The following is a 113,349-nucleotide window of genomic DNA, read 5'->3' as shown; positions in this document are numbered from 1 at the left end:
ACGGGCTGCACCCGGCCAACCGCAACGGCGCCGGGCAGGTCGTGGCCGCCGGCGCGCTGGAGGGGCTGGACAAGCTGGCCGCCGAGCCCCCGGCGAAGACCCGGATCATCCGGCTCCAGGTGGCCGGCGCCTTCCACACCCCGTACATGGCTCCGGCCGAGGCCGCGCTGGCCGCGCTGGCCGACGGGATCACCCCGGCCGACCCGGCCCGGATCCTGCTGTCCAACCTCGACGGCACGGCGGTCGACCACGGCCGCGAGATGGTGCAGCGCCTGGTCCGCCAGGTGACCGCCCCGGTGCGCTGGGACCTGTGCATGCGGACTCTGGCCGACCTCGGAGTGACCGGGGTGATCGAGCTGCCGCCGGCCGGCACGCTCGCCGGGCTGGTCAAGCGGGAGCTGAAGGGCTCTGGCGCTCCGGAGATCGTCACCTTGAACACGCCGGACGACCTGCCGGCCGCGCGCGACCTGATCGCCCGGCACGGCACGGCACCGGGCCAACCGCTCGCTCCCATCGGAGGTCACGCATGACCGGCAGTCGCATCGTCTCGATGGGGCACTACCAGCCCTCCCGGGTGGTGACCAACGACGACATCGCCCAGCTCGTGGACACCAACGACGAGTGGATCCGCGACCGGGTGGGCATCGTGAGCCGGCGGATCGCCGACACCGAGACGGTGGCCGACATGGCCACCGCCGCGGCCGGCAAGGCGCTGGCCAACTCCGGCCTGACCGCCGCCGACATCGACCTGGTCGTCGTCGCCACCTGCACGTCGGTGGACCGCAGCCCCAACGTGGCCTGCCGGGTCGCGGCGAAGCTCGGCATCACCGCGCCGGGCGCGTACGACATCAACACCGCCTGCTCGGGCTTCGCCTACGCGCTGGGCACCGTGGACCACGCCATCCGGGCCGGAGCGTCGCGTAACGCGATCGTCATCGGCGCCGAGAAGCTCTCCGACTTCACCGACTGGACCGACCGCTCCACCTGCATCATCTTCGCCGACGGCGCCGGCGCCGCGGTGGTCTCCGCCACCGGCGACGACGAGCCCGCCGGGATCGGCCCGGTCGTCTGGGGCTCGGCGCCGGAGAAGAGCGACGCGGTACGCATCGAGGGCTGGCGCCCGTACGTCCAGCAGGAGGGGCAGTCGGTGTTCCGCTGGGCCACCACCGCGCTGGCGCCGCTCGCCCTGCAGGCGTGCGAGCGGGCCGGGGTCGACCCGTCGGAGCTGGCGGCGTTCGTGCCGCACCAGGCCAACGCCCGGATCATCGACGGCATCGCCAAGCGGCTCAACATCCCGGACGCGATCATCGCCAAGGACATCGTCGAGTCCGGCAACACCTCGGCGGCGAGTGTGCCGCTGGCCCTGTCCAAGCTGGTCGAGCGGCGGGAGGTGCCCTCGGGCGCCCCGGTGCTGCTGTTCGGCTTCGGCGGTGGCCTGACCTACGCCGGCCAGGTCGTCCGCTGCCCCTGAACCCCCTCCGGCGCGTACCGCCGAGGAGTGGCGGCCGGCAACGCCGGTCGCCGAGATTCCCCCCATTGAGAGGAACCAACCGCAATGACCCGTGACGAGATCACCACCGGCCTCGCCGAGATCCTCGAAGAGGTTGCCGGGGTGAACCCGGACGACGTGGCCGAGGGGAAGTCCTTCACCGACGACCTCGACGTCGACTCGCTCTCCATGGTGGAGGTCGTGGTGGCGGCCGAGGAGAAGTTCGGCGTCAAGATCCCGGACAACGAGGTGCAGAACCTGAAGACCGTCGGCGACGCCGTCAGCTACATCGAGGCGCAGTCCTGATCATGAGTCGCCCCGACGTCGTCGTCACCGGGCTCGGCGCGACGACCCCGCTCGGCGGGGACGTCGCGTCGACCTGGGACGCCATGCTGGCCGGCCGCTCCGGGGTGAGTGCTCTCACCCAGGAGTGGGCGGCGCAACTGCCCGTCCGGATCGCCGCACAGCTGGCCGTGGACCCGTCCGAGGTGCTGGACCGGGTCCGCCTGCGCCGGCTGGACCGCTCCGAGGCGATCGCCATCATCGCGGCGCAGCAGGCCTGGGCCGACGCCGGCCTGGCCGACTCCGGTCTCGACGGGGAGCGCCTCGCGGTCAGCGTCGGCTCCGGCATCGGCGGCGCCACCACCCTGCTCGCCCAGGACGACATCCTGGAGGCGTCCGGGCCGCGGCGGGTCTCCCCGCACACGGTGCCGATGCTGATGCCGAACGGTCCGGCCGCCTGGGTCGGGCTGGAGCTGGGCGCCAAGGCCGGCGTGCACTCGGTGGCCAGCGCCTGCGCCACCGGCGCCGAGGCGATCGCGCTCGGTCTGGACATCATCCGCGCCGGCCGCGCCGACGTGGTGGTGGCCGGCGGCACTGAGGCGGTCATCCACCCGCTGCCGATCGCCGGGTTCGCCTCGATGCGGGCCATGTCGACCCGCAACGACGAGCCGGAGAAGGCCTCCCGCCCGTGGGACCGGGGCCGCGACGGCTTCGTCCTCGGCGAGGGTGCCGGCATCGTGGTGCTGGAGCGGGCCGAGCACGCCGCCGCCCGGGGCGCCCGGGTGTACGCGCGCCTCGCCGGCGCTGGCATCACCTCCGACGCGTACGACATCGTGCAGCCGCACGCCGAGGGTGAGGGCGCCATCCGGGCCATCGCCCGGGCGATCGCCGACGCGGACGTGGCCAAGCAGGACATCGTCCACGTCAACGCGCACGCCACGTCGACCCCGGTCGGCGACATGCTGGAGATCGGCGCGCTGCACAAGGCGCTGGGCGACCACCCGGTGCTGGCCGCGACGAAGTCGATGACCGGTCACCTGCTGGGTGCCGCCGGTGCGCTGGAGTCGATCGCCACCATCCTGGCCATCCGCGACGGTGTCGTACCGCCGACGATCAACCTCGACGACCCGGAGCCCGGCCTCACCCTCGAGGTGGCCGCTCACAAGGCACGGCACATGGAGATCCCCGCCGCGCTGAACAACGCGTTCGGCTTCGGCGGCCACAACGTGGCGCTGGTCTTCGCCCGGGCCTGACGGCCCGGTAAGGAAGGGCCCCTTCTTAACGCCTCGTGCATAGGAAGGGGCCCTTGTTAACACGCGGGGGTCGCCGCGAACGCGCTTGACTCCACCTGACGGGTCCGCTTCGCTGAGCCGCATGAAGATCGTTACCGGGACACGGCCGTCCTCGCACGGGCGGATACTCGCCGCCGCGCTGGCCGCCGTGACGCTCGGGCTGCTCGGGCTGCTCGCCGGCTGCACCGGGGACGCCGATGCCCCCGCCGGACGGCCGGCCGGCGAACCGGCCAGCGGCGAGCCCTGGTACGACGAGGTCGCAGCGGCGGCGCCATCCGCCGGCACGACCGGCGGTGCCGGGACGGCGTGCCCGCTGCCCGTCGCGTTTCCGCTCGCAGAGGGCTGGCTGCCGAAGCCGGTCGAGGTACCCGAGGGCGAACTGGGCGAACTGCTCGGCGAAGCGCTGGCCAGCCGCGGAGGCGCCACCGCCCGGTGCGAGGTGGACGGCCGGCGCGCCGGTGGCGGCTTCCTGCGTGTCTGGACGGCGGACCAGCCGGCCGCGCGGCGGGCAGCGCTGGAGGCGTTCGTCGCCGACGGCGGTGAAACCGTAACCGACCAGCGTTTCCGAGAGGTCAGGGCCGGCTCCTACGACGGCACCGAGACCACCTGGCTGACCACCAGCAGCCTGACCGACGAGCCGTCGCGGCACTGGGCGCTGGCCGTCGAGGCGCAGGGGCAGACCCTGTTACTGACGGTCGACGAGAGCCTGATCGCCGACCGGACCGACGTGCTGCCGGCGTACCGGCTCGCGACGGCGGGGCTGACCGCCCGCTGAGCGACGGGCGGCGCCCCGGGTCAGGCCGCGCAGGTGGTGGCGGGCAGGCCGGGCACCACGACCGGCGACCGGCCGCCGGGGCGCGCCTTCCCGGCGAGGACGGCGGCCAGCGCGGTCATCGACGCCCGGCTCGAGGAGTACGTGGCCAGGAGCGTCGGGGACTTCGCCTTCTCCAGCACGTACGGGGTGTCCATGGCGACCGTGACGGCGGCGTTCGCGCTCAGATCCGAGGCGCCGTCGCCGTAGCCGACGAGGTGCACCACCGTGCCGCCACTGGACTTCACCGAGACACCGGCCGCCTTCAGAGCGGCGGTGAGCGCCGCCCGGGTGCCGTCCCGCCCGCCGGAGGAGGTGACGGTGACCGGTCCGCTCACCGCACCGCCACAGGCACCACGCAGCACGGTGACGGCGCCGGCGGCCAGCGCGTCCGCCGCCGCGCGGTGCGCCGGGGTGTTCAGCGTGGACATCGGCGGGGTCGGCCGCTCCGCCAGCTTGAACTTCATGGTCAGCACCCGGGTGACCGCCTCCACCAGCCGGGCCCGGGGCAGCGTGCCCCCGCGCAGCGCGGCCAGCAGCCCGTCGTACGCCTGGCCGACGTTCGGCGTCATCAGGATCAGGTCGTTGCCGGCGTTCAGCGCCTTCACGGCGGCCTCGCCCGGGGAGTACCGCTTCGCGGGCGGCATGTTCATGCCGTCGGTGATGAGCACGCCCTTGAAGCCGAGCTGGCCGCGCAGCACGTCGGTGAGCAGCTTGTGCGAGAAGGTGGCCGGGGTGCCGGGGTCGATCGCCCGCGCGTCCAGGTGGCCGGACATCACCGCCATCGCCCCCGCGTCGATCCCGGCGGTGAACGGCGGCCACGCGCCGGACGCCAGTGCCGCCGCGGACTGGGTGAGCACCGGCAGGTCCTGGTGCGAGTCGGTGGCGCTGTGGCCGTGCCCCGGGAAGTGCTTCAGGGTGGCCGCGACCCCGACCTGCTGCAGCCCGCGGACCGCGCCGCCGACCTGCGCCGCGTCCCGCTTCGGGTCGGCGCCGAAGGAGCGGGAGCCAATCACCGTGCTGCGGGTGGCCAGGACGTCGGCCACCGGGGCGAAGTCGAGGTTGATGCCCATCGCGGCCAGCTCGGTGCCGGCGGCCCGCCAGGCGGCCTCGGTCAGTGCCGGGTCGCCGGCCGCTCCGGCGGCCAGGGCGCTGGGCAGCACGGTGACCCCGTCGGTGATCCGGGTGACCACGCCGTACTCCTGGTCGGTGCCGATCAGGAACGGGGCCGGGCCGGTGGCGAGCTTGCCGGCGGCGGTCCGCAGCCCGGTGGTCAGCTCGTGCACCTGCGCCGGGTTGTCGACGTTGGTGGTCTCCTGGTTGCCCTTGGTCGGGTCGTCGGCGCTGAACCCGACCAGGATCAGCCCGCCCAGCCGGTACTTCGCGATCATCTCGGCCGGGGTGTCCACCCCCGCGAGGGCCTGGTTGCCGGCGGCGGAGCCGGGCGAGACCTTGGTGGCCGAGTCGCCGTACGCGTAGGGCATCAGCACCTGGCCGACCAGATCCTCGTCGGGCAGGGTGGCGACCAGCGCCGCGGCTCGGGCGGCCGGGTCGCCGGTCGGCGTCGCGGCGGGGGTGCTCGGGCCGGCGGTGGCGCTGGCCGGGCCGGACGGTGTGGCCGCGGGGCGGGCCGGGGCGGCACCCGAGCAGCCGGAGACGAGCAGGGCGGTCAGAGCGGCGACGGCGACGCCGACGCGTCGCGGGCGAATCGGCACCCAGCCATCCCACCAGTTCACCGCTTATCGGGGCAACTTGACCTTCCGCTCACGGCCCCACCCGAGCCACGTGCGAGCAGGTGGACGGCCGCGCCTCGATCGGTTTCAGCCGACCCGGGTGAGCAGTGTCACGGGCGCGCCGTCACCGGCGTACCGGTAGGGCTCCAGCTCGGCGTCCCAGGCGGTGCCGAGCGCCTTGTCCAGAGCGTGCGCCAGCGCCTCCGGGGCCCGGGCGGCGGCCATCAGGGCCCGCAGCCGGTCCTCGCCGAGCTGGATGTCGCCGGCCGCGCCGAGGGTGGCCCGGAACAGGCCGCGCCCCGGTACGTACATGAAGCGCTCTCCGTCGGCACCGGGGCTGGGTTCCTCGGTCACCTCGAAACGGATCATGGGCCACTGCCGAAGGGCAGCAGCCAGCTCGGCGCCCGTCCCCGGACGACCGGTCCACCCGCACTCGGCCCGGCGAGCGCCGGGGTCGACGGGCTGAGCCGTCCACTGCAGGTTGACCGGCGCGGCGAGGACGCGCGCGATCGCCCACTCGACGTGCGAGCACACGGCGAGCGGGGTCGAGTGGACGTATACGACGCCACGCGTTGGCACGGTGACCTCCCGGAGAGCGAGGTGCGTCTTCCCCTACGACCTCGTCCACCAGAGTGGCTCGTGCAACACATGATTACCTGTGTGACGGATGGTGCGCCAGGGAATCGCAAAATTCGCTGGTCGGAATAGCCGTAAGGGTGGCGCCGGTTGTCTCTCAGGACACCGCGACGAGCAGCCTGATGTCGTGGTCCTGTACAGTTCCATCGGCGGCTTGTGCCGCGTTACATCTTCGCGGGCGGACCTTGGTCACCCGCACACAGCCCCCGGACGTCCAGTCCTCCCGTACGTCTTGCAAGGAGTACCTCCGTGGCGAGCAACACCTCTAAGACCGCGCGCGCGTCCGTCCGGGCCGGCCAGGCTGGCCAGGGTGGCGCCCTCAGCGTGCTGGGCGAGTTCAAGTACCTCATCCCGCTCAACGGCGGCAAGCACGCCTACGTGCGGAACCTGACCAACGGCAAGACCGCGCACCTGCGCACCGACTCCGAGGCCTTCGTCGAGGAGATCCGGGTGCTGGCCGCCGCCGGCCACGCCGCCAAGATCCGGGCCGAGATCAACAACCTGGCCGTGACCCACCCCGGCGACGGCTGGGACGCGACCGAGAAGCGCCTGGTCGAGGCCGGCGTCTTCGAGGGCTGAGCCCTCCCCCACGCACCACCTGAGCCGCCCGTCGGGAACATCCCGGCGGGCGGTTCCGCGTCCCGCTCAGGGCGGCTCCAGCAGGGCGACCTCGCCGGTGGCCAGGTCGTACAGGGCACCGACCACGTCGACCCGACCGGCGGCGACCGGCCCGGCCAGCAGGTCGTCGGCACGCAGGGTCCGCACCGTGCGCAGCACGTGCCGACGTATCGCCAGCGGCTGCACCTCGGGGTCCGTCAACCCCACCTCGCGCACCGCCGGGGCGATCTGCTCGACCAGGTGCGCGAGCGACCCGCCGGGCCGTTGCCCGCCGCGCAGCGCGTCCACCGTGGCGGCCACCGCCCCGCACCGCTCGTGGCCGAGCACCATCACCAGGGGTACGCCGAGCTGGCCCACCACGTACTCGATGGAGCCGCGCACCGCGCGGTCCAGCACGTGCCCGCCGGTACGGATGACGCAGATCGCGCCGAAGGTCTGGTCGAAGATCGCCTCCAGCGGCACCCGCGAGTCGATGCAGCCGAGCACCACCGCGTACGGCTGCTGGTCACCGGAGGCGGTGGCCGCGGCGGCGGTCACGTCGTGGCCGTGCACCGGCTGGCCGCTGACGAACCGCCGGTTCCCGGCGAGCAGTTCGGCCAGCGCGGCGCGGGGCGTACCGCCGGCCTGCCGCCCGTCCGGTGCCCGGCCCCCGGCCGGCCGGCCGTCCGACGCCGATCGGCCCGGCTCCGCCCCCGGCGACCACATGCCTCCAGCCTGACCCGCCGCGTCCAGCGGCGCGGGCGGGTCGGGAATCTTCGCTCCGGGACGGTTGGCGTGGTGTCATGACGGGTAGCCGGTGTTACCGCCGGGTATCCCGGTGCTGGTGATGCCGGGCGGCCCTGGGAGGTGGCGATGCCGGAGCGGTTCGAGGTCGGTATGCCCGACGGCGTACGACTGCACGTCGAGGTGACGGGGCCGGCGAACGCCGAGGTCACGGCCGTCCTGCTGCACGGCTGGACGCTGGACGGGCGCAGCTGGCACCGGCAGGTGGACGCGCTCACCGGGTCCGGCGACGGCGCGGTGCGGGTGGTCACCTACGACGCGCGGGGACACGGCCGCTCCAGCTGCATGGCGCTGCCCACGGCCACGCTGGCCCAGCTCGGCGACGACCTGGCCGCGGTGCTCGACGCGGTGGCGCCGACCGGGCGGGTGGTCCTGGTCGGGCACTCCATGGGCGGCATGACGATCATGGAGTACGCGCACCGGCACCCCGGGCACTTCGCCGCCCGTACCGCCGGCCTGGTCTTCGTCTCCACCACCGCCGAGGGGCACACGCACACCGTCTACGGCCTGTCGCCGCGGATCGCCCGGCTGATCCGGCTGGCCGAGACCACCGGCGCCGGGGTGCTGGCCCGGTGCGGCTCCTGGCGGCCGCCACGGGCGCTGCTGCGCGCGCTGCGACCGAGCATCCGGTGGATGCTCTTCGGGGACCGCTGCGACCCGACCGACATCCGTCTGGTCACCTCGGCGGTGGCCCGCGCCTCGCTGCGCTCGATCGGCGGCTTCCGCGCCTCGATCGGCGCGCAGCACCGGCTGGACACCCTGACCGCCCTGGCCCACCTGCCGGCCGCCGCCCTGGTCGGCGACCGGGACCGGTTGACCCCGCCGCCGTGCGCCGAGTCGATCGCGGCGGCCCTGCCGGCCACCGAACTGACGGTCTGCCCCGGCGCGGGGCACATGCTGATGATGGAGCGGCCGGACGAGGTGAACGCCGCGCTGACCGGCGTGCTGGGCCGGATCCTCGCCGATCCGCCGCCGCGCGAGCGCGGCACCGACACCGCCGCGACGGTCGGCTGAGCCGCATTCGCGCACCTCGGGCGCGGCGGGCCGGGCCGGGGGCCGTACCCTTCTGCGGTTGGCCTGCGCGGTTCACACCGCTTACCGCCGACGTCAGGAGGAGCGTGCGTTGACCGACCAGACCGCCCTGGAGCAGGAGACCGCCGTCGAGCAGCGGCACCTCGACCGGGTGTACGCCCGCCTGGCCGAGCTGCGGCAGTCGGCGGTCCGCGCCGAGCGGGACGGCTACCGGATGGCCCGGGTGGGCACCTTCGGCGCCCTGGTCGAACGCGACGCCATGGTCTTCCACGCCGCGCAGCGGCGGCACACCCTCGACGCCGAGCACGAGGGGCTGGTCTTCGGCCGGCTGGACCTGCGCGACCGGCAGGTGCTGCACGTCGGGCGGCTCGGCATCCGGGACGAGGACGCGACCACCCTGGTGGTGGACTGGCGTGCGCCGGCCGCCGCCGCGTTCTACCAGGCCACCCCGGCCCAACCGCTGGGCGTGGTCCGCCGTCGCACGATCCAGTCCCGGGGCGAGCGGGTCACCCGGATCGAGGACGACCTGCTCGACCCGACCGCCGCCCCGGAGGGGATGACGGTGGTGGGCGACGGCGCGCTGCTGGCCACCCTGTCCCGGGCCACCGGCCGGGGCATGCGCGACATCGTGGCGACCATCCAGCGGGAGCAGGACGAGGCGATCCGCTCGCCCAGTTCCGGCGTGACGATCGTCTCGGGCGGCCCGGGCACGGGCAAGACCGCGGTCGCCCTGCACCGCGCGGCCTTCCTGCTCTACTCCGACCGCAGCCGGTACGCCGGCGGGGGCATCCTGGTGGTCGGCCCGTCCTCGGTCTTCGTCGAGTACATCGCCTCGGTGCTGCCGTCGCTGGGTGAGGACACCGCCACCCTGCACTCGCTGGGCACCCTGTTCCCCGGCATGACCGCCACCCGCACCGATCCGCCCGAGGTGGCGGCGGTGAAGGGTTCGCTGCGGATGCGCCGGGTGCTGGAGCGGGCGGTGCGCGACGCCGCACCGGGCGGCCCGGGCGAGCTGCGCCTGCTCTACCGGGGGCAACTGCTGCGGCTGGACCGGGCCCAGCTGGACGCGATCCGGGACCGCGCGCTGCCCCGGGGCGCCCGACGCAACGAGGTACGCCGGGCCGGCTTCGACGGGGTGTTCGCCGCGCTGTGGGCGCAGGCCCGCCAGCACGCCACCACCGGCCGGCTGCCGGAGCAACGGGCCTTCGAGGAGGAGATCGCCGAGCGGCCCGAGTTCCGCGAGTTCCTCAAGGCGTGGTGGCCCCGGCTGCACCCCCGCCACGTGCTCGGCTGGCTGGCCGACCCGCAGCGGCTGCGCCGCTACGCCGGCGGAATCCTCTCCGGCGCGGAGATCCGGCTGCTCTCCGCCGCGTACCGGAGCCTGGACTCCGCCGGGCTGACGATCGCCGACGTAGCGCTGCTGGACGAGCTGGACGCGCTGCTCGGCCAGCCGGTGCGGCCGGCCCGGGCCAAGCGGGATCCGTTCCAGCTCGCCGGCGGGGTCCGCGAGCTGAGCACCTTCGCCGACCGGCAGCGGGCCGCCCGGGACGCGGCCCGGGAGCGCCCGGCGGACTACCGGGAGTACGCGCACGTCGTGGTGGACGAGGCGCAGGACGTCTCGCCGATGCAGTGGCGCATGATCGGCCGGCGCGGGCGCCTGGCCTCCTGGACGGTCGTGGGTGATCCGGCGCAGACCGCCTGGACCGGCGATCCGGAGGAGCTGACCCGGGCCCGCGACCAGGCCCTGGGCCGGCGCAAGCGGCACCAGTTCACGCTCACCACCAACTACCGCAACTCCGCGGAGATCTTCGCGGTGGCCGCGGCGGAGATCCGGCGGCTCTACCCGGACCTGCCGCTGCCCAGCGCGGTCCGCTCCACCGGGGTCGACCCGGTCCAGCTGGTGGTGCCGCCCGCCGGGTTGGAGACCACGACGCTCAAGGCGGCCACCGAGCTGCTGGCGGAGGTCGAGGGCACGGTCGGGGTGATCACGCCGGTCCCCCGCCGGGACGAGGTGGCCGGCTGGCTGGCCTCGATCGGCGGGCCACGGCTGCAGGTGGTGACCAGCCTGGAGGCCAAGGGCATGGAGTACGACGGCGTCGTGCTGGTCGCCCCGGGCGAGATCCGCGCGGATCCGGGCTCCGGGGTACGCACCCTCTACGTCGCGCTCTCCCGGGCCACCCAGCGGCTCACCACCGTCGACACGGTCGACTGAGCGCGGCGATCCACCGCTCCCGGCCGATCGCTGGCCGTACAGTTGCATACATAGCGATGTGAGCATACATTTGACCGGGTCGGGACCGGCGATGGAGGGTGGGGTCGTGGGCGCAGGTCATGACCACCACCACGGGTCGGTCGCCAACGCCGCACACCAGCACCGGGGCCGGCTCTGGGCGGCGTTCGGGCTGCTCGCCACCCTGATGGTGGTCGAGGCGGTGGCCGCGTTCCACACCGGCTCGCTGGCCCTGCTCTCCGACGCCGGTCACATGTTCACCGACGTCCTCGGCATCGGCATGGCCCTGGCCGCGATCACCGCGACCCGGCGCTCCACCAGCGACCCGCAGCGCACCTTCGGCCTCTACCGGCTGGAGGTGCTGGCCGCGCTGGCCAACGCCGCCCTGCTCTCCGGGGTGGCGATCTACGTGGTGGTCGAGGCGATCGGCCGGTTCGGCGACCCGCCCGAGGTACGGGCCGGCCCGATGCTCGCCGTGGCCGCGCTCGGCCTGCTCGCCAACCTCGTCGCCTTCGCCCTGCTGCGGCCGGGCGCCCGGGAGAGCATCAACCTCCAGGGCGCCTACCTGGAGGTGCTCGGCGACCTGCTCGGATCGGTCGGCGTGATCGGCGCGGCGCTGCTCATCGAGGTCACCGACTGGTGGTGGGCCGACCCGCTCGTGGCGGTCGCGATCGGCGTGTTCATCCTCCCCCGCACCTGGCGGCTCGGGCGGGCCGCGGTACGCATCCTGGTGCAGGCCGCCCCGGAGCACCTCCAGGTCACCGCCGTGCACGACCGCCTGGCCGCCGTGCCGGGCGTCGTCGAGGTGCACGACCTGCACGTCTGGACGCTGACCTCGGGCATGGAGGTGGCCTCCGCCCATCTGACCATGGCGCCCGGAGCGGAGGTCGGGGCGGTGCTGACGGCGGCCCGGACCGCCCTGCACGAGGACTTCCGGATCGAGCACGCCACGCTGCAGATCGAGCCCGGGGCGGCCCCGGGGGCCTGCGGATCGGTCGAGTGGTAGCGGCATTTCAGCGCGTTTTCCAGGCATTCGCCGGGATTTCCCGTGGCGTCGCACGCACCGTCCGTCACAACCGCTGCAGCAGCCCCACCGGCACCGGTAGGCTCTGACCCGGCCTCCACCCGGTGGCGCCCACCCGGCGCCGGTGGCGGCCGCCGCCTAATCGCCCGCACGGGCGAACCGGGGAACCACGTTCTCGGGGTGCATCCGCGTCAGCGGTAGGGATCTTCCGTCCCGAACCCGTCAGCTAACCCGGTCGGCGGCTGACGGAAGGACATGCGTAGTGGCACCAGCACGACCACCCGCCGCCCGACTGGCGGCCCTGCTCGCCGCGATGCTCGCCCTCGGCATCGTCGCCGCCCCGGCCACCGTCGCCACGGCGGCGCCCCCGGCCAGCCAGCGCGCCGCGGCCCCCGACGGTGACGAGGAGGGCGGCACTCCGGCGCTGCGGGCCCAGCTCGAGGCGGCCAGCAAGGGCTACCTCGACGCGAAGCGGGCCCTCGACACCTCGGTGCGGCGGCAACAGCAACTCGCCACCCGACTCAAGTCCACCGAGACCGAGCTGACCGAGCGCAGCGGCAAGGTCGGCGAGATCGCCGGCGTGGCCTACCGCACCGGCCGGCTCGGCACGATGGCGGCGCTGCTCAACAGCAACACGCCCGAGGGCTTCATGGACCGGGCCGCCCAACTGGACGCGGTCGCCGCCAACGAGGACCGGGCACTGCGCGAGCTGCTCGCCACCCGCGACGAGGTCACCCGCACCCGCACCGCGCTCGACGGCGAGATCCGCGAACAGCGCAAGCAGGTCGCGGTGATGGCCAAGCGCAAGGAACAGGCCGAGAAGGCCCTCACCGTGGCCACCACCAGCAAGCCGCGGACCACCGCCGACTCCGGCTCCAACCGCGGCACCTCCACCGCCAACGCCAAGGCCGCGCCGCGCAACTCCGACGGCTCCTGGCCACCGGAGTCGTGCAGCGTCAACGACCCCACCCCGGCCAGCGGCTGCATCACCCCGCGCACCCTGCACGCGCTCAACCAGGCCAAGGCGGCCGGCTTCACCCGGTACGTCTCCTGCCACCGCAATGGCGGCTCGGGCGAGCACCCGAAGGGGCGGGCGTGCGACTTCGCCGCGCAGAAGGGTGGATTCGGCGGTGACGCCACCGGCGGGGACAAGACGTACGGCAACAACCTCGCCGCGTACTTCATCCGCAACGCCGACCGGCTCGCGGTGCTCTACGTGATCTGGTACCGGCAGATCTGGCTGCCCAGCAGCGGGTGGAAGTCGTACAGCGGGGCGGGCGGCGACCCGTCCAGCGACCACACCAACCACGTGCACCTGTCCGTGTACTGACCCACCCGGCCGGTGCCCTCATCCGACGAGGGCACCGGCCGCGGTACGTCCGGGGACGTACCCGGGATGTCGTCGACGACCGGACGACCCCGCCGGTCCCGGCCGGCACCATCGCCGGTATGCCTCGGATCTCGCCCACCGCCCGCAAGGGCCTGCTCACCCTGCACCTGGTCACCTCGCTCGGCTGGCTCGGCGCCGACCTGGTGCTGCTCACCCTCGGCATCGCCGCGCAGCGCGGCGCCGACCCGGCCGTGGTCTATCCGGTCGCCGCGCTGGTCGGTACCGTGCTGTTCGCGCCGCTGAGCGTGCTGGTCTGGCTGATCGGCGTGACCAGCGCGCTGCTCACCCCGTGGGGGCTGCTGCGCTACCGCTGGGTGCTGGTCAAGCTGGTGATCACCAGCGTCATGGTCGGGTTGGTGCTCTTCCTGCTCACCCCGAACCTGCGGCACGCCGGCGCGCTCGGCGCCGCCCTGCCACCCCGGGAACGCGCCGACCTCGTGATCGCCCCGGCCGTGTCGACCAGTCTGATGATCATCGCGACGGTCCTCTCCACCTACAAGCCCTGGGGCCGCCGCCGGGCCGCTCGGACTCGTGCGGCTGCCCCCAGCAGGATCGGCGCACGGTCGGGGAGGTAGGAGCCCCCGCGCCGGAGTCCCGGACGTCGCGCAGCTCCGGGTCAGGTGGGAGTCGGGGGGTTGGTGGTCCGGTCGAGAGCGGCGCCGAGGCGGGTGGCCAGGGCGAGGTGGGCGGCGCGGGCCTCGCGGAACGCGTACCGGAACAGCGGGGCCGGCGCGGTCAGGGTGATCTCGACGTCGATCCGGACCAGCCCGTCCGGCTCGGCCCGCAGCCGGGTGTGGTTACGCACCGTGGTGGCCGGCCACTGCCGGGCCACGGTGACGATCTCGTCGCCGTCGTTGATCAGCACGTCCGCCCGGTAGGTGATCGGGAAGCGCAGCGGCCCGGCCGCCAGCCGGTCGGTGATCGCGTAGCTGGCCCGGGCGCCGGGGCGAGGTGGCAGCTGGCGGACCCGGACGATCAGCGGGTGCAGCTCCCCCTGCCGGGTCAGGTCGCCGAGCAACGCCGCCGCCTCGGCCAGTGAGCACCGGGCCTGGACGGTGTAACTGAAGGTATCCCGCCTGAGCACACCATCTCCCGCCGTCGCTGGTCGCACGATCGTCCCGTACCCCGGTCGGGCTGGCAACGGCCGCGCGTCATCCGCTGGACGCCCGTCGTTCTCCCGCTGGTCGCATGACGGCCGGTTCGGGGGAAACACCGGCTGACGGCGGACGGAGGGCGGGACATGGGCGGGTACGACCGGTGAGCGGGCACGTGATGGTCTTCGCGCCAACCCCGCAGCTGACGGTGACAGTGGACCAGCCGAGCGGCCAGCCGGAGCTGCACCTGCATCCGGGCGGGCAGGGCGTCTGGCAGGCCCGGATGGTGCTGTCGCTGGGGGTGGACGTGGTGCTCTGCACCGCGCTCGGCGGTGAAATCGGCCAGGTGCTGGAGCCGCTGCTGGTCAGCGAGGGGGTCGACGTCAAGGTGGTGGTCCGCGACTCCGGCAGCGGCGGGTACGTCCACGACCGCCGGGACGGAAGCCGGCGGGAGATCGTCGACGTACCCGGGCAGCCGCTGAGCCGGCACGAGCTGGACGAGCTGTACAACCTCGCCCTCGGCGAGGGCCTGCGGGCCCCGGTCAGCGTGCTCAGCGGCCCCAACGATCCGGCGCTCGTGCCGGCGGACCTGTACCGACGTTTCGCCGCGGACCTGGGCGCCAACGGCGGCCGGGTGGTGGTCGACCTCTCGGGCGAGCACCTCGCCGCGGTGCTGGAGAGCGGGGTGTTCTTCCTCAAGGTCAGCCACGAGGAGCTGATCCGCGACGGCCGCGCCCGCGACGAGGACACCGCCGAGCTGACCCGGGCCATGTACGACCTGCACGCCGGCGGCGCCGACACGGTGGTGGTGAGCCGCGCGGACCAGCCGGCGTTGGCGCTGGTCGACGGGGAGTTGTTCGAGGTGGAGATGCCCCGGTTGCAGGCGGCCGACCCGCGCGGCGCGGGTGACTCGATGACCGCCGGGGTGGCCGCCGTGATGGCCGGTGGTGGGGACATCCGGACCGCGATCCGGACCGGTGCGGCGGCCGGGGCGCTCAACGTCACCCGGCACGGGCTGGGCACCGGCCGGCTCGATTCGATCACCGGCCTGGTGGACCGGGTCCGGCTGGTCCCGGCCGACAGCCGGCCGCAGGAGCACATCACCCCGGACGAGTTGGCCGAACGGGTCGAGCGATGAAGCTGCGGGTGCTGGTGACCAACGACGACGGAATCGCCGCCCCGGGCATTCAGGCGCTCGCCCGCGCCGCCGCACAGCGAGGCCTGGATGTGGTGGTCGCCGCGCCGCTGGAGGAGGCGAGCGGCACCAGCGCCGGGATGACCGCGCTGGAACGGGACGGGCGGGTGATCGTGCACGACCATCCGCTGTCCGAACTGCCGGACGTGCCGGCGTACGGGGTCGGCGGCCCGCCCGGCTTCATCACGCTGATCGCGCTGCACGGCGCGTTCGGCCCGCCGCCGTCGGTGGTGCTCTCCGGGATCAACCGAGGGGCGAACGCCGGCAGGGCCGTGCTGCACTCGGGCACCGTGGGCGCCGCGTTCACCGCCGCCGCGAACGGCTGCCGGGCGCTGGCCGTCTCGCTGGACGTGCTCTCCGCCGGCGAGGCGACGGCCGCCAGCGGTGGCGCCGCGGTCGCTGCCGCCGCTCGGGTACGCGACGTGGAGCGGCACTGGGGCACCGCCGCCCGGGTGGCGCTGGACCTGCTGCCCCGGCTCACGGCGGGGCCGGTGGAGAGCGTGCTCAACGTCAACGCGCCGGACCTGCCGCACGAGCGTCTGCGCGGGGTACGCCGCGGCACGCTGGCCAGCTTCGGCCAGGTGCAGATGACGGTGGCCGAGGCCGGGCACGGCTACGTCCGGACGTCGCTGGAGGAACGCGGTCAGGCCGCACAGCCCGGCACGGACGTGGCGCTGCTCGCCGACGGGTACGCCTCGGTGACGGCGATCCGGGCGGTCACCGAGGTGACCGACATCGACCTGACCGGTCTCGACGGAACGTGACCCGGCTCAGGCGCCGGGAAGCACCTCCGGGGTGGCGGCGCCGGCGAAGTAGGGCTCGGGGGCACCGAAGAGGCCCAGCAGGCCGGTCACCCAGAGCTGCCGGTGCACGAACCGGCTCGGCTCGGTGACCACGAGCTTGACGCCGCTGACCTCGGCGGTCTGGAAGCCCGCGACCATCGCGCTGATGCCGACCGAGTCGATGAAGGTGACCAGCCGCATGTTGAGCTCGATCCGGGAGGGGCGGCCCTTGGCCAGCACCTCGGCAATCGCCTCGCGCACCTCGTACGCGGTGTCGACGTCGATCTCGCCCCGCGGGGCGATCTCCACGACACCACCGGTCAGAACCGACTTCACGATCGACAGGCTCACGCGAGCACCTCCACCCACCCGTCCCCCGGGCGCCTCATCAGTACGCGGGCCGCGACCGAGAGTATTCCTCCGACGGCCTCGGTCGCCACCCCTGGGGGTGAGCAATTCGCGGATCCGGGCACAACAAGTCGCTTATGTCCGCACTTTTCGCTATCTGTTCACTCAACGATCGGTCGAACCGACGCGTCGCCGGACCAGGGTAACGGTCCCGGTCCACCCGGCCGGACAACCGGGCCTCGGCACCTACCCGCACGCGGGACACCGGCGTGTCGCGGGGTGCGGGAGGCCGGCGTCCGGTTGCCCGGCCTGCCTAGCATCGGCTGCGGACACCCCGGATCGACGGAGAGGATCATCGATGATCAGGAAACTGGCCGGTCTGGCTGGCGTCGCCGCCCTGCTCGCCCTCGTACTGGCCTGCGGTTTCGGCGGCGGGGGCGACGACGACGATGACGACGACGACTTCGCCCGTGGCGTCGCCGCGGTGGTGCTGCGCTGAACCTCCGGGCGGCGGCCCGCGCCGCCGCCCGGGTTTGCGCGTCACCGGTGCGGGGCACTGCCCGATTAGGCGAACCGTGACGCGCTGGACAGACGCCGGAGTCCGATGTGGCCGGCGGGCTTCGGCACCCCGAGGAGGTAACCACGATGTTCGGAACCAACCTGCTGGACCGCCGCAGCAAACCGGAGCGGATCGCGGACCAGGCGTGGCAGCACCTGGTCTCCGCCGTCAGCTCCGCGGGAGACAGTGTCAAGGACACCGCCCGGACGGCCCGGCGCAGCAGCCTCGACGGGGCCGGTGACCTGGTGGGCTCCGCCGGTGACCTGGTGGGCTCCGCGGCCGACGAGGCGCGACGCCGCGCCACGCTGGCCTTCGACGCGCTCGCCGGCCGGCGGCCGGCGCTGCCGTGGACCCTGCTGATCGGCGCCGCGCTGATCGGGGCGGCCGTCGGCTGGGCCGCCGGCACCGCCGCGCGGGCCGCCGGCAGCCGGGACGACCGTGCCGTGGACGACATCGAGTTCGTCGACGTCGACCGCCCCAACGCCCCCGTCGGTCTCGACGGCTGATCCCGGAAACCCTCACGGGCCCCGGTCGACCTGGTCGACCGGGGCCCGTCGCGTCACGGCCATCCATCACCCCCGCGGGGTGAGGGCGGCTCACCCCGGTCGCCGGCAGGATCGGGTACCGCCCACGCATTCGTAAGGAGGGGCAGATGGCCATCGCGACGATCAGCCGCACCGACCAGGACATCCAGACCGCCGTGCTCGACGAGCTGACCTGGGAACCCCGGGTGCAGCCACACGAGATCGGCGTGACCGTCGCCGAGGGCGTGGTCACGTTGACCGGCCGGGTGGACAGCTACGCCAAGAAGTGGGCCGCCGAACGCGCCGCGCATCGCGTGGCCCGGGTCCGGGCGGTCGCCAACGACCTCGCCGTCCGGCTGCCCGGTGGCGCCGAGCGCGCGGACCCGGACCTGGCCGCCGCGGCCGGGCACGCCCTGGAGTGGGACGCCTTCGTACCGGTCGAGAAGCTCCAGGTCACCGTGTCGGGTGGCTGGGTCACGCTGCACGGAGAGGTGGAGTGGGAGTATCAGCGCCGGGCCGCCGAACGGGCGGTCAGCCGCCTCACCGGCGTACGCGGGGTCAGCAACGGCCTCACGGTGCGCCCGAACGCGCCGGCCGACGGCCGGAACGTGGCCGACCGGATCGTCGACGCGCTGGCCCGGGCCGGAGCCACCGAGGCCGAGCGGGTCAACGTGCGGGTGCACGGCGACACGGTGATCCTCGCCGGGCTGGTGCACTCGATGCCCGAGCGCGCCGAGGTGGAGCAGATCGCCTGGTCCGCGCCGGGCATCCGGGAGGTGCAGAACCACATCGCGGTCGCCCCGGTGCTGGGCTGACCGCCTCCCAGCCGCAGTCCCGGCGGCGGGCCCGGCCAGCGCCGAACCACCCGGGACGGGTGAGCCAGCCTCACCCGTCCCGCGACCACGCTGGGACGCATGAGTGATCCGAACGGGCTGATCCAACCGGGGCGCCCGGCGCCCGGCACGGACCGCATCCTCGACGCCCCGCAACGGCTGGCCACCGATCAGCGGGTGATCGCCGGATGATCACGCCTCTGCAGGTCACCGCCCGCCTGCGGGACCCGGTGACGGACGACGACCACACCCGGGGGCCGGTGGACGCGCCGGTCACGATCGTCGAGTACGCCGACTTCCAGTGCCAGTTCTGCGGCGCCGCCTACCCCAACCTGCACGAGCTGCTGCGCCAGCGGGCCGAAACGGTGCAGCTGGTCTACCGCTACTTCCCGATCGCCAACGTGCACCCGTACGCCGAACGGGCCGCCGAGACGGCCGAGGCAGCCGGGGTCCGGGGCCGGTTCTGGGAGATGCACGACTGGCTCTACGAGCACCAGGACCAACTGGACCCGGTGCATCTCTCGCTCGGCGTGGAACAGCTCGGACTGCCGCCGGACGAGATCGCCGGGGAGGTGGACCGGCGGGCGCACGCCGACCGGATCCGCCGGGACTTCGCCGGCGGCATCCGCAGCGGGGTGAACGGCACCCCGACCCTGTTCGTCAACGAGGTCCGGCACGCCGGCGGGTACGCCCTGCCCGACCTGCTGGCCGCGGTGGACGCCGCCGCGAACGCCTGAGCCGCCCGCCGCCGACGCACCCGACCAGGTGCGCGGCGGCGGCGTCCGTCTCAGCGGCGGCCACGCGAGCGGGCCGCCGCTGCCTCAGATCAGCCGCAGCTCACGCGCCCGGCGGACCGCCTCGCGGCGGCGGCTCGCGTCGAGCTTGCGGTAGATGTTGCGCACGTGGGTCTTCACCGTGTTGACCGACAGCGAGAGCTCCCCGGCGATCTCCACGTTGGACAGGATGCTCTGCAGGTAACGCAGGATGGTCAGTTCCCGCTCGGTGAGCGGCTCGTCCAGCCCCGCACCCGGCTCGCCCGCCGGCCGGGACACCGGCTGTTCGGTGCCCCGCACCAGGTCGCTGACGAGCGAGAAGTGGGCGGTCCCGGCGTCCAGGTGCACGGCGAGCAGCTCCCGCACCGGCGGGTCGGCCCGGGTGAAGACCCGCCGGCAGCCCTCGGGACCGGCCAGGTCCAGCACCTGCTCCAGGATCCGGCCGGCCCGGCGTTCGTCGCCGCCGCGATGGGCCAGCACCGCGTCCAGCAGGCCGGCGTCCAGGCGTACCGGAAGCGGCCAACCGCCGGCCTCCGGCGCCTGCCAGTCCGGCAGCGCGCGGCCGGCGGCGCGGACATCACCGGCGCGCAGCTCCACCCGGGCCAGCGCCACCGCGAGGACCGGCTCGGCGCCGTCACGGCCGGCGTCGGACAGCAGCTCCCGGGCGGCCTCCGGGTCACCCCGGTCGGCGCGCAGCTCGGCCTCGGCGGCACGCAGCCGGTCCCCCAGCTCCGTCCCGGCCGGGAGGTCGGCCAGCCACTCCCTGGCCCGCACCAGCAGCCGCTGGCCGGCGGCCGGGTCGCCCGCGTCGCGGCGTAGCTGGGCCCGGCACAGCGCGGCGACCGCAGACGCCACCGGCTCTCCGGGCGCCGCCGGACGGTCGCCGGGCGCCGCCCACTCCTGGGGCGTCCCGTCGTCGGAGCGGGCCGCGCCGAGAGCCGGCGCGGCGAGGGTCAGGTTGGCCTCGGCCTCCTCGGGCTGGTCGCGATCCAGCGCCACCACGGCCAGCGCCAGGTACGCGTACCCGCAGTCCAGCCGGCAGGACCAGCCCCGGCCGGGCGGCATCCCCAAGGCGTCGCGGGCCGACTGCTCGGCAGCGCGCAGCTCGCCGCGCAGCGCCCGCAGCAGGGCCGAGCGGCTGGCGCAGACCAGCTCGGTGCGCGGCCGGCCCGCCTCCCGGGCCGCCGCCCGGGCCCGCGCGAACCGGGCGCCGGGCAGCGCGCCGGTGGCCAGCTCCACCAGCCCCAGCGCGGTACCGGTGAACGCGCGCAGGTCCGCGTCCTCGGCGACGCTGCCCCACCCGGCGGCCGGCGCGGGCTCGGGTGTCCCGGTGGGTGCCGGAGCGGCCGGGCGGGTGCGCAACAGCCGGGCCGCTGCGGCCCGCACCTCCCCCGGGTCGCCGGCCAACCGGGCCAGGGTCAGCTCCAGCGCGGTGGCCAACCGCAGGAACCGGTCCCGACGGGGCACCGGCAGGCCACCGGCGTACGCGGCGGCGGTCTGCAGGTGACCTGAGGCGGCCGGCAGGTCACCGGCGTACGCCCGCTCCGCCGCGCAGGCCAGCGCCACCTCCGGGTCGGCGCGGACCACCTCGGGCGGTGGGGACGTGGAGGCCGTGGCGGGCTCCGGCTCCGGGTCGTACCGGGCCAGCTCCGGCCAGTGAGCGACGAACAGGTCACCGGCGGTGTCCCAGCGGCCGGCGGCCAGGGCGTGCCGCAGCCCGTCGGCGGGGCGCCCGTTGTCGGCGTACCAGCGCGCCGCCCGCACGTGCAGCTCGCGCAGCTCGTCGACGGGCAGCCGCGCCAGCTCCGCGCGGAACAGATCGGCCAGCAGGGGATGGCAGCGGTACCAGGGAGGACGGCTCTCCTCCCGGCGCAGCAGCCCACCGGCGCCGGCCAGGTCCGCGAGGGTCCGCTCGGCGTCCGAGCGGCCGGTCAACGCGTCGGCCAGGTCCGCGCAGACCGTCTCGGCAAGGGCGGTACGCCGCAGCAGGTCCCGGTCGGCCGGGTCGACCGCGGCGAGCACCTCCTCGTGCAGGTAGCCGGCCATCTCCGGCTGATCACCGCCGAACTGCCCGGCCCAGCGCGCCGGGTCCGGCTGCCCGCGCAGGCCCAACGCGGCGATCCGCAGCGCGGCCGGCCAACCGCCGGTGCGCTCCCGCAGCCGGCGCAGCGCGGCGGCCGGCAGCGGCGCGCCGTGCGCGGTGAGCAGGTCGGCCACCTCGTCGTCGGTGAAGGCCAGCTCGTCGACGCCGATCTCGGTCAGCTCGCCGGCGAGCCGGAGCCGGTGCACGGCCAGGGGCAGGCCGGCGCGGGCACCGACCACCAGGTGCAGCCGCTGCTCGGCGTGGCGGAGCAGGAACTCCAGGCCGGTCAGGGCGGCAGGGTCGGTGACGCGGTGCAGGTCGTCGAGGACCAGCAGCACCGGCCGGTCGGCGGCGGCCAGGGCGGCGGCCAGCAGCTCCAGCTGGTCGGGGCGGGGTGGCCGGTCGGGCACCGGCGCCGCCGGCCCGTCGTCCGTCGTCCGGGTGGCCGCCCGCAGCGCCGCCGCCAGGTACGCCCAGAGGCGGTCGCCGTCGTCGCCGGCCTCCACCGACACCCACGCCGGCCCCGGGTCGCCCTCGGGCCGGTCGTCGGCCAGCCGTACCCAGGAGGCGAGCAGAGTGGTCTTGCCCCAGCCGGCGGGAGCGGAGACCAGGGTGACCGGGCCGGCGCTGCCCTCGTCCAGCCGGCGCAGCAGCCGGGGGCGGGCCAGCACCGGCTCTGCCGGCACCGCCGGCGTCAACCGGGACGCCAACAGCGGCGGGCCGGCGAGGTCCTCCGGCGCCGTCCCGACCCGTGCACGGTCCTGCTCCGGCATCCGGCCCCACCCCCACGGACGCGTCCGACCCCTGGTCGGCGAGCGGTTACCCGGCCCGGCGGCGTTCACCCCTTGCGGGCGACCCGGCTTCACCCCGCGCCAGCGCAATCTGGAGGCGACCCATGTGGCGTCCTTTGCTCTGCTTCAACCCACGCGACAGTTTCCCCTGTGTTGCGTGGGGTGAAGCAGAGCAAAGGGGCCGGAAGCGATTTCCTACCGCACCGCCTGTCCGGCGGGGTTCCGGGCACGGCACGGCAGGGTGGTGCGGACCCGACGTAACGGGGCGACGAGCGGCGCGGGAGGACGGGTGGGACCGATGGGACGACTGGCGGGCACGGGAAGCCTCCTCGGCGCCGCGGCGCTGGCCACCGCGGCGGCGCGGCTGCTGCGCGTACCCCGGGGGCGCGGTCCGGGCGACGCGGACGGTGACGTGCCGGCGGGGTGGGAGGTGGTGACGGTGGACCGGCCCCCGGAGCAGGTGCTGCCCAACGGCCGGTGGCCCGATCCGCTGCGGCGCCTGGACGGGGCCGTCGAGGTGCGGGTACGCCCGGCCCCCGACGACCGGGGCACCGAGCTGGCCGCGCGCCCGCTGGTCGGTGCGCAACGACCCGGCGGGCTCGCCGCGCACCTGTTCGGCGACGACCCGGGACTGCAGGTGCGCTGGACGCTCGGCCAGGTCAAGCAGCGCGTCGAGAGCGGTGACGAGCCGGGCCGGAACGAATCGTCCTCCTGATCGACGGGGGTCGACGGCGGATGGCAGACTCTGGGGATGGCTGGGGAGCGGACGTACGACGTGGTGCTGTTCGGGGCCACCGGGTTCACCGGAGGGCTGACCGCCGAGTACCTGGCCCGGCACGCGCCGCCCGGCCTGCGGTGGGCGGTGGCCGGGCGTAACCCCGAGCGCCTCGCCGCCGTGCGGGACCGGCTCGTCGCCATCGACCCGGCGTTGGCCGGGCTGCCGCTGCTGACCGCCGACGTCACCGATCCCGACTCGCTGCGCGCGGTGGCGGAGAGCGCCCGGGTGGTGGCCAGCACCGTCGGCCCGTACGTGCACCACGGTGAGCCGCTGGTCGCGGCCTGCGCGCGGGCCGGCACCGACTACCTCGACATCACCGGCGAGCCGGAATTTGTCGACCTCATGTACGTCCGCCACCACGCCGTGGCGGTCCGCACCGGCGCGCGGCTGGTGCACGCCTGCGGCTTCGACTCCATCCCGCACGACCTGGGCGTCTGGTTCACCGTCCGGCAGCTCCCGACCGACGTGCCGATCAGCGTGGACGGATACGTGCGGGCCGGCGGCCGGTTCTCCGCCGGCACCTACCACTCCGCGCTGACCGCGTTCTCCCGTACCGGGCAGGCCAGCCGGGCCGCGCGGGAGCGCCGGGCGATCGAGCCGCGCCCCGCCGGGCGGCGGGTCCGGGCGGTGCCCGGCAAGCTGGCTCGCTCGGCGGAGCTGGGCATGTGGACCGTGCCGCTGCCCACCATCGACCCGCAGGTGGTCCGCCGCTCGGCGGCGGCCCGACCAGAATACGGTCCGGACTTCCGCTACCGGCACTTCGCCGCGGTCAAGCGGCTGCCCACCGTGCTGGCCACCGGTGCCGGGCTGGGCACGCTGATCGGCCTGCTGAAGCTGCCGCCCACCCGGCGGTGGCTGCTCGGCCGGCTCTCCTCCGGGCAGGGGCCCACCCCGCAGCAGCGGGCGGCGTCCTGGTTTAAGGTCCGCTTCGTCGGCACCGGCGGTGGGCGGCGGGTGCTCACCGAGGTGGCCGGCGGCGACCCCGGCTACGACGAGACGGCGAAGATGCTGGCCGAGTCGGCGCTCTGCCTGGCCCTGGACGAGCTGCCGCCGACCTCGGGCCAGGTCACGCCGGTGACCGCGATGGGCGACGCGCTGCTCGACCGGCTCACCCGGGCCGGGCTGACCTTCCGGGTGTTGCGGCAGGACGCGACGGCGCCCGAGGCGCAGACGAAGCCGGCGGGTTGACCCTCGACCTGGTTGAGGCGGCAGGATCAACGTCGTGGAGAGCGACCTGCGCAGCATCGGTGAGCTGGCCCGGGCCAGTGGCCTGACGGTCAGCGCGCTGCGGTTCTACGACTCGGCCGGGGTGCTGACCCCGGCCCTGGTCGACCCCGTCACCGGGTACCGCTGGTACACCGACGACCAGGTGCGGCCGGCCCGGCTGGTGGCCGGGCTGCGCCGGGTCGGTATGCCGGTGGCCGAGATCGCCCGCGCCGTCCGGTCCGAGCCAGCCGTCGTGCACCGCCTGCTGGACGCGCACCTGCGCCGGCTGGAGGACGGTCTCGCCGACGCCCGTCGGGAACTCTCCCGGATCCGCACGTCGCTCGCCTTCGAGGAGTTCCCGATGACCACCCGCCTCGTGCTGTCCCGCGTCGAGTTGGCCGCCGCCATCGACGCCGTCCGGTTCGCCGTCGGCACCGACCCCGAGCTGCCGGTGCTGGGCGGCGTGCTGTTCGACGCCGACTCCGACGGCGTCCGGCTGGTCGCCACCGACCGGCACCGCCTCGCCCTCGCCCGAGCCGGCGGGACGCTCGACGGTCCGCCGGTGCGCGCGCTGCTCCCCGTCACCGCCGTCGACGAGATCCGGGCCCGGCTGGCGGCCGGGACGACCGCCACGGTGCCGGTGACCCTGACCGGAGACCGCGTGGTGCTCACCGTCGACGGCAGCGAGGTCGTCGCGGCGACGATGCCCGACGAGTTTCCCGACTACCGGCGGCTGCTGCCCCGGGCCGGTGGTGAGCCGCCCGCCCACCGGTTCCCGGTCGACGCCGCCGCGTTGCGGACCGCGCTGCGCGCCCCCGACGCCCCCAGCATCGAGCGGGAGCACGACGGGCGGACCTACGCGGTGACGGTGCTCGGCGCCGACGACCACGGGCTGCGGGTGCTCGGCCCGGACGAGTCGACCACCGGGGTACGGATCGGGGTGGACGGCCGCTACCTGCTCGACGCCCTCGACGCCGCCGGCGACGGGCAGTTGGTGCTGGAGCTGGACGGCCCCATCGCCCCGCTCGCGATCCGCGGCGCCGCCGGCGGGGACGCGTTCTCCATCCTCATGCCCGTCCGGCTCTGACAGCGCCCGGCGCTGCGGGAACGCGTGGGTAGTTCCGGCCGGAAGAACCGGCGACGGTAGCATCGGGTGGTTCCACCCGACCCCGGACGGAGGCGTACGGAGCAGCATGCTCGACATGGAGTTGATCCGGAAGGATCGCGAGGCGGTGGCGACCGCGCTGGCGAAGCGACTGGATCCCGCCGAGGTCACCCGGGCCCTGGACGAGATCCAGCGGCTCGACCAGGAACGCCGCGCCCTGATCACGGAGATCGACGCCGAGCGGCAGCGCCGCAAGGCCGAGGCTCGGGCGTACGCGCAGGCCAAGCGGGCCGGCACCGAGCCGCAGGTCACCGCGCCGGAGGCCGAGCGCAAGCAGCTCGCCGAGCTGGAGTCCCAGCTGGACGAGGTGCAGGCCCGGCTGCGCACCACGATGAGTGAGCTGCCCAACCTGCCCGCCGACGACGTCGTAGCCGGCGGCAAGGAGGCCAACCGGGTCGTCAAGACCTTCGGCGAGCCGCCCGCGCTGGAGAAGGTGCGTGACCACGTCGAGTTGAGCCGCATGCTGGGTCTGGTCGACCACGAACGTGGCGTCAAGCTCGGCGGCTCCGGCTTCTGGATGTACACCGGCCTCGGCGCCCGGCTGGAGTGGGCGCTGATCAACTGGTTCATCGACGAGCACGTCAAGCAGGGCTACGAGTTCCTGCTCCCGCCGCACCTGCTGCTGGACACGGCCGGCTACGCCGCCGGGCAGTTCCCCAAGTTCTACGACGACGTCTACCACCTGGACCGGGAAGGCGCCCCGCGCGGGCAGTTCCTGCTGCCCACCTCGGAGACGGCGATCCTCGGCGCGTACCAGGACGAGATCCTGGAGACCCCGAAGCTGCCGCTGAAGGCGTTCGCGTACACCCCCTGCTACCGGCGCGAGGCGGCCGGCTCGCACTCCGACGAGCGCGGCACGGTGCGCGGGCACCAGTTCAACAAGGTGGAGATCTTCCAGTTCACCCTGCCCGAGCAGGCGGACGCGGCGCTGGAGGAGATGCTCGCCCACGCGGAGAGCCTGGTGGAGCGGCTCGGCCTGCACTACCAGCGCAGCCTGCTCTCGGCTGGGGACGCCAGCGCGTCGATGAAGAAGACCCTCGACATCGAGGTGTGGATGCCGAGCACCGGCAGGTACAAGGAGGTGTCGTCGGTCTCCTGGGCCGGTGACTACCAGGCCCGCCGGGCCGCCATCCGCTACCGCGAGCCGGGCGGCAAGCAGACCCGCTTCGTGCACACCCTCAACGGCTCGGCGCTGGCCACCAGCCGGCTCTTCCCGGCCATCCTGGAGCAGTTCCAGCAGCCCGACGGCTCGGTGGTGCTCCCCGAGGTGCTCCGCGACCGCCTGGGCACCGACCGCCTCACCCCGCAGCGTTAGTCGATCCGCTCGACGGAGGCCGGCGTGTGTCCGGCCTCCGTCGGCGCCGTGCCGCGCCCGCGCGAGGTGTCAGGAGGGGATCCTTCCCGCACGGGTTGACCGCGCCGAGCATGCCGGCGGTCAGCGCGAGCAGCAGGGGGCCGGTCACGCCCCGGCCAGCGCGGCCACCCGGGCGGTGAGTGCTTCACCGTCCAGGAAGCCCTGGTGGACGACCCGGCCGTCCCGGTCGATGATCAAAAACGTGCTCTGTTCGACGATCTCGAAGCGACGCCAGAGCACACCCGAGCGGTCGTCGATCGTCGGCGTCCCGGCCAGGTCGAACTCGGTGACGAACTCCTTCATGGCGCGCTGTTCACCGAGCCCGGCGACGCCGACGATCGGCACGGTGTCCCGGTACTTCGGCGCGATCTCGGCCACCGTCCACGCCTGACTGGCGCAGGTGGCGCACCACGGCGCCCAGAACCAGAGCACCACCGGCCGTCCGGCCAGCGCGGCCGCGTCGAAGGCGGCGCCGGTGAGGGTGGTGCCGGTGAAGCGCAGGGTGTCCGGCACCCGGGCCGGCACGGACGTCGGCCGGCCGCCCGGGGCGACGGTCGACGGGCCGCTTCCGCCGACGGTCGACGGGGCGCTCTCGGCGACGGTCGGGGACGGGGTGCCGGCGGCTGACCGCGGCACGGTGCCGGTGCAGGACGCCAGGGCGAGCAGGCCGACGAGGAGCGCCCCAGCGGTGGCGGCGCGGGGCAGGTGCCCAACCGCTGTCCGCCCCATCCCGATCCGCATGCGCATCTCCGTTCGACAGTTTTGTTAGGAAGGGGCCCTTCCTATGCATCAGGCGTTGGTGAGGGGCCCTTCCTCACTCGGCCTTGGCGAGGCGGAGCGCGAGCTCGGGGCAGACCTTGACCGCCTTCAGCGCGCCCTCCCGCAGCCAGGTCGGCACCGGGGTGGGCGGGAAGGCGGGATAACCGTTGGCGTCGAGCCGGATGAAGTCCGGCACCACGTGCGCGCAGAGTCCGTGCCCGTCGCAGCGCGACCAGTCCAGGGTGAGCTTCTGCGGGTTCGGGTCGGGCGCGCCGGGCAGGCCCAGGACGCCCTTGACCCGTCGACCGCAGCCGTCGCCGGTGCTGTGCAGCCGCAGGTCGTCGGCGAGGACCTCGATCGCGGAGAGGGCGAACCGGGCGGTGCCGTCCGGGTGGCTGCACGCCCCTCGGCCCTTCACCTCCCCGGCGGCGGCGCGGACCACGTCGGCCGGCTGGCTGCCGGCGACCGCGAGGTCGACGGCGCGGGCCAGGTCCGGCAGGCCCATCCGGCACGGCCCGCACTGCCCGGCGGACTCGCCGGCCAGGTAGCGGACCACCTGGGCCGCCTCGCCGAGCGGGCAGGTGTCGTTGCCGAGAGCGACGATGATGCCCGCGCCGAGGGTGCCGCCGACGGCGGCCAGCCCCTTGCGGGACACCTCGGCCCGGTCCGCGGCCTCCTGGGTGATCCACTTGCCGTGGTAGCCGCCCACCAGGATGCCCGGTCCGTCGGGGACCTCGCAGAGGTCGAGGATCTCCCGCAGCGGGGTGCCCGCCGCGCACTCCACCACCGCCGGCCGGGCCGCCGCGCCGGTCACCGTCAGCAGTACGGTGCCCGGCTCGTCGTCGGTGCCGAGCGCGGCGTACTCGTACGGGCCGAGGCGGGCGGCGACCGCGAGCTGCGCGTACGTCTCCGCGTTGGACAGCAGGGTGGGCAGGCCGGCGACACCGGAGTCGCTGGAGCGCTTCTTGGTGCCGGGCGGGATGTGCGGCAATCCGTTGATCCCGTTGACCAGCGCGCCGCCCTCGCCGGAGATGAACCGGTGCGGCACGGTCACGATGGACGCCGGCACCGGCATCCGGCGCTCCTCCAGCGCCTCCATGAGCGAGTCGCGGCCCACCCCGTCGTCGGCCACGCCGATCACGATCTCGTCGGCGTCCAGCGCGTACGCGGCCAGCGCCGCGCCGTCCAAGATCAGGTGCGGAGCGCGGGTCAGGAGCACCTTGTCCTTCCAGCTCGCCGGTTCCCCCTCGGTGGCGTTGACCACCACCACCGCGTTGAGGTCCTGCCGCTCGCAGGACTCCAGCACCGCACGCAGCTTGCGGGCGAACGGGAAGCCGGCCCCGCCCTTGCCCATGAGCTGGATCCCCTCGGCGAGCCGGAGCAACTGGGCCGGTTCCATCGGGCCGATCGGCCCGTGCACCTCCTCGTGGGCGGCGAGGTCGAGCCGGCCGAACTCGGCGAAGCCGGCGGTCAGTCGCGGCTCACCGACGCAGGCCACCGGTGGCACGGTCGTCCGCATCACTTCGCCTCACCCCGCAGCCCGGCCCAGTACGCGCCGTCCACCGCGTCCGCGTTGGCCCGGCGCCGCTTGGCGGACCGGCTCTCGCCCGAGGCCCGCCGGGCCCGCCGAGACGCGAGGTCGACCAGGGTCGGGGTGTCGTCGGCGGGCAGCGGCACCTCGTCGGCGACGTAGCGGGCCGGCGGGCGCCAGTAGTCGGGCTCCTCCGGCAGGTCGTCCTCGGCGCTGTGCCGGCCACTGCCACTGCGCGGCGCGGCGGAGATCGGCCCGCTCGAGATCGGCCCGCTCGAGATCGGCCCGCTCGAGATCGGCCCGCTCGAGATCGGGCCCGCGGAGATCGGCCCGGCGGAGACCGGGCCGGCCGAGATCGGCTCCGCGCCCTGCCAGCGGCGCGGGCTGTCCCACGGCTCCTCCGGCTGGTCGACCGAGCGCCGGGGCGGCGACGAGTACCGGCTGTCGGCGTCCTCCGCGCGGGACCGGCGGGCGGCGCGTTCCTCGACCGGTTCCCCGGCCCGGGCGCGGCGGGCGGCGCGTTCCGCGACCGGTTCCTCGACCCGGGCGCCGCGACGGCTGCGTCGCCCGGTCGGGGCGACCTCGTCCTCCCGGTCGCGGGTGCGTTCGCCCCGCCGCCGGGCGACCGGTTCGAGTTCCTCCGCGTCCCGCCGCCGGCGGGTGGGCTGGACCGGCTCGGCCAACGAGCCCGGCTCGGGCACCACCGGCACGGTGAACCGCTCCGGGTCGCGGCGGCGCGCCCCGGTCGGCGTGTTCCACGAGGTGGCGGTGGTCTCCGCCCAGCCGCCCCGGGACTCGCGCTTCTCCTCGCCGGCGGTACGACGCCGGCCCAGCCCGGCCAGCATCGACCGGCTCCGGGCCTCCTCCGCCGGCCGGCCGGCCATCGCCTTGTTGAGCACCGCGGCCTGGTGCTGCTCGCGGCTGCGCCGACCGACGGTGACGGAGAGCCGCACCAGCAGCGCCACCACCACCAGCAGCACGCAGGCCGCGTAGCTGAACACCACCCACGGCGCCGCCGGCCGGCCGGCGTTGAGCCCGTGCAGCAGGGCGAACGGCCAGGAGACGTACGACATCGAGTGCAGCGCACGCCACAGCCACTTCGGACCGGCACCGGCGAAGCGGGCCCGGACCACGCCGGTCCACAGCACGCTGACCAGCAGCAGGGCGGCCACCGTGCCGAGTCCGACGTAGAGCCCCCGGCCACCGACGAAGGGCACCAACGCGTCGGTCGGGGCCGCCCGGCCGGTGGCGATCTTGGTGAGCACGTGGAACACCAACCCCGCCACGCCGAGCACCCCGAAGGCCCGGTGCGCGGACTGCATCAGCACCCGGTGCGGGATCCGCAGCACCAGCCGGTCGGTGGCGAGCAGGCCGAGCATCACGGTCAGGCTCAGCGACACCAGGGCGATGACACCGGCGAAGAACTCGGTGAAGAAGAAGCCGTACGCGTACGCCGTCTGGCCCGCGCCGGTCAGCATCGTCGCCGCCCAGAGCGCGGCGAGCACCGACGCGACCAGCATGGCGGTCGCGGACCGGGACCGGGTGCGTACCCCCCGGCTGGTGGTACCGGTCCGGACGGTGGCCGCCTTCTGGTTCTGCTTTGCCCGGGCCATCTGCTCCTCGATCGTCTCGCGGCGGCGTACCACCGGCCGACCCCTGCTCCCCCTCCAGTACGGACCGGCGGGGCGCACGGATCACCGGGCGGTGGAAATTTCTCGACCGGTTCGAACCGCTCGGCCTCCGGACACGTGTAGCGGACCCGCCTCCTCGCCCTCGGCCTGGTCGCCACCCTGCTCGTCCCCACCACCGTGACGGCACCCCCGGCCGTCGCCGCCCCGTCCGGCAGCAAGAAGGTCATCGTCCAGCTCTTCGAGTGGAACTGGCCCTCGGTCGCCAGCGAGTGCCAGAGCACCCTCGGGCCGAAGGGCTACGGCTACGTCCAGGTCTCACCGCCGCAGGAGCACGTGCGCGGCAACCAGTGGTGGCTGGCGTACCAGCCGGTCAGCTACCGGGTCGAGTCCCGCAAGGGCACCCGAGCCCAGTTCCAGTCCATGGTCAACACCTGCCACGCGGCCGGGGTGAAGGTGATCGTGGACGCGGTGATCAACCACATGTCGGGCCAGGACGCCGGCGGCACCGGGTGGGCCGGCTCGCCGTACTCGCACTACGACTACCCCGGCATCTACCAGACCCAGGACTTCCACCACTGCGGCCGTAACGGCGGCGACGACATTGCCAACTACAACGACCGGTACGAGGTGCAGAACTGCGAGCTGGTCAACCTCTCGGACCTGAGGACCGAGTCCGACTACGTCCGGTCGAAGATCGCCGGGTACCTCAACGACCTGCTCGCCCTCGGCGTGGACGGGTTCCGGCTGGACGCCAGCAAGCACATGCCGGCCGCCGACATCGCCGCCATCCGGGGCAAGCTGTCCCGCTCGGCGTACCTCGTGCAGGAGGTCATCCACGGCGCCGGCGAGCCGGTCCAACCGACCGAGTACACCGGCAACGGCGACGTGCACGAGTTCCGTTACGGCAAGGACCTGTCCCGGGTCTTCCGCTCGGAGAAGCTGGCCTACCTGCGCAACTTCGGCGAGGGCTGGGGGCACCTGCCCAGCGCCTCGGCGGCGACCTTCGTGGACAACCACGACACCCAGCGCGATTCCAACGGCGTGCTCACCTACCGCGACCGCGGCATCTACGCCCTCGCCAACGCGTTCATGCTGGCCTGGCCCTACGGCTCGCCGACGGTCATGTCCAGCTACACGTTCAGCAACCGGGACACCGGGCCGCCCTCGGACGGCGCGAACAAGACGTTGAACACCACCTGCTACTCCGGCTGGGAGCGCGAGCACCGCTGGCCGGTGATCGCCAACATGGTCGGCTTCCGCAACGCCACCGAGGGCGCCGGCGTGGCCAACTGGTACGACAACGGCAACAACCACATCGCGTTCAGCCGCAGCGGCAAGGGCTACCTCACCGTGAACGACGAGGACTACGCGATGAACGGGCGCTCCTACTACACCGGGCTGCCCGCCGGCCGGTACTGCGACGTCATCCACGGTACGTACGCGGGCGGCACGTGCAGCGGACCGGTGATCACGGTGGACACCGCCGGCTGGTTCTCGGCGAACGTGCCGGCCCACGACGCGGTGGCCATCCACATCGGCGCGCGGATCTGAGGACGGTTAGGAAGGGGCCCCTGCTATCGCTTTTCGTATAGCAGGGGCCCCTTCCTAACCGGGCCGGGTAGGGTGATTTCGTGACGTTTGACCGAATTGGCCTTTATTGTCGGCAGGGTGTCTGGTTGGTCACGGCCGCCGCCGTGGCCGCGCTCCTGATCACCGCGCTACTGGTCGGGCAGGCGTTGACACCGCGCGCGGCGGCCCCGGAGCGCCCGGCGGCGGCAACGCCCGACCCGACGCCGAGCAGCGTCGAGCAGAACCCGGAGGAGTCGGTGCCGCCGGCCGCGCCCGCTCCCGACGGGCTGCCGGTGCTCGACTACGACCCCGCGCCCAGGGGCTTCCCCGCCGATCCGGCCACGCTGGACACCACCCCGCTCACCGAGGGTCTGCATCCGACGCGGCGGATCGCCGCGTACGACGGTCCCGGCGGCCGGCCGCTGGCCTTCCTCGAACCGACGCTCAGCGGTGTCGAACTCACGGTGCCGATCGCCCAGCGACGCGCCGGCTGGACGGCCGTCCTGCTGCCCTCGGCCAACCGGCGGCTCGCCTGGCTACCGCCCGGCGGTTTCACCACCGTGGCACTGCGCGACCAGATCGTGGTGGAGCGCAGAACGCACCGGCTCACCTGGTACCGGGCCGGCAAGGCGATGCGGTCCTGGCAGACCAGTCTCGGCCAGCCCAGGCAGGAGACGCCGCTGGGGCGAACCTTCATCCTGGGCCGCACCCCGCCCCCGCAGGACGTCTACGGCGGGGTGGACATCTACGCCCTCGGCTCGGTGCCCGACGACCCGGAGTCCGTGCCGACCGGGCTGCGGGGCGCGCACATCGGGCTGCACACCTGGTACCACGACGGCGAGTTGGGCGAGAACACCACCAACGGCTGCATCCGGGTGAACCGCAGCGGTCAGCGGGAACTGCTCGCCGAGGTGCGCCCCGGCAGCAGCCTCGTGGTGGTCGACCAGCTGCCCACCCCGCCGCCGACCGCCTGACCCACACGACTCACTCCCCGAGCAGCCAACCGTTCTGCTCGGCGATCCGGACGGCAGCGGCCGAGTTGCGGGCACCGGTCTTGCCGATCGCCGCCGAGAGGTGGTTGCGTACCGTCCCCTCGGACAGGTGCAGCGCCCGGGCCAGGTCGGCGACCGTGCCGCCGGCCCGGGCGGCCCGCAGCACCTCGGTCTCCCGCTCGGTCAGCGGGCTCGCCCCGGTGGCCAGGGTCTCCGCGGCCAGCATCGGGTCGACCACCCGCAGGCCGGCGTGTACCCGGCGGACCGCCTCGGCGAGTTGCCGGGCCGGGGTGTCCTTGACGACGAAGCCGTTCGCGCCGGCCTCCATCGCCCTGCGCAGGTAGCCGGGCCGGCCGAAGGTGGTCACCACCAGCACGCGGCAGGACGGCAGCGCCACCCGCAGCGCGGCGGCGGCGGCGATCCCGTCCAGGCCGGGCATCTCCACGTCCAGCAGGGCCACGTCGGGCGTGGTCCGGAGGGCCTCCGGCACGACCTCGTCGCCTCGGCCGACCTCGGCCACCACGGTCAGGTCGGGCTCCAGCGAGAGCAGCGCCGCCAACGCGCCGCGGACCAGGGCCTGGTCGTCGGCGAGCAGCAGCCGGATGAGCCCGCTCGCTGAGGGCGCCCGGTCGGTGGGCGCGCTCACCGGGTCGCCGCCGGCAGGTGGACCCGCAGCAGGAAACCGGGGCCCTCGGTACGGCGACCCACGCTCACCGTGGCGTCCAGCCGCCGCGCCCGCTCGCGCAGGCCGACCAAGCCATGCCCGGCGGCGTCGACGTCGGGGGTGGACGGACCCCGGCCGTCGTCGCCGATCTCCACCCCGTCCGGGTCCACCCGGATCGTGCAGCGCTGTGCCCCACTGTGCCGGACCACGTTGGTCACCCCTTCCCGTACCGCCCAGCCGAACAACTGGTCGCGCTCCGGCGGCAGGTCCGGCACCTCGGCCGGCAGGTCCGCCGCGATGCCGGCGGCGACCAGCGCGGTGCGGGCGCCGGCCAGCTCACCGGCGAGGGTCACCTCGCGGTACGCCCCGACCGTCTGCCGTACGTCGGCCAGCGCCGCCCGCGCCAGCGCCTCCACCTCGGCGATCTCGGTGGCCGCCCGGGCCCGGTCCACCTCGATCAGCCGACCGGCCAACTCCGCCTTGATCGCCACCACGGTCAGCGAGTGCCCGAGGATGTCGTGCAGGTCGCGGGCGGCTCGCGCCCGCTCCTCGGCGACCGCCAGCCGGCGGATCTCCTGCTGGGCGGCCTGCAGCTCGCTGTTGCGCTGGGCCAGCCGGGACACCCCGAACATGGCGAACGAGGCGAGCAGCACGGCGAAGACGACGGTGTCCTCCGCCTCCCACCCCGGCACCAGCACGGCCGCCAGCGGCGGGACCACCGCGCAGAGCGCCACGGTGAGCAGTGCCTCCCGCACGGGCAGCAGGAACACCCCGGCTGCGGCCACGAAGACCAGGGTGGCCAGCCAGTCCCCCTCGGTGCCCGGGATGCTGGCCAGGCCCAGCGCGACCAGCAGCAGCAACGCCGCCCGCGCCCGGCGGACGGGGATCGGACGGAGCTGCTGCCGCAGGCCGCGGGCCCACTCGAAGAGCAGGACGTATCCGACGCCGAAGGCGATCAGGGTGACCACGCCGACGATCCGCCGCCACGGCTGCGGCTGGTGCAGGGCGGTGGAGAGCGGGATGTTGAGGAAGAACAGCCACACGGCGGCCAGCAGCCAGCCGGTGATCCGCCAACGGCGGTTCACCGGCAGGGGCTGGCCCGCAGGAAGATCCATCGGGTCCACGCTAGCGGTTGCCCGGATCAGACCCGGGCGGTGTCCCGGCGGAACAGCCGGGACGCGCCGAAGCCGAAGACGAGCGCCCAGACGACCATGTTGGCCACCCCGGCCACGCTCACCCCGTCGCCGGTGAGCGGGGCGCGGGACAGCTCACCCACCCCGTACACCGGGGTGAACTTCGCGGCCTGCTGGAGCACGTCCGGCAGCACCTCGACCGGGACGAAGAGCCCGCCGAACATGGCCAGCACGGCCAGGATCGGCCCGATGAACTGCATGACGTTCTCGGCCGGCACCAGGTAGCCGACAAAGAGCCCGAAGGCGGCGAACACCAGCGAGCCCACCCAGGCTGCCAGCCCGGCCAGCAGCCAGACGTGCACCGGGATGCGGACCCCGGCGGCGGCGCCCACACCGAACTCCACCACCACCGCGATCAGGCCGAGGACCATCGCGGTGGCCACCTTGGTGGCCACGTACGCCGCCGGGCGCAGTGGGGTGAGCCGCAGCTGACGGCTCCAGCCCAGCGCCCGCTCGGTGGCGACCGCTCCGCCGGCGCTGGTGGTCGCCACCATCGCCGCGTAGACGGCCAGGCTGATCATGATGTACGCGATCACCGGGCGCCCGTTGTCCAGCGACTGCCCGCGCTCCGGCAGGCCGAAGATGAGGAAGAAGACCGCCGGCATGATCAGGGTGAAGGCCAGGGTGCGGCGGTTGCGCAGCACCCTGCGCAGCTCGATGAGGAGTACGGCCGGGGCGAAGCCGCCGAGGGCGGGCAGCCGCCGGTCCGGTTGCTCGGTGCGGGTGACGGCGGAGGTGGCCGGCAGGGTCGTCATCTCAGGCTCCGATGTGCTCGGTGGTAAGGGCGAGGAAGGCGTCCTCGAGGTTGCGGGAGGTGATCTCCACATCCCGGGCCTCGGTACGGGTGAGCAGGTGCCGGGCGATCGCGTCCGAGTCGCCGGTACGCACCAGCACGCTGTCGCCGCGGATCTCCACGGCGTCGACGCCGGGCAGCGCGGCGAGCGCGGCCTGGTCGGCGCCGGGCAGGGTGGCCCGGACCATGCGGCCGGCCGCCAGGTTCTTGATCTCCGCGGTGGTGCCGTCGGCGACGATCCGCCCCTGCCGCACCAGCACGATCCGGTCGGCGTACGCGTCCGCCTCGTCCAGGTAGTGCGTGGCGAAGATGATGGTCCGCCCGGCCCGGGCGTCGCGGCGCAGGGCCTGCCAGAAGTCCCGCCGCCCCTCGACGTCCATGCCCGTGGTCGGCTCGTCGAGCACCATCAGGTCCGGGTCGGGCAGCAGGGCCAGCGCGAAGCGCAGCCGCTGCTGCTGGCCGCCGGAGCAACGCCCGACCACCCGGTCGGCGATGTCGGCGATCCCGGCCCGCTCCAGCACCTCGGCGGTCGGGCGGGTATGCCGGTAGAAGTTGGCGGTCATCCGGACCGTCTCGCCGACGGTGAGGTCCTTGAGCAGCCCGCCGGTCTGGAGTACGGCGGCGACCCGGCCCCGGGCGACCGCGTCGTCGGGGGTACCGCCGAGGATCCGGACCGTGCCGGCGTCCGGCCGGGCCAGGCCGAGCAGCATGTCGATGGTGGTGGTCTTGCCCGCTCCGTTGGGGCCGAGGAACGCCACCACCTCGCCCGGCTCCACCCGCAGGCTGAGCCGGTCGACGGCGGTGACCGAGCCGAAGGTCCTGGTGAGGCCGGTCAGCTCGACGGCCGGATGCGTACTGGTCATGGCACTCATGCTCCGGCGCTGCGGGCGCCGGTACCCGGAGCGGTCGTCACGTTCCGGCCGTGACATTTGTCAGGGGCTTACCGGCGGGGCGATCCGCACCCGGGCCACGGCCCTGCCCGAGCCGACCAGGCCGGCGACAGCACGGCCGCCGGCCACGCCGGCGACAGCACAGTCATCGGCCTCGCCGGCGCCGCCCGGAAGCCGGCCAGCGCCGCGCGGACGACCAGGGCGCGTGACGCGGCTCGCGGCCGGCGGCCGTTCCGGAGAGCGGACAGCACGCCGAACGGCGCTCCCGAGAGCGAACACCACGCCGAACGGCGCTCGCGAGAGCGAACACCACGTCGAGCGTGATGACTCACAGGCATATTTATGGGTCTTGTGACGTGTCTGTGGGTGGTTGGGCGCGTCGTTTGTGGCGCACGCCGTTGTCCTGCCTAGGTTCTGGCTTGTCGAAGGTCAGAACTTTATGGGCGGGAGAACGGCGTGCGTTCTGCCAGGGTATGGGCTGGGGTGTTCGGGGTCGAGCAGGCGGTGGTGGAGGACGTCGAGTTCGATCCGGTTGAGTCGGTGTTGGTGGCTCGGGTGCGGGTGCGTCGGGGTGCTCGGCAGCGGTGTCCGCACTGTCGTCGGCGGTGTCCGGGCTATGACGCGGGTGTTCGTCGTCGGTGGCGGGCGTTGGATGTGGGTGTGGTGCGGGCGGTGATCGAGGCGGACGCGCCGCGGGTGTCCTGCCCGGAGCACGGGGTGGTCGTGGCGGCGGTGCCGTGGGCGCGTCATGGGGCGGGGCATACGCGGGCGTTCGACCAGGTGGTGGCGTGGTTGGCGGTGCATGCCGCGAAGTCGGCGGTGGCGCAGTTGATGCGGATCAGTTGGCGCACGGTCGGGGCGATCGTGGCGCGGGTGTGGGCCGACACCGGTGCCGTGGTGGACCGGTTCGAGGGGCTGCGCCGTATCGGCATCGACGAGGTCAGCTATAAGAAGGGCCACCGGTATCTGACCGTGGTGGTGGATCACGACAGCGGCCGGCTGGTCTGGGCCGCGCCCGGTAAGAGCGCGGCGACCCTGAACGGGTTCTTCGACCTGCTCGGCCCCGAGCGGGCCGCGAAGATCACGCAGGTGTCCGCGGACGGCGCGGACTGGATCACCACGGTCATCCGCCGTCGCTGCCCGAACGCCGTGCGCTGCGCCGATCCGTTCCACGTCGTGGCCTGGGCCACCGATGCCGTGGATCGGGTGCGCCGCCAAGCCTGGAACGAGGCCACCGGTCGTGGGGCCGGTCGTCGGGGTGTCGCCGTCGGCGCGGCCCGGCAGTTGAAGAACACCCGCTGGGCGTTGTGGAAGAACCCGGAGAACCTCACCGACGCCCAGCAGGCCAAGCTCGCCTGGATCGCCAAGACCCACCCCCGCCTGCACCGGGCCTGGGCGCTCAAGGAAGGCCTCCGACTGGTGTTCACCCTGGCCAAGACCAGCCCGGCGGCGGTCGAAGCCCTCGACCGGTGGATCGGGTGGGCTCGCCGCAGCCGCATCGATGTCTTCATCGACCTGCAACGACGCGTCAGCCGCCACCGCGATCAGATCATCGCCGTCATCGAACACGGCCTGTCCAACGGGCGCATCGAGTCCGTCAACGCCAAGATCCGCCTGCTCACCCGGATGGCCTTCGGCTTCCACTCACCCGACGCCCTCATCGCCCTGGCCATGCTCAGCCTCGGCGGCCACCGACCCCAACTACCCCGAAGATGATCACCACCGACCCACGAACCCAGCAGAAGACCCATATTTATGGCCTCTGAGTCATCACGCTCACCGGACCATCTGCCGCCAGGCGCGCGCGACACACCGGCCGCCCGGCGGGTTCCCAGGGGGACAGCACCACCTGCCACGGACGGTCAGCCGCCACCACGACCCCGTGCGGCGAGCAGCCCGGTTCTGCCGCTGACAAGCGTTGCCGCGACGGCGGGCGCGCTGCCATGGCGAGCGCTGCCGCGATCGCCACGTCCCCGAGGACGCCGCCGCAGCGGGCACCCCCTTGCGCGTCCTTTGCTCTGCTTCAACCGGCGCGACACTGCCGGGTCCGCCCTGTTGCGCGGGTTGAAGCAGAGCAAAGGCGAGCTGAGATGGTGGCACTTGGCCGCGGTGTAGCCGGCCCCGCCTTCGTACCCGGGCGGGCATGCCCGTCGCCGGTTGCGCCAGGGCGGAGGATTCTCGCGCACGGCAGCGGGTAACCGCCCGGTCCGGACACCGCGACACCGGGGGGAACGCGATGGGCGCCACGCCACTTGGGCCGGTCGACACGGTCGTGCTGATCCACGGGCTGTGGATGACCTCGCGTAGCTGGGAGGGGTGGGCCGACCGGTACGCCGCCCGGGGCCTGCGGGTGCTCACCCCGGCCTGGCCCGGCATGGACCGCGAGGTGGAGCAGCTGCGCGACGATCCCGCCCCGATCGCCGGGCAGAGCATCGCCGGGATCGCGGCGCACTACGAGCAGATCATCCACGCGCTGCCCCGGCCGCCGATCATCATGGGGCACTCGTTCGGTGGTTTGATCGCCCAGCTCCTGGTCCACCGGGGCCTGGGCGCGGCGGTGGTGGGCGTCGCGCCCGCGCCGATCAAGGGCGTGCTCAAGCTGCCGCTGACCACGCTGCGCTCGGGGTTCTCGATACTGCGCAGCCCCGGCAACCGGCACCGGGCCGTCCCGTTCACCCCGGACGACTTCCACTACGCCTTCGGCAACACGATGAGCCGGGAGGACTCCGACCGGGCCTGGCAGCGCTACGCCGTTCCGGGCGCAGGACGGGTGCTCTTCGAGGGCGCGTTCGCCAACCTCGACCCGCGCTCCCCCTCGCGGGTGGACACCGGCCGCAACGACCGGGCGCCGCTTCTGCTGATGGCCGGGGAGGTCGACCACGTGGCGCCGCCGGCGCTGGTGAAGTCGAACGCGACGCTCTACCAGAAGTCCCGGGCGCTCACCGCGTACCAGGAATTTCCCGGCCGGTCCCACTTCACCGTGGGGCAGGAGGGCTGGGAGCCGATCGCCGACCAGGCGCTGGACTGGGCGCTGCGGGCGGCGGCGCTGCCCCGCGAGAAGACCATCGCCAGCGAGACCCCGCGCCCCTGACCTCCAGACCCGGCTCGGGCATGAGCGGGCCACCCCGGGGTAACGGGGGAGAATGAGGGCGAGCTTCCGGCTTGGCCGGATCGCGGGGGTACCCGTCGGGGTCAACTGGAGTGTCCTGGTCATCTTCGCGCTGATCGCCTGGGGGCTGGCCGCCAACCAGTTCCCCCGCTCGTACCCCGACCGGTCGCCGGTGGCGTACGCGCTCGCGGGGCTGGCGGCGGCGGTGGTCTTCTTCGTCGGCCTGCTGGCCCACGAGGTGTCGCACGCGATCGTCGCCAAGCGCAACGGGTTGGAGGTCGGGGGCATCACCCTGTGGCTGTTCGGCGGGGTGGCCGAGCTGAAGGGTGAGGCCCGCGATCCCGGCGCGGAGCTGCGCATCGCCGGGGTGGGTCCGCTGGTCAGCCTGGTGCTCGGGCTCTTCTTCGGCGCCATCGCCATCGTGCTGGCACTGGCCGGGCAGGGCGGGCTGCTGCTCGGGTCGCTGGCCTGGCTGGCCGGCATCAACATCCTGCTCGCGATCTTCAACGTGCTGCCGGCCGCGCCGCTGGACGGCGGCCGGCTGCTGCGCGCCGCGGTGTGGAAGGCGACCGGTGACCGTACCCGGGCGTCGGTGGTGGCCGCGCGGGCCGGCTGGGTGCTCGGTGCGCTGCTGATCGGCCTCGGGCTGTGGCAGTTCCTGGCCGGCGTCGGCTTCGGCGGGCTCTGGCTGGCGCTGATCGGCTGGTTCCTGATCGGCGCCGCCGGGATGGAGGAGCGGCAGGCGCGTACCGGCAGCGCCCTGCGCGGTGTCCGGGTCGGCGACGTGATGACCCCGGAGCCGCAGACCGCGTCGGCGGACCTGACGGTCGCCGACTTCGTCGACCGCTATCTGTTCGCCTACCGGCACTCGGCGCTGCCGCTGACCGAGGATGGCCGGCCGACCGGCCTGGTCACCCTGGACCGGGTCCGGGCCGTACCGGCGGACCGGCGGGCGTCGACCCGGCTGGCCGAGGTGGCCTGCCGGGCCGACGAGCTGGTCCTGGCCCAACCCGGTGAGGAACTCAACGACCTGCTCCCCCGGCTCAGCCAGTGCGCCGACGGGCGGGCCCTGGTGGTGACCGACGGCCGACTGGTCGGCATCGTGTCGCCCAGCGACATCAGCCGCGCCGTCCAACGCGGCAGCCTCCGCGACCAGCCAACCCCCGCCCACCGCTGACCCGGGCGGTCAGGAGTGGGGGCAGGTGTCGCGGTACTCCTGGATGGTGCTGGCAAGGGGGGCCGGGCAGAGGAACTGCTCGTAGCGGGTGTCGTCGTCCACGAACCGCTTGAGCCAGGAGATGCTGTACTTCGCGATCGTCACGTTCGCCGAGGTGGGCGCGGAGTGGGTGGCCGCGTTGAGTTCCAGGTACGCCTTGTCGAGGGTCGCCGGCAGGCTGGTGTAGAACGGCTCCGAGTGCGACGACACGGGAGCGATCGAGTCGTTCTCCGCGCCGACCACGAGCGTGGGTACGCGTACGCCGGACCAGTTCTTGACCGTGTGCCAGCCGGTCAGCGGGATCGCGGCCTGCAACTGCGGTCGGGTGTTCGCGGCCGAGAGGCTGCCTCCGCCGCCCATCGAGTGCCCCATCACGGCGAGCCGGTTCGTGTCGATCCGGGTCCGTACCGCGCTGGTGTTGCGTAGGTAGTCCAGAGCCGCGAGCAACTGCGTACCCCGGCTGGCCGGCTGGTCGTAGCGGGACAGCGTGTCGATGGTGATCACCACGAAGCCCTGCGAGGCGAGGCGCGGCCCGAGCCAGGCCACGCTGGTCTGGGTGGCGGTGTAGCCCGGCGAGATCGCCACCGCGCCGAAGGTGCCCTCGGCGGTGCTGGTCGGGTAGTAGATCGTGCCGCCCCGGAACCCGCTGACGCTGCTGGCGGCGACGGTGCTCTGGGCGATGGCGAAGGGGCCCCGGGTGGCCTCGATGCTCGCCACGGTGGGGTCGGGGCCGCGCTGGTAGGGGCTGGCGGCGGCCTGGGCGGCCGGCGCGGCGCCGAGACCGGCGCCGAGCACGGCCAGGGCGACCGCCCACCGGGCGAAACGTCGGGGGCGGCGGCTGGGTGGGGGCGGGGTGATGGCGGGTACGGGCTGCATGTCTCGCTCCAGGGGGGAGGAGCCAACGGTCCCGGGACGGGGACCGGTCGAGGAAACCCATCGACACCAGTCATCGTCGTCGGCGCAGCCGGACACCACCAATCCCACCCACCCCATGCCACCGCGCTATGGGGACCGGGGTGGGCGCGGGGTCAGCGGGGGAAGTGGCGGTTCAGCTGGGGGGTGTGGAACTTGCCGGTCGGGTCCAGGTGGGTCAGCAGGGCGGCGAAGTCCGCGTACCGGGGATAGCGGGCGGCGAGCGCGGCCGGATCGGTGGTGAAGACCTTGCCCCAGTGCGGACGCGGTGCGAACGGCTCCAGCCGCTCCTCCACCGCCGCCAGCACCGGGGCCACCGCCACCTCGTCGCCGATCCAGGTGAAATGCACGGCCAGGCTGTCGCGTCGGTAGTTCGGGCTGAGCCACAGCTCGTCGGCCGCCACCGTACGCAGCTCGCACACCTGGAGCACCGGGGCGATCAGGTGCGCCACCTCGTCGAGCGCGGCCAGTGCTCCAGCCGCCGCCGCGCGCGGCAGGTGGTACTCCGACTGGAGTTCGTCACCGCTGCTCGGGGTGAAGCCGAGCTTGAAGTGCGGCAGCCGCTCGTGCCACGGGCCCGGCACGCCGAGTTGCGGGGTGCAGTTCTCCGCCGGCATGCCGAGCACGGGGTGCCGCGGCCGGTCGGCGGCGGTGGTGCCCAGCCAGTCCGCCGGGGGCGGCGGCTGCTCCGCCCGCTGCTTGCGCCACACCTCGCGCAGCAGCGGCGTCCGCCAGTCGGTGAACACGCTGACGCTGTACGCGGAGCCGAGCGCCTCGTCCAGCGCCTCCCAGGGCAGGCCGAGGCGCACGTACTGGCGCAGCTCGAAGGCCGGCACCAGGTCGAGGGTGACCCGGGTGACCAGGCCGAGCGCGCCGAGGTTGACCACCAGGCCGGCGAACGTGTCCGGATCGGTGTCGCGGTCCACCCGCAGCAGGTCACCGTCGGCGGTGACCAGCTCCAGGGCGGCGACCGAGGTGGCCAGGTTGCCGTGGGTCTGCCCCGAGCCGTGGGTGGCGGTGGCGACCGCCCCGGCCACCGAGATGTGCGGCAGCGAGGCGAGGTTCGCCAGCGCGTACCCCCGGGTGTGCAGGTGGGCGGCGACGTCGCCGTAGCGCAGCGCGCCCGCGACGGTGACCCTGCCCCGCTCCCGGTCCAGCTCGATCTCCGGCGGCAGCCCGGCGAGGCTGACCAGGTCGCCGTCGGTGTCGCCGAGCCGGTTGAAGGAGTGGCCGGTGCCCACCGCCCGGAGCCGGGCGCTGCCGGCGACCAGAGCGCGCAGCTCATCGGTGGAGGTGGGGCGGTGGAACCGCCGCGCGGCGTAGCGCACGTTGCCGGCCCAGTTGCGGCGCGGTACGAGCGCGGTGGGCTCGCCGGTGCTGGTGGTGGTCACGGGGTGCTCCGATCAGCCGAACGGTCGCTGGCCAGGGCGTCGGCGAGAGCGCTCAGCGCCTGGTCGACCTGGCGCCGATCGTAGCCACGCTGGGCGGCGGGCAGCCCCTCCGCCTGGGCCCGCTCGATCTCGGCCCGGGCCGTCCGCCGCTCCGTGTCGACGCCCGACAGCAGCGCGTCCTGACCGCGCCGGATCAGCTCGTCGACCCGGTCCATCCGGCAGCCGCGCAGGCCGACGCCGAAGTCCGGGTCGGGGAACGCCGCCCGGCGCCGCGCCGGCAGATCGACGAAACGGTTCCCGGCGAACCGGGTCAGCGCCTCGGCCACCTGCTCCGGCTTCTGCCGGACCTGGTCCAGGTCGAGCAGTTCGACGGCGGGTCGGCCGTCGACCGGGTGCCGCGCGGTGGCCGGCCCGCCCGGCGGCGGCACCAGCAGCAGTCGCGGCGGGGCGGGTCGCCCGTCGCGGGCCGGCGGTCGGTCCAGCACGAGTGCCTCGACCTCGGCCCACGGGATCTGCCGGCGCAGACCCGGCCGGCGGACGGTCAGGCCGTCGGCGTCGATGCGGAACCGGAACGGTCGCAGCGCGGCGAGCAGGGCGACGACACCGAGCAGGATCGCTCCCACGGCGACGAGCGTGCGCAGCAGGGCGTCGTCGCGGGGCAGCGCCAGCAGCACCACCCCGGCCAGTACGCAGACCAGGGGCAGCACCAGCGCCCCTCGACTCCGACGCAGTTCCACGTCCTGAACCCCCGTCCGTGCCGTGGTCGTCGGCTGCCATCCTCCGACACCCCGCGGCCGGCGGGCACCGGTCGATCGGGCACGGTTGTCATCGGCGCTGCCGGGGAACCCTACGCCCATGAGCAGCTACCGTGATCCGGCCCCGCGGGGCGACGTGTTCCCGTCCGAGGAGGAGCTGGACCCGACCGGCACCGGGGTGGAGCCGGCCAGCGCCCCACCGGCCGGCGGGTTCCCCGGCCCGACGGGGACCTCGCCCGGCCCGCGACCCACGCCGGCCCCCGCTCCGGCGCCCACGCCGGTGCCGACGCCGGGCCCGCCACCCCGCGCCGGGTCGCAGTCGATCGTGACCCGCCACCTCGACGGCTCGGTGGAGGTGGTCACCGACCTCGACGGCGACGGCGTCGCCGACGTGGTGCAGTTCGACCTTGACGGCGACGGGATGCCGGACATCACCTACGTGGACAGCGACGGGGACGGGCAGCTGGACACGGTGCTGCGCGAGCCCGGCGCGGTGGGCACGGCTGGTGGGGTGCACCGGCGGCGGTGAGCCGCGAGGGGCTCAGAGCTTGGGCATCACCTCGGCCGCGACCAGCTCGAGGTGGGCCAGGTCGCTGAGGTCCAGCACCTGCAGGTAGAGCCGCTGACTGCCGATCTGGGCGTACCGGCCGATGGTGTCGACGATCTCGGCGGGCGTGCCGGCGAGGCCGTTGGCCCGCAGCTCGTCCGGCTCACGCCCGATGGCGGCGGCCCGGCGGGCCACCTCGGCGTCGTCCCGCCCGCAGCACAGCACCAGCGCGTTGGACCAGCACAGCTCGGCCGGGTCCCGGCCGATCTCGGCGCACGCCTCGCGGACCCGGTCGAACTGGGCGGCCGAGTCCGGCACCGAGGCGAACGGCAGGTTGAACTCGTCGGCGTAACGGGCTGCCAGCCGCGGGGTCCGCTTCGGGCCCATCCCGCCGAGCAGGATCGGCGGGCGGGGCTGCTGCACCGGCTTGGGCAGCGCCGGGGAGCCGCTGACCGGGTAGTAGCGGCCAGCGAAGTTGAAGGTCTCGCCGGGCGGGGTCCGCCACAGCCCCGTGATGACCGCGAGCTGCTCCTCGAGCCGGTCGAACCGCTCACCGAGGGACGGGAACGGGATACCGTACGCGGTGTGCTCCTCGGCGTACCAGCCGGTGCCGATGCCCAGCTCCACGCGGCCGCCGCTCATCTGGTCGACCTGGGCCACGGTGATCGCCAGTGGGCCGGGCAGCCGGAACGTGGCCGCGGTCATCAGCGTCCCGAGTCGGATCCGGCTGGTGTCGCGGGCCAGGCCCGCCAGGGTGGTCCACGCGTCGGTGGGGCCGGGATCGCCGCTCACCGAGCCCATCTTCAGATAGTGGTCGGATCGGAAGAACGCACCGTAGCCGGCGTCCTCGGCACAGCGGGCCACGGCGAGAAGCTGGTCGTAGCTGGCACCCTGCTGGGGTTCGGTGAAGATCCGCAGTTCCATGCCCCGAGCATAGGGAAAGCGGCACCTCGACAGTCAGGAGCAGTGACATGGACCGCGACGCGTTCCGCCCGAGCCCGCCCGCCGAGGTGCGGGCCGATCCGACCGACGACGGCGTCACCCTGGTCTTCGTCCGCGACCTGCCGCGCCCGCCGGACGCGGTCTGGACGGCGCTGACCGATCCCGACCAGCTCGACGAGTGGGCGCCGTTCACCGCCGACCGTGACCTCGGCACGCCCGGCCCCGCCGTCCTCGCCCTGTTCGACGGCGAGGGCACCGCGGCGCAGCCCGCCACGGTACGTCGGGCCGAGCACCCACATCTGCTGGAGTACACCTGGGGCACCGACCTGCTGCGGTGGGAGCTGAGCCCGCTGGGCGGCGGCACCCGGCTCACCCTGCGGCACACGGTCACCGACCCGGACGTGCTGCCGATGGTCGCGGCCGGCTGGCATCTCTGCCTCGACGTGGCCGACCTGCTGCTCGCCGGCGACCCGGTCGGCCCGATCCGGGGCTCGACGGCCTTGGACTTCGGCTGGTCGCGGCTGCGCGACGCGTACGCCGACCGGCTCGGAGTGGGCTGACCGGCAGCACGCCGCGGCGGCCGAGGGCTGGCTGGGCAACTGCCAGCTGCTCCACCAGGGGCTTTACCGTCTTGTCCGTTATGCGATAGAAGACCTGCTCAGGCACTCGTGACGTATTCGTCGGGGCCGAGGGAGCGGTGCACGGTGACGGTGCCGGGCAGCGCGGCGCACCCCGCACGCACGTGGTCGATCTTCGCGGTGCGCTGCGGATCGTCGTGGCCGAGCAGGATGCCCAGGGTGGTGCCGCTGTGCGCGATGACCAGGCCGTGGCCGTCCACCTCGTGGCAGAGCCGGCGCAGCACGTCGAAGTGGCGCCGCGGGCGCACCTTGCCGTTGAGCACCGCACTGCGGGTGGTGACCGCACCGACGGCGGCAAGGTCGCCGTCGTGCACCGCCGTGGTGAGCGCGGCGAGCAGCCGGGCGTACTCCCGCTTGTCGGCCTCGTCGAACGGCTTGGGGATGCGGTTGAAGCGGATGGTGTCCACCGTGCCGCCCTCGTCGTGCGCCACCACGGTCAACGGCGGCAGCACGCCGACGCGCTCCCGCAGGCGCACCTCCCGATGGTGGAAGGCGACGATGCCGTCGTACATCACGCCGTCGGTGGGCTCGATCCCGCGCAGCAGCGACTCGATGGCGCCTGCACTCAGCGTCACGCCCAAGGCGTCACCCACGGCACGGGCTGTGGCCACCAGGTCCGCCGACGAGCTGGCGAAGCCCTTCCCCTCGGCCAGCCCGCCGCCCAACTCCAGCACCCCGCCCGTCGGGAGCCCGAACAGTTCCAGGATGGTGGCGGCCAGCCGGGCGGACTTCCGCTTGTGCCGCGGGAAGACCCGGATCCGGCGCAGGTCGCCGGTCGGCCGGAAGGTCGCGGTGGCCCACTGCGCCATCGGGAAGGTCACCAGGAAGTCCCGGTCGCCGTCGGGCAGCACGCCCTGCAACAGCTCACCGAAGGTGCCGAACGCGGTCCCCACACCCAGCCGGCCCGGTGGCGCGTCGGTCCGGCCGCTCGGGCCGGCCAGCGCACTCGTGGTCACGATCGGCCCCCTTCGCTCGCGGCGGCGGCGTGAAACCTACCCGGACGGTACGGACGCCGCGCGGTCGGGCACCGGGGGGTCGCGTCAGTGCGACACCGCACGCGGAGAGACCGTGGTAGAACTGAGCGCAATGGGGGCACGAATAGCATCAAGACGGACATGCTGACGCGCTCCGGGAGGGGCGGGCTCGGCGACAGCACGAGCCCGCACGGGGTGACCGTCCTGGAGTTGCTGTTCGACATCGTCTACGTGTTCGCGCTCGCCCGTCTCGCCGGACGGGTCGCCGACGACCTGACCATCGTCCGGCACACCCTGTTGTCGGAGGCCGGCCAGACGCTGCTGATCTTCACCGCGATGTGGATGATCTGGTCGCTGAACGCCCTCATGTCGAGCATCTACGACACCCGCCGCACCGACATCCAGGTGCTGTTGATGGCGACGATGTTCGGCACGCTGGTGCTGGCGGTCTCGTTGCCGCAGGCGTTCGGCGAGCGCGGGGTGGTCTTCGCCTGCACGTACGTGGTCGTCCAGATCGGTCGCCCGCTCTACCTGACGCTGGCGCTGCGTGGCCACCTGAGGTCGCGGGTGGCGGCCGGGGTGCTGGGCTGGCACGTGGTCTCCGGTGTGTTCTGGATCGCCGGCGGTGCCAGCGGCGGTACCGGTCGCGGGGTCCTCTGGACCGTCGCCCTCGCCATCGAGGTCCTCGGCGCCGCCATGCACTGGCCCGCGCCCTGGCTCCGACCAGGACAGCAGGCCGGCAGCACGGCCGACTTCGGGCACCTCGCCGAGCGATACAACCAGTTCTTCATGATCGCTCTCGCCGAGGTGGTGCTCGAAGCGGGCGCGGCCGTCAGTTTCCCGGGCTTCTCGACCACACGGACCATCGCCCTCGGCGCCGCCTTCCTGGCGGTGGTGGCATTCTGGCGAATCTACTTCTACCACGCCGGTTCGACCCGGGCGGCGACCTCCAGTTCGGCCGCCGATGCGCTGCACCTGTCCCGGTGGGCGAGCTTCAGCCTGCTGCTCATCGTCGGTGGCATCATCTGCACCGCGGCCGGCTTCGGGCAGATCATCGAGGATCCAGACCCGCCGATCGACTGGGCGCTGGTGGTCATCGTCTTCGGCGGGCCGGCGCTGTTCCTGATCGGGCGCAACTACCTGGAGCCGCCCACGGCGTCCGCGGGGCGCTGCCGGGTGCTGTTCCTCGGCGTACTGGTGCTGGCCGTGGTGGCACCGACCATGGTGCTCTTTCCTCCGCTGCACACGGCCGTCGCCGCGGCACTGATCCTGACCGCGGTCGCCATCTACGACGGGCTGGCACATCGGGGCGGAGGGGAGACCAATCCGGCGTTCTAGCCTCCGCTCAACCCGGTCACGCCGGTGCTCTCATCCGGCCACGGCGCCCCGGACCGCCCAGGCTCGGGCGGTCAGCCGGATCGAGCCGTCCGGCTCGACCGGCAGGCGGGCGGCCAGCAGGTCGCGCAGGGCGACCCGGTCGGGCTCTGCCAGCGTGGTGACGTAGGACGGGGCCGCGCCCTGCCCGCCGAGGAACGGCGTCCAGTAGTCGGCGAAGTCGGCGAACACCGTGGGCACCTCCACCGGCCGAACCGACACCGCCACCAGGCCGGCGTCGGACCACACCGCCCGCAGGGCGTCCGGCTGGCACACGCCGAAGCGGCACCCCTCGTCCAACTCCCCCGCCGAGCGGTCGAGCTCCACGGCGGCGTCCCAGAAGTACCGCATGAACGCCATGCCCTCGGCGTAGTCCCAGACGTAGGCGGCGGTCACGCCCGCCGGCCGCAGCAGCCGCGCGAACTCGGCCACCGCCCGCGCCGGCTCGGGTACGAAGTTGAGCGCCAGCCCGCTGACCACGACGTCGACCGCGCGGTCGGGCAGCGGCAACTCACGTGCGTCACCGACCTCGAACGCGACCCGTGGGTCGTCCACCCGGGTACGCGCGTGCGCCACGAACCCCGCCGACCGGTCCACACCGGTCACCCGGGCGGGATCGGCCTCGGCGAGGACCGTCGAGGTCAGCGCCCCGGTGCCACAGCCGACGTCCAACCAGTGCCGACCGGGCGGCACGTCCAGCCAGCGCACGAACTCCGCCGCGACGGGGCGGCTCCACCGGCCCACGTACGCCTCGTACGCCTCGCCATCCGCCCACACCGGGTGCGTCATGCCGGAACGATACGACAGGCCGAGCCGCTCGGTGACCCGCCGCTCCGGCCCCTGGTCGGGCCGCTTCCGGTATCAGTCGAGGTGGTCGGCGGGCGCCGTCTGCAGCAGCCACGCCAGTGGCATCCGCGCCCGCTCCCGGTAGGCACCGTCCCCGTCGAGCCGGTGCAGGGTGGCCGTCTGCGCGGCGTCCCGGTCCACCACCCAGTACTGGCCGATCCCCGCCCACGCGTACTCGCGCACCTTGGTCACCGAGTCCATCGCCTCGGAGCCGGGCGAGACGATCTCCACCACCAGCACGAGGTCGGCCGCGGCGGCCCACACGCTGCGGGCCGGCGGCTTCCGCCACACGCTGAGGTCGGGAATCCGGCCACCGTCGCCGTCCGGTCCGGAAATCCGCACACCGGCCGCCTGGAGCACCTGGTCAGCGGGCCAACCGGCCATGATGAGCCACGCGAAGAGGCGACTGGCGATCATCGCGTGTTCCGAGTCGGGCGGCGGCATGACCGACAGGACCCCCTCGGGGCTGGTCTCGTAACGGTGACCGTTCGGATCGGCGGCGTTCATCGCCGCCACGTCGTCGAGCGTCACGACGGCGGGCATGTGACTGCCGACGGCCTCTGCGCTCATGCGTCCCATCCTAGGCGACCAGGGTCCTCGACTCCGGCTGTGCGACACCGCCCAGGGCGCGCCGACCATGTCAGCTCACCGACCGGCGCCAGACAACCACCACTCCCCCGAAGGAGGGTGGACCTCGGTCCGCGGGGTGGCGAGGATCGGGGCGCACGATCCAGCGCCCCGACCCTCGCCCGGCCGCTCACGCCGCACGGGCCGGCCAGACACCGAGGAGAAACGACCATGCGCCGTTCGTTGGCGGACATCCTGGACGCGGCAGCACATGGGCATTTTCCGCCACCGGACGGCGGTACCACCGTGGTACCGCAGCCGAGCCCCCGCGACGCCGGAGTGATCGCGTTCACCGCGCACTCGGTGGTGTTCACCGACGAAGACCCCCGGTGGGTACGCCGTACCCTGGCCACTCTCGACTGCGACGGCCTGGCGGCCACGATGAATCCGCGCTTCCTGGGTGCGCTGCTCGACCGGACCGGGCGGTCCACCGACACGATCGACCTCCTGACGGTCGCGAGCCCCCTCGCCGGTGCACCCCCGATGGGACTACGCGAGCTGGTGGACGCCGATCACCCCCGCGGCGCCAGGGCACGGAAGCGCCGTGACGACGTCCGCGTCTGGGCGGCCGACGGCGGCGTGGTCGTGCTCGGCCGGGGCGTAGCGGGCCGCTGGGAAGCCGCGATCGAGGTCGACGAGGGAGATCGCCACCGGGGCCTGGGGCGGGCGCTGGCGCTTGCCGCCCGGCATCTGGTGCCTGACGGGCAGCCGGTCTGGGCTCAGCAGGCCGCTGGCAACGCGCGCAGTGTGCGGGCCTTCCAGGCGGCGGGGTTCCGACCGGTGGGCGCCGAAGCGCTGCTCCTCGTCCCGTAGGCATTCCCTGACGCCCTCGCGTGCAGACGTACTGGAAAGGCGCAGGCCATCAGCGGGACCGGACGTGTCAGGAGGCGCGCGGCAGCGCGAGCCAGTCCTGCCAGGCAATGTCGCGGCCCAGATAGCGGGGCTGCCGGAAGGGCCAGTCGGTGGCGATCCACTGCGGCACCAGCGCGTCGAGCGCGCGCTCCGCCTCGCCGCCGACGAGGTCGTCCACCACCCACCAGGCAACTTCCCCGTCGGAGCCGGTGCGCTCGGGCGGGTCGATGTAGACGCAGCCGAGGACCGCCGTCTCCTCCTCGTCCAGCAGCGCGTAGTTGAACGACTGGTGCGCGGTTATCTCCTTCTCGTGCCGCAGCAGGTCGGCACGGTCCTCCTCATAGGTCATCGTCTCAATGGGCCAGGCCCAGGCCGGCCCGAAGATCTCCCACAAGCGCTCTCGCGAGCCCATCACGGCTGGGTAGTCGAGCGCGGTGTCCGCCTCCCGGATCGGCCGCAGGTGCAGCGCAGTGTTGGGCACGGGCACGTGGACGGGGTGGACGAAGTCTTCCGGCAGCCAACTCATGGGGGCCGAGGCTACAACCATCGGCCGCCGCACCGGGCTGACATTGCACGAGCAGCGGCACCCCCGCGACCAGGTCGAGCGCGAGGGTGCTCGCTTCTGCCGGCGGGCCTTTGACCCGTCTGCGGTGTCGATCGGTCTGGTCCAGACCGTGAGAAGGCCGGTCACGGATGGGGCAGCGACTTGGCGTGAGCGACGGGTAACACCTCCACGTTTTGGCCTGCAGCGGGGGAGATAAATCGACATGCGATGGAAGTTGCCGGCCGGCGTCCTGATGGCGCTGGCCTTCCTGGTTCCGGCGGCGCCGGCGATGGCTCAAACCGAACCGCCCGTGCTGAACGAGGCCTGCCAAACGGTCGAGCGCAAGGTGTACAAGGATATCCGCGAGCTTGTCACCATCGACCTGGATACCGCCACCAATGTAGAGGTGCGCGTGTTGGCCAAATCAGATCCTGGCCGTCGCAAACGCCGACTCGCTGCCCGTTCTGCCTGACGTCATTCAGGAGCGCCTGGACGGCACCGCGGATGATCTGCGCGCGTTCCTCACGGCGGACGTGCAGAACGCTTGGTCAACGGCTCTGCGGATCACGGTGGTCCGGACGTTGACGGGTGCTGGTACCAACGTGAAGGCGGCCGCGCAGAAGGTGCTCGCCGATGGGGCAATCGATGCCTACCTGGCTTACCTGAACAACGGCCTATACATCGCACGTGCGCTCGACTGCGCGTCTCAACCCACATCGACGCCGACGTCTCAGCCCACACCGACACCGAGCACCACGCCCAGCGCCACGACGACCGTTGCACCGACCCCTGTTTCCTCCGCCAGCCTGGGCGCTCCCGGCGGCGAGGGCGGGGGGCTGCCCGTGACTGGTGCCGCCACCGCCACCGCGACCGTGGCCGGCATCGGCGGTGCGCTTCTGCTCCTCGGCGGCGCTGGCTACCTGATCGGACGCCGACGCCGTTCTCGCTTCGTGGCATAGCCCGCTCGACGCGCCCGGCTCGATGCTTCGTCGGGCTGGGCGCGATCGGCGCTGCGCTTGGCGCGGTTCGTCGCGGCCCGGGTCGCCGTCAGCCTGACCAGGGAATGTGCGTGGTGGGGCGGGCGGGACTCGAACCCGCGACCGAGGGATTATGAGTCCCCTGCTCTAACCCGCTGAGCTACCGCCCCGAATGCCGCGCGGGATCGTAACCCGCCCGTGAGGCCACCGGCCACCACCGGATCGGCAGAAATCGCCGGGACGGCACGATGGGCTACGCGAGGATAACAGTCAGCAGTGGCCCGCAGACGCCCCGGCCGGCCGGCGAGAGGCCATCGGGTCACCGTCCGGGATCGAAGATCAGCACCGACAGAAAGGCGCCGGCCTCGGAGGTGGCCTCCCGGACCGAACGCCGCAGCCGGGCGAACCGGCCGAGGACCGGCGGTGGCGGCGGGATCAGCTCCGGGTCGCGGGCCGGCATGGGCACGTGCCGGTCCTCGGGCACCGCCGCGTCGATGGCGGCGACGTCCGGGGGCCGCTCGAACAGGTGGGGCTCGACGTGCACCGAGATGGCGTCCGGCCCGATGAGCCGGCGGGCGCCGTCCGGCCAGACGAGCAGGGCGGCGCACTCGGCGTACCGGACGGTGACCTGCTGCTCCTCGTGCACGAGGCTGAGGCCGTCCGTCCCCACGACCAGCTCGGCCTCGCCCTGGAGCGAAAGGTGCCGTACGCCGGTGAGCGCCTCCTCGGAGGTGGCCGGTGCCGCACTGAAGCCGGCCCAGTCTGCCCGCAGCCCAGCGGGAACGAGCAGCAGCGCGGAGGCGCACATCTCCCGGGCCACGTCGTGCAGGTCCTCGACGGTGACGGCGGCGAGTTCGTCGCGTAGCTCGTCGCGCTGGCGGAGCGGCTCGCCGGTGAGCAGGTCCCGGGCGCTGCGGAGCAGCCGGCCGTTGTCCGCCTCGGCGAGCGCCAGCCCGTCGTGGTGCCGGGCCACCACCGCGTCCCGGTCGGCCGGTGCGATCCGACCGACCCGTAGGGTGGCCAGCGCGTCGACGAAGCCGCCGAGCACCGCGTCCTGCTTGTCAGGCAGCGAGTCGGCCAGCGCGCGTAGCGTCGCGAAACCGTCGTGGCGCGGTTCGTAGCCGGCGGTGACCTGGTAGGAGAGGCCGTCGTCCTGGCGCAGCGACCGGTAGAGCTCCCGCTCGAGCACCCCGGCGAGGACGCTGGCAGCCGGCCCGCGGCGGACCACCGCGTCGAGGGCGACCGCCCCGGCGCCGTACGAGAAGTAGGCGGGCGTGGTCGGCAGGACCGACGAGGCCGCCGGTACGGGCTGCCGGGCGCCCTCCGGCAACGGCAGGCGCAGCCCTGCGGGCACCTCGTCACCGGCCACGAAGAGCACCGCGTTCTGCCGGGTGAACCACTGGGCCGCCCACTGTCGTACGTCCTCGTCGGAAATGCTGGTGAGCCCGAATTCGGGGTAGCCGGGCAACCCGTGGTCCCGCGCGCCGTGCCGCCACAGCGGCAGCGTGTCCAGTGCCCGGTCGCCGCGGCTGCTCCGTTCGACCCGGAGGATCTCCTTCTCCATCTCCAGCCGGCCGGTCGGTGGGTCGACGAGGTTGGCACAGACGCCGTTGAGGAAGGTGGCGACGTCGGCCGGTGCGCCCTGGACGACGAAGCTGGTGAAGAGCGTCTCGGTGGTGCCGTTTAAGTGGTGCTCCAGCGGGCCGAGCGGGGCGAGCACCAGGTGCTCCAGCAGGTGGGTGATGCCGCGTCGGGGCAGCGTCTCGTCGGCGACGCCGACCCGGAAGACGAGCCCGGCGCGCAGCGGCCCCGAGGTGGGGGCGAGCAGGGTGGGCACCCCGTCGACGTCCAACTGCCGGATCATCGGGCGGAACTCCTCGCGTACGCCTGGGCACGTGCCCGGGATTGTTGGGCCCGGCCGTCGCCGAGGTAGCGGAACGCCCGGGGGTCGCCGTACGGGCCGAGCGCGTCGAACTGCTCCCGAGCGGCGTCCTGGTCGCCCAGCACGTCGAAGGCGGCCGCGAACGTGCTTCGTACCGTCACCCAGCCGATGGTGTGCCGGAAGTCGGGGTGTCGCACGGACCGCTCCGCCGCGGCGTGGATCTCGTCGGCCACCCCCCGCAGATGGTTGCGGGGGCCGCCGCGTGCCTGCTCCTTCGGTGGGAGCGACTGCACCACCTCGGCCATCTCCTCCAGGTGCGCCTCGACCACCAGGGCGGCCTGGTGCGCGCCGGGCGGGGCGGCCTCGACGCATTCCCGGGCGAAGCCGTGCGCCCGCTCCCAGCTGCCACTCCACTTGGGGCAGAACTGTTGCAGCAGCGAGGACTGCGCGGCCAGGTGGTGCGGGTGGTGCCGGGCCAGCCGGTCGTACCGGCGTCGGGCCTCGGCCTGGCCCAGTTCGAGGCCCCGGGCGAGGGTGATCCGCTGCGTCCACGCCGCCGCGTCGTCGGGGTGCCGGGCCGTCACGTCGATGAGCACCTGCTCGGCACGGCGCAGGTGCTCGTGGAACCGGTCGAACCGGTCGGCGCTGACCAGGGCGGCCCGGGCTGTGGTGCGGATCCGCCAGCCGGACTGCACCAGGGCCGCACCGAACAGGGTGGAGGCCAGCGGGTCGTCGGGGTTTCGGCTCAGCCGCGGGCGCAGCAGGTTCTCCGCCCCGCCCCAGCCGGCCACCACGTTGACCAGGTGGGTACGGGTGGCGGCGTCGACGTCGGCGAAGAGGTCGCACAGCACCGGCCAGTCGTGGCCGCGCAGCGCCGTGCGCAGGGACGCGACCTCGGGATACGCGGCGTCCGGGTCCTGGTGCTGGGCCGGGGCGGGGGCGGGCATGGCGGCGATCTTAGGTGATCATCGCCGGACGGGACGCCCCCGGCTCAGCTCGCGGCGCGTACCTCCGCCAGCACCGCCCCCGCCGTCCGCCAGCCGCTCGCCAGCGCCCCCTGGATGGACGGGCTGTCCCGGTGGTCACCGGCCACGAACAGCCCCTCCCCCAGCGCCACGGGCTTGCGCAGCCGCCCCTGCGGCGGCGGTGCGGCGGGCAGCGCGTCCGGGATGGACACGGTGGTCAGGTGGGTCCAGTCGGCGGTGGACCGCCCGTACAGCCGGGTCAACTCGGACCGGATGGTCGGCTCGGGTGGAGCCGTCGGGCCGACCACCGAGGTGGCCACCAGGTGCCGCCCGGCGGGCGCGTACGTCGGGGCGGCGTTGCTGATCACGACGGTGTTGGCGGCGATCTCGCGCCGGTCGCCGTCGACGAGCAGGATCGGCTCGGCGAGCGGCGGCTCGGGTGCGCTGTGGTAGTAGGTGGTGTAGCTGTGCATCCGTACCGTCTCCAGGGTTGGCAGCAGCGCGGCCGCGGCCGGCGGGTCGACGGCGACCACGACGGCGCGGCAGCGGATGTCGCCGGCCTGGGTGCGGACCCGGCCCGGGGTGACCTCGGCGACCGGGGTGTCCAGCTCGATCAGCTCGGCGGGCAGCGGGTCGGCGATGGTCCGGGGCAGTGCGGCCATGCCCTCGGCGGGCAGGCCGATCCGGCCGCGGGCGAAGGAGCGCAGCACCATCGCCAGCACGTGGCTGGAGGTCTCCAGCTCGCGGTCGATGAGCACGCCGGAGAGGAACGGTCGCAGCAGCTCCTCGATGATCGCGTCGGAGAGGCCGGCCCGGCGCAGCGCCGTCTCGGTGCTGGTCTCCGGCGCGGCGAGCAGCCGGGACGTGGGCAGGGTGGCGCAGCCGGTGGCGAGCGCGGCGAAGCGCACCCGGTCGAGCAGGGAGCCGATCCCGGCGAGCGCGGTGCGCGGCCCGCCGGTCGGCTCACGCAGCGGGTTGACCAGCCGCCGCAGGTGCTCGCCCTTGCGCACCAGCACCCCGGAGGTGAAGTACCCGAGGTCGAGCCGGTCGGTGTCCAGCAGCGTGCCGAGCCGGGGGTAGGCGGTGTTGAGCACCTGGAAGCCGCGGTCGAGCAGGAACCCGTCGACGGCGTCGGTGGTCACCCGGCCGCCGAGCCGGCCGCCGGCCTCCAGCAGCCTCCAGGGCACGCCGGCGCGGTGCAGCCGGCGGGCAGCGGCGAGGCCGGCCAGGCCGCCGCCGACGATGACCACCTCGGTCTCAGCGAGCATCGCGGGCCTCCCGCTCACCGTTCGCCCGGGCCAGCCGGCCCGGCCACCAGATCTTCGGCCCGATGTCGTACGCGAGCGCGGGCACCAGCAGCGACCGGACGATGATGGTGTCGATGAGTACGCCGACCGCGACGGCGGTGCCCAACTCGACAAGCACCACCAACGGTAGGACGGCGAGCGCGGAGAACGTCGCGGCGAGCACGATGCCGGCGGAGGTGATCACCCCGCCGGTGACGGCGAGGCCGGCGAGCACGCCGACGCGGGTGCCGCGTTTGACCGACTCCTCGCGGACCCGGCTCATCAGGAAGATGTTGTAGTCGATGCCGAGGGCGACCAGGAAGACGAAGGCGAACAGCGGGAACGACGCGTCCACCCCCGGGAAGTCGAACGCGTAGCGGAACAGCAGCGCGCAGAGGCCGAGCGTGGCGGCGAAGCTGAGCAGCACGGTGGCGATCAGCAGGATCGGGGCGAGCAGGGCACGCAGCAGCAGAGCCAGGATGATCGCGATCACGGCGAGCACCACCGGGATGATCACGTTCTGGTCCCGCCTCGAGGCGTCCGAGGTGTCCACGTTGATCGCGGTGAAGCCGCCCACCACGGCGTCCGTGTCAGGCACCCGGTGTACGGCCACCCGCAGCTCGCGGATGGTCCGCTCGGCGGCGTCGCTGTCCGGCGGGTCGGCCAGGGTGGCCTCCAGCTGCACCCGGCCGTCGACCACCTTGGGAGCGGCGTTGCGCTCGGGTGGGCCGCCCTGCCCGGCGGCGGTGACCGGACGGACGGCGGCCACCCCGGGCACGCCCTGCGCCGCCTGGGCCACCTGCTGGGCGGTCTGCTGGGTGGTGAAGATGGTGGCCGGGCTGCCGGTGCCGGCGGGGTAGTGCCGGGCGATCGCCTCCTGGCCGTCCACCGAGTCGGTGCGCTGGGTGAACAGGTCGGACTGGCCGAGGGTGGTGACGCCGAGCTGGGTGAGGCCGAAGGCGAGGGCGGCCAGCACGACGGCCGTGCTCACCCAGACGGGCCGGGCGTGGCGGGCCACGAAGCCGGCGACGCGGCTCCAGATGCCGTGCCCGGCCTGCGGGTCGGCCTCGTCGGCCCTTGGCCGTCGGGGCCAGAACGCCCAACGGCCTCCGAGCACCAGCAGCGCGGGCAGGAAGGTGAGCATCACCAGCAGGGTGGCGGCGATGCCGATGGCGGAGACCGGGCCGAGCGCCCGGTTGGAGTTGAGGCTGGACAGCAGCAGGCAGAGCAGGCTGACGATGACCGTGCCGCCAGAGGCGATGATCGCCGGCGCGGCCCCCTTCCAGGCCGTCCTCATGGCGTCCCAGGGCCGGTCGTGGCGGTGCAGTTCCTCCCGGTAGCGCGCGATGAGCAGCAGCGCGTAGTCGGTGCCGGCGCCGAAGACCAGCACGGTGAGGATGCCCTGTGCCTGCCCGTTGAGCTTCACCACGTCGGCGTCGGCGAGCAGGTAGACGAAGACCGACGCGAGCGCGTACGACATGCCGGCCGCCAGCAGCGGGAAGATCCAGAGCACCGGGCTGCGGTAGACGATCAGCAGGATGACCAGCACCACGACCAGGGTGACCAGCAGCAGCGGACCGTCGATCGCGGAGAAGACCTCGATCAGGTCGGCGAGCAGGCCGGCCGGCCCGGCGACGTCCACGCTGAGCCCGTCGCGGTCGCCGCCGGTGATGTCGCGCAGTTGCTCGACGACCGCGCCGATCTCCTCCCCCTCGGCCTCGTCCACCGGCACGACGACCTGGAACGCCTGGCCGTCCTCGCTGGAAATCGGTGGGGGCAGTGGAGTGAGTACGCCGGGTACCTGGGCGAAGCGGGCGGCGTCGGCGCCCACCCGCTGCCGGTCAGCGTCGGTGATGCCGGAGGTGCGTTCGTAGACCACCAGCGCGGGGATGGTCTGCCGGTCGACGAACTCGCCGGCGAGGTTCTGGGCGCGGGTCGCCTCGGCGTCGGTGGGCAGGAACGCGGCGTTGTCGTTGGTGGCGACCTCGCCCAGCCGGCCGGAGTACGGGCCAGCCACCGCGCCGATGACCAGCCACGCCAGGACGACCGCCACCGCGATCAGGGTGGCCCGGCCGCTTCCCCCTCTTCCGGACATCCGCACCCCACTCCGAATCGACGCACCAATCGACGCAACGGGAGTTTAAGCCGACATCGACCATCCTGCCGGGCGAGCGGGCCGCGGGGGGCCGAAACCGGGCGACGGGGGCACGGCTGGGGGTTGGCGACAACGAAAACGCCCGCCGGCACACTGCCGACGGGCGCTGGGTGGAGAAGCTCCCCCGATTGGACTCGAACCAATAACCTGCCGGTTAACAGCCGGCTGCTCTGCCAATTGAGCTACAGGGGATCGTGCACCGCCCGACTCCGGATCTCTCCGGCGCCGTGGCGACGGGACAAGAGTACAGGACATCCCCGGGTGGTGGTCCAGTGGGTTCCCGCCCCCGGTGTGCGCCGGAAGGATCGCCCTGCTCGGCGAGGCGACTCAGCCAGTAATCGGGATAAATCGTCATCCCGGCACAAGCAGGCATGAGCGGAGAGCAGGATGGGTAGTTAGCTGCGGACAGAGGACGCAGGCGCGATTTGGTCGCTCCCGACGGGGTAGCCCACCGGGGCGACGGAGCGTCAGGTACGGAAGGAGCCGCCATGCGCGGAAAGATCATGTTTCTTGGCGGGCTGGCTGCGGGATTCGTCCTGGGCGCCCGTGCCGGCCGGGAGAAGTACGAGGAGCTGGTGGTCAAGGGCCGCAAGGTGCTCGACCACCCGACCGTCCAGGAGGCGGCCGGGGTCGCGCAGGCCCAGGCGAACCGGCTCTACAGCGAGGGTAAGGACAAGCTCGGCCAGTCCAAGCTGGGCGAGAAGCTGGGCACGGTCACCGGCAACGGCAGCAAGCAGGAGCTGACCGCCGCCGACGACGCGTTCGCCGGCACGCCGGCCACCGTCGGTGCCAAGTCTGGCTCCGGCACCAGCGGCACGGCCGGCACGACCTCCGGGTCGTCGGCCGCCACCCCCCGCAAGCCGTCCGGCTCGGGCACCAACGCCAGCACCCTGTAGACGCACATCGATCGGGCCCGGCCGCCACTGTGGCGGCCGGGTCCGTTCGTGTCTGCGCACGTCAGGGGTGGCGCACCACCACGACGGGGGACTTTCGCCGATTTGAAGCGAAAGTTCGACTGGTACATCGAAAACTTTTGCAGCGAACCTCTTCTCTTTGGTCCCGGGCGCAAATATCGTCCTGCGTAGAACCTGGCCAGGCTCTTGGTACTCCCCGGCGACCTCCCCAGCGACGTACCGCGCTGAGGGGGACCCGCCCGACCAGAGCGAGGTTCGATGCGTAGACCAATCGGCCGAAGAGCCGTCACCTGTCTCAGCCTTCTCACCCTCGTCGGCGCGACGCTCGTCGCGACCGAGCCGCAACGGGCCTCACCGGCGCAGGCCGCGCCGGCGGCCGAGAGCAACGGCATCCAGTACAAGGTTCTCGTCTTCACCCGGTCGGCCGGCGGCAGCCACACGGCCACCAGCGCCGGCGTCGAGGCGATCCGCCAACTCGGCAACGACCGGCGCTTCACGGTCGAGGTGACCGACGACGCCCGGAAGTTCGACGAGTCGCACCTGAAGCAGTTCCGCGCGGTGGTCTTCCTGAACACCTCCGGCGACGTGCTGACCAACGGCCAGCAGGCCGCGTTCGAGCAGTACTACCGCGACGGCGGCGGCTTCGTCGGCGTGCACTCCGCGATCGAGGCCGAGCCGGGCTGGGCCTTCCTCGACAACGTGCTCGGGACCCGGGCCGTCGGAGCCCCCGCGCCGGCCAGCCCCGCCACGGTCACCGTCGCCGACCGGGTGCACCCGGCGTCCGCGCCGCTGCCCGAGCGGTGGAGCACGACCGACCGGTGGTACAACTTCGCGGCCAACGTCCGGGGCGTCTCACACGTCCTGGCCACGGTGGACGAGAAGACGTACTCCGGCGGCACCATGGGCTTCGACCACCCGGTCACCTGGTGCAAGGACTACCAGGGCGGCCGGTCCTTCTACACCGGACTGGGCGCCACCCCGGAGAGCTTCTCCGGTGCCGACCTGCGCGCCCACCTCGCCGGCGCGATCCAGTGGGCGGCCGGCACCACCGACGGCGACTGCGGCGCGACCGTGCTGGCCAACTACCAGATGGAGGTCATCGGCGCGCAGCCCAACGTCAACGAGCCGATCGGCTTCGACGTGCTGCCCGACGGCCGGGTGATCCAGACCGACCGCCGCGGCGGCGTACGGCTGCACGACCCGAAGACCAACGAGACCACCGTGCTCGCCCAGATCCCGGTCTACACCCACAGCGAGGACGGGATGTACGGGCCGGCGGTCGACCGGGACTTCGCCACCAACCGGTGGGTCTACCTCTACTACGCCCCGCCGCTGGACACTCCGACCGGCGGCGCGCCCACCACCAGCACCGACCCGGCCGCCTGGGACCGGTGGAAGGGTTACTTCCAGCTCTCCCGCTACAAGTTCGTCGACGGCGAGACACCCACGCTCGATCTGGCCTCGGAGCAGAAGATCCTCCAGGTGCCGGTGGACCGGGGGGCCTGCTGCCACGTGGCCGGTGACATCGCGTTCGACTCGAAGAACAACCTCTGGCTGGTCACCGGGGACGACACCCCGGCCGGCGGCGGCGGGTCCGGTGGCTTCTCGCCGCACAACGACTCGGTCAGCGCCACCGGCGTCTACCAGGCGCCGTTCGTGGACGCCCGGCGCAGCTCCGCCAACACCAACGACCTGCGCGGCAAGATCCTGCGCATCGCCGTGGGAGCCGACGGCAGCTACACCGCCCCCGAGGGGAACATGTTCCCCGAGGCGCAGGACCCGGGTGACAAGACCCGCCCGGAGATCTACGCGATGGGCTTCCGGAACCCGTTCCGGATCACCCTCGACAAGAACGACGTCGCGTACGTCACCGACTACTCCCCCGACTCGTCGACCGCGGCGGTCGGCCGAGGACCGGCGGGGACGGGCCGGATGATGGTGGTGGACAAGCCGGCGAACTACGGCTGGCCGATGTGCGTGCAGCCGAACCTGCCGTACATCGAGATGAACTGGACCACCAACCCGATCTCGCCGGTCGCGCCGTTCGACTGTGCGACGCCGCGCAACACCTCCCGCCACAACACCGGCCTGACCGACCTGCCGGCGGTGCAGAAGTCGGAGCTCTGGTACTCGTTCCAGGCACCGACCCCGTGCCCGGAGTCCTACCTGTCCACCCCGACGCAGACCTGCCCCGTGCTCTTCCCCGAGCTGGGCACCGGCGGCGTCGGACCGCACGGCGCGGCGCGCTACGACTACGACCCGGAGCTGAGGTCGCAGACGAAGTTTCCCGCGTACTTCGACGGCTCGATCTTCTTCGGCGAGTTCACCCGGGACACGCTCAAGGAGATCCGGCTCGACGGCCAGGGCGACATCCTGAAGATCAACAACGTGTTGAACTGCGGTCAGGCACCCACCACCCCGGCCAAGCCGTTCCTCTGCGACAACCCGATGGACATGAAGTGGGGTCCCGACGGCAGCTTCTACCTGCTGACGTACGGCGACGGGTTCTTCAACGTCAACCCGGACGCGGCGATGCTGAAGTTCAGCTACGTCAAGGGCCTGCGGGCGCCGAACGCCGTGCTCACCGCCGACCGGACCAACGGCACCGCGCCGCTGACCGTCGCGTTCAGCAGCGAGGGGTCGAAGGACCCGGACCCGGCGGACTCCATCTCGTTCGCCTGGGACTTCGACGGCAACGGCACGACCGACTCCGTCGACCCCAACCCCACGCACACCTACACCGCCAACGGTGTCTACACCGCGCGGCTGACGGTGACCGACTCCAGCGGAAAGACCGCGTCGGCCAACACCACCATCACGGTCGGCAACACCGCCCCGACGGTGACCGTGACCACCCCGGTGGAGGGCGGCTTCTTCAGCTGGGGTGACGACATCCCGTGGTCGGTGACGGTCACCGACCCCGAGGACGGGCCGGTCGACTGCGCCAAGGTCGAGGTGACCTTCGTCCTCGGCCACGACACCCACGGCCACGGTGAGGCCAACCAGTTCGGCTGCTCGGGCGTGCTGCCCACGGACCCCGACGACGCGTCGCACGGCGGCTACATCTACGGCGTGGTCAGCGCCTCCTACACCGACAAGGGGGCGAACGGGCAGCCGGCCCTGACCACGGTGGACCAGCAGATCATCCAGGCCAAGCGGCAGGAGGTCGAGTTCGCCACCGACGAGTCCGGCACCACCGTCGGCACGAGCGCCGACACCGGTGGCGGGCAGCAGCGCGGCAGCCTCGACCCGGGCGACTGGATCGCGGTGAACAACGGCGTGAACCTGCGGAACATGCAGTCGGTCACGCTGCGCACCTCCGGCGGCAGCGCCGCCACCGCCGGGCAGCCCCGGTTCGGCGTCCAGCTGCGGCTCGACTCGCCCACCGGTCCGGTGCTGACCACCGCCGTGGTCAATGCCACCAGCGGCAACAACGCCTTCACCAGCACCACCGTGCCGGTCACCGACCCGGGCGGCACGCACCGGCTCTACCTCGTGTTCACCACCGTCCCGGGCGGCCCGACCAGCGGTCTCGGCAACCTGAACTGGGTCGAGTTCACCGGTCAGGGCATCGGCGTCACGCCGTAGCGACCGCCGCGGCCGGGGTCGCCGCCAGCGGCCCCGGCCCACCGCTCCATCCGTCACCCACACCGAGAGCACGTACCAAGGAAGGCAGCAGCAGATGAACGACAGTCAGCACGGAATGAGCCGTCGCCGGATGCTCGGCGCCCTGGCCGGCGTCGCCGGCGCGGCAGCCGTCGGCGCCACCGGCCTGGCCTCCCCGGCCCTCGCCGGCAACGGCCTGCTGGTCCCCACCGGCAAGCGCGGCATCATCCTCTACAGCGTCCGGGACCGGATCAGCGCCGCCCCGGACGCCACCGGCGTGCCGTACGGGTTCGAGCGGGTGCTCGGGCGGCTCGCCGAGATCGGCTACAAGGAGGTGGAGTTCGCCGGGTACACCCAGAACAGCGCCATCCTGGGCCGGCAGATCACCGCCGCGGAGATCCGCAAGATCCTCGACGACAACGGCCTGCGGGCCAACGGCTCGCACGCCTCCATCCCCAGCACGATCAACCCGACCACCCTCGCCGCGTTCGAGCAGCAGCTCGACATCGCCGAGACGCTCGGCATGACCCACGTCGGCACCGGCAACGACCCGACCGGCAGCAACTACAAGGCCGACTGGGACGCCGCCGCCGAGCGGTGGAACATCCTGGGCGAGCTGGCCGCCGCCCGGGGGCTGAAGCTCTACACGCACAACCACGACGCGGCGTACAACTTCCTGCTCGACAGCGGGCCGCTGGACGCCCAGGGCCGGCCGACCCGGTCGTCGGGAGTGCGCAAGCTGGAGTACTTCATCGGGCTGACCAACCCGGAGTGGGTCTGGTTCGAGATGGACATCTACTGGGCGCACGTGGCCCAGCACCGTTTCCGCAGCTACACCGACCCGGACGGGGTGACCCAGACCAGCATCTTCGACCCGCTGGCCGTGGTCGCGGCCCAGCCGATCCGGTTCCCGCTGTTCCACGCGAAGGACGGCGCGTTCAACCCGGCCAGCAGCGCCGGGTACGAGATGGTGCCGCTCGGCCAGGGCGACATCGACTACGGGAACTTCTTCGCCAACATGGGCGCCAAGGGCTACCACAACCCCATGTGGGAGCAGGACAACGCGCCCGGCGGCGCCGCCGACCCGGGCCGCTCGCTGCGGTTCGCGGAAATCAGCTACCAGCACATGTCGGGTCTGCGGGGCTGACCGACCCGACACGCACGCCCGGGGCCGCATCCGTCATCGGATGCGGCCCCTCGCGCCATACGGCCGAAACACCGCCGTGGCAGACTCCGGCCGGAGGTGGTGACGATGGTGCTCGTGAGGCCGGAGAACACGCACCAGTCCCGGCTGGTCCGGCTGCTGCGCGACGGTCCCCGGTCCCGGGTGGAGCTGGGCGACGTGCTCGGCCTGTCCCGGACGACGCTGACCGCGGAGCTGGACCGGCTCGTCGAGCGGGGCCGGGTGGAGACCGCCGGGCCGGCGGCATCGCGGGGCGGACGCCGCTCCGCGCTCCTGCGCCTCGCCGGCGGGGTGCGCTTCGCCGGCGTGGTCGTCGCCCCCGACCGGGTCACCGTGGCGGTGACCGACGGCGAGCTGAACGTGCTCGCCCAGGTCGACGAACCGGCGGACGTCCGCACCGGGCCCGAATCGGTGGTCGGACGCGCTGTCGAACTTCTCGGCAAGCTCCGTGCCGAGCTGGGCGTCTCCCAGCTCACCGGGGTGGGTGTCGGCCTGCCCGGGCCGGTCGCCGTCGACGCGGGGACGGCCGCCTCGCCACCGGTCCTCCCGGGCTGGCAGCGCTTCGGCGTCCGCGACGCCTTCGCCGCCGAGCTGGGCTGTCCCGCGCTCGTCGACAACGACGCGAACGTGATGGCCCTCGGCGAGCAGCACGCGGGGGTCGGGCGGACCTTCGACGACTTCCTCTACCTGAAACTGGGCACCGCGATCGGCTGCGGCCTGATCCTCGGCGGCCGCCTGCACCGGGGGTCCACCGGCAGCGCCGGGGACATCGGGCACCTGCCGCTCGGCGAGGACGGGCCGGCCTGCGTCTGTGGCGAGAGCGGATGCCTGGAGGCGTACTGCGGCGACGCCGGGCTGGTCCACGCGGCGCTCGCCGCGGCCCGGACGGGTCGGTCCCCCGCGCTGGCCGCACGGCTCGCCGAAGCCGGCACCCTCACCATGCGCGACGTCGCCGCGGCGGCGACCGCCGGCGACCCCGCCGCGCAGACGGTGGTACGCGACGCCGCTCGCCGCCTCGGCCGGGTGCTGGTCGGCCTGGTCAGCTTCTTCAACCCCGGCATCGTCGTCATCGGGGGCCCGACGGACGGGCTCGGGCACATCCTGCTCGCCGAGATCCGCGCCGTGGTCTACCGCCGGTCGGCGCCGCTGGCCACCGGCACCATGCCGATCGTCCTGTCCGACCTGGCCGGCCGGGCCGGGGTGGTGGGCGCGGCCCGGCTGGCCAGCGAGCACGTCTTCGCCACCGACTGACGGGGGCCGACCGGCGGTCGGCCCCCGGCACCCGCGGTCAGTCCTTGCTGCTGAACGCCGCGTCGAAGGCGGCGGACGGGGCGTCGAAGGCGAGCCGGCGGACGAACTGCAACGCCTCGGGTGCGCCGACCAGCCGGTCCATCCCGGCGTCCTCCCACTCGATCGAGATGGGCCCGGCGTAGCCGATCGCGTTCAACGCCCGGAAGCAGTCCTCCCAGGGCACGTCGCCGTGGCCGGTGGAGACGAAGTCCCAGCCGCGCCGCATGTCGGCCCAGGGCAGGTGGGAGGCGAGCCGGCCGCGCCGGCCGTCGCCGGTGCGTACCTTGGCGTCCTTGCAGTCGACGTGGTAGATCCGGTCGGCGAAGTCGAAGATGAAGTTCACCGGGTCCAGCTCCTGCCACACGAAGTGCGACGGGTCCCAGTTGAGCCCGAACGCGGGCCGGTGGCCGATCGCCTCCAACGTCCGCTTGGTCGTCCAGTAGTCGTACGCGATCTCGCTGGGGTGCACCTCGTGCGCGAACCGCACCCCCACCTCGTCGAACACGTCGAGGATCGGGTTCCACCGGTCGGCGAAGTCCTGGTAGCCGCGCTCGATCATCGACGGCGGCACTGGCGGGAACATGGCCAGGGTGTGCCAGATGGACGAGCCGGTGAAGCCGATGACGGTGTCCACGCCCAGCTTGGCCGCCGCCCGGGCGGTGTCCTTGATCTCCTCGGCGGCCCGCTGACGGACCCCCTCCGGTTCCCCGTCGCCCCAGATCCGGCCCGGCAGGATGTCCTGGTGCCGCTCGTCGATCGGGTGGTCGCAGACCGCCTGGCCGACCAGGTGGTTGGAGATCGCGTAGACCTTCAGGTTGTGCTTGGCCAGGGTCTCCCGCTTGCGGTCGACGTACGACTCGTCGGCCAGCGCCTTGTCGACCTCGAAGTGGTCGCCCCAGCAGGCGATCTCCAGACCGTCGTAGCCCCACTCGGAGGCGAGCCGGCACACCTCGTCGAACGGAAGGTCGGCCCACTGGCCGGTGAAGAGCGTGATGGGTCGCGCCATTGTCCTTCTCCCCTGATGTGATGGGGATTCCTGTGCGGGACCGGGGCGAGGGTGACCGGCCGGGCCGGTACGCCGACGACCAGGGTGGGAACACCGGTGGGTGCGGAGCGCACCTGCGCCCGGCGGGTTGCGCCTCCCACCGGGTCACCGGCCACCACCAGGGTCGCCGCCCCCACTCTATGTGCGTCCCGCCGCCCCGCGAAAGCCCACCGCGTTAGGAGGGGCCCCCTGTACAACGCCAGGCGTTAACAAGGGGCCCTTCCTTTCTGCGGGGTCAGGCGTCGCGGCGGCGCAGGGTGAGCGTCGCGGCGCCGACGAGCACCACCAGGCTGGTGATCGCGCCGGCGGTGTTGCGCAGCAGCGCGCCCAGCGCCATGCCGAGCACGCCGACGCCGGCCAGGTAGACCGCGGCGCCGAGCACCGCCCGCAGCACGCCCTCGTCGCCGAGCGAAATGCCGTCCGCGCCGAGGATGCTCTGGCCACCGAGGAAGGTGAGCAGCGCGACCGGCGCCAGCACCGCGAGCGAGACGGCGGCGAGCACCACGACCTTCGCGCCGAGCACCGGCCAGCGCTTCGGCACGGCGGCCAGCGACGACCGGATCATGCCGGTGGAGTACTCACCCGCGACCAGCAGCACACCGAGCGTGCCGATCAGCAGTTGGGCGAGGTTCACCCCGCCGAGGCTGGCGCCCAGCGGGTCGAGTGAGGACGGGCCGCCGGGCGCCGCCGGGGTGCCGGCCTCCGGCGGGTTGGTCGCCAGCACGGTGGAGAAGGCCAGGCCCAGGCCGGCCAGGAGGACCACGGTGGCGGCCAGCATGATCAGCGACGAGCGCAGCGAGCGGAACTTGATCCATTCCGAGCGGACGACCCGCCACCAGGTGACCCGGGCGTCGGCCGGGACGGTGGCAGTGCGGGGGGCGAGCGTGCCGGCGGTCATCGGGCGCTCCTTCCGGCCAGGACTCCCCCGACGGTCGGCTCGGCGGTGTACTCCACCGCGTCGCGGGTGAGGGTCATGAACGCCTCCTCCAGGGAGGTCTGCTGCGCGGAGAGTTCGTGCAGGGTCAGGCCGGCCGCGGCGGCCCGGTCGCCGACCTGTTCCAGGCTCAGGCCGGTCACCTCCAGCAGGCCCGGCTCCCCGCCGGTCACCGTCACGCCCGACCCGACCAGCAGGTCGCGCAGGGCACCGGCCTGCGGCGAGCGGACCCGTACCGTGTCGTGCGCGGCCCGCGCCACGAACTCCGCGACCGGTACATCGGCGATCAGCCGGCCCCGGCCGATCACGATGAGGTGTTCCGCGGTCAGCGCCATCTCGCTCATCAGGTGCGAGGAGACGAAGACCGTCCGCCCCTCGGCGGCCAGGCCCTTGAGCAGGTTGCGGATCCAGAGGATGCCCTCCGGGTCGAGGCCGTTGACCGGCTCGTCGAGCATCACCACCCTCGGGTCGCCGAGCAGGGCGGCGGCGATGCCGAGCCGCTGGCCCATGCCGAGCGAGAACCCGCCGGCCCGCTTGCCGGCCACCTCACGCAGCCCGACCAGGTCGATCACCTCGTCCACCCGCCGTCGGGGAATGCCGGTGGTGGCGGCCATGGCGAGCAGGTGGTTGCGGGCGGAGCGGCCGGTGTGCACGGCCCGGGCCTCCAGCAGCGCGCCGATCTCGCGCAGCGGGGCGGAGTGCTCGGCGTACCGGCGGCCGTTGACGGTCACCGTGCCCGCGCTCGGCGCGTCCAGGCCGAGGATCATCCGCATGGTGGTGGACTTGCCGGCCCCGTTGGGGCCGAGGAAGCCGGTCACGATGCCGGGCCGGACCTGGAACGTCAGATCGTCCACGGCGACCTTGTCGCCGTAGCGCTTGCTCAGGTTGGTCACGTCGATCATGTCGCCAACGATGGCCCGCGTACCCCCGCCGCGACGTCGGCCAGCGGCGGACACTTCGGCATACCGCGACCGTGGTACGCCGGCGGCCCGGCTACCGCGGCGGCTCCGCCACCCGCACCAGACCGCTCTGGTACGCGATCACCACGAGCTGCGCCCGGTCCCGCGCGCCCAGCTTGGTCATTGCCCGGTTCACGTGCGTCTTGGCGGTCAGCGGCGAACCAGCCGCTGCGCGATCTGCTCGTTGGACAGCCCGGCGGCGACCAGCGTGAGCACCTCGCGTTCCCGCTCGGTGAGCGCCGCCAGCCGCTGCGCGTCGGCGCGCGGGTCGGCTTCCGGTTGGGCCAGGAACCGGGCGATCAACCCCCGGGTGGCCTTCGGCGACAGCAGGGCGTCACCGGCCGCGAGGGTACGGATGGCGTCCAGCAGCTCGGACGGCTCGACGCCCTTGCCGAGGAAACCGCTGGCACCGGCCCGCAGCGCACGGAAGAGGTGTTCGTCGACCTCGAAGGTGGTCAGGATCAGCACCCGCACGTCGGACAGCTCCGGGTCGGCGGTGATCGCCTCGGTGGCGGCGAGGCCGTCCAGCTCGGGCATCCGGATGTCCATCAGCACCACGTCGGCCCGGGTACGCCGGACCAGGTCGACCGCCTCCCGGCCGGTGGCCGCCTCGCCCACCACGCTCAGGTCGGGCGCGGAGTCGACAAGCACCCGGAAACCGGCGCGGATCAGCTTCTGGTCGTCGGCCAGCAGCACCCGGATCGTCACTCGGCCACCTCCTCGGGAGCGGGCAGGACCGCCCGGACGGTGAAGCCCCCACCCTGGCGCGGGCCGGCGGTGAAGCTGCCACCCACCGTCTCGGCGCGCTCCCGCATACCGACCAGGCCGAGCCCGGCACCCGGCGTACCGTCGACCGGCGCGGTGCCGTCGTCGCGTACCTCGATGGTGATGCCCTCGGCGTCGTAGCGCAGCCGGACCGCGACCCGCGCGCCCGGGGCGTGCTTGTGCGCGTTGGTCAGCGACTCCTGGATGATCCGGTACGCGGCCACGTCCACCGCGCTGGGCAGCGGTCGGGGCTGGCCGGCGAGGGTCCAGTGCACCGGCTGCCCGGCGGCGAAGCCCTCGACCAGCGCGTCGAGGCGGTTCAGGCTGGGTGCCGGTTCGGTCTCCGCGCCCGGCTCGTCGGCCCGGCGCAGCACCCCGAGCAGGGTGGCCAGCTCGTCGAGCACCGTACTGCTGGCCGAGCGGACGTGCGCCAGCGCCTCCTCGGCCGCCTCCGGCTGCCCGCGCAGCAGATGCCCGGCCACCCCGGCCTGCACGCTGATCAGCGCGATGTGGTGGGCGACCACGTCGTGCAGCTCCCGGGCGATGCGCAGCCGCTCCTCCGCGACCCGCCGCCGGGCCTCCTCGTCCCGGGTCTGCTCGGCCCGCCGGGCCCGCTCCTCCAGCACCGCGACGTAGGCGCGCCGGCTGCGTACCGCGTCGCCGACGGCCACCGCGACGCCGAACCAGAGCAGCAGCACCACCACCGCCGGGTCGAGCCAGGCCACGCCGAGGGTGGCGACCGCCGCGAGGCCGACCAGCAGCGCGCTGACCGCGCCCGCGATGCCGGCGGTCCGCCGGTCGGTCAGGGTGGCGACGGTGTACGCGGCGATGGCCACCGAGATCACGAAGGGCCCGCGCGCCTGGTCGGTGAGGAGGGCCAGCACCACCGCGGTGGTGACCACGGCGAGCACCGGCAGCGGATGGCGGCGGCGCAGGGTCAGCGCGGCGCAGCCGACCAGGGCGATCAGCACGGCGCCGATGGTCAGCGGCGCGCGCGGTGGGCCACCGGGCGGGTCCACCGGTAGCAGGGAGAGCACGAACAGCGCGCCGGCCAGCAGCACGTCGGAGACCGCCGGATGCGCCCGCGCCATCAGACGCCACCGCGCGAAACGCCCCATGGAAGGTCAAGGTACGGCAGGCGCCCGCGCGCCGGCCCGCGACGGTCCGTACGGCGCGAGTCGGCCAACTCGTGCAAGAGCGTCATGCCTCAGAGGCATATCTATGCCTCTGAGGCATGGCCCGCACAGACGGAACCGGCTCGCCGGGCGGGGCACCCGGCGAGCCGGATCAGCGTCGGACCGGATCAGCGATGGATCAGGGCAGGGTCCACTTCTGGTTGGCCGCGCCGTTGCAGGTCCAGAGGTGCACGATGGTGCTGTCGGCCGAGTTGTTGCCGGAGACGTCGAGGCACTTGTTCGACGACGTGTTGCGCAGGCTGCCGTCGGCCTGGGCGGCCCAGTTCTGGGCCCCGGTGCCGTTGCAGGTCCAGAGCTGGATCTTCGTGCCGTCGGCGGTGCCGCTGCCCGAGACGTCCAGGCACTTGCCCAGCGCCTTGATGGTGGAGTTCGGCGTCACGGTCCAGGTCTGCGCACCGCTGCCGTTGCAGGTGTAGATCTGGATCTGGGTGCCGTCGGCGGTGCCGCTGGCCCGCACGTCCAGACACTTGCCGCCCAGGCCCTTGACCGGGCCGACCCCGCCGGTGCCGCCGCCGCCCTTGACCAGGGTGAAGTCGTCCACGTCGAAGAGCCCGGTGCCGCTACCGGTGAAGGTGAGGTAGAGGTTCTGGGTGCCCGACGGGACGCCGGAGAGGGTGGTGGTGACGTCGGCGTAGGTGGTCCAACTGCCGGTGTTCGGCACCGCCACCGAGCCGAGCACCGGGCCGGTGGTGGAGCCGGTCCGCACCTGGATGGTGCCGCCGGGGCCGCCGGAGACGATCCGGGACTTGAACGAGGTGGCGCCGGTCAGGTCGACCCCGTTGTACGCGGCCCAGTCACCCGGGTCGATGTAGCCGAGGGTCTGCCCGTTGTTGGCGCCGGCCTTTGTGAACGGGGTGACGCCGCTGGCGGAGCTGAACGACTCGGCCTGGACGGTGGTGTTCCCCCCGCCCGGTGGGTTGGAGCCCAGCTCCTTGATCCGGACGTTGCGGAACGACACGTCGTCACCGGTGCCGTGGTTCTGGATGCCGATGTGGCCGGCGAGCGAGCGGGCCGCGTTGGTGTTGGTGAAGTCGTTGATCTTCACCCCGTTGAGGAAGATCTGCAGCCGCTCACCCTCGACCAGCAGTTCGTAGGTGTTCCACTCCCCCGGCGGGTTGAGCGCCGCGTCCCGTGCGGCGAGGTCGGCGGACTTGAAGGTGTAGACCGCGCCGGTGGTGCGGTCGGCCGCGTCGGTGGCGTCGATCTGGATCTCGTAGCCGTTGTTCACCGCCGACCACGGGTCACTCGACGGCGGGAACCCGATGAACACCCCGGAGTTGTCGTCACCGGCCAGCTTCCAGTCCATCTTCAAGGAGTAGTTGGTGAACTCCTTAACGCTGTACCAGAGCATGCCCAGGCCGCCGACCGAGGTGAGGGTGGCGTCGGAGTTGGTGAAGCTGCCCGGGCCGGCCTGCGACCAGCCGGTCGTCGAGCCGTTGTAGAGGGTGGTGTAGCCGGTCTCCGGCCGGCAGTCGGCCTTGCTCCGGCCGGCCGCGTAGCGGATGCCGCCGAGCAGGTGGGCCCGGAACGCGGCGTCGGAGTAGGACGCCTGGGTGTGCCCGCCGCCGGTGTAGAAGGACCGGCCGCCGTTGTAGCTCTTGCACCAGGAGTGGGGGTGGTCGGCGCCCATCGAGCCGCCCGAGTACGACGACTCGTCGAGGGTGGCCAGCACCCGGGCGGTGGAGCGGGCGTTGGTCTGGTAGTTGTACCACTCGTCGGTGCGGGTCCAGGTCTGCGGCAGGTGCGCCGTCGCGGCGTGCCCCCGGTTCTCCACCTTGACGTTGGCCTGCTGGATGGCCGGGTGCGAGGCGAAGTACGCCCCGACCAGGTTGCCGTAGAACGGCCAGTCGTACTCGGTGTCGGCCGCGGAGTGCACGCCGACGAAGCCGCGGCCGGAGCCGATGTACGACTCGAAGGCGGTCTGCTGGCTGGCGTTGAGCACGTCACCGGTGGTGTTGAGGAAGACCACCGCCTCGTACTGGGCGAGGTTGCCGGTCGTGAACGCGGCGGCGTCCTCGGTGGCGGTGACGGTGAAGTTGTTGCCGGCGCCCAGGTCGCGGATGGCCTGGGTGCCCACCGCGATCGAGTCGTGCCGGAAGCCGGCGGTCTTGGAGAAGACCAGCACGTCGTACGGGGCGTCGGCGGCGCTGGCCGGGCTGGCCGGGGTGGTGCAGGCGATGACGGCGAGGGCGGCGGTGGCCGCGCCGAGGACGGGTCGCAGGAGTCTGCGCATGTCGCTCTCCTAAGAACGGTTAGGAGGGGCCCCTTGTACAACACTAGGCGTTAACAAGGGGCCCCTCCTTTCAACTCAGGGCAGGGTCCACTTCTGGTTGTTGGCGCCGAGGCAGGTCCACAGGTGCACGACGGTGCTGTCCGCGGAGTTGTTGCCGGAGACGTCCAGGCACTTGCCGGACTGCGGGTTCCTCAGCGTTCCGTCGGCCTGGGCGGACCAGTTCTGCGCGCCGGAGCCGTTGCAGGTCCAGAGCTGGATCTTCGTGCCGTCGGCCGAACCGCCGCCCGAGACGTCCAGGCACTTGCCCAGCGCCTTGACCGTCGAGTTCGGCGTCACCGTCCACGTCTGCGCCGTGGTGCCGTTGCAGGTGTAGATCTGGATCTGCGTGCCGTCGGCCGTGGCGGCGCTGCGCACGTCCAGGCACTTGCCGGCCAGCCCGGTGATCGGGCCGGTGCCACCGCCGCCACCCGCGCCGGTGGTGAAGGTGAACGAGTCCAGGTCGAACAGCGCCCCGGCGCCACCGGCGAAGGTCACGTAGAGCGTGGTGGTGCCCGCCGGCGGGTTGGTGATGGTCCCGCTGACGTTCTGGAACGTCTCCCACGAGCCGGTCACCGGAACGGTGGCCGAGCCGAGCACCGTGCCGGTGGCGGAGCCGGCCCGCACCTGGACGGTGCCGCCCACGCCGCCGGACGAGATCCGAGCGGTGAACGAGGTCACGTTGTTGATTCGGTACGGCTCGAACGCGATCCAGTCGCCGTTGTCGATACTGCCGACGGTCTTGCCACCCTCAGCCGCGGTCTTGCTGTACTGCTGGATGCCCGAGGAGGTCTTGTAGTGCTCCGCCTGGCGCTTCTTCGGCTGCAGGGTGTGCTGCTTGTGGGTGGTCAGCCCGCCGGCGTCGGTGTACTCGGCGTCGAAGATCGCGAAGATGTTCGCCGCGTCGTCGTGCTCACCGTCGACCGGGATGGTGATCGAGCCGGAGCAGCCGTTCTTCGAGGTGATCTGGTGGCCGTGCTGGTCGTGGCCGAGCACGTAGGTCATCTTGACCTTCGTGCAGTCGATCGTGCCGTCCTCCGGGTCGGTGACGGTGATGCTGAACGGCACCGTGTCGCCGTACGCGAACAGCTGACCGTTGGCCGGGTTGTTGATCGTCACCGTGGGGGCGGTGTTACCGACACCGATCTGCACGCTGGCCGTGCCGGTGGCGCCCTGCGGGTCGGTCACGGTCAGCGTGACCGTGTAGCTGCCGTTGCTGGTGAACGTCTTGGCCGGGTTGGCCGCCGTGGAGCTGGTGCCGTCACCGAAGTTCCACGAGTAGGTCAGCGCACCGCCCTCCGGGTCCGACGATCCGGCCGAGGAGAAGTTCACGGTCAACGGGGCGGCGCCGGAGGTCTTGTCGGCCGCCGCGACCGCGGTCGGCGCGGCGTTGCCGCCGGCGATGTAGTCGTAGCGGTAGAGCGCCGAGTTGGCGTCACCGTTGAAGTACCCGGTGCCGTAGTCCAGGACGTAGAGCGAGCCGTCCGGCCCGAACGCCATGTCCATGACCTGCTTGCCGTTCCACGGGAAGTTCTCGATCGTGCCGGGCGAGCCGTCGGCGTTGAGGTGGATCGGTTTGACCCAGCCCCGGCCCAGCTCACCGGCGAAGAACTGCCCGTCGAAGCCCTGCGGAAACTTGGTGGTCGAGGCCGACGAGGCGTTGTACCGGTAGACCGGCCCGGCCATCGGCGACTCGGAGCCGCCGCCGAACTCCGCGGGGCTGCCCGCGTCACCGGCGTACCGGATCCAGGCCGGCTTGGCGCCCGGGAGGGTGGTGATGCCGGTGTTGCGGAAGGAGTTGTTCGTGGGGCCGCCGGTGCAGTTGTACTTCGCGCCAGCCGTGTTGTTGGCGAAGTCCCACTCGGCGTACGTCTCGTTGGCGGTGTTGGTGCCGGTGCAGTACGGCCAGCCGAAGTTGCCCGGCCCGGTGATCCGGTTGAACTCGACCTGGCCGCTCGGGCCCCGGGAGGTGGTGCTGCCGGAGTCCGGGCCGTAGTCACCGACGTAGACGACGCCGGTGGCCTTGTCGACGCTCATCCGGAACGGGTTGCGGAAGCCCATCGCGTAGATCTCGGGGCGCGTCTTCGGGTCGGAGTCGACGAACATGTTGCCCGACGGGATCGAGTACGTCCCGTTGGCGTTCACCTTGATCCGCAGGATCTTGCCGCGCAGGTCGTTGGTGTTGGCGGCGCTGCGCTGGGCGTCGTACGCCGGGTTGCGGTTGGTGCGCTCGTCGATCGGGGCGTAGCCGGAGGAGTCGAACGGGTTGGAGTCGTCGCCGGTGGAGAGGTAGAGGTTGCCGGCGGCGTCGAAGTCGATGTCACCGCCGACGTGGCAGCAGATGCCCCGGTCCGCCGGGACGTCGAGGATGTCGACCTTGCTGCCGGTGTTGAGGGTGAAGTCGCTGTTCAGGGTGTAGCGGGAGAGCCGGTTGACACCCTGCCAGGCGGAGAAGTCGCTGCCGGTGGCCGGTGCGTCCCCGCCGGGGGTGGACAGCGGCGGCGCGTAGTAGAGGTAGATGTGGCGGTTGCTGGTGAAGTTCGGGTCGACCCCGACGCCCTGCAACCCCTCCTCGTCGTGGGTGTAGACCGACAGGGTGCCGACCACGGAGGTGGTGCCGCTCGCGTCGGTACGGCGGAGCGTGCCGTTGCGGGCGGTGTGCAGGACCGACCGGTCCGGCAGCACGGCGATGGTCATGGGCTCGCCGACCTCGGCGGCGCCCTTCGCGAGGGTCACCTGCTGGAAGTCGGTGGCGGTGATGGGGTGGGCCTGGGCCGCCGTCGGGCCGCCGAGCGCGGCCGGGCCGGCGCCGAGTGCGACCGTGCCGGCCGTGGCCACCAGGAGCAGCGCTGAGCCGGCGGAGAACCATTGTCGGGATCGGTGGGGCGGGCTGTCCTTCTTGGACATCGTGGTCCCTTCCTGACGAGTGACTGCCAGGCCGGGCGCGCGCCGTCGCGCCGGATGCCGTAGCGGTGGTGGGTGTCGATGGGTCACCGCGCCGCCGGTTCACCTCGACGAAACAATGTCGTGTTGGGCACGACACTAAGTGGCGAGTGTCGATGTGTCTATACCTTCCGCCCGGCGGACGTGAACTTCTGTCGGTTTGATCGAAAGTCCACGGACAGCACCGCGTCCCGGACACCGCGCGGGGTCCGGGAGGCGGTGGCCGGCGGGCGCCGGCGGGGTCAGGCCCGGCGGTCGATCGCCTGCGCGGCCAGGGCGACCAGGGCCGTCCGCGCCTCCGCGGCCACCGGCGCATCCTCCAGCGCGCTCAACGCCGCCTCGGTACGCACCCGGATCATCTGCTCGATCCGCTCCCGGGCACCGGTCGCCTCGATGATCCCGCGCAGCTCGGACGCCCCGTCGGCGTCCAGCGCCGGATTGCCGAACAGCTCGCGCAGCCGGGCGGTCTGCGCCCGGTCGGCGGCGCTGCGGGCCAGCGCCATCATCACCGTCGGCTTGCCCTCACGCAGGTCGTCCAGCACCGACTTGCCGGTCACCGCCGGGTCGCCGAAGACGCCCAGCACGTCGTCACGCAACTGGAACGCGTCGCCCAGCGGGTCACCGAACTCCCCGAGCGCCGCGATCAGCTCCGGCGCCGCGCCGGCCAGGGCCGCCCCGATCTGCAACGGCCGGGTCACCGTGTACCGGGCCGCCTTCATCCGGATCACGGTGAGCGCGCTGGCCACCGAGCCGTCGCCAACCCCGGAGACCAGGTCCAGGTACTCCCCGGCGATCACCTCGGTACGCATCAGGGCGAACACCCCGTACCCCCGGTGCACCTGCTCGGTGCTCAGGCCGCACTCGTGGAACATCTGGTCCGACCAGGCCGCGCAGAGGTCCCCGCAGAGCAGCGCGGTGTTGCGCCCGTACGCCTCCGGGTCGCCCCGCCACGAGGAACGGGCGTGCAGGTCGGCGAAGAGCCGGTGCACCGACGGCTCGCCGCGGCGGCGGTCGCTGCCGTCGAGGATGTCGTCGTGGATCAGCGCGAACGCGTGGAACAGCTCCAGCGCCGCCGCGGCCATCACGATCGGCGTACCGTCGGCGCCCCCGGCGCCGCGCCAGCCCCAGTAGCAGAAGAGTGGGCGCAGGCGTTTCCCGCCGGCCAGCACGAACCGGTGCAGCGCGGTGAACACCCCGCGCGGGGCGCCGTCCGGCCAGTCCGGGCCCTGCCGGTCGAGGAAGGCGGCCAGCTCGGCGTCGAAGCGCGCACGCAGCCCACTCACGTCGGCCGGCGCGACCGTGACCGTCATGACCCCTCCCCCGGCCGCTCCGACGCCGACGCCCGGTCGGCGAGCCCGGCCAGCTCCAGCAGCAGCGCCTTGACCTCGGTGGCGGCGAGGCGGTCGCGGGCCGCCGCCGGGTCGGAGCAGAGCAGCACCGGCGCGTCCTGCGGATCGGCCGGCAGCCGGCCGTGCGAGCCGCGCACCGCCCGCGCTCCGGCGTCCAGGCCGACCACGCTCATCAGGTAGCGCATGCCCAGCTTCTTGCGGGCCAGCGCGGTCGCCGCCCGCCGCTTCGCCGCACCGGGTGCGGCCGGGTCGAAGAACAACTCGGCGGGGTCGTAACCCGGCTTCCGATGGATCTCCACCAGCCGGGCGAAGTCCGGCGCGCGGTCGTCGTCCAGCCAGTAGTAGTAGGTGAACCAGGCGTCCGGCTCGGCCACCAGCACCAGCTCGCCGGCGCGTGGATGGTCCAGCCCGTGCTCGGCCTTGCCGTCGGCGTCGAGCACCTCGGCCACCCCGGGCAGCCCGGCGCAGAGCTTCGCCACCACCGGCACGTCGGCCGGGTCCCGGACGTAGACGTGCGCCACCTGGTGGTCGGCGACCGCGAACGCCCGCGACGTCCACGGGTCCAGGTACTCCATGCCGTCCTGGGTGTGCACCCGCAGCAGCCCTTCGGCGCGCAGTGCCCGGTTGACGTCCACCGGCCGGGACACGTCGGTGATGCCGTACTCGGAGAGCACCACCACCGTGGCGTCGCGGGCCCGGGCGGCGTCCAGCAGCGGCCCGAGCACCGCGTCCAGCTCGGCCGCGGCGGCGGCGGCCCGTGGCGACGACGGGCCGAAGCGTTGCAGGTCGTAGTCCAGGTGCGGGACGTAGACCAGGGTCAGGTCCGGTGCGGCGTCGGCCAGGATCTGCTCGGCGGCGCGGCAGATCCAGCGCGACGCGGGCAGCCCGGCGCCCGGCCCCCAATAGGTGAACAGCGGGAAGGTGCCCAACCGCCCGGTGAGCGCGTCGTGCAGCTCCGGCGGGTCGGTGTAGCAGTCGGGCTCCTTGCGCCCGTCGGCGTAGTAGACCGGGCGCGGGGTGACGGTCCAGTTCACGTCCGCGCCCATCGCGTACCACCAGCAGACGTTGGCCACCGTGTAGCCCGGGTCGACCCGGCGGGCCGCCTCCCACAGCTTCTCCCCGCCGACCAGCGCGTTGTGCTGTCGCCACAGCAGCACCTCGCCCAGGTCCCGGAAGTACCAGCCGTTGCCCACGATCCCGTGCTCGGTCGGCAGCGTCCCGGTGAGGAAGGTCGACTGCACCGAGCAGGTCACCGCGGGCAGCACGGTGCCCAGCTCGGCGCGGAAACCGCCGTCGGCGACCGCGCGCAGCCGGGGCATGTGCGCCAGCAGTCGCGGGGTCAGCCCGACCACGTCCAGCACCACCAGTCGTCGTTTCATCGTGACCCTCCCGTCGTGGCCGGGGCGGTCCGGTCCGCCGGCGTGAGGCCCAGGCCGACCAGTTCGGCGCGGGCGAAGGCGAGTTCGGCGGCGATCCCGCCGGCCAGTTCCGCGTCGGTGCGCGGCCGCCGTGCCTCCGGCAGCACCCCCCAGGTGTACGTCTCCACGTCGAGGTGGTCGCAGCCCGCCGCCGGACCGGCGAAGAGGGCGGCCAGCGCGGCGCGCAGCACCGGTAGCGTCGAGCCCAGCGGTTCCTCGGGTGGGGCGTGCAGCGGCACGTGGTAGTGCACCCGCCACGGCCCCGGCAGCGCCGCGTCCAGGGCGGCGTCCAGGTCGTCGGCCGCGCACGCCGGGTCGGCCGGGTCGGCCGTGCCCGCGCAGCCGGCGCCCCGGGTCTGGTGCAGGAAGCGCGGCTCCACCCAGCGGCGCAGCGCGTCGGCGGAGCCGGCCGGGTCGGCGGCTTCCACTGCGGCGGAAACCTGCACCTTGACCACCGGCAGGCCGGCGGCCCGCAGCCGGTCCAGCGCCGCGGCCGGTTCCTCCCAGGCACAGGCGAGGTGGGCCAGGTCGAGGCAGACGCCCAGCCGCTCGGTGTCCATGCCGGACAACAGAGTGGCGGCCTGCCCGGTGCTCTCCACCACGCAGCCCGGCTCCGGTTCGAAGCCGACCCGTACCCGGCGGCCGGTGTCCCGCTCGACGACGGCCAGCCCGGCCGCGAGCTGGTCCAGCCGGCGCCGGGCGGCCCCGGCGCGCTCGGCGTCCCAGGGTTGGCGCCAGGCCAGCGGCAGGGTGGAGACCGAGCCGCGGGCGGCGTCGTCGGGCAGCAGGTCGGCCAGGACCCGCGCCAGGTCCAGGGTGTACGCGAGTCGCCGCTCGGTGGTCCAGTCCGGTCGGTAGACCTCGTGCTTGACCACCGGGGCCTGGAAGGCCGCGTACGGGAAGCCGTTGAGGGTTACCACCTCCAGCCCGCGCGCGTCCAGTTCGGCGCGCAGCCGGCGGCGCAGGGCCGGTTCCGCGGCGAGTTCGGCGGCGACCGGCGCGGCCAGCCACAGGCCGAGGCCGAGCACGTCGGTGCCGAGCGTCTCGCGTACCGGCAGCGCGTAGGTGTCCAGTTGGCCGAGGATGCCGGCGAGGTCCTCGGCGGGGTGCACGTTGGTGCAGTAGCCGAGGTGGATGGTGTCGCCGCCGGCGTGCCGTAGCCGCATCAGCTGCCGCCGCGCAGGATGGAGTTGCCGGTCTGCGGGTCCACGGCGGCGAACTCCAGGTCGCCCAGGTCGAGCCGGCCGGACTGCCCGTAGAACTGCACCGGGTTGCGCCACAGCACCCGGTCGACGTCGTCGTCGGTGAACCCGGCCAGCAGCATCGCCTCGCCGGTGGCCCGGGTCAGCAGCGGGTCGGAGCGCCCCCAGTCGGCGGCCGAGTTGACCAGCATCCGTTCGGTCCCGTACTCGCGCAGCAGCTCGACCATGCGGGGCGGGGACATCTTGGTGTCCGGGTAGATGGAGAAGCCCAGCCAGCAGCCGGTGTCCCGGACCAGCTTGACGGTCACCTCGTTGAGGTGGTCGACGACCACCCGGCCCGGGTCGATGCCGGACTCGGTGACCACGGCCAGGGTGCGCTCGACGCCCCGGGCCTTGTCCCGGTGCGGGGTGTGCACCAGCGCCGGCAGGTCGTGCGCCACGGCCAGCGCGAGCTGCGCGGCGAACGCCTCGTCCTCCTCCGGGGTCATCGAGTCGTACCCGATCTCGCCCACCGCCACCACGGCGTCCTTCTCCAGGTAGCGCGGCAGCAGGTCCAGCACCGGACGGCAGCGCGGGTCGTTGGCCTCCTTGGGGTTGAGCGCCACGGTGGCGTGGTGCCGCACCCCGAACTGCCCGGCCCGGAACGGCTCCCACCCGATCAGGGAGTCGAAGTAGTCGGCGAAGGACGCGGCGCTGGTGCGGGGTTGCCCCAGCCAGAACGCCGGCTCGACCACCGCCCGGACCCCGGCGGCGGCCATCCGCTCGTAGTCGTCGGTGGTGCGTGAGGTCATGTGGATGTGCGGGTCGAAGATGCGCATCACGCCTCCGTGGGGGTGGGACGGTCGACGGTGGTGGTGCCGACGCTGCTCGCGGTGAGCCGGTCGAGCAGTTCGGTGGCGTCGGCGGGCATCTCCCGGCCAGCGGCGTGCCGCTCGGCGGCCAGGGCGGCGAGCATCGCGGCGAGTTCGCCGTCGGCGCGCTCGTCGAGGTCGGCCACCGCGGCCAGCGGCACGCCGGTGAAGACGCACTTGAGCACCGCCTGCCGCCAGTCGGCCGGGTCGAGGTGGCGGGCGTACGGGCCGAGCGCGGCGGCGACCAGCCGGGTGTCGTTGGTGCGGATCGCGTCGTGCAGCAGCGGCACCCCGGCGCCGCCGACCGGCAGCAGCGGCAGGGCGCGCAGTACAGCCCGCCGCTCGGCCGCGTCGCCGTGCCGGTAGAGGGTGTCCGCGTACCGGGCGTGCTCGGCCGGCAGGGCGGTGAGCAGCAGCACCCGGGCCGCGTCGTCGGCGGTCCAGCCGGGCGCGTCGGGCAGGGCCGTGCGGCCGCAGCGCCGGCCGGCGGCCGGGAAGAGTCGGCTGATCGCGTCGGGCTCGACCGCGACCCGGCGCAGCGCCGCGTCCAGCCAGTCGGGATCGGGTACGCCCCGCAGCGCGGCCCGTAGTGAATCCGGTGTCATCCCGTCTCCTCCCTCGTGCTGCTCCGCAGATGCCGAGCGCGTCCTTTGCTCTGCTTCACTCCACGCGACGGTCGGTGTCCGGATACCGGACGTCGGCTGTTGCGTCCGCTGAAGCAGAGCAAAGGATGCGGGCGGGCACCTCGTCCTCGGTGCCGCCATCGGCCCGTGTGACGGTGCCGCCATCGACCGGGCCGGCGGTGTGGCCGCCGGTCGCGGCGGCGCTCGCCGTGGTGGTCGAGGCGGCGCGCAGGAAATCGATCGAGCGGGCGGCCACGGCGGGCGCGGCATGCGAGTCGCGGGGCAGTTCCACGGCGACCAGTCCGCGGTAGCCGGCGTCGCGCAGCGCGGTCAGCGCCGGCGGGAAGTCGATCTCCCCGGTGCCGAATTCCAGGTGCTCGTGCACGCCCCGGCGCATGTCGTCGATCTGGACGTTGACCAGGTGCTCGGCCACCTCGTGCACGCACCGCGGCACCGGCCACGGCTCCAGGCAGCGGCAGTGCCCGATGTCGAGGGTGATGCCGAAGCGGGGCGGCTCGCCGAGCGCCGCGCGCAGCCGCCGCCAGCCGGCGATGTCCTCGACCAGCATTCCCGGTTCCGGTTCGAACCCGAGGCTCACGCCGGCGGCGTCGGCCGCGTCGACCACCGTGGCGCAGCCGGCGACCAGCCGGTCCCAGGCGGTCTGGGGTGGGACCGACCCGGGGCGGACGCCGGCCCAGAAGGAGACCGCCTCCGCACCGAGGTCGGCGCCGATCCGTACCGCCCGGCGCAGGAACTCGATCCGCCGGGTCGGGTCGTCGTGCAGCAGGGTCGGGGCGTGCTTGTGCCACGGGTCGAGCAGGTAGCGGGCCCCGGTCTCGATGACCACCGCGAGGCCGAGCGTGCTCAGCCGCCGGGCGACCGCGGCGATGCGGTGGGTGAGGCCGGGCGCGAACGGGTCCAGGTGGTCGTGGTCCAGGGTGAGCGCCACCCCGACGTAGCCGAGGTCGGCGATGACGGCCAGCGCGTCGTCGAGCCGGTGGTTGGCGAAGCCGTTGGTGCCGTACCCGAAGCGCAGCGTCCGGTGGTCGTCGCCCGGCGGCACCGCACGGGGTTGCGGGGCGGTCATGTCGGCGAGAGCTTCCGGGCGAGTCGCCGGCCCAGGGGCGCCGCCGCCGCGACGGCCAGCCCGAGCAGGCCGGCGCCGCTGCGTGCGGTCAGTGCCCCCTGCAGGGCGGGCAGTCCGGTGATTCCGGCCCCGACGGCGGCGCGGACCCGTCCGGCCGACGGGTCGCGCACCACCCGGGCCTGGGCGGCGCCGTACCGGGCGGCGTACCAGCCGGCCAGCACCGCCGGCAGTGCGGCGGCGATCGCGGCCGACCGGGTCCGCCCGGGACCGTGCCCGGCGGCGATCACGTCGGCGCGCTGGTCGTCGGCGGCGCATCGGGCGGCGCCGCGGAAGGCGGGTCGGGCGGCGGGTCGGGCGGCGGGGGCGGCGGCGCTGGCTGCGACCAGGGCGGTGCCGGCCAGGGTGCGCAGCGGCAGGGCGGTGTCGGCGCCGGTGACCTCGCGGCGGGACAGCGCGGTGACCGTCCAGGTGTGCGCGGCGACGGTCACCGCCGCCGGCAGCGCCCGGTGCAGCCGGCCACCGGACGCGCCGAGCAGCACGTCCAGCCCCCGGCAGGCGGCCATCACGGCCGGACCGGCGGCGGTGTTCTTCGCCAGCAGGTCGTACCCCCAGACGGCGGCGGCCAGCGGCACGGCCAGGGCGGTGGCGCGGCGACCGCCCGCGGCGGCGGCCAGGCCCAGGCCGGCGGCGGTGAGCCCGGCGGCGATCCCCACCGCGGCGGCCGGTGCGACCCGGCCGCTGGGGATCGGCCGCTCCGGCCGCTCGACGGCGTCCAACCGCCGGTCGGCCCAGTCGTTGGCCGCCATGCCGGCCCAGTAGAGCAGCACCGAGGCGCCGGCCAGGGCGGGGGTACGCCGGTCCAGCGTGCCGGCCGCTGCCGCACCGGCGACGACGTCCCCGGGTACGGAGAGCGCGGCCGGCACCCGGACCAGCTCGGCCAGGTCAGCCAGCGTGGTCATGTCCACCGTCCCGGCCGGCGTGCAACCGCCGGGTGAAGGCGGCCAGGAGGGCCCACTGCTCGGCCAGCGAGTGGGTCGGCGCGCCCAGCGGGTCCTTGAAGAAGAACGCCAGGTCGGGCAGCGGCCCGACGTGTCCGGCGGCGTGCGCGGCGGCGGTGAGCCGGGCCAGGTCCAGCACCAGCGGCGCGGCGAGGGCGGAGTCGCAGCCGTGCCAGGTGAACTCCATCCGCATCCCGGTGCCGAGGAACCCGGCGAAGGTGATCAGATCCCAGGCGGTCTTGAAGTCGCCCAGCTCCTCCACGTACTCGATGCGGGTGCCGCCCTGCGGCAGGTAGCCCAGCGTCTCGCCGAGCACCCGCTGCTTGCTCTGCACCTTGGCCGCGTTGGCGGCCGGGTCGGCGAGCGTGGCGCCGTCGCCCCCGCCGAGCAGGTTGACCCCGGACCAGGAGCGCACCGCGAGGTGCCGCATCGCGAACATCGGCGCGAGTACCGACTTGACCAGGGTCTCTCCGGTCTTGCCGTCGTGCCCGGCGTAGGGCAGCCCGGTCTGCTCAGCCAGCGCGGCCAGCGCCGGCAGCCGCAGCCCGGTGGACGGGGTGAAGTCGACGTACGGGCAGCCGGCGGTCAGCGCCGCGTACCCGTAGAGCGAGCTGGATGGCAGCACCTCGTCCGGACCGGTCAGCGCGGCGCGCAGCGCCTCCGGGTCGGCGTGCCCGGGGTGCGGCCGGGGGGCGGGTTCGGTGGCGGAGACGTTGACCACGACCACCCGGTCCAGCCCGTGCCGGTCGCGGAACTCGGTGAGGTCGCGGGTGACGGCGGCGGCCCGGTCGGCCTGGGTGGCGCCGGTGGGTGCCGGGCGCAGGTCGCGCTCGACGGCGGCCAGCTCGTCGGGAAGGGCGGCGACCAGCCGGCCGGGGACCACCCCGGCGGCGGCCAGCGCCTCGGCCCGCTTGCACAGCGGGGTGGTGGCGATGTCGTGCCCGCCGAAGACCAGGTCGGCGAAGGCCGGCAGGGCGGGGCCCCGCAGCTCGGGCAGTTCGGTCACGCAGCCGGTCGGCCCGGCCAGGCCGGCCCGCAGGGCGAGCCCTCCGACGATGCTCGTGGTCGCGACGGAACCCCGCGCTCCCACCAGCCAGACACCCGTTCGCATGGTGCTCCTTCCCGTTCAGGAGGAACGGTCGGTGCAAGTAAATATAGGAATATCAGAATATTCCTCGGAAAGATACGGCTTGGGTGGATGGGCCCCGTCCGCCCGTCCGCACCGGGAGGACACCGGACCCGGCGTTGACGTCGGCGGCGCCGACGCCGGACCGGTTCCCGGTACGGGTGCGGACAGACGGGGCTGGTAGGCAGGGTCGGTCGGCGTCTCGACCCTGCCTCCCCCGCGTCCGGCCGACCGGGGCGCGAAGCGCGCTCCGACCGGGTTGATGGCGGTCCTCCGGTGCGACCGGGGAATCCCGGTCCGGCCGCACCGGACGACCGTCCTGCTCGTGCGCCACCGGGCCGTGAAGCCCGGCTGCACGCCCTCCGGATCCGACCTCGTACCGACCGCGGGGCGCAACCGCGGCCGGTCCCTCGCCGGTTCGGTCCGGAAAGCCGGTTCGGGCGGTGCCGGCGGACGGACCGCCGGCATCGCGTTGGACAGGGTCAGACGGCCAGTGCGGCGAGTGCCGGTTCCACCTCGGTCCAGGAGGAGCCGAGGTCCGCCGAGCGGGTCACCGCGTCCAGCACCAGCTGGACCTGCAACGCGTCGGCGAACGAGGGAGCCGGGTCGGCGCCGGTGGCGACCGCCTCGATGAAGTCCCGCATCTGGTGGGTGAAGGAGTGCTCGTAGCCGATGATGTGGCCCGGTGGCCACCACGCCGACATGTACGGGTGCTCGCCCTCGGTCACCAGGATGCGGGTGAAACCCTGCTCCGCGGTGGGCCGCGTCGCGTCGTAGAACTCCAGCTCGTTGAGGCGTTCCAGGTCGAAGACCACGCTGCCGAGCGAGCCGTTGATCTCGACCCGGAGGGCGTTCTTGCGACCGGTGGCGAACCGGCTCGCCTCGTACGTGGCCAGCGCGCCGCCGTCGAGACGGGCCACGAAGACCGCCGCGTCGTCGACGGTGACTGTCCCGGTGGCCGGAGCGTGCCCGTCCACCGCGCCGTGGCCGTCGACCGACCCCGCACCGTCCAGGGTGGCTGCCAGCCCGCTGGACCCGGCCGGCAACGGCCGCTGCTTGACGAACGTCTCGGTCACCGCGCTGACGCCGGTGATCCGCTGGCCGGTGACGAACTGGGTGAGATCGATGATGTGCGCGCCGATGTCACCGAGCGCGCCGGAGCCCGCCCTGTCCTTCTGCAACCGCCAGACCAGCGGGAACTGCGGGTCCACGATCCAGTCCTGCAGGTACGCCGCCCGGACGTGCCGGATCACCCCGAGGCGCCCCTCGGCGACCAGCTGGCGCATCATCGTGACCGCGGGGACCCGGCGGTAGTTGAACCCGCACATCGACCGCACCCCGCCGGCCTGGGCGGTGGCCGCCGCAGCGGTCATCGCCCGAGCCTCGGCCACCGTGTTGGCCAGCGGCTTCTCGCACAGCACGTGCTTGCCGGCGGCCAACGCGGCGAGGGCTATCTCGGCGTGGCTGTCACCCGGGGTGCAGACGTCGACCACGTCGATGTCGTCCCGGCTGATCAGGTCACGCCAGTCGGTGGTGTACGCGTCCCAGCCGAGCCGGTCGGCGGCGTCGGCCACCTTTCCGGTGTCCCGGCCGCAGATCAGCGCCATCCGGGCCCGCGCCGGCAGGTCGTACACGCGGTTCACGGTGCGCCACGCCTGTGAGTGCGCGGCACCCATGAATGCGTAGCCGACCATGCCGACCCGCAGTTCTCTTTCCGTTGTGGACAAGGTGGGTCTCCCCCCGTGTGTCAGAACCCGAGCTTCTCGTAGCTGCTCGCGTTCTCCTTGGTGATCGTCTCGGAGGCGAGGGTCACTTCCTTGGGCACCTGGAGCTCCGTGAGGTCGTCCAGGCCGCGACCCTGGGCGATGAGCCGGGCGAGTGAGATCGCCGACGAGGCCATCGACGGGTTGTAGGTGACCGTCGCCTTCAGCACGGAGTTGTCGGCCTTGATCGCGTCGATCGCGACCTTCGCGCCGGCGCCACCGACCATGAAGAACTCCTTGCGGCCCGCCTGGTTGATGGCGGCGAGGACACCGATGCCCTGGTCGTCGTCGTGGTTCCAGATGGCGTCGATCTTCGGCAGCGCCTGGAGCAGTTGGGCTGCCTCGCGCTGGCCGCTGTCGGAGGTGAACTCGGCCGAGCGGCGGTTGGTGACCTTGAACCCGTACGTCGCCAGTGCGGCGGCGAAGCCGGCGCTGCGCTCGACGGTCAGCGGGATCTCCAGACCGGCGATCTCGCCGATGACCGGGTTGGCGACACCCTTGTCCTTGAGCTGCTTGCCGATGAAGTGCCCGGCCGACACACCCATGCCGTAGTTGTCGCCCTTGATCACCAGCCGCGAGGCCAGCGCGTCGGGGAACACCCGGTCGAGGTTGACGATCGGGATGCCCGCCTGCATCGCCTGGAGGGCGACCGCGTTGACCTCCTTGCCGTCGTGCGGCAGCACGACGATGATGTCCGGCTTCTGGGCGATCAGCGTGCCGAGCGTCGAGCGCTGGGCCTCGGAGGTCGTCCCACCGTCGACCTCCTTGAACTCCACGTCGGGGTAGGCGGCGGCCTGGGCCTTGGCGTTGGCGTGGATCGCGCCCATCCAGCCGTGGTCGGCGGCCGGGGCGGAGAAGCCGATGACGACCTTCTTGCCCGGGGCGTTGTTGCCTTCACTGCTGCCGGCGGCCTTGGTCTGGGTGCTGGCCGCCGGGGTCTCGTTGCTGGTGCAGGCGGTGAGCAGGGTGGCGGCGCCGACGGCGGCCCCACCGAATAGCAAGCGACGACGCGACAGGTCGCGGCTGTGCTGGGTCATGACGACCTCCTGGAAACGGGGTGGAGTTGTTGAGGGTGTGCGAGATCCGGCCACTGTCGAGGATCTCGACGTCGCCAGGACAACGTGCGGTGCGTCAGGTTGTGGTGGTGAGCCTGTTCCGCGCGAGGAGCCGGGTGAGGGACTTGAACTGGAACTGCTGGACGAGGACGGCGGCGACGATGATGCCGCCCTTGACCATGTTCTGCGCCTCGATGGAGAGGCCGTTGATGGCGAAGAGGTTGGTGATCGTGGCGAAGATGATCACGCCGAGCAACGAGCCGACGATCGTCCCGCGACCACCGCTGAGCAGCGTGCCGCCGATGATCGCGGCGGCGATCGCGTCCAGCTCGTAGAGGTTGGCCATGGCCGCCTGGGCCGACGTGGCCTGCGAGGTGAGCATGATCGCGGCGATGCCGCAGCACAGGCCGGACAGCGCGTACAGCAGCATGGTGTGCCGGCGCACGTTGATGCCGGCCAGTCGCGCGGCCTCCGGGTTGCCACCGACGGCGATGGTCCGTCGGCCGAACGTCGTCCGGTTGAGCAGGATCCACCCGGCCAGCACCACCGCGCCGAGGATGTAGACGAGGATCGGGATGCCGAGCACCTTGCGCGCCGCGATGTCGTTGATGAAGGTGCTGGTCGACACCTGGGTCTGCTTGTTGGAGATCGACGCGGCGAGCCCGCGCGCGGCCACCAGCATCGCGAGCGTCGCGATGAACGGCACCAGCCGCCCGTACGAGATGAGCACGCCGTTGACCAGACCCACGCAGATGCCGACGACGATGGCGGCGAAGATCATGCCGCCGGCGCCGTAGCTCTGGGTGGCGACCGTGGTGCACCAGACCCCGGCCAACGCGACGATCGCTCCGACCGACAGGTCGATCCCGCCGCCGATGATCACGAAGGTCATCCCCACCGTGACGACGCCGACGACCGAGGCGAGCTGGAGGATGGCCAGCACGTTGTTCCAGACCCAGGTGGGATCGTCGTAGAGGTCGGGCTTGGTGACCGCGCCGACCAGGATGAGCGCGGCCAGCACACCGATCAGGCCGAGGTTGCGCTTGACGCCGTCGCCGTTCTCTCCTCGCCACCAGGAGAGCCGGCCCCTGGCTGCCGCCTTGTCGCTGGCCACCGCCGTCTCGGCCGGGTCCACCGGCGGCGACTGCGCCGGCAGCGCGGCCGGGCGGTCCGGTGCCGCCGTGGGGGTGGGAGTCGCGTCACTCATGCCGGTGCGCCTTCCATCAGGGACCCCGCCATGACGAGGTCGAGCACGGTGTTCTCGTCGAGTTCGCCGGCGGGGGCCTCGTGGATGACCCGGCCCTCCCGCATGACCAGTACGCGGTCGGCCAGGCCGAGCACCTCGGGCACCTCGCTGGAGACCAGCAGCACCCCGACGCCCTGGCCGGCCAACGCCCGGATGACCTGGTAGAGCTCGGCCCGCGCCCCCACGTCGACCCCGCGGGTCGGCTCGTCGAGCAGCAGCAGTCTGGTGCCGCCGAGCAGCCACCGACCGACCACGACCTTCTGCTGATTGCCCCCGGAGAGCGTGCGTACCGGTCGACCGACGTCCCGGGGCCGCAGCTCCAGGCTCTCGGCGATCCGGTCCGCCTCGGCTCGTTCCTTGGCGGCGTTGGTGAAGCCGAGCCGCGCGTACCGGCCGAAGGTGGCCAGCGTGACGTTGCGGTAGATCGGCTCGCCGAGCAGCAGTGCCTGGCTCTTGCGCTCCTCCGGTGCCATCCCCATTCCGGCCCGTACCGCCGCGCCGACACCGGCCCGCAGCGCCCGCCCGGACATCCGGACCGTGCCGGACTCGGGCAGCCGGGCGCCGTAGATCGTCTCCAGCAGCTCGGAGCGGCCGGAGCCGACCAGCCCCGCGATGCCGACGATCTCGCCGGCCCGGACGTTGAGCGACACGTCGGCGAACTCGCCCGTCCGGGTCAGCCCGTCGACCTGGAGCAGCTCCGCGCCGGCCGGACCGGCCGCCGGGCGCTCCGGGAAGACGTACTCGATGCTCCGGCCGGTCATCCGGCTGACCAGCTCGCGGGTGGAGGTGTCGCGGGCCGGCAGGTTCGCCGCGGTGGTCCGGCCGTCCTTGAGTACGGTGACCCGGTCACCGATCTCGCGGATCTCCTCGAGGCGGTGGGAGATGTAGATGACGGCGATGCCCTGGGCGGTCAACTCCCGGATGATCCGGAACAGGTTGCCGACCTCGTCGTGGGCCAGCACGGCGCTCGGCTCGTCCATGATGATCAGCCGCGCCTCGTGCGACAGCGCCCGCGCCATGCTGACGATCTGCTTGCCGGCCGCCGGCAGCGCCCGGACCATCCGACCCGGCGGGATCTCCACGTGCCCGAGCCGGCCGAGGATCTGCCGCGTCCGGCGGGCCATCTGCCCACGGCGGACGAAGCCGAGCTGGCGCGGCTCGTGGCCGAGGAAGGCGTTCTCCGCGACCGACAGGTCCTCGACCAGGTCGAGCTCCTGGTAGATGGTGGCGATGCCGGCGCGCATGGCGGCCTGCGGGTTGGCGAAGGCGGCGGGCTCCCCGCGCCACTCGATTTGCCCGGAGTCCGGCTGGTGCACCCCGGCCAGGACCTTGATGAGGGTGGACTTGCCGGCGCCGTTCTGCCCGAGCAGGCAGTGCACCTCGCCGGCGCGTACCTCCAACTGGACCCCGTCGAGCGCGCGTACGCCGGGGAAGGTCTTGACCACATCGGTGAGACGCAGGACCACCTCGCCGGCGACGGTGTCGGCAGGGGCCTCGACCAGCGGCGCATCGGTGCCGGCGTCCGCCGCGGCGGTGGCGCGGTTCTCGTCGGGCTGGGCCACGGTCTCCTCCTCGCTCATGATGTTCTTCCGGGTCGCGACGGCTGAGTCATGACGCTTCTCCGAAGGCGACGTCGCTGGCGAGCACGGCGGCGCCGGCGACGCCGGCGCGCGGGCCCAGCTCGGAGAGGACGACGGGCAGGTTGCCGGTGGCCAGTGGCAGCGACCGGCGGTAGACCACGCTGCGGATCTCGGCGAGCAGGATGTGCCCGAGCTGGGCGAGCCCGCCGCCGATCACGATCATCGAGGGGTTGGTGAAGCTGACCAGGCCGGCCAGCACGCCGCCGACCCGTCGACCGCCGTCGCGGATCAGCTGGATGCAGGTGACGTCGCCCTCGACGGCGCCCTCCGCGACGTCCAGGGCGGTCACCACGCCGCGCGCGGCGAGCCGCTCGGCCAACGCCGGCGACACCCCGCTGCGGGCGGCGGCGCTCGCGTCCTTGGCCAGTGCGGCACCGCTGAACAGCGCCTCCAGGCAGCCGACGTTGCCGCAGGAGCACATCGGACCGTGCGAGTCGACCTGGATGTGGCCGATGTCCCCGGCGCAACCGTCGGTGCCCCGGTAGACCTCACCGCTGAGGTAGATCCCGCACCCTATTCCGGTGCCGATCTTCACGAAGAGGAAGTCGTCCACCGAGTGGGCGACCCCGCCGTGCCGCTCGCCGATCGCCATGATGTTGACGTCGTTGTCGACGACCGCCGGGCAGCCGTGCTCACGGGTGAGCAGTTCGCGCACCGGGAAGCGGTCCCAACCCGGCATGATCGGCGGCGAGACCGGTACGCCGTCCCGGAAGCTGACCGGGCCGGGAACCCCGATGCCGACCGCGTCCAGCCGCTCGTAGGCCCCGTCGACCTTGGCCTTGTGCAGCAGCTCGTTGACCCTCTGCAGGGTCACCTTGGGTCCGTTGCGGATGTCGGCCGGCTCGCCGTAGTGGGCCACCGGCTCCAGCCGCCCGTTGACGACCTCGACGTCGATCGAGCTGGCGCCCAGGTCGACGGCGGCGAACCGCAGGTGCGGGCTGAGCTCCACCAACGTGGATCGGCGACCGCCCCGGGACGCGGCCAGCCCCGCCTCGGCGACGTAGCCGAGGGTGACCAGCCGCTCCAACTCGGCGAGCAGGCGGGGGCGTGGCATCTGCAACCGGTCGCCCAGCTCGGCCCGGGACACCGCACCCTCGTCGCGGAGCAACCGCAACAGGCGTACGTGCAGTGGATCCTCCGTCCGCACCGGGACTCACCTCCGCATCGACGCCGTTCACATCGACGCGATGGCGATGTGTTGTGTCCGACACAGTAGGAGCCTTCGGAGGCGCGTGTCCAGAGCTTCGGCCTATCCGATGCCAACTTTTGTCCGTTCGAACAAAAGCTAATAGTGGATCAAGAAAAGCCCGTACGCACGGGGCCGGGCGCCGGCCGACACAGCCAGGCGCGGCCTCGACGACCGCCGGACGCGGGCAGCGCGGCTTGATCGACTCAAGATCCTTGAAGTCGGGGTGTCCGGCGCGCTGGGAAGGCCCGATTTCCTTCATACCGAGTGGATCAGGCGGACCTGCCGGCACAGGGAGCGCGGTGACGGGGCGTGGCACACGGCGCCCCGCCACCCGGGTGCGGTGGCGGGGCGTGGTGCGGGGAGGTCAGCGGGGACCGGCGGAGTTTCGCTTCTTCTTGAGCTTGCGGTCGTCGCGCAGTTCGACGTACGGCTCCTCGTCGGCCGAGTGCCCGGCCGAGATGGCGCGGCTGCGCTCCAACTCGGCGTCGAACTCGGCGCCCAGCAGGATCGCGATGTTGGTGAGCCAGAGCCAGATCAGGAAGATGATCACCCCGGCCAGCGCCCCGTAGGTCTCGTTGTACGAGCTGAAGTTGCCCACGTAGAGGGCGAACAGACCGGAGATCACCAGCCAGATCACCACGGCCAGCACGCCGCCCGGGCTGACCCAGCGGAAGCCGCCGTGCCGCGCGTTGGGCGAGGCCCAGTAGAGGATCGCGAACATCAGGCTCACCAGGATCAGCAGCACCGGCCACTTGGCGATGTTCCAGACCGTGACCGCGGTGGAGCCCACACCGATCGCGTTTCCGACGATCTCGGCGAACCGGCCGGTGAAGACCACGATCAGCGCGCTGAGCAGCAGCAGCACGCCGACCACCGCGGTCACCCCGAGGCGGATGGGCAGCGTCTTCCAGATCGGCCGCCCCTCCGGCACGTCGTAGATGCTGTTCGAGGCGCGCATGAACGCGGCGATGTAGCCGGAGGCGGACCAGAACGCGGCGAGCAGACCGATGATCGCCGCCACGCTGGCCAGCCCACCGCTGCTCTGTGCCTGGCCGATCGCATCCGTGATGATCTTCTGGATGCTCGGCTCGGGGACGGCCTGGCCGATGGTGTCCTTGACGGTGTTGGTGGCGCCCGCCCCGAGCAGGCCGAGGATGGAGATCAGCACCAGCAGGCCGGGGAAGATGGAGAGCACCCCGTAGTAGGTGAGCGCCGCGGCCCAGTCGGTCAGGCTGTCGTCCTGGAACTCCTTGACGGTGCGTTTCAGCGTCGCCTTCCAGCCGGTGCCCGGCAGGTCGGCGGGGCTGGCCGGGCCCTCGTCCGGCCCGGCCGGGCCGCTGCGCACCGGTCGGTCCCGACCGGCCCGGTCGGCGCCGCCGCGGTTGGCCGACGCGCCGCCGGAGCGGGCCCGCTCGGCCGCGGCGGTCACGGGACCGTTGTCGTCACGGTCGCGCCCGCTGCGGGCCGAAGACTCCTCGGAGGCCATCGCCCCTCCCTCACGTGTCGGTGTCCCCCCGACATGCCCCGGGAAGGGCGGTGGGTAACCACCTACCGGTAGAGCAACCTGCCCATCCGGCGCGAAGCGACCAGCAGGCCGACGGCCATCATGGCGAGCAGGTAGAGCACGTCGAGCAGCCAGGACCAGCCGGCGGTGCCGAGCGAGACACCGCGGATCAGATGCACCGCCCGGTACAGCGGGGTCACCTCGACCAGCCAGCGCAGCAGGACCGGATAGGCCTGCGCGGGCACGAACGTGCCGGAGAAGAGGAAGAGGGTGAACTGGGCCGACCCCATCAGGTCGAAATCCTGCCAGCTACGCATGAAGGTGGACAGCGCCATGCCGAGCCCGCCGAACGCGAACCCCACCAGTACCGCGGCCGGGAACGCGGTCATCGCCCGCGCCACGGTGGTCAGGTCGAGCGCGACCATCACCCCCAGGAAGGCAGCGGAGTAGGCGGTTCCCCGCAGCATCGCCCAGCCCAGCTCACCGACGGCGATCTCGAACGGCCGCACCGGGGTGGCGATCACCCCGTCGTACAGCTTCATGTACTTCATCTTGCCGAAGAAGTTGAAGGTGGTCTCGGCGAGCGCCCCGGTCATCGCCGAGGAGGCGAGCATCGCCGGGGCGACGAACGCGGCGTAGGAGACCAGCCGCCCGTCGGGCAGGGCGAGGTCGCCGACCAGGGTGCCGACACCCACCCCGATGGAGAGCAGGTAGAGCAGCGGCTCCACGAAGCCGGAGATCAGCAGCAGCCAGTAGACCGACTTCAGCGCCGCGACGTTGCGCTCGGCGACCGACAGGGACCGCCGGGACGCGGCGGAGACGTCGACCAGCCGGGGCAGGACCAGCGTGACCACGGCACCCCTTCCTAGACGACCAGCTTGCGACGGAACACCCGCAGCGCCAGCAGCCACCCGCCGAACGCCCAGGCGGCGAGGTAGAGCAGGTGCCCCGGGACCGACCACTGCGGAGCGACGCCGAGGGTGGCCGCCCGGCAGAGGTCGACGGCGTGCCAGAGGGGCGTCGCGTACGCCAGCCAGCGCAGCGCGCCGGGCAGCGACTCGACCGGGAAGAACACCCCGGCGAAGAGCGTCATCGGGATGACCGCGAAGCGGAACAGCATGGCCAGCCAACTGTCGCTGGACACCGACGCCGAGTACGCGAAGGTGGGCGCGCCCACGGCCAGCCCGAGCAGCAGCGCCACCGGCAGGGTGGCCAGCGCCCACGGTGGGCGCAGCGCCCCGAACAGCGCCGTGACCAGCAGGAACGCGGCGCTGGTGGTGAACACCCGGAACAGCAGGAACGCCAGGTGACCGGCGAGGATGTCACCCACCCGCAGCGGCGCCGCGCTCTGCGCGAAGTAGGTCTTGATCCATTGGAAGTTGCTGAACACCGGCCAGGTGGAGTCGCCGATGGCCACCTGCAGAGCGGTGGAGGCGATCAGCCCCGGCACCAGCCAGTCGAGGTAACGCACCCCGTCGACGCCCTGGTCGATGTAGGACCCGACGCCGAGCCCGAAGCCCAGCACGGTGAGCACCGGCAGCAGGAACGAGGAGAAGACGCCGGCCCGCCAGGTGCGCCGGTGGCCGACCAGGAAGTAGTTGAGCACCGCGAGTGCTGGCACCCGCGGCGACGCCGGCCGCGCCGGCTTCCGGGCCGATCCCACCACGCTCACCCCAGCACCCCCGTCCACCATGCCTTCCTACCCCGGGGGTACGACAGGCAGCGGTCAAGCTACGACGACCCGCGCCGACCTGTCGCCGCGATTTCCCGCGTCCCGCCGGCCGAGCTTCGCTTGATCGTGTGAGCGTCGCCGATCGCGGGGTCAGCGCGACCCGCCGACCCCCGCGACGAACACCCGCCACGCATCCGGCCCGAACGCCAGCACCGGACCGCCCAGATCCTTGGAATCCCGCACGGCCACCACACCGGGGAGGTTGTCGGCCACTTCCACGCAGTTACCGCCGCTGCCGTTGCTGCGGGTGCTCTTGCGCCACCGGGCGCCGCTCAGGTCCATGTCTCCGCCACTTCCGCGATCAGGTCGAGGGACTGCTGCTGTGATAGTGCCTCACCACGGATCGACTCCCACACCTCGACCATCTGCCGCACGTAGTCGGCCCGGTCGATCACCTGCCCGTGGCGCTGGCCCTCCAGGTAGACGACGTCGTCCCCGGTGGGCGCGGTGGCGATCACGAAGGGACCGTCGAGGCCAGCGTAGGCGCGGGCGGAGAGCGGCACGACCTGTATTCGGAGCCGGGGCAGCGCCGAGCCGGCCTTCACCAGGTGCCGCACCTGCTCGCGCATCACCTCCGGCCCGCCGACGCAGCGGCGCAGCACGTACTCGTCGATGACGGCGGTGAGCAGCGGTGGCCGGTCGCGGGTGAGCACACCCTGCCGGTCCAGCCGGGTCGTCACCTGCCGCTCGATCTCGTCCGGCGCGAACAACCCCGCGCCGGTCAGGATCGCCCGGGCGTACCCCTCGGTCTGCACCAGGCCCGGCACGTAGAGCGGCTCGAACGAGCGCAGCGCCGTGGCCTCCTGCTCCATGCCGGCCCAGTCGCGGAACCACGGCACCACGGCCTCCCGACTGATCCGTCGCTGGATGCGCTCGAAGCGTCCGTCCGCCCCGAACACGGTGTCGCAGCGGCGGGCGAAGTCCAGACTCGGCCGTCGCTCGCAGGTCTCCACCTTGGCCACCAGTGCGCCGGAGTAGCTCAGTGCCTCGGCCAGCGCGGTCTGGGACATGCCGGTGGTCGCCCGCGCGAGCCGCAGTTCCTCGGCGAAGTGGTCCAGCATGGACGATCGGTCCACGGACAGCCTCCGTACTTTTCCGGACCCCGCCGGCCGGGCCGGCACACGCGCTGGCGGTCGGCGCGCGCGACCTCCCACCGTAGTCGGCTGATCAGCAGACTGTCACGCAGCGGAACCGCTCACGGGATCGGACGGCGGGCGGAACCAGGCCGGGGCGCCGCACGGACGACGAGGTCCGGCGGCGCCCCCTCCCACCCCGACGGAGGCCCGCCCATGCCCCGCTACCGCCCGCACGTCGCGGCCCGACCGTCCTGGCGCTGCCGGGTCTGCGGCGCCGCCTGGCCGTGCTCCCCGGCCCGGCTGGCGCTCCTCGGCGAGTACCGCGAGAACCGCACCGGGCTGCTGATCTACCTCGGCACGTTGTTGTACGAGGCCACCGGCGACCTCACCGACGTCAACGGCCTGCCCGACCGCTTCCTCCCCTGGGCTCGGGCCCGCTGATTCAGTCGATGAGGGTGCGGCCGGTGAGGTGCAGGAAGACGTCCTCCAGGCTGGAGCGACGGACCAGCACGTTGGCCGGGCTGAGCCCGAGTGCGGCGACCTCGGCCACCGCGGCGTCGCCGTCGGGCACGTAGAGCAGGACGCGGTCGGGCAGCACCTCGACCCGCTCCCCCAGCCCCTCGAGCTTGCCGGCGAACGGCTCCTGCGACTCGGCGGCGAAGCGCAGCTCGACCACCTCGCGGGTGGAGTGCCGCTCGATCAGTGCCCGGGGTGAGCCCTCGGCGACGATCCGCCCGCCGTCCATCACCACCAGCCGGTCGCAGAGCTGCTCTGCCTCATCCATGTAGTGCGTGGTGAGCACCAGCGTGACGCCCTGCTGCTTGAGCCGGAACAGCCGCTCCCAGACCAGGTGCCGGGCCTGCGGATCGAGCCCGGTGGTCGGCTCGTCGAGGAGCACGATCTCCGGCTCGTTGACCAGCGCGCGGGCGATGGTCAGCCGGCGCTTCATGCCGCCGGAGAGCGGGTCGACCTTGCTGTCGGCCCGCTCGCTGAGCTGGACGAAGTCGAGCAGCTCGGCGGCCCGCTCCCGGGCCACCCGGCGCGGGATGCCGAAGTAGCGGGCGTAGGTGGTCAGGTTTTCCCGGACGGTCAACTCCGGATCGAGATTGTCGAGTTGCGGGCAGACGCCGAGCCGGGCCCGGATGGCCGGACCGTCGCGCACCGGGTCCATGCCGAGGATGCGCAGCTCACCGCCGCTGGGCGGGGAGGTGCAGCCGATCATCCGCATGGTGGAGGACTTGCCGGCGCCGTTGGGCCCCAGGAAGCCGAACGCCTCGCCCGGCTGCACCTCGACGTCGATGCCGTCGACGGCGGTGAAGTCGCCGAACCGTTTCACCAGCCCCCGGGCCTGGATGAGTGGTTGAGCCGTGGTCACCGCCCGACCCTAGCCGCCGGGTCCGACACCGCTCACGCCAATTCCACCCGGACGCGCGCGTGCCGCCGACACCGGCCGATGGCGGCGACCACGCCGGCGGTCGTCAGGTCGCATCGTGCCGCGCCGATGTCCCCGCGTGTCGCTAGATCGACGTGTATCGTCCTGTCGTGTCGTCCATCCGTTCACCCGACGGTTCGCCACCGCCCCCGCGCGCGGGCAACTCCACCGCCGACGGGTCGGCCGCGGGCGGGGCACCACCCCGGCCGACGCCACCACCCGCGGCCGAGACCGTGGCGGCCTGCGGCACCGAGCCGTCCAGGCCGAGTGGCGACGACGCCGCCCGCGCCATCGCCCAGCCGGCGGCGCGGGACCTGGCCGTCCAGTTCGAGGACGAGAAGCCCGGTCGGGTGTTGACCGGGCCGGCCGGGCCGCTGCTCACCGCGGCGGCACTGGCGGTCGGCGCGCTCGCCCTCTGGCAGGTGTTCCGACCGCTGCCGCAGGGCAGCAAGTACTACCTGATCATCTTCCTGGCCGGCGTACTCCCGCTGGTCTTCCTGGTCTACCCGGCCGGCCTGTGGCTGCCGGCCCGACGGCGGCCCGGCGGAAGCGGCCCGCCGGCCGCGGAGATCCTGCCGCGACCGGCCCCGGCGCGACCCACGGCGGTGGACTGGCTCCTGTTCGCCCTGGCCGTGGCCGCCTGCCTCTACCCCGTGCTGCCGATCCCGCTCGGCACGGGCGGTGGCGGCTACAACGCCTTCCTCGACCGGCAGGGCCTGCTCGCGCCGGTGGACGTGGTGCTGGGCACCGTCCTGCTGCTCCTGCTGCTCGAGGCGTGCCGGCGTACCACCGGATGGATCCTGCCCGTGGTCTGCCTGCTGTTCCTCGGCTACGGCTACTACGGCGGGCTGCTGCCGCAGGGCTGGCCGGTCGCCCACGCGGGGCTCGACTTCAGCCAGTTGGTGGACGCGTTCTACAACTCCGACAGCGGCTTCTACGGCACGCCGCTGGACGTGGCCGCCTCGTACATCGTGCTGTTCACCATCTACGGTGCGGTGCTGGACCTCTCCGGGGCCGGGCGGTTCTTCGTCGACCTGTCGGCGGCGGCGTTCCGCCGCTCGCGTACCGCCGCCGGGCGGACGGCGGTGGCCTCCGGCTTCCTGCTCGGCACCGTCTCAGGCTCCGGCGCCGCGACGACCGTGAGCATCGGTGCCGTCACCTGGCCGCTCCTGCGCCGGGCCGGCTATCCCGCCGAACGGGCCGGCGGCATGCTGGCCGCGGCCGGGGTCGGCGCGATCCTCTCCCCACCCACCCTGGGTGCGGCGGCGTTCATCATCGCCGAGTACCTGGGCGTTTCGTACCTCCAGGTGCTGGGTTGGGCCACCGTGCCGACGGTGCTCTACTACCTCGGCATCCTGCTGTCGGTGGAGATCGACGCTCGCCGCTCCGGCGTACGCCCGGTGGTGGTCGACGTCAGCTCGCCGTGGCGCCTGCTGGCCCGGTTCGGCTACCACTTCGCCTCGCTGATCGTCATCGTGGCGCTGCTCGCGGTCGGCGTCTCCGCGACGCGGGCGGTCGTCCTCGCGACCCTCCTGGCGGCCGGGCTGTCCTTCCTGGACCGCTCCCACCGGCTAACCCCGGCCCGACTCGTCACCGCGCTGGTCACCGGCGTACGCGGCGTGCTCGCGGTGACCGCCGTCTGCGCCGCTGCCGGCATCATCACGGCGACCACGACGAAGACCGGTCTCGGGCCGCAGGCGGCGGCGCTGCTGGTCGGCGGGGCCCGGGCGGTCACCTCGGACCCGACCCTCGTGCTGGTGCTCACCGCGCTGCTGGCGGCCCTCGCCCTCAGCCTGCTGGGCCTGGCCGTACCGGTGACCGCCTCGTTCGTGATCGGTTGGGTGATCATCGGCCCGGCGCTGCTCGACCTGGGCGTGACGGCTCCGGCCGTGGCGATGTTCGTCTTCTACTTCGCGGTCCTGTCCGAGGTGTCCCCACCGACCGCGCTCGCCGCCGTGGCCGCCGCCGCGGTCACCGGCGGCCGGCTCGTGCCCACCATGTGGCAGACCCTGCGCTATGCGCTGCCGGCCTACCTGATCCCGATCGCCTTCGTGATCACCCCGGCCGGGCTGGGGCTGCTCGGCATCGGCGGCGTCCAGCGGGTCGCCTTCGCGGGCGCGGTCACCGCGCTCAGCGTGGCCGTCCTCGCCGTCGCCGCCGGTGGGTGGCTGCCCGGCGTGGGCCCCGCCGGCGCCCCGGAACGCGTGCTCGGCGCCCTCGCCGGGGTCACCCTGCTCTGGCTCGAACCCGTACCGGTCACCCTCGGCGCCGCACTGGCCGCCGTGGCGGTGGCGGGCGTGTTCGTACGACGCGGATCCGCCGGTCGGACCGGCGGGCCGCGCACCGCACCGACCGACCTCCGGGAGGAGAAACTGTGAGACGAATCGACGTGAGGTTCGTGGCGGGCCTGACCGTGTCCACCCTCGTCGCGGTCGTCACCGCGGGCTGCGGGGGCCAGCAGGGCGGCGCCGCGAAGGACGACGCGGCCAGCGAGGTCACCTGCGAGGTGACCCGGGAGACCCGGGTCGGGATCGCCACCGGCAACGCGACCGGCGTCTACTACGTGGTCGGCAACGCCCTGGCCGGGCAGTTGTCCGGGGCGACCGGCGGCAAGCTGACCGGCACGGCGGCGGAGACGGGTGCCTCGGTGCAGAACGTCGAACAGTTGGTCGGCGGCCAGTACGACGTCGCGTTCTCGCTCTTCGACACGGCGGTCAACGCGGTGCAGGGCAAGGGCAGCTTCAGCGCGCCACAGCCGGTCGAGGCGCTCGCCCGCATCTACGACAACTACACGCAGGTGGTGGTCCGGGCCGACGCCGGGATCCGCTCGGTGGCCGACATGCGGGGCAAGCGCATCTCCACGGGATCCCCCAAATCCGGCACCGAGGTCATCGCCAACCGGCTGCTCCAGGCCGCGGGCCTCGATCCAGCCAGGGACATCCAGGCGCAGCGGCTCGACCTGACCAAGACGGTCGAGGGGATCAAGGACGGCAGCGTCGACGGCTTCTTCTGGTCCGGCGGCCTGCCCACCGGCGGCCTGACCGACCTGTTCACCACCGCCGGCGACAAGGTGACGTTCATCGACATCACGCCCCTGCTGCCGAAAATGACCGAGTTGAACCCGGCCTACCAGGCCGGCACGATCGGCCGGGACGCGTACCGGACGGCGACGGACACCCCGACCATCGTCGTGCCGAACGTGCTGCTGGTCCGCAAGGACCTGGACGCCAACGTCGCCTGCGCGATCACCCGGGTCCTCTTCGACAAGCGGGACGCCCTGATCCAGGCGAACGCGGCGGCGAAGGGCATCTCCCTGCAGGCCGCGCGCAGGACCGACCCGGTGCCGCTGCACCGAGGTGCCGCCAAGGCGCTGCAGGATCTCGGCGCGAACTGACCCGACTCAGAGGTTGGTGGGGGTGAGCGCGGCGCGGGCGGCGGCGACCAGCCGGTCGGTCTCGGCCAGCACCTCCGGGTCGTCGCCCGGGGTGCCCGGGTCGAGGCGGACCGTCCAGGTCAGGCCGTCCACGCCGGCAGACCGGCGGGCCGCCACCCGGCCGGCGCCGCCGGGCACCGGGTGGTGCCCGGTGTACGCCACCGAGCGGGTCACCCGAGCACGCACCTGGTGCGGCAGCTCGCCCGGGTCGAGCAGCAGGTACGTCTCGGCCGGCCCGTCGGCGACCACGACGTAGCCGTCCCGCTCGGCGACCGTCTCGGCGGGCGTGACGGTCAGCTCGCGGCCGGACCAGACCGCCTTGAGGATGTCGTGCCAGCCGAGCCGGTGGCCACGGCCGGGCAGCCACAGCCCGAGGTTGCTGGCCACCACCACCCCGTCGCCCTCGCCGTTGCCCGCCGCCGCCCAGGCCAGCACCCGCTCGTCGGCGGTCAGCGGCGGACGGTCGGCCGGCGGCAGCTTCGGCTTGCGGCTGAACAGTCCCATCAGAGCCCTCCGGCCGCCTGCTCGCGCAACGCCCGCGCGTGCTGCTCCAACGAGAGCAGCTCCCCGAAGGCCGCGAAGTAGTCGTCCTTGTTGTTGACCGGGTTGATGCGCTGGATCCGGGACTTGAGGTCCCGGATGCGCGCGGTCACCGACCCGAACTGCACCCGCGCCATGGTGATCGACACGTAGCGCGGGTCCGGTTCACCGTCGATCCGCAGCGGCTCCACCGCCAACTCGCCGACCAGCGCCGCGGCGGCCAGGTCGTCGCAGGCGTCGCGGACCGACTCGATCCAGACCGCGCCGCCGGTGGCCGAGGCGGCGCCGCCGGCCGCCGTGATGGCCGCCCGCACCGCCACGTGCACCGGGTGCCGGTATTCCGCGGCCTCGACCGCGTCGAACATCGGGCCGGCCAGCACCGGCTGCTGGAGGGCCAGCTTCAGCGCCTCCCGCTCGACCATCGACTGCGGGCTGTCCACCGCCGGCTCGGGACGGGCCGGCGCCGGCCGGGCGGCGGGCGCCGCGTCCCGGGCGCCGGCGGGCGGGGCGGAGGCGGAGGCGAGCACCGCCCGCTGCACCGGCTCGATCTCCATGCCGAGGTCCATGGCGAGCTTGCGGACGTACTCCGGGCGCTTCTCCCGGTCCTTGAGTTGCGCGACCAGCGGCGCGGCCCGGCGCATCGCCTCGACCCGGCCGTCGACGGTGTCCAGGTCGTAGCGACTGATCACGTGCCGCAGCGCGAAGTCGACAAGCGGCTCCCGGCGGGCGACGAGGTCGCGTACCGCCAGGTCACCCTTGGCCAGCCGCAGGTCGCACGGGTCCATGTTGTCGGGGCTGACCGCAATGAAGGTACGGCCGACGAAGCGCTGGTCGTCGGAGAAGGCCCGCAGCGCCGCCTTCTGCCCGGCGGCGTCCCCGTCGAAGGTGAAGATGATCTCGCCGGCCACGTCGTCGGTGTCCAGCAGCAGCCGGCGCAGCACCCCGATGTGGTCGGCGCCGAACGCGGTGCCGCAGGTCGCCACGGCGGTCGTCACCCCGGCCAGGTGGCAGGCCATCACGTCGGTGTAGCCCTCGACGATCACCGCCCGGCCCTGCTTGGCGATCTCCCGCTTGGCCTGGTCGATGCCGTAGAGCACGTGCGACTTCTTGTAGATCGGCGTCTCGGGGGTGTTCAGGTACTTCGGGCCGTCGTCGTCGTCGAAGAGCTTGCGGGCGCCGAAGCCGATCACGTCGCCGGTGAGGTCGCGGATCGGCCAGAGCAGCCGGCGGCGGAACCGGTCGATCAGGGTCCCGGACCGAGACTCGCGGGACAGCCCCGCCGTCACCAGCTCCTGGTGGGTGAAGCCCTGCTGGCGCAGGTGCTTGGTGAGCAGGTCCCAGCCGTCCGGGGCGAAGCCGCAGCCGTACCGCTCGGCGGCGGCCCGGTCGAAGCCGCGCTGGGCCAGGAACTCCCGGGCCGGCCGGGCGCCGGCGGTGGTGAGCTGGGCGGAGTAGAACTCCACGGCGGCGGCGTGCGCGGCGACCAGGCGCTGCCGCTGCCCCTGCTGCGGCCGGGGCCGGGGCGTGGACCGGTCGTCCTCGACGTAGCGCAACTGGATGCCGGCCCGGCCCGCCAGCCGCTCGACGGACTCCACGAAGCTCAGGTGCTCGGCGTCCATCAGGAACTTGATCGCGTCACCGCCCGCCCCGCAGCCGAAGCAGTACCAGACGTTGCGGGCCGGGGAGACGTTGAACGACGGGCTCTTCTCGTCGTGGAACGGGCAGAGGCCCTTGAGGTTGCCGCCGCCGGCGGACTTCAGGGTGACCGTCTCGGAGATCACGTCCGAGATCGAGGTGCGTTCCCGGACCAGCGTGATGTCCTCGTCCCGGATCCGCCCAGCCATGCGCCACCCCCTCGGCGTACATCCTGCCCTGCCGGACCGACGGGACGCCGGCCGGGGGACGCCGGTGTGGCGGCCACCGCTGCGGGCTTCGCCCGTTCCGGCCCGGGGGCCGGTCCGGCGCGGGGACCATGACCAGATGCGGAGGGTACGGGGCGCCCACGGCCCCTGGCCGGGGTGGCTGGCCGCCCGGCTCGGCCTGCGCGGCCCCACACCGCTGGAGGACGAGGCCGGGCACCGGCACGCCACCTGGCTCGAACTCTTCCTCGACCTGATCTTCGTGTACGCGCTGGCGGCGGTGGTGGCCCGGCTGGGCGCCGACCCGACCCCGTCACTGGGCGCCGTGCTGGCCGTGATCGGGCTCTTCCTGGTGCTGCAGTGGGCCTGGGTCGGGCAGGTCTACTATGACACCCGGTTCGACCCGGACGACCTGCCGCACCGGCTGCTGGTGCTGGTCGCGCTGGTCGGCGCCGGCGCGATGACGCTCGGCGTGGACGAGGTGCCGGAGAGCATCTGGCTGCCGGTCGGGTACCTGATCGTCCGGGGCGTCCTGCTCCTGCTCTACCTGCGCGCGCGGTTGACCGGCCCGAAGGCTCGGGCGATCACCACGGTCTATCTGACCGGTTTCGGGCTGGGCTGGCTGATCTGGCTGGTCTCGCTGGGCCTGCCGGCTCGGCAGCGCCCCGTGCTCTGGGCCCTCGCGATGGTGGTCGAGCTGGTCACGCCGTGGGTCGGCCTGCGCCAGCTGAGCCGCTGGCCGGTGGACCGGCGACACCTGCCCGAGCGGATCGGGCAGTTCACCATCATCGTGCTGGGCAGCGCGCTGGCCAGCCTGCTCGGCGCGGTGCCGGACCACCCCCGGCCACACATGATCCTCACCTCGGCGGCGGCCTTCCTGGTGCCGGCCGCCGTCTGGTGGGTCTACACCACCTTCGTCACCAGCGGCCTGGCGGCGAGCCGGCTGCGCGGCGGGCAGGCGTACACCTATCTGCACATCCCGCTCGGCGGGGCGCTGCTGGTGCTCGGCTGGGCGCTCGGGCAGGTGGTCCGGTTGCACGACGCCGGCGCGACCAGCCTGCCGCTGGAACTGCGGCTGCTGCTGGCCGGCTCGGTGGTGGTCTGGTCGCTCTGCGGGCTGGGCCTGTACGCGCTGTCGGCCCGGCCGAGCCGGGCGCGGCTGGCCATCGCCGGCTACGGCGTGGGCTCGGTCAGCGTGATCGCCGGGACGGTACGCACGCCGCGACTGCTGCTGTTCCTGCTCGCGGCGGCGATCGTCGGGTACGCCGTGCTGCTCACCCGGCGGCTGACCGCGGTACGCCAGGAACAGGACCGGCGGGCACGTCGCTGACCCGCGCTCACGCCGCCGCGGCCTCCTCGGCCTCGACCTCGCGTTTCCAGTCGGCCTTTGTCGAGCGCCACCCCTCGTCGTCCATGCCGCGCCGCCAGTAACCGGAGATGGAGAGCCGGCTGGCGGGCACGCCCCGCTCGACGCGCAGCAGCCGGCGCAGCTCCTTGACGAAGGTCGCCTCGCCGTGCACGAACGCGTGCACGTCGCCGGGCGGGAACTCCAGCGCGCGTACGGCGGCCACCAGCGCCTCCCCGACCGGCCGGTCGCCACGGTGCAACCAGGTGAGCTGGACCGCGCCGGGGCTGAGCAGCTTCTGCTCCTCGTCCGGACCGTCGATCTCGAGGAAGACGTGGGCCGGCGCGCCGAACGGGAGCCGTTCCAGGGCGGCGCCGATCGCCGGCAGCGCGCTCTCGTCGCCGACCAGCAGGTGCCAGTCGGCGTCCGGGCTCGGCGCGTACGCCCCACCCGGGCCGACGAAGTGCACCGGGTCACCCGGGCGCAGCGCGGCGGCCCACGGCCCGGCCAGCCCCTCGTCGCCGTGGTACACCACGTCCACGGTCAGCTCGCGGGCCAGCGGGTCCCAGGCCCGCACGGTGTACGCGCGCAGCCGGGGCCACTGCGCCCGGGGCAGGTCCCGGCGGATCGCGGCGAGGTCAAGTGGCCGCGGATGGTCGACCCCGGGGTGCGGGAAGACCAGCTTGATGTAGTGGTCGGTGAACTCGCCCACCGGCAGGTCGGCCAGCTCGTCGCCGCCGAGGACGAGCCGGATCAGGTGCGGGGTGGGTCGCTCGGTGCGCAGCACCCGGACCGAGGTGACCGTGCGGGGGCGTTCCGTCATGCCACTTAGGCTAGCCTAAGTCGCCACCGTCCCCCACCGGAGGCCCGGCACCGGGCACCAGCCGGGTGTGCCAGGTCACGGCCGCCGGGTCGGTGAGTGAGGCGACCTGGTCGATCACCACCCGCAGCCGGGCGGCGTCGTCCGGGGCGGCCCGCCACTGCGGGGCGAAGACCGGGTCGAGCCCGTCCGGCGCGCGTCGGACCAGCTCGGCCACCAGCTCGGCCAGGACCTCCCGCTGCCGCTCGTAGCGGCCCCGGGCACCCGGACGGCGCATCACGTAGCGCAGCGCGATGCCCTTGAGCAGGGCGCAGCGCGCCCGGATCGGCCGGGGCACCACCAGATCGGCGCCGTAACGCCGATGCGGGCCGGCACCGAACCGCTCCTGCGTGGCGGCCACCGCCGCCGACACGAACCGGCCGGTCAGCCCGCTCGTGGTGGCCTTCAGCGCCGCCTGCGCACGGTGGCTGCCGTCGTACCCGGCGAGGGGGGCGAGCAGCGGGTCGGCCAGCAACTCCACGAGCACCTCGCCCAGATCCGCCGGGGACTCCCCCGAGTAGGTGGCCGCCACGTCCGCGCAGAGCGCCGCCCGCTCGTCGGCGTCGACCAGCAGCGGGCGCAGCGTCACGTACCCGCCGTGGATGCCGTCCTCCACGTCGTGCACCGAGTACGCGACGTCGTCGGCCCAGTCCATCACCTGAGCCTCCAGGCAGCGCCGCTCGCCGGGCGGTGCGCCCTCCCGGATCCAGCCGAAGACGCCCGCGTCGTCGGCGTACACCCCGAACTTGCGCTGCCCCGGCCGGCGCCGCCAGGGGTACTTGCCGACCGCGTCGAGTGCGGCCCGGGTCAGGTTCAGCCCGGCGGACGTGTCGTCCGGGGCGAGCACCTTCGCCTCCAGCCGGGTCAACACCCGTAGCGTCTGCGCGTTGCCCTCGAACCCGCCGCAGGGCGCGGCCAGCAGGTCCAGCGCCGCCTCGCCGTTGTGCCCGAACGGCGGGTGCCCCAGGTCGTGGGCCAACCCGGCGGTGTCCACCACGTCCGGGTCGCAGCCCAGCCGGGCGCCCATCTCCCGGGCGATCTGGGCCACCTCCAACGAGTGGGTCAGCCGGGTACGCAGGAAGTCGTCCGTACCGGCCGTGTGCACCTGGGTCTTGGCGGCCAGCCGGCGGAACGCCGCGGAGTGCAGCACCCGGGCCCGGTCCCGCTCGTAGGGGGACCGGCCGTAGTCGGTGTCCTTGGGCGCCTCCTCGACCCGCCGGGCGTCCCCCGCCGGCACCGGTCCGCTCAACCGGTCACCGTTCCCGCAGTACGCAGAACTCGTTGCCCTCCGGGTCGGCCAGCACCGTCCACTCCACGTCGCCCTGGCCGATGTCGACGTGCCGGGCGCCCATGTCGACCAGCCGCTCGACCTCGGCCTCCCGGTCGGTCGGCCGCAGGTCGATGTGCAGCCGGTTCTTCGTCTGCTTGTCGTCGGCGACCGGGACGAAGACCAAGCCGGGAAGCCGGTCGGCGGACTGGCGGATCTCCACCTCGTCCGGCGTCTCGCTGACGAGCTGGTAGCCGAGCGCCTCGGCCCACCAGCGGGCCAGCCGGCCGGGGTCGCGGGCGTCGATGGTCAGGTTCTCCCAGACGCTGGTCATGCAGTCACCCTTCCCCTCGGCGGCGTACGCAATCCGCGGTGCACAGGCGAGATCAGGTTACGCCCGCCACGCCCCGACGGCCGGCCCGTGACGCCTCGCCGACGGCCTCGCAAGGGCCGATCGGATCAGAGTTGTCACCCAATCGCCGAGCGTTACGGGATCGCGGTCGGAGATGGCCAGCGGTAGCGTTCCCAGCGCGGAACGTGACCAGCCGACATGCAGAGCCCGACCGGCAGGGAGAGACGATCGTGGACGCAGACACGGTGGTGGGTACGGAGTTGCGCGGCCTGCGCCAGCGCCGCCCCGAGGTCTCCGGGACGGTGCTCGCCGGCACCGACGGGTTGCTGATCTCCAGTGACCTGCCGGCCACCGACGCCACGCACCTGGCGGCACTCGCGGCCGCCAGCTTCGGGCTGGGCAGCCGGGTGGCCGACACGGTGCGGCAGGGCGAGTTCCGCGAGTCGGTGGTGCGCACCAGCGCCGGTTGCGTGGTCACCTACCCGGCCGGGCGCAACGCCCTGCTGACCCTGGTCACCGTCACCGTGGCGGCCGACCTGGAGCCGCTGCACGAGGAGGCCCGGGCGGTCGCCCACCGGGCCGGTTCGATGCTGGACATCCGCGCTCACGGGATCGGCGGGACCCCGGTGCCGGACGCGCACGCCCCGCTCGCCGTACGCACGCCGATGGCGACCCTGCCGACCCAGCTGCGCCGCTCCACGCGTACCACCTGGCGCCGACCACCGATCTGAGCCGCCGGCCGGGCTTCCCGACGCCGGACAGCCGGCGGCGGCCCGGGCGACCGGGCCGCCGCCGGCTGTCCGGCAGTCGTCAGCGGCTGTCCGAGCCGCCGGTCTCCACCGCGGCCCGACCGGCCTCCAACCGCGCCACCGGCACCCGGAACGGCGAGCAGGAGACGTAGTCCAGGCCGACCTCGTGGAAGAAGTGCACCGAGTCGGGGTCGCCACCGTGCTCGCCGCAGACGCCGAGCTTCAGCTCCGGCCGGGCCGCCCGGCCCTCCTCGGCGGCGATGCGCACCAGCCGGCCCACGCCGTCGCGGTCGATCGACTCGAACGGCGAGATGCCGAAGATGCCCAGCTCCAGGTAGCGCCAGAAGAACGCGCCCTCGACGTCGTCGCGGGAGAATCCCCAGGCCATCTGGGTCAGGTCGTTGGTGCCGAAGGAGAAGAACTGCGCGGCCTCGGCGATCTGCCCGGCGGTCAGCGCCGCCCGGGGCACCTCAATCATCGTGCCGATCAGCACCTCGACCCCGCTGTCGCCGACCACCTCGGCGATGATCTTCTCGGCCTCGGCGCGGACCGTCTCCAGCTCCTGCACCGCGCCGACCAGCGGCACCATGATCTCCGGCTTGGCGACCGTGCCGCCGCGGACGCACTCGACGGCCGCCTCGGTGATCGCCCGGACCTGCATCGCGAACAGCCCGGGGATCACCAGACCCAGCCGGACACCGCGCAGGCCCAGCATCGGGTTCTCCTCGTGCATCCGCCGGACGGCGGCGAGCAGCGCCTCCTCCTTGGCCACGTCCTCGCCGCGCTCCTGGGCGACGGCGACGTTGACCGCGAGCTGCTCCAGCGGCGGCAGGAACTCGTGCAGCGGCGGGTCGATCAGCCGGACGGTGACCGGCAGCCCGTCCATCTCGCGGAAGATCTCCACGAAGTCGGCCCGCTGCAACGGCAGCAGCGCCGCCAGCGCCGCGTTCCGCTCGGCCTCGCTGCGGGCCAGGATCAGCCGCTCCACCAGCTCCCGGCGGTCGCCGAGGAACATGTGCTCGGTCCGGCACAGCCCGATGCCCTCGGCGCCGAAACGCCGGGCCCGGGCGGCGTCCGCGCCGGTGTCGGCGTTGGTGCGGACCGCCAGCCGCCGCTTGCCGTCGGCGTGCGTCATGATCCGGTGTACGGCCCGGACCAGGGCGTTGTCGATGTGCTCCGGGTCGAGGCTGCCCTCGAAGTACTGCACCACCTCCGACGGCATGACCGGCACCTCGCCGAGGTACACCTTGCCGGTGGTGCCGTCGATGGAGACGACGTCGCCCTCGCGGACGGTCTGCCCGCCGACGGTGAAGGTCCGGCCCGGCACGTTGACGTCGATCTCGTCGGCACCGGAGACGCAGGTCTTGCCCATGCCCCGGGCGACCACCGCGGCGTGGCTGGTCTTGCCACCCCGGGAGGTCAGGATGCCCTTGGCGGCGATCATGCCGTTCAGGTCGTCCGGGTTGGTCTCCCGGCGGACCAGGATCACCGACTCCCCCTCGGCGGCCAGCTCGACCGCCCGGGCGGAGGTGAAGACGACCTTGCCCGAGGCCGCACCCGGTGAGGCGCCGATGCCCTTGGCCACCGGCTGGAACTCGTGGTCGAGCTGGAAGCGGGGGAACATCAGCTGAGCGAGCTGCGCGCCGTTGACCCGGTGCAGCGCCTCGTCCAGGTCGATGAGCCCCTCGTCGACGAGCTGCCCGGCGATGACGAACGCGGCGGCGGCGGTGCGCTTGCCGACCCGGGTCTGCAACATCCAGAGCTTGCCGCGCTCGATGGTGAACTCGATGTCGCAGAGGTCCTTGTAGTGCTCCTCCAACCGGGCCATGAACGACAGCAGCTGGTCGTAGGACGTCTTGTCCATCCGCTCCAGCTCCTGCAACGGCACGGTGTTGCGGATGCCGGCCACCACGTCCTCGCCCTGGGCGTTGGCCAGGTAGTCGCCGTAGATGCCCTGCGCGCCGCTGCCCGGGTCCCGGGTGAAGGCGACCCCGGTGCCGGAATCCGGGCCGAGGTTGCCGAAGACCATGGCCACCACGTTGACCGCGGTGCCGAGGTCGGCCGGGATCCGCTCCTGGCGGCGGTAGAGCACCGCGCGGTCCGCGTTCCACGACTCGAAGACCGCGCGGATGGCCAGGTCCAACTGCTCGCGCGGCTCCTGCGGAAACTCCCGGCCGGTGTGCTTGGCGAAGATCTTCTTGTACGCGTCGACCAGCCCACGCAGGTCGTCCGCGTCCAGGTCCAGGTCGTTCTCGGTGCCCTTGGCGCGCTTGGCGTCGTCGAGCGCGTGCTCGAACTCCTCGCCGGGCACGTCGCAGACCGTCTTGCCGAACATCTGAATCAGGCGCCGGTACGAGTCCCAGGCGAACCGGTCGTTCCTGCCGGCCTGCGCGCTGAGCCCGACCACGCTGCGGTCGTTGAGGCCGACGTTGAGGACGGTCTCCATCATGCCGGGCATGGAGAACTTCGCCCCCGAGCGCACCGAGACCAGCAGGGGGTCCTCCGGGTCGCCGAGCCGCTTGCCCATCGCCCGCTCCAGCGACTCCAGGTGCGCCTCGATCTGGCCGGCCAGGCCCTCGGGCTCCGAGCCGGTGCTCAGGTACGCCTTGCAGGCTTCGGTGGTGATGGTGAAGCCGGGTGGGACGGGCAGACCGAGATTCGTCATCTCGGCCAGGTTCGCCCCCTTGCCGCCGAGCAGGTCCTTGAGGTCCTTGTTGCCCTCGGCGAAGTCGTAGACGTACTTGTGTTCCACCGTCTCTTGCGCTGCCACCTAGAGCCTCCCACGCGCGCCGGTCCGACACTTAACGAAGGTTCAGTTGCTCTCTTACCCCGGAGCGGACCACCGGTAATCCGGTCGTCGCCGCCGATCGGTGGGCGAAGGTTAAGCGAACATCGAGTGGCCTGGGACCGTTCGGTGACAATAGGCACAGCCATCACGACTATCCGCGTTCGTACCGGTTTTTGGGAACGCTTCCACGCGCACGATCACGCAGGTGATCGCGCCGCCGTACCCTTGACGGCACGCATTCCGGTGAACCTCACCTTTGCCATAACCGACGCGAATACACCCCCGGGAGCCGCCGCCGTGTCGACCAGCCCCTCCACCGGCTCCGCCACCGACCCGGCGCCGCTCCTCCCGCCGCCGGGCCAGGAGACGGGCCCGCTCCTTCCGCCGGCCCCGCTGCCCGCTCACGAGCCGGACGCCGCCACGCTGGCCCGGACGGCCGAACGGGTCGCCGGCGACCTGCTCGCCCCGCCCGCCCCGGTCCGGCTGGCCGACGTCGTGCCCGCGCCGGAACTGGTCGAGCCGGACCCCGACGCGGACTGGGTGCTGCCCGCCGACGCGGTCGTCGTGGCCAGCACCGACCCGGCCGCGCTGGCGGTCGCCGGGCACCTGGCCGAGCTGCTCCGACCGGCCACCGGGTACCTCCTGCCGGTGACCGACGCGGCCCGACCCGAACCGGCCGGAGGCATCGCGCTGATGCTCGCGGTTCCGCCCGCCGGGGCCGGCCCGGACACCGACCTCGGTGCCGAGGGGTACCGGCTCACCGTGGCCGCCTCCGGCGTGACGATCACCGCGGCCACCGCCGCCGGGCTGTTCTACGGCGTACAGACCCTGCGTCAACTGCTGCCGCCCGCGATCGAAAGTCCGGTCCCGGTCACCGAGCGCTGGGTGCTGCCCGGCGGCACGGTCACCGACCGGCCCCGCTTCCCGTACCGGGGCGCGATGCTCGACGTGGCACGGCATTTCTTCACCGCCGAGGACGTCCTGCGCGTCATCGACCACCTGGCCCGGTACAAGCTCAACCACCTGCACCTGCACCTGACCGACGACCAGGGTTGGCGGATCGCGGTGCCGGGCTGGCCCCGACTGACCAGCGTCGGCGGGGCGAACGAGGTGGGCGGCGGACCGGGCGGCTGGTACACCCGGGCCGACTACCGGCGGATCGTCCGGTACGCCGCTGCCCGCCACGTCACCGTGGTGCCCGAGATCGACCTGCCCGGGCACACCCACGCCGCACTGACCGCCTACGGGGAACTCGCCCCGGACGGCATCGCCCCGCCGCCCTACACCGGCACCGAGGTCGGCTTCAGCTACGTCGACCCGGCCGGCGAGCGCACCTGGGCGTTCATCGCCGACGTGCTCGGCGAGTTGGCCGCGCTCACCCCCGGGCCGTGGCTGCACATCGGGGGCGACGAGGCGTTCAAGGTCAAGGGCGCGACGTACACCGACTTCGTCGAGCGGGTGCAGCGCGTCGTCGCCGACACCGGCAAGACTGTGGTCGGCTGGCACCAGATCGCCCCGGCCGGGCACCTCGACGGCCGGGTACTGCAGTGGTGGGGCACCACGACCGAGGACGCCGCGACGGTCGACGCCGTCCACCGCGGCGCCCGGCTGATCCTCTCGCCCGGCAACCACAGCTACCTGGACATGAAGTACGCCCCGGACACGCCCATCGGGCACGACTGGGCCGGGCTCATCGACGTGCGCCGGGCGTACGACTGGGACCCCGGCACACACGTCGCGGGGGTGCCCGCCACGGCGGTGCTGGGCGTGGAGGCCCCGCTCTGGACCGAGTCGGTGACCTCGCTGGCCGAGGTGGAGTTCATGCTGCTGCCCCGGCTGCCCGCCCTCGCCGAACTGGGCTGGTCGCCCCGGGCCACCCACGACTGGGCCGGCTTCCGCGACCGCCTGGCCGGGCACGGCCCGCGCTGGACCACCGCCGGGATCCACTTCCACCGCTCCCCCGAGGTCCCGTGGCCGACGGACCGGGCCCAACCGCCCACCGAGGTCAAACCTCGCATCCCGTCCCAGAACCACCCGGACTCCGCCGCCGACCCGGGCCGCGTCCCGCTCACCGACCCGTCCTGACCCCGTCCGCGCCGCCGCCCGCCGGCGGGCGGCGTCGGCGTCGGCGTCGGCGGGCGGCGTCGGCGGGCGGCGTGGGCGGGCGGCGTGGGCGGGCGGCGTGGGCGGGCGGCGTGGGCGGGCGGCGTGGGCGGGCGGCGTGGGCGGGCGGCGGCGCGGGGGCTGCCGATGCTCTCGGCGTCGGCGTCGGCGTCGGCGGGCGGCGTCGGCGCGACCGTGGCGGCGTCTGGCATCGGCGGTCGGGTCAAGGCCATCATGTGCTTGATGTCCGGTTCGTTGCCGACCGGCTGCGTCAGGTGTCCGATATCTGGTGCGCGTCCCGTGGCCGGTGCCACCCCGGCGCTGGAATCGGCGGGCGGCCGGGGTCGTTGAACATGGCACACCACCACGGGTCCACCGGCCCCCGGTGCGCTGGCCCCCGGAGCGTCGAGCCGCCGGGAACACCCTGCCAGCCGGCCCGGTTACATCCCCCGGAGCCACGGCCCCTGGAACATCCGGGCCGGCCTCCACGGTTACACCCCCGGACGCCCGAGCAGGCCCCCCGCGCCGGGCAGATCTCAATGACTTTCCCCCTTGCTGAAGGCCACGCGCCCCCTTGTGCGTGTCCCGTGCACACCCCCGAGCAGAGCAGAGGAGCACGCCCATCATGCGTACCGATCTGATCCGCAAGAGCGCCCTGACCGCTGTCGGCCTGGCCGCCACCGCCGGTGGCATCGCCGCACCCGCCGTCGCCGCCCACGCCGCGGAGGCCAAGCCCGCCGCGCAGGTGCAGGCCGACCGTAAGCCCGCCAGTGAGCGACACAGCAGTGAGCGTCAGCTCGGTGTGCGCTACGAGGCGCAGCCGAACTTCTACTACTGCGG

General features: G+C 73.2%; 95 protein-coding genes, 2 tRNA genes, 4 pseudogenes and 1 riboswitch (1 of these 102 only partly in view). Of the genes and pseudogenes, 42 read left to right on the top strand and 59 right to left on the bottom strand.

The features are described 5' to 3' along the window. From ACFOW4_RS30100 to ACFOW4_RS30080, 5 genes are all read left to right on the top strand, one after another. Positions 1–530, top strand: partial view of an ACP S-malonyltransferase gene (locus ACFOW4_RS30100; RefSeq protein ID WP_377533688.1) — the 3' portion only. The gene continues 430 nt to the left of window position 1, outside the view; 530 of the gene's 960 nt are visible here — the last part of the coding sequence; its start codon lies beyond the left edge, outside the window; the stop codon is at positions 528–530. Then, positions 527–1,471, top strand: coding sequence for a beta-ketoacyl-ACP synthase III (locus tag ACFOW4_RS30095; protein WP_377533687.1), 945 nt, complete (start codon positions 527–529; stop codon positions 1,469–1,471). The genes ACFOW4_RS30100 and ACFOW4_RS30095 overlap by 4 nt, the downstream gene beginning before the upstream one ends. An 84-nt stretch (positions 1,472–1,555) precedes the next feature. After that, complete coding sequence (locus tag ACFOW4_RS30090; RefSeq protein WP_053653162.1) at positions 1,556–1,795, top strand: acyl carrier protein; 240 nt, start codon at positions 1,556–1,558, stop codon at positions 1,793–1,795. A 2-nt stretch (positions 1,796–1,797) separates the two neighbouring features. After that, entirely contained in the window at positions 1,798–3,024 is a 1,227-nt protein-coding gene (fabF, locus tag ACFOW4_RS30085; RefSeq protein ID WP_377533686.1) for a beta-ketoacyl-ACP synthase II, read from the top strand. Between the two features lie 121 nt (positions 3,025–3,145). Next, positions 3,146–3,838 (top strand): lipoprotein, encoded by a 693-nt coding sequence (locus ACFOW4_RS30080; protein WP_377533685.1) that lies wholly within the window; start codon positions 3,146–3,148, stop codon positions 3,836–3,838. A gap of 20 nt (positions 3,839–3,858) precedes the next feature. On the opposite strand, the gene ACFOW4_RS30075 is transcribed toward ACFOW4_RS30080, so the two are convergent. Together ACFOW4_RS30075 and ACFOW4_RS30070 are read right to left on the bottom strand one after the other, a co-directional pair. Beyond that, complete coding sequence (locus ACFOW4_RS30075) at positions 3,859–5,589, bottom strand: glycoside hydrolase family 3 protein (RefSeq protein ID WP_377533684.1); 1,731 nt, start codon at positions 5,587–5,589, stop codon at positions 3,859–3,861. A gap of 105 nt (positions 5,590–5,694) precedes the next feature. Further along, positions 5,695–6,186 carry a DUF3145 domain-containing protein gene (locus ACFOW4_RS30070; RefSeq protein ID WP_377533683.1) on the bottom strand — a complete coding sequence of 164 codons (492 nt, stop codon included), beginning with the start codon at positions 6,184–6,186 and terminating at the stop codon, positions 5,695–5,697. Positions 6,187–6,492: 306 nt separating this feature from the next. Here ACFOW4_RS30070 and ACFOW4_RS30065 point away from each other — a divergent pair, with 306 nt between their 5' ends. Then, positions 6,493–6,822, top strand: a complete 330-nt coding sequence (locus ACFOW4_RS30065) for a hypothetical protein (RefSeq protein WP_377533682.1) — start codon at positions 6,493–6,495, stop codon at positions 6,820–6,822. 66 nt (positions 6,823–6,888) lie between these two features. Here ACFOW4_RS30065 and ACFOW4_RS30060 read toward each other — a convergent pair whose 3' ends face one another. Continuing rightward, positions 6,889–7,566, bottom strand: a complete 678-nt coding sequence (locus tag ACFOW4_RS30060; RefSeq protein WP_377533681.1) for a carbonic anhydrase — start codon at positions 7,564–7,566, stop codon at positions 6,889–6,891. Between the two features lie 147 nt (positions 7,567–7,713). On the opposite strand from ACFOW4_RS30060, the gene ACFOW4_RS30055 reads away from it, so the two are divergent. The 5 genes from ACFOW4_RS30055 to ACFOW4_RS30035 all read left to right on the top strand — a co-directional run bounded on the left by ACFOW4_RS30055 (position 7,714) and on the right by ACFOW4_RS30035 (position 13,895). Continuing rightward, a complete protein-coding gene (locus ACFOW4_RS30055) occupies positions 7,714–8,658 on the top strand; it encodes an alpha/beta fold hydrolase (RefSeq protein ID WP_377533680.1) in 945 nt (314 codons plus the stop codon). Positions 8,659–8,767: 109 nt separating this feature from the next. Then, positions 8,768–10,888 carry a HelD family protein gene (locus tag ACFOW4_RS30050; RefSeq protein ID WP_377533679.1) on the top strand — a complete coding sequence of 707 codons (2,121 nt, stop codon included), beginning with the start codon at positions 8,768–8,770 and terminating at the stop codon, positions 10,886–10,888. Between the two features lie 106 nt (positions 10,889–10,994). Then, positions 10,995–11,912 (top strand): cation diffusion facilitator family transporter, encoded by a 918-nt coding sequence (locus ACFOW4_RS30045; RefSeq protein WP_377533678.1) that lies wholly within the window; start codon positions 10,995–10,997, stop codon positions 11,910–11,912. Positions 11,913–12,055: 143 nt separating this feature from the next. Further along, positions 12,056–12,187, top strand: a riboswitch (cyclic di-AMP (ydaO/yuaA leader). 5 nt (positions 12,188–12,192) lie between these two features. Further along, positions 12,193–13,260, top strand: coding sequence for a coiled-coil domain-containing protein (locus tag ACFOW4_RS30040; RefSeq protein ID WP_377533677.1), 1,068 nt, complete (start codon positions 12,193–12,195; stop codon positions 13,258–13,260). 119 nt (positions 13,261–13,379) lie between these two features. Continuing rightward, complete coding sequence (locus ACFOW4_RS30035) at positions 13,380–13,895, top strand: hypothetical protein (protein WP_377533676.1); 516 nt, start codon at positions 13,380–13,382, stop codon at positions 13,893–13,895. A 41-nt stretch (positions 13,896–13,936) separates the two neighbouring features. Here the strand turns inward: ACFOW4_RS30035 and ACFOW4_RS30030 are convergent, their stop codons facing one another. Next, positions 13,937–14,404, bottom strand: coding sequence for an SRPBCC family protein (locus ACFOW4_RS30030; protein ID WP_377533675.1), 468 nt, complete (start codon positions 14,402–14,404; stop codon positions 13,937–13,939). 188 nt (positions 14,405–14,592) lie between these two features. Between ACFOW4_RS30030 and ACFOW4_RS30025 the strand changes: the two genes are divergently transcribed. Then, a complete protein-coding gene (locus ACFOW4_RS30025) occupies positions 14,593–15,552 on the top strand; it encodes a 1-phosphofructokinase family hexose kinase (protein WP_377533706.1) in 960 nt (319 codons plus the stop codon). Then, on the top strand, positions 15,549–16,373 hold the full coding sequence (gene surE / locus ACFOW4_RS30020; RefSeq protein WP_377533674.1) for a 5'/3'-nucleotidase SurE: 825 nt from the start codon (positions 15,549–15,551) through the stop codon (positions 16,371–16,373). The genes ACFOW4_RS30025 and surE overlap by 4 nt, the downstream gene beginning before the upstream one ends. Before the next feature lie 6 nt (positions 16,374–16,379). On the opposite strand, the gene ACFOW4_RS30015 is transcribed toward surE, so the two are convergent. Beyond that, the gene (locus ACFOW4_RS30015) at positions 16,380–16,742 is read right to left on the bottom strand and encodes an STAS domain-containing protein (RefSeq protein WP_377533673.1); all 363 of its coding nucleotides are present in this window, start codon (positions 16,740–16,742) and stop codon (positions 16,380–16,382) included. 355 nt (positions 16,743–17,097) lie between these two features. Between ACFOW4_RS30015 and ACFOW4_RS30010 the strand changes: the two genes are divergently transcribed. From ACFOW4_RS30010 to ACFOW4_RS29995, 4 genes are all read left to right on the top strand, one after another. After that, the gene (locus ACFOW4_RS30010) at positions 17,098–17,238 is read left to right on the top strand and encodes a hypothetical protein (RefSeq protein ID WP_377533672.1); all 141 of its coding nucleotides are present in this window, start codon (positions 17,098–17,100) and stop codon (positions 17,236–17,238) included. A 146-nt stretch (positions 17,239–17,384) separates the two neighbouring features. Beyond that, a complete protein-coding gene (locus ACFOW4_RS30005) occupies positions 17,385–17,804 on the top strand; it encodes a hypothetical protein (protein WP_377533671.1) in 420 nt (139 codons plus the stop codon). Positions 17,805–17,950: 146 nt separating this feature from the next. Then, positions 17,951–18,637 (top strand): BON domain-containing protein, encoded by a 687-nt coding sequence (locus ACFOW4_RS30000; protein WP_377533670.1) that lies wholly within the window; start codon positions 17,951–17,953, stop codon positions 18,635–18,637. 206 nt (positions 18,638–18,843) lie between these two features. Then, positions 18,844–19,392 carry a DsbA family protein gene (locus ACFOW4_RS29995; RefSeq protein WP_377533669.1) on the top strand — a complete coding sequence of 183 codons (549 nt, stop codon included), beginning with the start codon at positions 18,844–18,846 and terminating at the stop codon, positions 19,390–19,392. A gap of 84 nt (positions 19,393–19,476) precedes the next feature. Here the strand turns inward: ACFOW4_RS29995 and ACFOW4_RS29990 are convergent, their stop codons facing one another. Then, positions 19,477–22,284, bottom strand: a complete 2,808-nt coding sequence (locus tag ACFOW4_RS29990) for a LuxR C-terminal-related transcriptional regulator (RefSeq protein WP_377533668.1) — start codon at positions 22,282–22,284, stop codon at positions 19,477–19,479. Positions 22,285–22,600: 316 nt separating this feature from the next. Here ACFOW4_RS29990 and ACFOW4_RS29985 point away from each other — a divergent pair, with 316 nt between their 5' ends. The 4 genes from ACFOW4_RS29985 to serS all read left to right on the top strand — a co-directional run bounded on the left by ACFOW4_RS29985 (position 22,601) and on the right by serS (position 26,766). Then, positions 22,601–23,017, top strand: a complete 417-nt coding sequence (locus ACFOW4_RS29985; protein ID WP_377533667.1) for a hypothetical protein — start codon at positions 22,601–22,603, stop codon at positions 23,015–23,017. 36 nt (positions 23,018–23,053) lie between these two features. Then, complete coding sequence (locus ACFOW4_RS29980; RefSeq protein WP_377533666.1) at positions 23,054–24,268, top strand: saccharopine dehydrogenase family protein; 1,215 nt, start codon at positions 23,054–23,056, stop codon at positions 24,266–24,268. Positions 24,269–24,314: 46 nt separating this feature from the next. Next, positions 24,315–25,373: a MerR family transcriptional regulator gene (locus tag ACFOW4_RS29975; protein ID WP_377533705.1), complete on the top strand. Its 1,059-nt coding sequence runs from the start codon at positions 24,315–24,317 to the stop codon at positions 25,371–25,373. 106 nt (positions 25,374–25,479) lie between these two features. Continuing rightward, positions 25,480–26,766: a serine--tRNA ligase gene (gene serS / locus ACFOW4_RS29970; protein WP_377533665.1), complete on the top strand. Its 1,287-nt coding sequence runs from the start codon at positions 25,480–25,482 to the stop codon at positions 26,764–26,766. A gap of 144 nt (positions 26,767–26,910) precedes the next feature. On the opposite strand, the gene ACFOW4_RS29965 is transcribed toward serS, so the two are convergent. The 3 genes from ACFOW4_RS29965 to ACFOW4_RS29955 form a co-directional block, all read right to left on the bottom strand. Then, entirely contained in the window at positions 26,911–27,546 is a 636-nt protein-coding gene (locus ACFOW4_RS29965; RefSeq protein WP_377533664.1) for a TlpA family protein disulfide reductase, read from the bottom strand. A 73-nt stretch (positions 27,547–27,619) separates the two neighbouring features. Next, positions 27,620–29,086 (bottom strand): NADH-ubiquinone oxidoreductase-F iron-sulfur binding region domain-containing protein, encoded by a 1,467-nt coding sequence (locus tag ACFOW4_RS29960; RefSeq protein ID WP_377533663.1) that lies wholly within the window; start codon positions 29,084–29,086, stop codon positions 27,620–27,622. A 6-nt stretch (positions 29,087–29,092) separates the two neighbouring features. After that, entirely contained in the window at positions 29,093–29,488 is a 396-nt protein-coding gene (locus tag ACFOW4_RS29955) for a pentapeptide repeat-containing protein (RefSeq protein ID WP_377533704.1), read from the bottom strand. A 1,415-nt stretch (positions 29,489–30,903) separates the two neighbouring features. Here ACFOW4_RS29955 and ACFOW4_RS29950 point away from each other — a divergent pair. Both ACFOW4_RS29950 and ACFOW4_RS29945 read left to right on the top strand, forming a co-directional pair. Next, positions 30,904–32,277: an alpha-amylase family glycosyl hydrolase gene (locus ACFOW4_RS29950; RefSeq protein ID WP_377533662.1), complete on the top strand. Its 1,374-nt coding sequence runs from the start codon at positions 30,904–30,906 to the stop codon at positions 32,275–32,277. A gap of 80 nt (positions 32,278–32,357) precedes the next feature. Continuing rightward, entirely contained in the window at positions 32,358–33,269 is a 912-nt protein-coding gene (locus tag ACFOW4_RS29945) for a L,D-transpeptidase (protein WP_377533661.1), read from the top strand. A 10-nt stretch (positions 33,270–33,279) separates the two neighbouring features. Here ACFOW4_RS29945 and ACFOW4_RS29940 read toward each other — a convergent pair whose 3' ends face one another. From ACFOW4_RS29940 to ACFOW4_RS29925, 4 genes are read right to left on the bottom strand one after another with little or no spacing between them, the layout of a single operon-like run. Further along, the gene (locus ACFOW4_RS29940; protein WP_377533660.1) at positions 33,280–33,933 is read right to left on the bottom strand and encodes a response regulator; all 654 of its coding nucleotides are present in this window, start codon (positions 33,931–33,933) and stop codon (positions 33,280–33,282) included. After that, on the bottom strand, positions 33,930–35,066 hold the full coding sequence (locus tag ACFOW4_RS29935) for a sensor histidine kinase (RefSeq protein ID WP_377533659.1): 1,137 nt from the start codon (positions 35,064–35,066) through the stop codon (positions 33,930–33,932). The genes ACFOW4_RS29940 and ACFOW4_RS29935 overlap by 4 nt, the downstream gene beginning before the upstream one ends. A 26-nt stretch (positions 35,067–35,092) precedes the next feature. Further along, positions 35,093–35,899, bottom strand: a complete 807-nt coding sequence (locus ACFOW4_RS29930; protein ID WP_377533658.1) for an ABC transporter permease — start codon at positions 35,897–35,899, stop codon at positions 35,093–35,095. 1 nt (position 35,900) lies between these two features. Continuing rightward, the gene (locus ACFOW4_RS29925) at positions 35,901–36,800 is read right to left on the bottom strand and encodes an ABC transporter ATP-binding protein (protein ID WP_377533657.1); all 900 of its coding nucleotides are present in this window, start codon (positions 36,798–36,800) and stop codon (positions 35,901–35,903) included. Positions 36,801–37,283: 483 nt separating this feature from the next. On the opposite strand from ACFOW4_RS29925, the gene ACFOW4_RS29920 reads away from it, so the two are divergent. From ACFOW4_RS29920 to ACFOW4_RS29910, 3 genes are all read left to right on the top strand, one after another. Next, the gene (locus tag ACFOW4_RS29920; protein ID WP_377533656.1) at positions 37,284–38,543 is read left to right on the top strand and encodes an ISL3 family transposase; all 1,260 of its coding nucleotides are present in this window, start codon (positions 37,284–37,286) and stop codon (positions 38,541–38,543) included. A 520-nt stretch (positions 38,544–39,063) separates the two neighbouring features. Next, on the top strand, positions 39,064–39,918 hold the full coding sequence (locus tag ACFOW4_RS29915; RefSeq protein WP_377533655.1) for an alpha/beta hydrolase: 855 nt from the start codon (positions 39,064–39,066) through the stop codon (positions 39,916–39,918). A 52-nt stretch (positions 39,919–39,970) separates the two neighbouring features. Further along, positions 39,971–41,113 (top strand): site-2 protease family protein, encoded by a 1,143-nt coding sequence (locus tag ACFOW4_RS29910; protein WP_377533654.1) that lies wholly within the window; start codon positions 39,971–39,973, stop codon positions 41,111–41,113. 9 nt (positions 41,114–41,122) lie between these two features. On the opposite strand, the gene ACFOW4_RS29905 is transcribed toward ACFOW4_RS29910, so the two are convergent. From ACFOW4_RS29905 to ACFOW4_RS29895, 3 genes are all read right to left on the bottom strand, one after another. Then, a complete protein-coding gene (locus ACFOW4_RS29905) occupies positions 41,123–42,028 on the bottom strand; it encodes a dienelactone hydrolase family protein (protein WP_377533652.1) in 906 nt (301 codons plus the stop codon). A 152-nt stretch (positions 42,029–42,180) separates the two neighbouring features. Then, complete coding sequence (locus tag ACFOW4_RS29900; RefSeq protein ID WP_377533651.1) at positions 42,181–43,455, bottom strand: FAD-binding protein; 1,275 nt, start codon at positions 43,453–43,455, stop codon at positions 42,181–42,183. Next, on the bottom strand, positions 43,452–44,192 hold the full coding sequence (locus tag ACFOW4_RS29895) for a hypothetical protein (RefSeq protein WP_377533650.1): 741 nt from the start codon (positions 44,190–44,192) through the stop codon (positions 43,452–43,454). The genes ACFOW4_RS29900 and ACFOW4_RS29895 overlap by 4 nt, the downstream gene beginning before the upstream one ends. A gap of 118 nt (positions 44,193–44,310) precedes the next feature. Here ACFOW4_RS29895 and ACFOW4_RS29890 point away from each other — a divergent pair, with 118 nt between their 5' ends. Continuing rightward, positions 44,311–44,739, top strand: a complete 429-nt coding sequence (locus tag ACFOW4_RS29890) for a hypothetical protein (protein WP_377533648.1) — start codon at positions 44,311–44,313, stop codon at positions 44,737–44,739. Between the two features lie 12 nt (positions 44,740–44,751). On the opposite strand, the gene ACFOW4_RS29885 is transcribed toward ACFOW4_RS29890, so the two are convergent. Further along, positions 44,752–45,681, bottom strand: a complete 930-nt coding sequence (locus ACFOW4_RS29885; protein ID WP_377533646.1) for an LLM class F420-dependent oxidoreductase — start codon at positions 45,679–45,681, stop codon at positions 44,752–44,754. Positions 45,682–45,728: 47 nt separating this feature from the next. On the opposite strand from ACFOW4_RS29885, the gene ACFOW4_RS29880 reads away from it, so the two are divergent. Continuing rightward, complete coding sequence (locus ACFOW4_RS29880) at positions 45,729–46,259, top strand: SRPBCC family protein (RefSeq protein WP_377533644.1); 531 nt, start codon at positions 45,729–45,731, stop codon at positions 46,257–46,259. A gap of 98 nt (positions 46,260–46,357) precedes the next feature. Here ACFOW4_RS29880 and ACFOW4_RS29875 read toward each other — a convergent pair whose 3' ends face one another. Further along, complete coding sequence (locus ACFOW4_RS29875; RefSeq protein ID WP_377533643.1) at positions 46,358–47,293, bottom strand: kinase; 936 nt, start codon at positions 47,291–47,293, stop codon at positions 46,358–46,360. 159 nt (positions 47,294–47,452) lie between these two features. On the opposite strand from ACFOW4_RS29875, the gene ACFOW4_RS29870 reads away from it, so the two are divergent. After that, on the top strand, positions 47,453–48,649 hold the full coding sequence (locus tag ACFOW4_RS29870; RefSeq protein ID WP_377533642.1) for a low temperature requirement protein A: 1,197 nt from the start codon (positions 47,453–47,455) through the stop codon (positions 48,647–48,649). Between the two features lie 30 nt (positions 48,650–48,679). On the opposite strand, the gene ACFOW4_RS29865 is transcribed toward ACFOW4_RS29870, so the two are convergent. Together ACFOW4_RS29865 and ACFOW4_RS29860 are read right to left on the bottom strand one after the other, a co-directional pair. Continuing rightward, positions 48,680–49,474: a class I SAM-dependent methyltransferase gene (locus ACFOW4_RS29865; protein ID WP_377533641.1), complete on the bottom strand. Its 795-nt coding sequence runs from the start codon at positions 49,472–49,474 to the stop codon at positions 48,680–48,682. 72 nt (positions 49,475–49,546) lie between these two features. Further along, on the bottom strand, positions 49,547–50,101 hold the full coding sequence (locus ACFOW4_RS29860; RefSeq protein ID WP_377533640.1) for a Uma2 family endonuclease: 555 nt from the start codon (positions 50,099–50,101) through the stop codon (positions 49,547–49,549). Positions 50,102–50,329: 228 nt separating this feature from the next. On the opposite strand from ACFOW4_RS29860, the gene ACFOW4_RS29855 reads away from it, so the two are divergent. Further along, positions 50,330–50,971, top strand: a complete 642-nt coding sequence (locus tag ACFOW4_RS29855) for a GNAT family N-acetyltransferase (protein ID WP_377533639.1) — start codon at positions 50,330–50,332, stop codon at positions 50,969–50,971. 67 nt (positions 50,972–51,038) lie between these two features. On the opposite strand, the gene ACFOW4_RS29850 is transcribed toward ACFOW4_RS29855, so the two are convergent. Further along, positions 51,039–51,536 carry a GNAT family N-acetyltransferase gene (locus ACFOW4_RS29850; protein WP_377533638.1) on the bottom strand — a complete coding sequence of 166 codons (498 nt, stop codon included), beginning with the start codon at positions 51,534–51,536 and terminating at the stop codon, positions 51,039–51,041. A 241-nt stretch (positions 51,537–51,777) separates the two neighbouring features. Between ACFOW4_RS29850 and ACFOW4_RS29845 the strand changes: the two are divergent. Further along, positions 51,778–52,513, top strand: a pseudogene (locus ACFOW4_RS29845) (LPXTG cell wall anchor domain-containing protein). A 111-nt stretch (positions 52,514–52,624) separates the two neighbouring features. Here ACFOW4_RS29845 and ACFOW4_RS29840 read toward each other — a convergent pair. The 6 genes from ACFOW4_RS29840 to ACFOW4_RS29815 all read right to left on the bottom strand — a co-directional run bounded on the left by ACFOW4_RS29840 (position 52,625) and on the right by ACFOW4_RS29815 (position 59,011). Continuing rightward, positions 52,625–52,701, bottom strand: a tRNA-Ile gene (locus ACFOW4_RS29840). A 149-nt stretch (positions 52,702–52,850) separates the two neighbouring features. Then, a complete protein-coding gene (locus tag ACFOW4_RS29835) occupies positions 52,851–54,395 on the bottom strand; it encodes a M16 family metallopeptidase (RefSeq protein WP_377533637.1) in 1,545 nt (514 codons plus the stop codon). Then, positions 54,392–55,360, bottom strand: coding sequence for a hypothetical protein (locus ACFOW4_RS29830; RefSeq protein ID WP_377533636.1), 969 nt, complete (start codon positions 55,358–55,360; stop codon positions 54,392–54,394). Before ACFOW4_RS29830 ends, ACFOW4_RS29835 begins: the two co-directional genes overlap by 4 nt. A 44-nt stretch (positions 55,361–55,404) precedes the next feature. Beyond that, the gene (locus ACFOW4_RS29825) at positions 55,405–56,646 is read right to left on the bottom strand and encodes an FAD-dependent oxidoreductase (protein ID WP_377533635.1); all 1,242 of its coding nucleotides are present in this window, start codon (positions 56,644–56,646) and stop codon (positions 55,405–55,407) included. Then, positions 56,636–58,759 (bottom strand): MMPL family transporter, encoded by a 2,124-nt coding sequence (locus tag ACFOW4_RS29820; RefSeq protein WP_377533634.1) that lies wholly within the window; start codon positions 58,757–58,759, stop codon positions 56,636–56,638. The genes ACFOW4_RS29825 and ACFOW4_RS29820 overlap by 11 nt, the downstream gene beginning before the upstream one ends. Before the next feature lie 179 nt (positions 58,760–58,938). Further along, positions 58,939–59,011, bottom strand: a tRNA-Asn gene (locus ACFOW4_RS29815). A gap of 296 nt (positions 59,012–59,307) precedes the next feature. On the opposite strand from ACFOW4_RS29815, the gene ACFOW4_RS29810 reads away from it, so the two are divergent. The 4 genes from ACFOW4_RS29810 (at position 59,308) to ACFOW4_RS29795 (ending at position 65,773) form a co-directional block, all read left to right on the top strand. Beyond that, a complete protein-coding gene (locus ACFOW4_RS29810) occupies positions 59,308–59,715 on the top strand; it encodes a hypothetical protein (protein WP_377533633.1) in 408 nt (135 codons plus the stop codon). A gap of 276 nt (positions 59,716–59,991) precedes the next feature. After that, entirely contained in the window at positions 59,992–63,321 is a 3,330-nt protein-coding gene (locus ACFOW4_RS29805) for a ThuA domain-containing protein (RefSeq protein ID WP_377533632.1), read from the top strand. Positions 63,322–63,415: 94 nt separating this feature from the next. Further along, entirely contained in the window at positions 63,416–64,486 is a 1,071-nt protein-coding gene (locus ACFOW4_RS29800) for a sugar phosphate isomerase/epimerase family protein (protein ID WP_377533631.1), read from the top strand. Between the two features lie 105 nt (positions 64,487–64,591). Next, positions 64,592–65,773, top strand: a complete 1,182-nt coding sequence (locus tag ACFOW4_RS29795; RefSeq protein ID WP_377533630.1) for an ROK family protein — start codon at positions 64,592–64,594, stop codon at positions 65,771–65,773. Positions 65,774–65,810: 37 nt separating this feature from the next. Here ACFOW4_RS29795 and ACFOW4_RS29790 read toward each other — a convergent pair whose 3' ends face one another. The 25 genes and pseudogenes from ACFOW4_RS29790 to ACFOW4_RS29670 all read right to left on the bottom strand — a co-directional run bounded on the left by ACFOW4_RS29790 (position 65,811) and on the right by ACFOW4_RS29670 (position 95,782). Further along, positions 65,811–66,818 carry a sugar phosphate isomerase/epimerase family protein gene (locus tag ACFOW4_RS29790; RefSeq protein ID WP_377533629.1) on the bottom strand — a complete coding sequence of 336 codons (1,008 nt, stop codon included), beginning with the start codon at positions 66,816–66,818 and terminating at the stop codon, positions 65,811–65,813. A gap of 274 nt (positions 66,819–67,092) precedes the next feature. Beyond that, positions 67,093–67,755 carry an ABC transporter permease gene (locus tag ACFOW4_RS29785; protein ID WP_377533628.1) on the bottom strand — a complete coding sequence of 221 codons (663 nt, stop codon included), beginning with the start codon at positions 67,753–67,755 and terminating at the stop codon, positions 67,093–67,095. Further along, a complete protein-coding gene (locus ACFOW4_RS29780; protein ID WP_377533627.1) occupies positions 67,752–68,693 on the bottom strand; it encodes an ABC transporter ATP-binding protein in 942 nt (313 codons plus the stop codon). Before ACFOW4_RS29780 ends, ACFOW4_RS29785 begins: the two co-directional genes overlap by 4 nt. A gap of 91 nt (positions 68,694–68,784) precedes the next feature. After that, positions 68,785–69,458, bottom strand: a pseudogene (locus ACFOW4_RS29775) (response regulator). Then, positions 69,455–70,633 carry a sensor histidine kinase gene (locus ACFOW4_RS29770; RefSeq protein ID WP_377533626.1) on the bottom strand — a complete coding sequence of 393 codons (1,179 nt, stop codon included), beginning with the start codon at positions 70,631–70,633 and terminating at the stop codon, positions 69,455–69,457. Before ACFOW4_RS29770 ends, ACFOW4_RS29775 begins: the two are co-directional and overlap by 4 nt. A gap of 196 nt (positions 70,634–70,829) precedes the next feature. Continuing rightward, entirely contained in the window at positions 70,830–72,944 is a 2,115-nt protein-coding gene (locus tag ACFOW4_RS29765; RefSeq protein ID WP_377533625.1) for a ThuA domain-containing protein, read from the bottom strand. 75 nt (positions 72,945–73,019) lie between these two features. Further along, positions 73,020–75,887 carry a PQQ-dependent sugar dehydrogenase gene (locus ACFOW4_RS29760; RefSeq protein ID WP_377533624.1) on the bottom strand — a complete coding sequence of 956 codons (2,868 nt, stop codon included), beginning with the start codon at positions 75,885–75,887 and terminating at the stop codon, positions 73,020–73,022. Positions 75,888–76,165: 278 nt separating this feature from the next. After that, positions 76,166–77,233, bottom strand: a complete 1,068-nt coding sequence (locus ACFOW4_RS29755; protein WP_377533623.1) for a polyprenyl synthetase family protein — start codon at positions 77,231–77,233, stop codon at positions 76,166–76,168. Further along, positions 77,230–78,651 carry an alkaline phosphatase family protein gene (locus ACFOW4_RS29750; RefSeq protein ID WP_377533622.1) on the bottom strand — a complete coding sequence of 474 codons (1,422 nt, stop codon included), beginning with the start codon at positions 78,649–78,651 and terminating at the stop codon, positions 77,230–77,232. The genes ACFOW4_RS29755 and ACFOW4_RS29750 overlap by 4 nt, the downstream gene beginning before the upstream one ends. Next, positions 78,648–79,856, bottom strand: coding sequence for a metabolite traffic protein EboE (eboE, locus tag ACFOW4_RS29745; protein ID WP_377533621.1), 1,209 nt, complete (start codon positions 79,854–79,856; stop codon positions 78,648–78,650). The genes ACFOW4_RS29750 and eboE overlap by 4 nt, the downstream gene beginning before the upstream one ends. Further along, positions 79,856–80,710 (bottom strand): TatD family hydrolase, encoded by an 855-nt coding sequence (locus ACFOW4_RS29740; protein ID WP_377533620.1) that lies wholly within the window; start codon positions 80,708–80,710, stop codon positions 79,856–79,858. Before ACFOW4_RS29740 ends, eboE begins: the two co-directional genes overlap by 1 nt. Next, positions 80,710–81,348 (bottom strand): EboA domain-containing protein, encoded by a 639-nt coding sequence (locus tag ACFOW4_RS29735; protein WP_377533619.1) that lies wholly within the window; start codon positions 81,346–81,348, stop codon positions 80,710–80,712. The genes ACFOW4_RS29740 and ACFOW4_RS29735 overlap by 1 nt, the downstream gene beginning before the upstream one ends. A 55-nt stretch (positions 81,349–81,403) precedes the next feature. Next, entirely contained in the window at positions 81,404–82,453 is a 1,050-nt protein-coding gene (locus ACFOW4_RS29730) for a sugar phosphate isomerase/epimerase family protein (RefSeq protein WP_377533618.1), read from the bottom strand. After that, complete coding sequence (locus ACFOW4_RS29725; RefSeq protein WP_377533617.1) at positions 82,450–83,412, bottom strand: SCO3242 family prenyltransferase; 963 nt, start codon at positions 83,410–83,412, stop codon at positions 82,450–82,452. The genes ACFOW4_RS29730 and ACFOW4_RS29725 overlap by 4 nt, the downstream gene beginning before the upstream one ends. Continuing rightward, positions 83,396–84,562: an inositol-3-phosphate synthase gene (locus ACFOW4_RS29720; RefSeq protein ID WP_377533616.1), complete on the bottom strand. Its 1,167-nt coding sequence runs from the start codon at positions 84,560–84,562 to the stop codon at positions 83,396–83,398. Before ACFOW4_RS29720 ends, ACFOW4_RS29725 begins: the two co-directional genes overlap by 17 nt. Before the next feature lie 497 nt (positions 84,563–85,059). Continuing rightward, positions 85,060–86,271 (bottom strand): Gfo/Idh/MocA family protein, encoded by a 1,212-nt coding sequence (locus ACFOW4_RS29715; RefSeq protein ID WP_377533702.1) that lies wholly within the window; start codon positions 86,269–86,271, stop codon positions 85,060–85,062. Positions 86,272–86,324: 53 nt separating this feature from the next. Next, positions 86,325–87,377, bottom strand: coding sequence for a substrate-binding domain-containing protein (locus tag ACFOW4_RS29710; RefSeq protein WP_377533614.1), 1,053 nt, complete (start codon positions 87,375–87,377; stop codon positions 86,325–86,327). Positions 87,378–87,471: 94 nt separating this feature from the next. Then, positions 87,472–88,602, bottom strand: coding sequence for an ABC transporter permease (locus ACFOW4_RS29705; RefSeq protein ID WP_377533613.1), 1,131 nt, complete (start codon positions 88,600–88,602; stop codon positions 87,472–87,474). Continuing rightward, positions 88,599–90,221, bottom strand: a complete 1,623-nt coding sequence (locus tag ACFOW4_RS29700) for a sugar ABC transporter ATP-binding protein (RefSeq protein WP_377533612.1) — start codon at positions 90,219–90,221, stop codon at positions 88,599–88,601. Before ACFOW4_RS29700 ends, ACFOW4_RS29705 begins: the two co-directional genes overlap by 4 nt. 28 nt (positions 90,222–90,249) lie before the next feature. Next, positions 90,250–91,428 carry an ROK family protein gene (locus tag ACFOW4_RS29695; RefSeq protein WP_377533611.1) on the bottom strand — a complete coding sequence of 393 codons (1,179 nt, stop codon included), beginning with the start codon at positions 91,426–91,428 and terminating at the stop codon, positions 90,250–90,252. Between the two features lie 406 nt (positions 91,429–91,834). After that, positions 91,835–92,956, bottom strand: coding sequence for a YihY/virulence factor BrkB family protein (locus ACFOW4_RS29690; protein WP_377533610.1), 1,122 nt, complete (start codon positions 92,954–92,956; stop codon positions 91,835–91,837). A 62-nt stretch (positions 92,957–93,018) separates the two neighbouring features. After that, positions 93,019–93,828, bottom strand: a complete 810-nt coding sequence (locus ACFOW4_RS29685; protein WP_377533609.1) for an ABC transporter permease — start codon at positions 93,826–93,828, stop codon at positions 93,019–93,021. Between the two features lie 11 nt (positions 93,829–93,839). Continuing rightward, on the bottom strand, positions 93,840–94,640 hold the full coding sequence (locus tag ACFOW4_RS29680; protein WP_377533701.1) for an ABC transporter permease: 801 nt from the start codon (positions 94,638–94,640) through the stop codon (positions 93,840–93,842). A 156-nt stretch (positions 94,641–94,796) separates the two neighbouring features. Next, positions 94,797–94,988 (bottom strand): DUF397 domain-containing protein, encoded by a 192-nt coding sequence (locus ACFOW4_RS29675; protein WP_377533608.1) that lies wholly within the window; start codon positions 94,986–94,988, stop codon positions 94,797–94,799. Next, a complete protein-coding gene (locus ACFOW4_RS29670) occupies positions 94,979–95,782 on the bottom strand; it encodes a Scr1 family TA system antitoxin-like transcriptional regulator (RefSeq protein ID WP_377533607.1) in 804 nt (267 codons plus the stop codon). Before ACFOW4_RS29670 ends, ACFOW4_RS29675 begins: the two co-directional genes overlap by 10 nt. A 213-nt stretch (positions 95,783–95,995) precedes the next feature. Between ACFOW4_RS29670 and ACFOW4_RS29665 the strand changes: the two genes are divergently transcribed. Continuing rightward, positions 95,996–96,223, top strand: coding sequence for a flavin reductase (locus ACFOW4_RS29665; RefSeq protein WP_377533606.1), 228 nt, complete (start codon positions 95,996–95,998; stop codon positions 96,221–96,223). Position 96,224: 1 nt separating this feature from the next. Here the strand turns inward: ACFOW4_RS29665 and ACFOW4_RS29660 are convergent, their stop codons facing one another. Next, positions 96,225–97,157 (bottom strand): ABC transporter ATP-binding protein, encoded by a 933-nt coding sequence (locus ACFOW4_RS29660; RefSeq protein WP_377533605.1) that lies wholly within the window; start codon positions 97,155–97,157, stop codon positions 96,225–96,227. 167 nt (positions 97,158–97,324) lie between these two features. On the opposite strand from ACFOW4_RS29660, the gene ACFOW4_RS29655 reads away from it, so the two are divergent. Then, the gene (locus ACFOW4_RS29655; protein ID WP_377533604.1) at positions 97,325–99,592 is read left to right on the top strand and encodes a TRAP transporter permease; all 2,268 of its coding nucleotides are present in this window, start codon (positions 97,325–97,327) and stop codon (positions 99,590–99,592) included. Further along, complete coding sequence (locus ACFOW4_RS29650) at positions 99,589–100,608, top strand: TAXI family TRAP transporter solute-binding subunit (RefSeq protein WP_377533603.1); 1,020 nt, start codon at positions 99,589–99,591, stop codon at positions 100,606–100,608. The genes ACFOW4_RS29655 and ACFOW4_RS29650 overlap by 4 nt, the downstream gene beginning before the upstream one ends. Before the next feature lie 6 nt (positions 100,609–100,614). On the opposite strand, the gene ACFOW4_RS29645 is transcribed toward ACFOW4_RS29650, so the two are convergent. Both ACFOW4_RS29645 and dnaG read right to left on the bottom strand, forming a co-directional pair. Continuing rightward, positions 100,615–101,151 (bottom strand): hypothetical protein, encoded by a 537-nt coding sequence (locus ACFOW4_RS29645; RefSeq protein ID WP_377533602.1) that lies wholly within the window; start codon positions 101,149–101,151, stop codon positions 100,615–100,617. Beyond that, a pseudogene (dnaG, locus tag ACFOW4_RS29640) lies at positions 101,151–103,053 on the bottom strand (DNA primase). Before dnaG ends, ACFOW4_RS29645 begins: the two are co-directional and overlap by 1 nt. Before the next feature lie 114 nt (positions 103,054–103,167). Between dnaG and ACFOW4_RS29635 the strand changes: the two are divergent. Then, entirely contained in the window at positions 103,168–104,376 is a 1,209-nt protein-coding gene (locus ACFOW4_RS29635; RefSeq protein WP_377533601.1) for a low temperature requirement protein A, read from the top strand. Between the two features lie 7 nt (positions 104,377–104,383). On the opposite strand, the gene ACFOW4_RS29630 is transcribed toward ACFOW4_RS29635, so the two are convergent. The 3 genes from ACFOW4_RS29630 to ACFOW4_RS29620 are packed head-to-tail and all read right to left on the bottom strand — an operon-like array spanning position 104,384 to position 106,851. Then, on the bottom strand, positions 104,384–105,214 hold the full coding sequence (locus ACFOW4_RS29630) for a siderophore-interacting protein (protein ID WP_377533600.1): 831 nt from the start codon (positions 105,212–105,214) through the stop codon (positions 104,384–104,386). A gap of 10 nt (positions 105,215–105,224) precedes the next feature. Further along, positions 105,225–106,499: a deoxyguanosinetriphosphate triphosphohydrolase gene (locus ACFOW4_RS29625; protein ID WP_377533599.1), complete on the bottom strand. Its 1,275-nt coding sequence runs from the start codon at positions 106,497–106,499 to the stop codon at positions 105,225–105,227. 4 nt (positions 106,500–106,503) lie between these two features. After that, on the bottom strand, positions 106,504–106,851 hold the full coding sequence (locus ACFOW4_RS29620; RefSeq protein ID WP_377533598.1) for a VOC family protein: 348 nt from the start codon (positions 106,849–106,851) through the stop codon (positions 106,504–106,506). A 248-nt stretch (positions 106,852–107,099) separates the two neighbouring features. On the opposite strand from ACFOW4_RS29620, the gene ACFOW4_RS29615 reads away from it, so the two are divergent. After that, complete coding sequence (locus ACFOW4_RS29615) at positions 107,100–107,600, top strand: roadblock/LC7 domain-containing protein (RefSeq protein WP_377533597.1); 501 nt, start codon at positions 107,100–107,102, stop codon at positions 107,598–107,600. A 79-nt stretch (positions 107,601–107,679) separates the two neighbouring features. Here ACFOW4_RS29615 and ppdK read toward each other — a convergent pair whose 3' ends face one another. Next, positions 107,680–110,388 carry a pyruvate, phosphate dikinase gene (gene ppdK / locus ACFOW4_RS29610; RefSeq protein WP_377533596.1) on the bottom strand — a complete coding sequence of 903 codons (2,709 nt, stop codon included), beginning with the start codon at positions 110,386–110,388 and terminating at the stop codon, positions 107,680–107,682. A 261-nt stretch (positions 110,389–110,649) separates the two neighbouring features. Here ppdK and ACFOW4_RS29605 point away from each other — a divergent pair, with 261 nt between their 5' ends. Both ACFOW4_RS29605 and ACFOW4_RS29600 read left to right on the top strand, forming a co-directional pair. After that, positions 110,650–112,491 (top strand): beta-N-acetylhexosaminidase, encoded by a 1,842-nt coding sequence (locus tag ACFOW4_RS29605; RefSeq protein WP_377533595.1) that lies wholly within the window; start codon positions 110,650–110,652, stop codon positions 112,489–112,491. 643 nt (positions 112,492–113,134) lie between these two features. After that, positions 113,135–113,349 (top strand): annotated as a pseudogene (locus ACFOW4_RS29600) (phytochelatin synthase); the annotation flags it as partial.

The organism is Micromonospora sp. GCM10011542 (assembly GCF_042650685.1).
GTDB lineage: Bacteria > Actinomycetota > Actinomycetes > Mycobacteriales > Micromonosporaceae > Micromonospora.
Note: the sequence above shows the minus strand (reverse complement) of the source record. Positions and strands in the feature narration are given on the sequence as shown.

Bases quoted from the DNA above. Each gene is read 5' to 3' on its own strand.
- ACFOW4_RS30095 (WP_377533687.1), top strand. From the start codon at position 527: ATGACCGGCAGTCGCATCGTCTCGATGGGGCACTACCAGCCCTCCCGG.
- ACFOW4_RS30090 (WP_053653162.1), top strand. From the start codon at position 1,556: ATGACCCGTGACGAGATCACCACCGGCCTCGCCGAGATCCTCGAAGAG.
- fabF (WP_377533686.1), top strand. From the start codon at position 1,798: ATGAGTCGCCCCGACGTCGTCGTCACCGGGCTCGGCGCGACGACCCCG.
- ACFOW4_RS30080 (WP_377533685.1), top strand. From the start codon at position 3,146: ATGAAGATCGTTACCGGGACACGGCCGTCCTCGCACGGGCGGATACTC.
- ACFOW4_RS30060 (WP_377533681.1), bottom strand. From the start codon at position 7,566: ATGTGGTCGCCGGGGGCGGAGCCGGGCCGATCGGCGTCGGACGGCCGG.
- ACFOW4_RS30055 (WP_377533680.1), top strand. From the start codon at position 7,714: ATGCCGGAGCGGTTCGAGGTCGGTATGCCCGACGGCGTACGACTGCAC.
- ACFOW4_RS30035 (WP_377533676.1), top strand. From the start codon at position 13,380: ATGCCTCGGATCTCGCCCACCGCCCGCAAGGGCCTGCTCACCCTGCAC.
- ACFOW4_RS30025 (WP_377533706.1), top strand. From the start codon at position 14,593: ATGGTCTTCGCGCCAACCCCGCAGCTGACGGTGACAGTGGACCAGCCG.
- surE (WP_377533674.1), top strand. From the start codon at position 15,549: ATGAAGCTGCGGGTGCTGGTGACCAACGACGACGGAATCGCCGCCCCG.
- ACFOW4_RS30010 (WP_377533672.1), top strand. From the start codon at position 17,098: ATGATCAGGAAACTGGCCGGTCTGGCTGGCGTCGCCGCCCTGCTCGCC.
- ACFOW4_RS30005 (WP_377533671.1), top strand. From the start codon at position 17,385: ATGTTCGGAACCAACCTGCTGGACCGCCGCAGCAAACCGGAGCGGATC.
- ACFOW4_RS30000 (WP_377533670.1), top strand. From the start codon at position 17,951: ATGGCCATCGCGACGATCAGCCGCACCGACCAGGACATCCAGACCGCC.
- ACFOW4_RS29995 (WP_377533669.1), top strand. From the start codon at position 18,844: ATGATCACGCCTCTGCAGGTCACCGCCCGCCTGCGGGACCCGGTGACG.
- ACFOW4_RS29990 (WP_377533668.1), bottom strand. From the start codon at position 22,284: ATGCCGGAGCAGGACCGTGCACGGGTCGGGACGGCGCCGGAGGACCTC.
- ACFOW4_RS29985 (WP_377533667.1), top strand. From the start codon at position 22,601: ATGGGACGACTGGCGGGCACGGGAAGCCTCCTCGGCGCCGCGGCGCTG.
- ACFOW4_RS29980 (WP_377533666.1), top strand. From the start codon at position 23,054: ATGGCTGGGGAGCGGACGTACGACGTGGTGCTGTTCGGGGCCACCGGG.
- serS (WP_377533665.1), top strand. From the start codon at position 25,480: ATGCTCGACATGGAGTTGATCCGGAAGGATCGCGAGGCGGTGGCGACC.
- ACFOW4_RS29965 (WP_377533664.1), bottom strand. From the start codon at position 27,546: ATGCGGATCGGGATGGGGCGGACAGCGGTTGGGCACCTGCCCCGCGCC.
- ACFOW4_RS29935 (WP_377533659.1), bottom strand. From the start codon at position 35,066: ATGGATCTTCCTGCGGGCCAGCCCCTGCCGGTGAACCGCCGTTGGCGG.
- ACFOW4_RS29930 (WP_377533658.1), bottom strand. From the start codon at position 35,899: ATGACGACCCTGCCGGCCACCTCCGCCGTCACCCGCACCGAGCAACCG.
- ACFOW4_RS29925 (WP_377533657.1), bottom strand. From the start codon at position 36,800: ATGACCAGTACGCATCCGGCCGTCGAGCTGACCGGCCTCACCAGGACC.
- ACFOW4_RS29915 (WP_377533655.1), top strand. From the start codon at position 39,064: ATGGGCGCCACGCCACTTGGGCCGGTCGACACGGTCGTGCTGATCCAC.
- ACFOW4_RS29910 (WP_377533654.1), top strand. From the start codon at position 39,971: ATGAGGGCGAGCTTCCGGCTTGGCCGGATCGCGGGGGTACCCGTCGGG.
- ACFOW4_RS29905 (WP_377533652.1), bottom strand. From the start codon at position 42,028: ATGCAGCCCGTACCCGCCATCACCCCGCCCCCACCCAGCCGCCGCCCC.
- ACFOW4_RS29890 (WP_377533648.1), top strand. From the start codon at position 44,311: ATGAGCAGCTACCGTGATCCGGCCCCGCGGGGCGACGTGTTCCCGTCC.
- ACFOW4_RS29885 (WP_377533646.1), bottom strand. From the start codon at position 45,681: ATGGAACTGCGGATCTTCACCGAACCCCAGCAGGGTGCCAGCTACGAC.
- ACFOW4_RS29880 (WP_377533644.1), top strand. From the start codon at position 45,729: ATGGACCGCGACGCGTTCCGCCCGAGCCCGCCCGCCGAGGTGCGGGCC.
- ACFOW4_RS29870 (WP_377533642.1), top strand. From the start codon at position 47,453: ATGCTGACGCGCTCCGGGAGGGGCGGGCTCGGCGACAGCACGAGCCCG.
- ACFOW4_RS29865 (WP_377533641.1), bottom strand. From the start codon at position 49,474: ATGACGCACCCGGTGTGGGCGGATGGCGAGGCGTACGAGGCGTACGTG.
- ACFOW4_RS29860 (WP_377533640.1), bottom strand. From the start codon at position 50,101: ATGAGCGCAGAGGCCGTCGGCAGTCACATGCCCGCCGTCGTGACGCTC.
- ACFOW4_RS29855 (WP_377533639.1), top strand. From the start codon at position 50,330: ATGCGCCGTTCGTTGGCGGACATCCTGGACGCGGCAGCACATGGGCAT.
- ACFOW4_RS29850 (WP_377533638.1), bottom strand. From the start codon at position 51,536: ATGAGTTGGCTGCCGGAAGACTTCGTCCACCCCGTCCACGTGCCCGTG.
- ACFOW4_RS29835 (WP_377533637.1), bottom strand. From the start codon at position 54,395: ATGATCCGGCAGTTGGACGTCGACGGGGTGCCCACCCTGCTCGCCCCC.
- ACFOW4_RS29830 (WP_377533636.1), bottom strand. From the start codon at position 55,360: ATGCCCGCCCCCGCCCCGGCCCAGCACCAGGACCCGGACGCCGCGTAT.
- ACFOW4_RS29825 (WP_377533635.1), bottom strand. From the start codon at position 56,646: ATGCTCGCTGAGACCGAGGTGGTCATCGTCGGCGGCGGCCTGGCCGGC.
- ACFOW4_RS29820 (WP_377533634.1), bottom strand. From the start codon at position 58,759: ATGTCCGGAAGAGGGGGAAGCGGCCGGGCCACCCTGATCGCGGTGGCG.
- ACFOW4_RS29810 (WP_377533633.1), top strand. From the start codon at position 59,308: ATGCGCGGAAAGATCATGTTTCTTGGCGGGCTGGCTGCGGGATTCGTC.
- ACFOW4_RS29805 (WP_377533632.1), top strand. From the start codon at position 59,992: ATGCGTAGACCAATCGGCCGAAGAGCCGTCACCTGTCTCAGCCTTCTC.
- ACFOW4_RS29800 (WP_377533631.1), top strand. From the start codon at position 63,416: ATGAACGACAGTCAGCACGGAATGAGCCGTCGCCGGATGCTCGGCGCC.
- ACFOW4_RS29795 (WP_377533630.1), top strand. From the start codon at position 64,592: ATGGTGCTCGTGAGGCCGGAGAACACGCACCAGTCCCGGCTGGTCCGG.
- ACFOW4_RS29790 (WP_377533629.1), bottom strand. From the start codon at position 66,818: ATGGCGCGACCCATCACGCTCTTCACCGGCCAGTGGGCCGACCTTCCG.
- ACFOW4_RS29785 (WP_377533628.1), bottom strand. From the start codon at position 67,755: ATGACCGCCGGCACGCTCGCCCCCCGCACTGCCACCGTCCCGGCCGAC.
- ACFOW4_RS29780 (WP_377533627.1), bottom strand. From the start codon at position 68,693: ATGATCGACGTGACCAACCTGAGCAAGCGCTACGGCGACAAGGTCGCC.
- ACFOW4_RS29770 (WP_377533626.1), bottom strand. From the start codon at position 70,633: ATGGGGCGTTTCGCGCGGTGGCGTCTGATGGCGCGGGCGCATCCGGCG.
- ACFOW4_RS29765 (WP_377533625.1), bottom strand. From the start codon at position 72,944: ATGCGCAGACTCCTGCGACCCGTCCTCGGCGCGGCCACCGCCGCCCTC.
- ACFOW4_RS29760 (WP_377533624.1), bottom strand. From the start codon at position 75,887: ATGTCCAAGAAGGACAGCCCGCCCCACCGATCCCGACAATGGTTCTCC.
- ACFOW4_RS29755 (WP_377533623.1), bottom strand. From the start codon at position 77,233: ATGACGGTCACGGTCGCGCCGGCCGACGTGAGTGGGCTGCGTGCGCGC.
- ACFOW4_RS29750 (WP_377533622.1), bottom strand. From the start codon at position 78,651: ATGAAACGACGACTGGTGGTGCTGGACGTGGTCGGGCTGACCCCGCGA.
- eboE (WP_377533621.1), bottom strand. From the start codon at position 79,856: ATGCGGCTACGGCACGCCGGCGGCGACACCATCCACCTCGGCTACTGC.
- ACFOW4_RS29740 (WP_377533620.1), bottom strand. From the start codon at position 80,710: ATGCGCATCTTCGACCCGCACATCCACATGACCTCACGCACCACCGAC.
- ACFOW4_RS29735 (WP_377533619.1), bottom strand. From the start codon at position 81,348: ATGACACCGGATTCACTACGGGCCGCGCTGCGGGGCGTACCCGATCCC.
- ACFOW4_RS29730 (WP_377533618.1), bottom strand. From the start codon at position 82,453: ATGACCGCCCCGCAACCCCGTGCGGTGCCGCCGGGCGACGACCACCGG.
- ACFOW4_RS29725 (WP_377533617.1), bottom strand. From the start codon at position 83,412: ATGACCACGCTGGCTGACCTGGCCGAGCTGGTCCGGGTGCCGGCCGCG.
- ACFOW4_RS29720 (WP_377533616.1), bottom strand. From the start codon at position 84,562: ATGCGAACGGGTGTCTGGCTGGTGGGAGCGCGGGGTTCCGTCGCGACC.
- ACFOW4_RS29715 (WP_377533702.1), bottom strand. From the start codon at position 86,271: ATGGTCGGCTACGCATTCATGGGTGCCGCGCACTCACAGGCGTGGCGC.
- ACFOW4_RS29710 (WP_377533614.1), bottom strand. From the start codon at position 87,377: ATGACCCAGCACAGCCGCGACCTGTCGCGTCGTCGCTTGCTATTCGGT.
- ACFOW4_RS29705 (WP_377533613.1), bottom strand. From the start codon at position 88,602: ATGAGTGACGCGACTCCCACCCCCACGGCGGCACCGGACCGCCCGGCC.
- ACFOW4_RS29700 (WP_377533612.1), bottom strand. From the start codon at position 90,221: ATGAGCGAGGAGGAGACCGTGGCCCAGCCCGACGAGAACCGCGCCACC.
- ACFOW4_RS29690 (WP_377533610.1), bottom strand. From the start codon at position 92,956: ATGGCCTCCGAGGAGTCTTCGGCCCGCAGCGGGCGCGACCGTGACGAC.
- ACFOW4_RS29675 (WP_377533608.1), bottom strand. From the start codon at position 94,988: ATGGACCTGAGCGGCGCCCGGTGGCGCAAGAGCACCCGCAGCAACGGC.
- ACFOW4_RS29665 (WP_377533606.1), top strand. From the start codon at position 95,996: ATGCCCCGCTACCGCCCGCACGTCGCGGCCCGACCGTCCTGGCGCTGC.
- ACFOW4_RS29645 (WP_377533602.1), bottom strand. From the start codon at position 101,151: ATGGGACTGTTCAGCCGCAAGCCGAAGCTGCCGCCGGCCGACCGTCCG.
- ACFOW4_RS29635 (WP_377533601.1), top strand. From the start codon at position 103,168: ATGCGGAGGGTACGGGGCGCCCACGGCCCCTGGCCGGGGTGGCTGGCC.
- ACFOW4_RS29630 (WP_377533600.1), bottom strand. From the start codon at position 105,214: ATGACGGAACGCCCCCGCACGGTCACCTCGGTCCGGGTGCTGCGCACC.
- ACFOW4_RS29620 (WP_377533598.1), bottom strand. From the start codon at position 106,851: ATGACCAGCGTCTGGGAGAACCTGACCATCGACGCCCGCGACCCCGGC.